74 protein-coding genes, 1 pseudogene and 1 riboswitch are annotated in these 87,843 nt (G+C 73.0%); of the genes and pseudogenes, 32 read left to right on the forward strand and 43 right to left on the reverse strand.

The window, feature by feature from the left end:
• Positions 1–235 precede the first annotated feature (235 nt).
• The 10 genes from FKN01_RS22670 to FKN01_RS22715 form a co-directional block, all read right to left on the reverse strand.
• Positions 236–640 (reverse strand): cytidine deaminase, encoded by a 405-nt coding sequence (locus FKN01_RS22670; RefSeq protein WP_073964308.1) that lies wholly within the window; start codon positions 638–640, stop codon positions 236–238.
• Positions 637–1,926 (reverse strand): ABC transporter permease, encoded by a 1,290-nt coding sequence (locus FKN01_RS22675; RefSeq protein ID WP_143623491.1) that lies wholly within the window; start codon positions 1,924–1,926, stop codon positions 637–639. The genes FKN01_RS22670 and FKN01_RS22675 overlap by 4 nt, the downstream gene beginning before the upstream one ends.
• Positions 1,923–3,038, reverse strand: a complete 1,116-nt coding sequence (locus FKN01_RS22680; protein ID WP_143623493.1) for an ABC transporter permease — start codon at positions 3,036–3,038, stop codon at positions 1,923–1,925. Before FKN01_RS22680 ends, FKN01_RS22675 begins: the two co-directional genes overlap by 4 nt.
• Positions 3,035–4,624, reverse strand: a complete 1,590-nt coding sequence (locus FKN01_RS22685) for an ABC transporter ATP-binding protein (protein ID WP_143623495.1) — start codon at positions 4,622–4,624, stop codon at positions 3,035–3,037. Before FKN01_RS22685 ends, FKN01_RS22680 begins: the two co-directional genes overlap by 4 nt.
• Positions 4,625–4,876: 252 nt before the next feature.
• Positions 4,877–5,917, reverse strand: a complete 1,041-nt coding sequence (locus FKN01_RS22690; RefSeq protein WP_143623497.1) for a BMP family protein — start codon at positions 5,915–5,917, stop codon at positions 4,877–4,879.
• A gap of 149 nt (positions 5,918–6,066) precedes the next feature.
• A complete protein-coding gene (locus tag FKN01_RS22695) occupies positions 6,067–7,296 on the reverse strand; it encodes an amidohydrolase (RefSeq protein ID WP_143623604.1) in 1,230 nt (409 codons plus the stop codon).
• Between the two features lie 265 nt (positions 7,297–7,561).
• Positions 7,562–8,620, reverse strand: a complete 1,059-nt coding sequence (locus FKN01_RS22700) for a hypothetical protein (RefSeq protein WP_143623499.1) — start codon at positions 8,618–8,620, stop codon at positions 7,562–7,564.
• A gap of 11 nt (positions 8,621–8,631) precedes the next feature.
• Complete coding sequence (locus FKN01_RS22705; protein WP_143623501.1) at positions 8,632–9,567, reverse strand: N-acetylneuraminate synthase family protein; 936 nt, start codon at positions 9,565–9,567, stop codon at positions 8,632–8,634.
• An 11-nt stretch (positions 9,568–9,578) separates the two neighbouring features.
• Positions 9,579–10,799, reverse strand: a complete 1,221-nt coding sequence (locus FKN01_RS22710) for an acylneuraminate cytidylyltransferase (RefSeq protein WP_143623503.1) — start codon at positions 10,797–10,799, stop codon at positions 9,579–9,581.
• A 47-nt stretch (positions 10,800–10,846) separates the two neighbouring features.
• Positions 10,847–12,196 (reverse strand): DUF6716 putative glycosyltransferase, encoded by a 1,350-nt coding sequence (locus FKN01_RS22715; RefSeq protein WP_143623505.1) that lies wholly within the window; start codon positions 12,194–12,196, stop codon positions 10,847–10,849.
• A 219-nt stretch (positions 12,197–12,415) separates the two neighbouring features.
• Here FKN01_RS22715 and FKN01_RS22720 point away from each other — a divergent pair, with 219 nt between their 5' ends.
• From FKN01_RS22720 to FKN01_RS22740, 5 genes are all read left to right on the forward strand, one after another.
• A complete protein-coding gene (locus FKN01_RS22720) occupies positions 12,416–13,399 on the forward strand; it encodes a glycosyltransferase family 2 protein (RefSeq protein WP_143623507.1) in 984 nt (327 codons plus the stop codon).
• Positions 13,396–14,784 (forward strand): polysialyltransferase family glycosyltransferase, encoded by a 1,389-nt coding sequence (locus FKN01_RS22725; protein ID WP_185992949.1) that lies wholly within the window; start codon positions 13,396–13,398, stop codon positions 14,782–14,784. The genes FKN01_RS22720 and FKN01_RS22725 overlap by 4 nt, the downstream gene beginning before the upstream one ends.
• A gap of 1,056 nt (positions 14,785–15,840) precedes the next feature.
• Positions 15,841–16,773 carry a hypothetical protein gene (locus FKN01_RS22730; protein ID WP_143623509.1) on the forward strand — a complete coding sequence of 311 codons (933 nt, stop codon included), beginning with the start codon at positions 15,841–15,843 and terminating at the stop codon, positions 16,771–16,773.
• 188 nt (positions 16,774–16,961) lie between these two features.
• On the forward strand, positions 16,962–19,460 hold the full coding sequence (locus FKN01_RS22735) for a YfhO family protein (RefSeq protein ID WP_143623609.1): 2,499 nt from the start codon (positions 16,962–16,964) through the stop codon (positions 19,458–19,460).
• A gap of 184 nt (positions 19,461–19,644) precedes the next feature.
• Entirely contained in the window at positions 19,645–20,586 is a 942-nt protein-coding gene (locus FKN01_RS22740; protein ID WP_143623511.1) for a class I SAM-dependent methyltransferase, read from the forward strand.
• 8 nt (positions 20,587–20,594) lie between these two features.
• Here the strand turns inward: FKN01_RS22740 and leuE are convergent, their stop codons facing one another.
• A complete protein-coding gene (gene leuE / locus FKN01_RS22745) occupies positions 20,595–21,251 on the reverse strand; it encodes a leucine efflux protein LeuE (RefSeq protein ID WP_143623513.1) in 657 nt (218 codons plus the stop codon).
• Positions 21,252–21,451: 200 nt separating this feature from the next.
• Between leuE and FKN01_RS22750 the strand changes: the two genes are divergently transcribed.
• Entirely contained in the window at positions 21,452–22,411 is a 960-nt protein-coding gene (locus FKN01_RS22750; RefSeq protein WP_143623515.1) for a L,D-transpeptidase family protein, read from the forward strand.
• 170 nt (positions 22,412–22,581) lie between these two features.
• Here the strand turns inward: FKN01_RS22750 and FKN01_RS22755 are convergent, their stop codons facing one another.
• The 5 genes from FKN01_RS22755 to FKN01_RS22775 all read right to left on the reverse strand — a co-directional run bounded on the left by FKN01_RS22755 (position 22,582) and on the right by FKN01_RS22775 (position 28,152).
• The gene (locus FKN01_RS22755; RefSeq protein ID WP_143623517.1) at positions 22,582–23,727 is read right to left on the reverse strand and encodes a hypothetical protein; all 1,146 of its coding nucleotides are present in this window, start codon (positions 23,725–23,727) and stop codon (positions 22,582–22,584) included.
• Positions 23,727–24,551: an RNA polymerase sigma factor gene (locus FKN01_RS22760; protein WP_143623519.1), complete on the reverse strand. Its 825-nt coding sequence runs from the start codon at positions 24,549–24,551 to the stop codon at positions 23,727–23,729. Before FKN01_RS22760 ends, FKN01_RS22755 begins: the two co-directional genes overlap by 1 nt.
• 277 nt (positions 24,552–24,828) lie before the next feature.
• Entirely contained in the window at positions 24,829–25,404 is a 576-nt protein-coding gene (locus FKN01_RS22765; RefSeq protein ID WP_143623520.1) for a hypothetical protein, read from the reverse strand.
• 198 nt (positions 25,405–25,602) lie between these two features.
• The gene (locus FKN01_RS22770) at positions 25,603–26,427 is read right to left on the reverse strand and encodes a DUF4328 domain-containing protein (RefSeq protein ID WP_260696986.1); all 825 of its coding nucleotides are present in this window, start codon (positions 26,425–26,427) and stop codon (positions 25,603–25,605) included.
• A 129-nt stretch (positions 26,428–26,556) separates the two neighbouring features.
• On the reverse strand, positions 26,557–28,152 hold the full coding sequence (locus FKN01_RS22775; RefSeq protein ID WP_143623522.1) for a glycoside hydrolase family 20 protein: 1,596 nt from the start codon (positions 28,150–28,152) through the stop codon (positions 26,557–26,559).
• Between the two features lie 326 nt (positions 28,153–28,478).
• Here FKN01_RS22775 and FKN01_RS22780 point away from each other — a divergent pair, with 326 nt between their 5' ends.
• The 6 genes from FKN01_RS22780 (at position 28,479) to FKN01_RS22805 (ending at position 33,498) form a co-directional block, all read left to right on the forward strand.
• Positions 28,479–28,982: a 2-oxo-4-hydroxy-4-carboxy-5-ureidoimidazoline decarboxylase gene (locus FKN01_RS22780; RefSeq protein WP_260696987.1), complete on the forward strand. Its 504-nt coding sequence runs from the start codon at positions 28,479–28,481 to the stop codon at positions 28,980–28,982.
• A 243-nt stretch (positions 28,983–29,225) separates the two neighbouring features.
• Positions 29,226–29,606: a succinate dehydrogenase, cytochrome b556 subunit gene (sdhC, locus tag FKN01_RS22785; RefSeq protein ID WP_026242571.1), complete on the forward strand. Its 381-nt coding sequence runs from the start codon at positions 29,226–29,228 to the stop codon at positions 29,604–29,606.
• A 5-nt stretch (positions 29,607–29,611) separates the two neighbouring features.
• Entirely contained in the window at positions 29,612–30,085 is a 474-nt protein-coding gene (locus FKN01_RS22790) for a succinate dehydrogenase hydrophobic membrane anchor subunit (RefSeq protein WP_073964328.1), read from the forward strand.
• 30 nt (positions 30,086–30,115) lie between these two features.
• On the forward strand, positions 30,116–31,870 hold the full coding sequence (gene sdhA / locus FKN01_RS22795; protein WP_143623524.1) for a succinate dehydrogenase flavoprotein subunit: 1,755 nt from the start codon (positions 30,116–30,118) through the stop codon (positions 31,868–31,870).
• Positions 31,870–32,640, forward strand: coding sequence for a succinate dehydrogenase iron-sulfur subunit (locus FKN01_RS22800; protein ID WP_143623526.1), 771 nt, complete (start codon positions 31,870–31,872; stop codon positions 32,638–32,640). The genes sdhA and FKN01_RS22800 overlap by 1 nt, the downstream gene beginning before the upstream one ends.
• A gap of 87 nt (positions 32,641–32,727) precedes the next feature.
• A complete protein-coding gene (locus tag FKN01_RS22805) occupies positions 32,728–33,498 on the forward strand; it encodes a hypothetical protein (RefSeq protein WP_143623528.1) in 771 nt (256 codons plus the stop codon).
• A gap of 164 nt (positions 33,499–33,662) precedes the next feature.
• On the opposite strand, the gene FKN01_RS22810 is transcribed toward FKN01_RS22805, so the two are convergent.
• On the reverse strand, positions 33,663–34,172 hold the full coding sequence (locus FKN01_RS22810) for a MarR family winged helix-turn-helix transcriptional regulator (RefSeq protein WP_143623530.1): 510 nt from the start codon (positions 34,170–34,172) through the stop codon (positions 33,663–33,665).
• 109 nt (positions 34,173–34,281) lie between these two features.
• On the opposite strand from FKN01_RS22810, the gene FKN01_RS22815 reads away from it, so the two are divergent.
• Both FKN01_RS22815 and FKN01_RS22820 read left to right on the forward strand, forming a co-directional pair.
• Positions 34,282–35,529 carry an MFS transporter gene (locus FKN01_RS22815; RefSeq protein ID WP_143623531.1) on the forward strand — a complete coding sequence of 416 codons (1,248 nt, stop codon included), beginning with the start codon at positions 34,282–34,284 and terminating at the stop codon, positions 35,527–35,529.
• A 28-nt stretch (positions 35,530–35,557) separates the two neighbouring features.
• Positions 35,558–36,283: a TetR/AcrR family transcriptional regulator gene (locus FKN01_RS22820; RefSeq protein ID WP_143623533.1), complete on the forward strand. Its 726-nt coding sequence runs from the start codon at positions 35,558–35,560 to the stop codon at positions 36,281–36,283.
• A gap of 23 nt (positions 36,284–36,306) precedes the next feature.
• Here FKN01_RS22820 and FKN01_RS22825 read toward each other — a convergent pair whose 3' ends face one another.
• From FKN01_RS22825 to FKN01_RS33325, 3 genes are all read right to left on the reverse strand, one after another.
• Positions 36,307–37,860, reverse strand: a complete 1,554-nt coding sequence (locus FKN01_RS22825) for an ABC transporter substrate-binding protein (protein ID WP_185992950.1) — start codon at positions 37,858–37,860, stop codon at positions 36,307–36,309.
• Positions 37,861–38,081: 221 nt separating this feature from the next.
• Positions 38,082–39,362, reverse strand: a complete 1,281-nt coding sequence (locus tag FKN01_RS22830) for a metallophosphoesterase (protein WP_143623537.1) — start codon at positions 39,360–39,362, stop codon at positions 38,082–38,084.
• 63 nt (positions 39,363–39,425) lie between these two features.
• Complete coding sequence (locus tag FKN01_RS33325) at positions 39,426–39,671, reverse strand: SCO4848 family membrane protein (RefSeq protein ID WP_260696988.1); 246 nt, start codon at positions 39,669–39,671, stop codon at positions 39,426–39,428.
• A gap of 121 nt (positions 39,672–39,792) precedes the next feature.
• Between FKN01_RS33325 and FKN01_RS22835 the strand changes: the two genes are divergently transcribed.
• Entirely contained in the window at positions 39,793–41,067 is a 1,275-nt protein-coding gene (locus tag FKN01_RS22835) for a D-alanyl-D-alanine carboxypeptidase family protein (protein ID WP_398932986.1), read from the forward strand.
• Here the strand turns inward: FKN01_RS22835 and FKN01_RS22840 are convergent.
• Positions 41,015–41,971 (reverse strand): YihY/virulence factor BrkB family protein, encoded by a 957-nt coding sequence (locus FKN01_RS22840; RefSeq protein WP_143623538.1) that lies wholly within the window; start codon positions 41,969–41,971, stop codon positions 41,015–41,017. The two genes, FKN01_RS22835 and FKN01_RS22840, sit on opposite strands and share 53 nt — an antisense overlap.
• Before the next feature lie 140 nt (positions 41,972–42,111).
• On the opposite strand from FKN01_RS22840, the gene FKN01_RS22845 reads away from it, so the two are divergent.
• Together FKN01_RS22845 and FKN01_RS22850 are read left to right on the forward strand one after the other, a co-directional pair.
• Positions 42,112–43,452, forward strand: coding sequence for an FAD-binding oxidoreductase (locus FKN01_RS22845; RefSeq protein WP_143623540.1), 1,341 nt, complete (start codon positions 42,112–42,114; stop codon positions 43,450–43,452).
• Between the two features lie 29 nt (positions 43,453–43,481).
• Positions 43,482–44,270: a decaprenylphospho-beta-D-erythro-pentofuranosid-2-ulose 2-reductase gene (locus FKN01_RS22850; RefSeq protein ID WP_143623542.1), complete on the forward strand. Its 789-nt coding sequence runs from the start codon at positions 43,482–43,484 to the stop codon at positions 44,268–44,270.
• 7 nt (positions 44,271–44,277) lie between these two features.
• Here the strand turns inward: FKN01_RS22850 and FKN01_RS22855 are convergent, their stop codons facing one another.
• Positions 44,278–44,871, reverse strand: coding sequence for a 2'-5' RNA ligase family protein (locus FKN01_RS22855; RefSeq protein ID WP_143623544.1), 594 nt, complete (start codon positions 44,869–44,871; stop codon positions 44,278–44,280).
• Between the two features lie 107 nt (positions 44,872–44,978).
• Positions 44,979–45,992, reverse strand: a complete 1,014-nt coding sequence (gene trpS / locus FKN01_RS22860; protein WP_143623546.1) for a tryptophan--tRNA ligase — start codon at positions 45,990–45,992, stop codon at positions 44,979–44,981.
• Between the two features lie 179 nt (positions 45,993–46,171).
• Here trpS and rocD point away from each other — a divergent pair, with 179 nt between their 5' ends.
• Positions 46,172–47,377 (forward strand): ornithine--oxo-acid transaminase, encoded by a 1,206-nt coding sequence (rocD, locus tag FKN01_RS22865; protein ID WP_143623547.1) that lies wholly within the window; start codon positions 46,172–46,174, stop codon positions 47,375–47,377.
• A 231-nt stretch (positions 47,378–47,608) separates the two neighbouring features.
• Here the strand turns inward: rocD and FKN01_RS22870 are convergent, their stop codons facing one another.
• Positions 47,609–49,015, reverse strand: a complete 1,407-nt coding sequence (locus FKN01_RS22870; RefSeq protein WP_143623549.1) for a PLP-dependent aminotransferase family protein — start codon at positions 49,013–49,015, stop codon at positions 47,609–47,611.
• Positions 49,016–49,062: 47 nt separating this feature from the next.
• Between FKN01_RS22870 and FKN01_RS22875 the strand changes: the two genes are divergently transcribed.
• Together FKN01_RS22875 and FKN01_RS22880 are read left to right on the forward strand one after the other, a co-directional pair.
• Positions 49,063–49,572 (forward strand): carboxymuconolactone decarboxylase family protein, encoded by a 510-nt coding sequence (locus FKN01_RS22875; RefSeq protein ID WP_143623551.1) that lies wholly within the window; start codon positions 49,063–49,065, stop codon positions 49,570–49,572.
• A gap of 8 nt (positions 49,573–49,580) precedes the next feature.
• A complete protein-coding gene (locus FKN01_RS22880) occupies positions 49,581–50,303 on the forward strand; it encodes an isocitrate lyase/phosphoenolpyruvate mutase family protein (RefSeq protein ID WP_143623553.1) in 723 nt (240 codons plus the stop codon).
• A 73-nt stretch (positions 50,304–50,376) separates the two neighbouring features.
• Here the strand turns inward: FKN01_RS22880 and FKN01_RS22885 are convergent, their stop codons facing one another.
• From FKN01_RS22885 to FKN01_RS22895, 3 genes and pseudogenes are all read right to left on the reverse strand, one after another.
• A complete protein-coding gene (locus tag FKN01_RS22885) occupies positions 50,377–51,366 on the reverse strand; it encodes a malate dehydrogenase (protein WP_143623554.1) in 990 nt (329 codons plus the stop codon).
• Positions 51,367–51,831: 465 nt separating this feature from the next.
• A pseudogene (locus tag FKN01_RS22890) lies at positions 51,832–52,254 on the reverse strand (DUF3017 domain-containing protein); the annotation flags it as partial.
• 54 nt (positions 52,255–52,308) lie between these two features.
• Entirely contained in the window at positions 52,309–53,178 is an 870-nt protein-coding gene (locus FKN01_RS22895; protein WP_143623558.1) for a bifunctional methylenetetrahydrofolate dehydrogenase/methenyltetrahydrofolate cyclohydrolase, read from the reverse strand.
• A 226-nt stretch (positions 53,179–53,404) separates the two neighbouring features.
• On the opposite strand from FKN01_RS22895, the gene FKN01_RS22900 reads away from it, so the two are divergent.
• On the forward strand, positions 53,405–53,986 hold the full coding sequence (locus FKN01_RS22900) for an RDD family protein (RefSeq protein WP_143623560.1): 582 nt from the start codon (positions 53,405–53,407) through the stop codon (positions 53,984–53,986).
• Positions 53,987–54,069: 83 nt separating this feature from the next.
• On the opposite strand, the gene purH is transcribed toward FKN01_RS22900, so the two are convergent.
• Both purH and purN read right to left on the reverse strand, forming a co-directional pair.
• Positions 54,070–55,623, reverse strand: a complete 1,554-nt coding sequence (purH, locus tag FKN01_RS22905; RefSeq protein ID WP_143623562.1) for a bifunctional phosphoribosylaminoimidazolecarboxamide formyltransferase/IMP cyclohydrolase — start codon at positions 55,621–55,623, stop codon at positions 54,070–54,072.
• Positions 55,610–56,266 carry a phosphoribosylglycinamide formyltransferase gene (gene purN, locus FKN01_RS22910; protein WP_143623564.1) on the reverse strand — a complete coding sequence of 219 codons (657 nt, stop codon included), beginning with the start codon at positions 56,264–56,266 and terminating at the stop codon, positions 55,610–55,612. The genes purH and purN overlap by 14 nt, the downstream gene beginning before the upstream one ends.
• A 319-nt stretch (positions 56,267–56,585) precedes the next feature.
• Between purN and FKN01_RS22915 the strand changes: the two genes are divergently transcribed.
• The gene (locus tag FKN01_RS22915) at positions 56,586–57,419 is read left to right on the forward strand and encodes a hypothetical protein (RefSeq protein ID WP_143623566.1); all 834 of its coding nucleotides are present in this window, start codon (positions 56,586–56,588) and stop codon (positions 57,417–57,419) included.
• Here FKN01_RS22915 and FKN01_RS22920 read toward each other — a convergent pair.
• The gene (locus tag FKN01_RS22920; RefSeq protein ID WP_221939375.1) at positions 57,409–58,899 is read right to left on the reverse strand and encodes a DUF6350 family protein; all 1,491 of its coding nucleotides are present in this window, start codon (positions 58,897–58,899) and stop codon (positions 57,409–57,411) included. The two genes, FKN01_RS22915 and FKN01_RS22920, sit on opposite strands and share 11 nt — an antisense overlap.
• 125 nt (positions 58,900–59,024) lie before the next feature.
• On the opposite strand from FKN01_RS22920, the gene FKN01_RS22925 reads away from it, so the two are divergent.
• Entirely contained in the window at positions 59,025–60,560 is a 1,536-nt protein-coding gene (locus FKN01_RS22925) for a helix-turn-helix domain-containing protein (RefSeq protein WP_185992951.1), read from the forward strand.
• Positions 60,561–60,662: 102 nt separating this feature from the next.
• Here the strand turns inward: FKN01_RS22925 and sucD are convergent, their stop codons facing one another.
• The 5 genes from sucD to FKN01_RS22950 form a co-directional block, all read right to left on the reverse strand.
• Positions 60,663–61,547, reverse strand: coding sequence for a succinate--CoA ligase subunit alpha (sucD, locus tag FKN01_RS22930; protein ID WP_143623567.1), 885 nt, complete (start codon positions 61,545–61,547; stop codon positions 60,663–60,665).
• 21 nt (positions 61,548–61,568) lie between these two features.
• Entirely contained in the window at positions 61,569–62,750 is a 1,182-nt protein-coding gene (gene sucC, locus FKN01_RS22935) for an ADP-forming succinate--CoA ligase subunit beta (RefSeq protein WP_073964356.1), read from the reverse strand.
• Between the two features lie 190 nt (positions 62,751–62,940).
• On the reverse strand, positions 62,941–64,143 hold the full coding sequence (locus FKN01_RS22940) for a VWA domain-containing protein (RefSeq protein ID WP_143623569.1): 1,203 nt from the start codon (positions 64,141–64,143) through the stop codon (positions 62,941–62,943).
• Positions 64,140–66,509 (reverse strand): DUF5682 family protein, encoded by a 2,370-nt coding sequence (locus FKN01_RS22945; RefSeq protein ID WP_143623571.1) that lies wholly within the window; start codon positions 66,507–66,509, stop codon positions 64,140–64,142. Before FKN01_RS22945 ends, FKN01_RS22940 begins: the two co-directional genes overlap by 4 nt.
• Positions 66,506–67,618: an AAA family ATPase gene (locus FKN01_RS22950; RefSeq protein ID WP_143623573.1), complete on the reverse strand. Its 1,113-nt coding sequence runs from the start codon at positions 67,616–67,618 to the stop codon at positions 66,506–66,508. Before FKN01_RS22950 ends, FKN01_RS22945 begins: the two co-directional genes overlap by 4 nt.
• A gap of 127 nt (positions 67,619–67,745) precedes the next feature.
• Here FKN01_RS22950 and FKN01_RS22955 point away from each other — a divergent pair, with 127 nt between their 5' ends.
• Positions 67,746–69,161 (forward strand): SWIM zinc finger family protein, encoded by a 1,416-nt coding sequence (locus FKN01_RS22955; RefSeq protein ID WP_260696990.1) that lies wholly within the window; start codon positions 67,746–67,748, stop codon positions 69,159–69,161.
• A gap of 29 nt (positions 69,162–69,190) precedes the next feature.
• Positions 69,191–70,867 (forward strand): DUF5691 domain-containing protein, encoded by a 1,677-nt coding sequence (locus FKN01_RS22960; protein ID WP_143623575.1) that lies wholly within the window; start codon positions 69,191–69,193, stop codon positions 70,865–70,867.
• Between the two features lie 443 nt (positions 70,868–71,310).
• On the opposite strand, the gene FKN01_RS22965 is transcribed toward FKN01_RS22960, so the two are convergent.
• Positions 71,311–71,724 (reverse strand): cobalamin B12-binding domain-containing protein, encoded by a 414-nt coding sequence (locus FKN01_RS22965; protein ID WP_143623577.1) that lies wholly within the window; start codon positions 71,722–71,724, stop codon positions 71,311–71,313.
• Positions 71,725–72,028: 304 nt separating this feature from the next.
• Between FKN01_RS22965 and FKN01_RS22970 the strand changes: the two genes are divergently transcribed.
• Positions 72,029–72,883 (forward strand): triacylglycerol lipase, encoded by an 855-nt coding sequence (locus FKN01_RS22970; protein ID WP_143623579.1) that lies wholly within the window; start codon positions 72,029–72,031, stop codon positions 72,881–72,883.
• A 200-nt stretch (positions 72,884–73,083) separates the two neighbouring features.
• Positions 73,084–74,577, forward strand: a complete 1,494-nt coding sequence (locus FKN01_RS22975) for a M23 family metallopeptidase (protein ID WP_143623581.1) — start codon at positions 73,084–73,086, stop codon at positions 74,575–74,577.
• A 58-nt stretch (positions 74,578–74,635) separates the two neighbouring features.
• Here the strand turns inward: FKN01_RS22975 and pcrA are convergent, their stop codons facing one another.
• Complete coding sequence (pcrA, locus tag FKN01_RS22980) at positions 74,636–77,077, reverse strand: DNA helicase PcrA (RefSeq protein ID WP_143623583.1); 2,442 nt, start codon at positions 77,075–77,077, stop codon at positions 74,636–74,638.
• 160 nt (positions 77,078–77,237) lie between these two features.
• Positions 77,238–77,388: riboswitch (cyclic di-AMP (ydaO/yuaA leader) on the forward strand.
• On the opposite strand from pcrA, the gene FKN01_RS22985 reads away from it, so the two are divergent.
• A complete protein-coding gene (locus tag FKN01_RS22985; protein WP_185992952.1) occupies positions 77,387–78,553 on the forward strand; it encodes a C40 family peptidase in 1,167 nt (388 codons plus the stop codon). It overlaps the preceding riboswitch by 2 nt.
• 48 nt (positions 78,554–78,601) lie before the next feature.
• Here FKN01_RS22985 and FKN01_RS22990 read toward each other — a convergent pair whose 3' ends face one another.
• Complete coding sequence (locus FKN01_RS22990; RefSeq protein ID WP_143623587.1) at positions 78,602–78,955, reverse strand: hypothetical protein; 354 nt, start codon at positions 78,953–78,955, stop codon at positions 78,602–78,604.
• Between the two features lie 319 nt (positions 78,956–79,274).
• On the opposite strand from FKN01_RS22990, the gene FKN01_RS22995 reads away from it, so the two are divergent.
• Complete coding sequence (locus FKN01_RS22995) at positions 79,275–80,321, forward strand: C40 family peptidase (protein ID WP_143623589.1); 1,047 nt, start codon at positions 79,275–79,277, stop codon at positions 80,319–80,321.
• Between the two features lie 45 nt (positions 80,322–80,366).
• Entirely contained in the window at positions 80,367–81,134 is a 768-nt protein-coding gene (locus FKN01_RS23000) for a GNAT family N-acetyltransferase (protein WP_143623591.1), read from the forward strand.
• Here FKN01_RS23000 and FKN01_RS23005 read toward each other — a convergent pair.
• Together FKN01_RS23005 and FKN01_RS23010 are read right to left on the reverse strand one after the other, a co-directional pair.
• Positions 81,131–81,835, reverse strand: a complete 705-nt coding sequence (locus FKN01_RS23005; protein WP_143623593.1) for a response regulator transcription factor — start codon at positions 81,833–81,835, stop codon at positions 81,131–81,133. The two genes, FKN01_RS23000 and FKN01_RS23005, sit on opposite strands and share 4 nt — an antisense overlap.
• Positions 81,819–83,117, reverse strand: a complete 1,299-nt coding sequence (locus tag FKN01_RS23010; protein WP_143623595.1) for an ATP-binding protein — start codon at positions 83,115–83,117, stop codon at positions 81,819–81,821. The genes FKN01_RS23005 and FKN01_RS23010 overlap by 17 nt, the downstream gene beginning before the upstream one ends.
• A 186-nt stretch (positions 83,118–83,303) precedes the next feature.
• Between FKN01_RS23010 and FKN01_RS23015 the strand changes: the two genes are divergently transcribed.
• Positions 83,304–84,617, forward strand: coding sequence for a PspC domain-containing protein (locus FKN01_RS23015; protein ID WP_143623596.1), 1,314 nt, complete (start codon positions 83,304–83,306; stop codon positions 84,615–84,617).
• Complete coding sequence (locus FKN01_RS23020) at positions 84,604–84,867, forward strand: hypothetical protein (protein WP_143623598.1); 264 nt, start codon at positions 84,604–84,606, stop codon at positions 84,865–84,867. Before FKN01_RS23015 ends, FKN01_RS23020 begins: the two co-directional genes overlap by 14 nt.
• Here FKN01_RS23020 and FKN01_RS23025 read toward each other — a convergent pair.
• The 3 genes from FKN01_RS23025 to FKN01_RS23035 form a co-directional block, all read right to left on the reverse strand.
• Positions 84,774–85,295, reverse strand: a complete 522-nt coding sequence (locus FKN01_RS23025; protein ID WP_143623600.1) for a DoxX family protein — start codon at positions 85,293–85,295, stop codon at positions 84,774–84,776. The two genes, FKN01_RS23020 and FKN01_RS23025, sit on opposite strands and share 94 nt — an antisense overlap.
• Positions 85,296–85,435: 140 nt before the next feature.
• Positions 85,436–86,701 carry a hypothetical protein gene (locus FKN01_RS23030; protein ID WP_185992953.1) on the reverse strand — a complete coding sequence of 422 codons (1,266 nt, stop codon included), beginning with the start codon at positions 86,699–86,701 and terminating at the stop codon, positions 85,436–85,438.
• A 146-nt stretch (positions 86,702–86,847) separates the two neighbouring features.
• Positions 86,848–87,603 carry a cyclopropane-fatty-acyl-phospholipid synthase family protein gene (locus FKN01_RS23035; protein WP_143623602.1) on the reverse strand — a complete coding sequence of 252 codons (756 nt, stop codon included), beginning with the start codon at positions 87,601–87,603 and terminating at the stop codon, positions 86,848–86,850.
• Positions 87,604–87,843 lie beyond the last annotated feature (240 nt).

Consider the following 87,843-nt stretch of genomic DNA (forward strand, 5'->3'; position numbering starts at 1 on the left):
CGTTCGCGGACAAGGTCTGCTCCACCGTCGTGGTGCGCGTGGGCTGACCGCCCCCGCACAGGCCCGAGGGCCCGGGCCCCCCCCCCCGGCCCCGGGGGGGCCGGCCGCCGGGGGGGGGGGGGGGGGCGGGGGGGGGGGGGGAGGGGGGGGGGGTGGGGGGGGGCGCGCCGGCCGGGGGGGGGGGGGCGGGGGGGGGGGGGGCGGCGGGGGGGGGGGCCCCCCCGGGCGGGAACGGTCAGCCGAGGTGCGACGGGCCGAACGCCTGGGGCAGCATCTCGTCCAGGGTGCGGAAGCCGTCCGGGGTCTCCAGGATCAGCTCCGGGCCGCCGAACTCGTACAGCAGCTGCCGGCACCGGCCGCACGGGACCAGGCTCTCGCCCGCCCCGTCCACGCAGGTGAAGTGGGTCAGCCGGCCGCCGCCCGTGGCGTGCAGCTGGGAGACCAGGCCGCATTCGGCGCAGAGCCCGATGCCGTACGAGGCGTTCTCGACGTTGCAGCCGGTGATCGTACGGCCGTCGTCCACCCGGGCCGCGACGCCGACCGGGTAGCCGGAGTAGGGGGCGTACGCCCGGGACATGGCGTCCCTGGCCGCGGCCCGCAGGGCCTCCCAGTCGGCCTCGGTGAAGGGCGGGGGCGTCACTTGCCCTGGCCCTTGCGATAGCGCATGCCGTCCGCCTTCGGCATCCGCAGCCGCTGGGCGGAGAGCGAGAGGACGAGCAGCGTGACGATGTACGGCGTGGCGCTGACGAACTCGGTGGGCACGCTGTCCGTGGCGAGGTACCAGACCAGGACGGCCGCCGCGATGACCGCGCTGACGACGCCCTGCACGTAGCTCTTGCGGTAGAGCTTCCACCCGGCGAGGCCGACGAGCACCACGAACAGCAGCAGGAGCAGCGCGTGGACGGACTCGCCGCCGTTGCGCAGCTGGAGCGCGTCGGCGAAGCCGAACAGGCCCGCGCCCATGGCGAGTCCGCCGGGGCGCCAGTTGCCGAAGATCATCGCGGCGAGGCCGATGTAACCGCGTCCGCCGGTCTGGCCCTCGTTGTAGATGTGCGAGGTGACCAGGGAGAGGAAGGCGCCGCCGAGTCCGGCCAGCCCGCCGGAGACGATCACCGCGACGTACTTGTACGTGTAGACGTTGACGCCGAGGGATTCGGCGGCGACCGGGTTCTCGCCGCAGGAGCGCAGCCGCAGGCCGAACGCGCTCTTCCACAGGACGAAGAAGGTCCCGACGAAGAGGACGACGGCGAGGATCGTCAGCAGCGACAGGTTGGTGACGAGGCCGCCGAGGATGCCGGCCAGGTCGGAGACGAAGAACCAGTGGTGCTTCTCGATGGAGTGCAGTCCGTCGGAGAGGCCGGGGATCGTGACCGAGGTGATCTCGTCGGCCGGCGGGGACTGCTTCGGGGAGCCGCCCTTGGCCGCCGCCTCGCCGGTGTTGAACCACAGCTTGGCGAAGTAGGTGGTGAAGCCGAGCGCCAGGATGTTGATCGCGATGCCGGAGATGATGTGGTCGACGCCGAAGGTGATGGTCGCGACCGCGTGGAGCAGGCCGCCGAGCATGCCGCCGACGACACCGGCGAGGACGCCCAGCCAGGGGCTGGTCTGCCAGCCGGCCCAGGCGCCGAAGAAGGTGCCGAGGATCATCATGCCTTCGAGGCCGATGTTGACCACGCCGGCGCGTTCGGACCACAGGCCGCCGAGACCGGCGAGGCCGATCGGCACGGCCATGGCGAGCGCGGCGCTGATCTGGCCCGCCGAGGTGACGTCCTGGGCGCCGGTGATGGCGCGCACGGCGGACAGCGCGAGCAGGGCGCCCGCGATGATCAGCAGGACGACGGGGAAGGAGAGACGGGAACGCCCGCTCTTGCCGCCGGAGACCTGGGGGGCCGCCGGGGGCGGGGTGGAAGTCGCCGTGGCGGTCACGCCGACACCTCCTGCTGGTCGGAGTTACGGGCGGCCTGTGCGGCGAGTTCCGCGCCGACCTTGCTCTGCTGGCGCTTGAGTCCGTAGCGGCGGACGACTTCGTACGCGATGACGACGCACAGGACGATGACGCCCTGGATCACGCCGACGATCTCCTTGTCGTACCCCTCGAACTCCAGCTTTCCGGTGCCGCGCTCCAGGAAGCCCCAGAGCAGCGCGCCGAGCGCGATGCCGATGGGGTGGTTGCGGCCGAGGAGGGCGATGGCGATGCCGGTGAAGCCGATGCCGACCGGGAAGTCGCCGCTGAACTCGTGGCTGTCGTTGAGCAGCGTCGGCATGCCGACGAGGCCGGCGACGGCGCCCGAGATGAGCATCGAAGTGATGACCATGCGGCGGACGTTGACCCCGCTGGCCTCGGCGGCGGAGCCGGACTGGCCCACGGTGCGCAGGTCGAAGCCGAAGCGGGTACGGGAGAGCGTGAACCAGTACGCGATGCCGGCGGCGACGGCGACGACGATGAAGCCCCAGACGGGCGTCGGCGTCGTCGGGAACTCGAAGAAGTGCGAGGACTCCGGGAGCGGCTTGGTGGAGATCTTGGTGCCGGCCTCGTCGAGGTGGCCGAGGCGGTTCTGCTGGAGCAGGTAGCCGATGACCGCGGTCGCGATGGAGTTCAGCATGATGGTCGAGACGACCTCGCTGACGCCCCGGGTGACCTTGAGCAGACCGGCGATGCCGGCCCACATGGCGCCGACGATCATCGCGGTGAGGATGATCAGCGGGATCTGGAGCGCGCCGGGCAGGGTCAGCGCGCCGCCGAGCGCGGCGGCGAAGAAGGCCGCGAGGCGGTACTGCCCGTCGACGCCGATGTTGAAGAGGTTCATCCGGAAGCCGACGGCCACCGCGAGACCCGCGAGGTAGTACGTCGTGGCCTTGTTGAGGATGTAGACCTGGCTGTCCGACTTCAGGCCGTAGTCGAACATGATGCCGAAGGCGTTGAACGGCTCCTTGCCGGTGGCGGCGAGCACGAGTGCCGTCACCAGGAAGGCGACCACGATCGCGAGTACGGGGGCCGCGATCCCCAGGAGCAGCCGCTCCTTGTCGATCTTCTTCATCGGTCCTCTCCCCCTTCGCGGGGGTCGGTGTCGTCGTCCGTGGCGGGCGCGGCGGTCGCCCCGCCCTCCTCCGGCGCTTCCAGGTGGCCGCTGGCCGCGCCGGTCATCGCCGAGCCCAGCTCCTCGGGGGTGATGGCCGCGGGGTCGGCGTCCGCGACCAGGCGGCCGCGGTACATGACGCGCAGGGTGTCGGAGAGCCCGATCAGCTCGTCCAGGTCGGCGGAGATCAGCAGGACGGCCAGGCCCTCGCTCCGCGCCTCGCGGATCTGGTCCCAGATCTGGGCCTGGGCGCCGACGTCCACGCCCCGGGTGGGGTGCGCGGCGATCAGGAGCTTGGGGGCGTGGCTCATCTCGCGGCCGACGATCAGCTTCTGCTGGTTGCCGCCGGAGAGGGAGGCCGCGGTGACGTCGATCCCGGGGGTGCGGACGTCGTACTCGCGCACGATGCGCTCGGTGTCGGTGCGGGCGGCCCTGATGTCGAGGAAGGCGCCCCGGCTGTTGGGCCGCTCGGTGACGTGGCCGAGGATGCGGTTCTCCCAGAGCGGGGCCTCCAGGAGGAGGCCGTGCCGGTGGCGGTCCTCGGGGATGACGGCCATGCCGCCCTCGCGGCGCTTGCGGGTCGGCGTACGGGAGATGTCCGTGCCGTCCAGTGTGAGGGTGCCCTCGTCCGGGGAGCGCATGCCCATGATCGCGTCCACCAGTTCGGACTGGCCGTTGCCCTCCACGCCGGCGATGCCCAGGACCTCGCCCTTGTGGATGGTGAAGGTGATGCCGTCGAGCACGGCGCGCACGGCGCCGTCCGGGTCGGTCGCGGTGAGCCGCAGGCCGTCCACGGTGAGCATGGGGGTGTCGGTGACCGTGGATTCGCGGGTCTCCGGGGAGGGGAGCTCGCTGCCGACCATGAGCTCGGCGAGCTGCTTGGTCGTGGTGTTGCTGGGGTCGGCGGTCCCGACGGTGGTGCCGCGCCGGATGACCGTGATCTCGTCGGCGACCGACAGGACCTCGCCCAGCTTGTGCGAGATGAAGATGACGGTCAGGCCCTCGGCCTTGAGCTCGCGCAGGTTGTCGAAGAGCGCGTCGACCTCCTGGGGCACGAGGACGGCGGTCGGCTCGTCGAGGATCAGGGTGCGGGCGCCCCGGTAGAGGACCTTGAGGATCTCCACGCGCTGCCGGTCGGCGACGCCGAGGTCCTCGACCATGGCGTCCGGGCGGACGCCGAGGCCGTAGGCGTCGGAGATCTCCCGGATCTTTGCGCGGGCCCGGTCGCCGATGCCGTACAGCTTCTCGGAGCCGAGGACGACGTTCTCCAGGACGGTGAGGTAGTCGGCGAGCATGAAGTGCTGGTGCACCATGCCGATGCCGCGGTCGATGGCGTCGCCCGGGTTGGAGAACACGGCCTGTTCGCCGTCCACCGCGATGGTGCCCTCGTCCGGCTTCTGCATGCCGTAAAGGATCTTCATCAGAGTGGACTTGCCGGCGCCGTTCTCGCCGACGAGGGCGTGGACGGTGCCGCGGCGCACGGTGATGTCGATGTCGTGGTTGGCCACGACCCCGGGGAAGCGCTTGGTGATACCGCGGAGCTCCACGGCGTTGGGACTGCTGGACGCGTTGATGGCGCACTCTCCTTGGCAGGAGCGGAGGGCGGGGGCGGTGGGGACGGAAGGCGGGGGGTGGAAAACGTATCGCGCCCGGCCGGTTCCAGTCCCGGCGCGACGCGCGGCGCGGCGCCGCATCGTTGGCCACCTGATCACAGGTGGCCGCCACCCCGCCGGGGGTACGTGAATCGGGGCCCGGAACGGGCGGCCGAAGCCGCTCGCCGGGCCCCGATCAACGGTGGATCAGGTCGTGGTCTTGACCGTGATGGTGCCGTCGACGATCTTCTTCTTCGCCTCGTCGAGCTGGGTCTGGATGTCCTTGAGGTGGTCACCCGTGGGGGTCAGGCTGACGCCGCCCTTGGCCAGCGAGTACGTCTGGGTGCCGGTGATCGGCTTGCCGTCCTTGACGGACTTGACCAGGTCGAAGACGCCGGAGTCGACGTTCTTGACGACCGAGGTCAGGATCGTGTCGGCGTACTTCGCCAGGGCCGGGTCCTTGGCCTGGTCGGAGTCGACGCCGATGGACCAGGCGCCCTTCTTGCCGGCGACGGCCTCGATCGAGCCGGCGCCCGAGCCGCCCGCGGCGGCGAAGATGACGTCGATGCCCTTGTCGAGCATGCCCTTGGCGGCGGCCTTGCCCTTGTCGGGGCTGCCGAAGCCGGAGAGGTCCGAGCCGGTGGACAGGTACTGGATCTGCACCGTGGCCTTCGGCTTGGTGTCCAGGACGCCCTGGCGGAAGCCGGCCGCGAACTTCTTGATCAGCGGGAGGTCCACGCCGCCGATGAAGCCGACCTTGTCGTCCTTGGACTTCAGCGCCGCAGCGACACCGGCGAGGTACGAGCCCTGCTCCTCGGTGAAGACGATGTTGTCGACGTTCTTCACGTCGGAGACCGAGTCGACCAGGCCGAAGGTGATCTTCGGGTACTTGGGCGCGATCTTGTCGACCGCCTCCTTGTACGCGAAGCCGATCGCGATGACCGGGTTGTAGCCGCCCTCGGCGAGCGACTGGAGACGCTGGTCGCGGTCGGCCGAGCTCTCACCGGTCTTGGCGGTGAGCTCCTTGGTCTCGGCACCGAACTCGGCCTTGGCCTTGTCCAGGCCGCGCGCGGCGGAGTCGTTGAACGAGTTGTCGCCACGACCGCCGACGTCGTAGGCCATGCCGATCTTCATCTTGCCGTCGTCCGAGCCGCTGCTCTCGTCGGACGACTCGCCGCACGCGGTGGCGGTGAGCGCGAGAGCCGCGGTGACGGCGATCGCGGCGCTGATCTTGGATACCCGGCGCAAGGGAAGGCTCCTTCAAACCTGACCGAAGCGCCTCTTCCGGCGCTGGTTTCGCCGCGATCGTAACGCGCGTAGATGTCAGATAAAGCCCTGTACGGAAGCCGTTATCGGATCGTCGCGAACGCGAGCCGACGCCGGGGCGACGGGTTCGGTCACAGATGGTTTACGTGGAGCAACGCGGCGGCGGTGAAGAGTTCGACGCCGACCGTGATCGCCTCCTCGTCGGCGTCGAAGTCGCCCCGGTGGAGGTCGAGCCCGCGGGCGTCGCCGGGGGTCCGGACCCCGAGGCGCGCCATGGCCCCCGGGACGTGCTCCAGGTACCAGGAGAAGTCCTCGCCGCCGAGGCTCTGCTCGGTGTCCTCGATGGCGTACGGCCCCCGGCGCGCGGACATCGCACCGGCCAGGAGGTCGGCCGCGGCGGCCTCGTTGACGACGGGCGGAACGCCCCGGACGTAGTTGATCACCGTCTTGGCGCGGTACGTCCCGGCGACCTCGTCGATCGCGGCGTGCACCAGGTCCGGCGCCTCCCGCCACGTCTTGAGGTCCAGGCAGCGCACCGTGCCGGAGAGCTCCGCGTGCTGGGGGATGACGTTGCAGGCGTGGCCGGCCTCCAGCCGCCCCCAGGTCAGGGCGAGCCCGGCCCGCGCGTCGACCCGGCGGGCCAGCAGCGCGGGCACCTCGGTGGCGACCTTGGCGGCGGCGGTGACCAGGTCCGTGGTCAGGTGGGGGCGGGCGGTGTGGCCGCCGGGTCCGTCGAGGGAGAGTTCGAGGCGGTCGCAGGCGGAGGTGATCGCGCCGGTCCGGAGCCCGATCCGGCCGACGTCCACCTTCGGGTCGCAGTGGACGCCGACGATCCGGCCGACGCCGTCGAGGACCCCGGACTCGATGGCGTCGGGCGCCCCGCCGGGCAGCACCTCCTCGGCCGGCTGGAAGATCAGCCGCACCGGGTTGGGCAGCAGCCCCCGCCGGTCCAGCTCGGCGAGCACGAGTCCGGCGCCGAGCACGGTGGTGGTGTGGACGTCGTGCCCGCAGGCGTGCGCGCGGTCGGGCACGGTGGAGCGGTAGGGGACGCCGCTCTTGGTGTCCGGGATGGGCAGCGCGTCGATGTCGGCCCGGAGCGCGAGCATCGGCCGCGTGCCTTCCCCGCGCGTCCCGACGTCACACATGAGCCCGGTCCCGGAGGCGAGCACCTTCGGCGCGAGCCCGGCCTGCTCCAGCCGGGCCTTGATCGCCGCGGTGGTGCGGAACTCCTGATTGCCCAGCTCGGGGTGCATGTGCAGGTCCCGGCGGAAGGCGATCAGCTCGGCGCGGAGGGCGTCGGGCAGGGTGCCGGGCAGGGTCTCGCTCTGGGAGGGACCGGCTTCGGACTCGGGGCAGATCAACTGGCTCACCTGTTGAAGGGTAAGCCTCTTCCCTCCTCAACTGACCATGAAACAGGAAAACTTCAGCCACACAGGCGAATGTTTGGCCGCGTCCCGGCGTGTGGGACGCGCGCGGGATGGGTACACTCCGGCGCTCGTCGCGCGGTGGAGCCCGGCTGAATCCCCTGTACGACGTCCGGGCCGCGAGGCGGCCCTGGGCGGGGAGCTGGCCGGGGCCCGGGAGCGCGTGGCGCGGCAGATCATGAACGGTCGCTGAACCAGGCCCTCACGCCTCCCCCGCCACCGCCGTGACGTGCCAGGAAGCCAGGCGGTGGGCGTCGCGGGCGGTCTCCGTGACGCCGCTCAGGAAGCCCTGGGCGCGCGGGGACGCCGTTTCGTGGAGCCATTCCGGGGCGATGTCGCAGACCGCGACCTTCACCTCGGTGCCGGCCAGGGCGAGGGGCAGGGTGTGCACCACGGTGGACGGGAAGCTCACCACCGTACGGCCGATGGGGCCGCGGCGGGCGATGAGTTCCAGGGGGAGGTCGGGCCGGACGATCTCCAGGCCGGTGGCCGCCTCCAGGGCGTGCAGCTTCTCGGTGGACTCGCGGCGGTGCGCGAAGTAGCGGGTGGCGCCGTGCGTCCGGGCGAGGGCGGCGACCGCGTCCAGATAGCGGGCCCGGTCCACCACGCCCGTCTCGACCAGTGAGGTGCCGACCAGGTCCGCGCCCTTGGTGAGCGACGGCGGACCGAAGCGGGACCGGGTCCAGGAGAAGGTGTTCGGGATGAGGGTGACGCCCGGCGGCGGGATCACGGGCATGGCGGTGAACAGCTCGACCTCGCGCGCCGCCGACGGCGTGAACCGGCGCCGCGCGGTGGACGTCACCGGCGCGAGGGCCAGCTCGCGCGGGCTGAGGCCGCCGCGCCGGTGCCAGCGCACCAGGCGTTCGCCCCGGGTGAGCTGGGCGACGAACTCCATGGTGGCGGTGCCGTCGTCCACCACGGTGAGGCGGCGGGGGCGTACGAGCGTGAGCAGCAGCTGCACGTAGCGCGAGAAGGGGTCGCCGATGACGATGTGGTCGGCGTTGCGGACGAGCCGGGTGAGGGCGCGCAGCGACTTCAGGGGGGTGCCCGAGTCGCCGCGCGCCTCCTGCCAGCGCACGGTCATGCCCTCGTCGCGGGCCAGCTCCGCCATCCGGCGCAGCTGACCGCGCGACATCGGGTCGACCGGGGGGAGGACGACGACGGTGACGTCCGTGAGGACGCGCCCGCCGCCTCCCTCGGTGACGGCCCACTCCAGGACGTTCAGGAGCTGGACCGGGCTCTCGACGAAGGCGAGGTTCACCGGCCGGCCCGTCAGACCGCGACCGGTTCGGCGGCCGTGGCCGCCGCGTCGCTCTCCGCCACGACGCCCGGGACCCGGCGGAGCTTCTTCATCGGGCCGAGCTCGGACTCGTAGACCTTCTTGACGCCGTCGCCGAGGGAGGCCTCGATGGTGCGGATGTCGCGGACGAGGCGGGACAGGCCCTGCGGCTCGACGGAGGCGGCCTGGTCGGAGCCCCACATGGCGCGGTCCAGGGTGATGTGGCGCTCCACGAACGCGGCGCCGAGGGCGACGGCGGCGAGGGTGGTCTGCAGGCCCGTCTCGTGGCCGCTGTAGCCGATCGGGACGTTGGGGTACTCCTGCTGGAGGGTGTGGATGACCCGCAGGTTCAGCTCCTCGGCCTTCGCCGGGTACGTCGAGGTGGCGTGGCAGAGCAGGATGTTGTCGGAGCCGAGCACCTCGACGGCGTGCCGGATCTGGCGCGGGGTCGACATGCCGGTGGAGAGGATCACCGTGCGGCCGGTGGCGCGCAGGGTGCGCAGCAGCTCGTCGTCGGTGAGCGACGCGGAGGCCACCTTGTGGGCGGGGACGTCGAACTTCTCCAGGAAGGCGACGGCCTCGGTGTCCCACGGGGAGGCGAACCAGTCGATGCCGCGCTCGGCGCAGTGCTCGGAGATGGCCCGGTACTCGTCCTCGCCGAACTCCACGCGGTGGCGGTAGTCGATGTACGTCATGCGGCCCCAGGGGGTGTCGCGCTCGATGTCCCACTGGTCGCGCGGGGTGCAGATCTCCGGGGTGCGCTTCTGGAACTTGACGGCGTCGCAGCCGGCCTCGGCGGCCACGTCGATCAGCGCGAGGGCGTTGTCGAGGTCGCCGTTGTGGTTGATGCCGATCTCGCCGGTGATGTAGACGGGGTGGCCGGGGCCGGCGGTGCGGTTGCCGAGGCTGCGCAGGCGGGAGGTGCTCATGAGGGTGTTCCTTACTCGGTGGGGGCTGTGGTGAGGGTGGGGCCCAGGAGCCAGGCCGCGATCTCGCGGATGGCGCCGGAGCCGCCCGGGGTGGTCGTCACGGCGCGCGCCGCTGCGCGCACCGAGTCGTGGGCGCTCGCGACGGCCACGGGCCAGCCGGCGAGCGCGAAGCAGGGGAGGTCGTTGACGTCGTTGCCGACGTACATGACGCGTTCGGGTGCGAGGGACTGCTCGTCGCACCACTGCTTGAGCGCGAGGTCCTTGCGGTCCACGCCGTGCAGGACGGGCACCCGCAGCTTGTTGGCGCGGGCGGCGACGACCGGGTTCTGTTCGGTGGACAGGATCAGCAGCGGTACGCCGGCCTTGCGGAGGGCGGCGATGCCGAGCCCGTCGCCCCGGTGCACGGCGACGGTCTCGCGGCCGTCGGAGTCCACCAGGACCCGGTCGTCGGTCTGGGTGCCGTCGAAGTCGAGGACCACGGCGTCGATGTCGTCCAGGGTCGGCAGCGGGGCCGGGTCCAGGAGCGGGGCGAGCAGGCGGGCGCGCTCCAGGTCGTGCGGGTCGTCGATCTCCAGGACGCGCGCCGGGTCGGTGCGGACCAGCGCGGTGTGGCCGAAGAAGCGGTGGCGGTGGGTGCGGAAGCCGGCGGCGTCCATGGCGTAGGCGGCGCCCGTCTCCAGCAGGTCCTCGGGGCGGTCCTGGCGGCGCGGGCGGACCCGCTTGTCGTGGTTGACGCCGTAGTTGTGGTCCTCGATCGCGGTGCCGTCGCGCCACAGGAAGCCGTGGAAGGGGGCGACGGTGACGGCGGTGTCGGCGCCGTCGCGGGCGACGGCGGCGGCGACCCCGTCGATGTCCTCGCGGGTGACGAAGGGGCTGGTGCACTGGACGAGCAGGACGACGTCGGCGGTACGGCCCCGCAGCGCCTCGTAGGCGTCGAGGGCGTGCAGCACGGCGGCCTCGCTGGTCGCGGTGTCGCCGGCGATCTCCTCGGGGCGCTGTACGCAGTGCAGCCGGGCGCCCTCGCCGAGCGCTTCGGCCGCCGCGCGGGCGGCCTCGGCGACGGCGGGCGCGTCGGTCGTCACCACGACGTCGGTGACCTCGCCGGAGGCCAGGCAGGCGCGGACGGCGCGGGCGACGAGCGGGACGCCGCCGACCCGGGCGAGGTTCTTGGCGGGGACGCCCTTGGAGCCGCCGCGCGCGGGGATGACGGCGAGCACGGTGGGTCGGTTCATCGGTGCTCCGGTGGGTGTGGTGTCGGTGGTGTGCACAGCTCGCGTGGTCACAGCTCCCCCATCCGCCGGACGACCGGGGCGACGCGCTGGACGCCGTGCCGGTACGCGCCCCGGGCCGCGTCCCGGACCGCCTCGCGCACCGCCGTTCTGACCCGGCCGGCCTCGCGGGGCGCGGCGGCACCGGGCAGCGGGTGGCCGTCGGGGGCCAGGTGGTGGCGGGCGAGGATGCCCGGGAGGTAGCCGGGGGCGGTGGCGGGCGTGTAGTAGGGCGCCGGGTCGGGCAGCCGGCCCCGGGCCAGCAGTGCGGTGACCCGGGCCCGGGCGGTGTCGTAGGCGGTGGGGTAGCTGCCGTCGGCGGCGACGCCCTGGCCGGCCAGCCACGCGGGGTCGGGCCGGGGCCGGGCGCCGGCGTCCAGGTGGTCGAAGGAGGTCAGCAGTCCGGAGCCGGTGAAGTGGTGGTTGCCGAGGGCTTCGCGCACCCCGAGGTCGGTCAGGACGGCGGTGGGGATGCGCCGGTGCAGGGCTTCCAGGGCGGCGGTGGACGAGACGGTGACGAGGAGGTCGGTGCGGTCCAGGACCTCGCCCATGTGCCCGTACACCAGGCGGAAGTTGGGCGGGAGGCCGCCGGGCAGCCGCTCGGCGAGCCGCTGATAGGGGTGCTCCTCGATGTGCGTGGTGTGCTCGCCGGGCTTGGACCGCAGCTTGAGCAGGACCTCGCGGCGGGGGTGCAGCCGGGCGTGCTCGACGAGGCGCCGCAGCAGGTACGTGCGGTCGGCCCGGCTCGCCGGTACGGAGGGCTGGGCGGCGAACACCAGGGTGTCGCGGCCGGGTTCGGGGCGGTACGGGTCGCCGCCGAGGAACGGCAGGGCGGCCTCGGTGACGGCCGAGGCGTCGGCGCCCACTCCCTCGTACACCGCGCGGAAGCGCTCCGCGTCGTGGCGGGAGTTGGCCAGGACGATGTCGGCGCCGTGGCGCAGCAGGAGCCCGTCGGTGAGCTTCTCGTAGACGACACCGACGTAGCCGGTGACGAGGACGGGCCTGGTGGGCAGCCGGAGGGCGGCGATGCCGTGCAGCATGGCCTGGACCGCGCCGCCGACGAGGGCCAGGACGACGACGTCGTATCCCTCGTCCCGTACGGCGTGCAGGAACTCGACGGCGGTGACCTCGCGCACCCGGTCGGCGGGAATCCCCACGTCGCCGACCTCGGCGAGCTGGCGCGGGGTCGGGGTCGCCCGGCCGCGCAGCAGCAGCCCGCTGACCTCGACCCGCTGGGCGGGCGCCCCGGACACGGGGGCGGTGAGGCGGTGCGCGGTGAGCGCGCCCCATTTCCACCGGGTGTCGGAGTCGGCGATCACGGCTGCCCTGAGGGCGGTCGTCTTTTCGGTACGTCGTGGCACGTCTCAGACGTTAGGAAGGTCAGGGGGTGCGCGGCCCAACGCGACAGCAACAGAGGGTTAACAGCCCGCCGACGATTGCCGAACCGACTCCACGGACCGGCGAAAAGGGGAGAAGAACACGCCGAAAGACCGCTGATTCACGATTTCGACGGGCGGCGTTCACCTGCCGTCCGCATCGCCGACAGGGCGAATGCGCGGCCCGCAACTAGCGTGAGGCGGGTGGTTAAGCTCTCCGTCATCGTGCCGTTCTACAACGTGCAGACATACGCGTCCGACACCCTCCGAAGCCTGTTGGCCAACGCCCGCGAGGACTTCGAATTCATCCTGGTCGACGATTGCTCGACCGATGGAACGGCCGGCCTGTTGCATCGCGCCCAGAAGGAGATTCCGGGGGTGGTGGTGCGCAGACACGAACAGAACGGCGGCCTGGCCACCGCACGCAACACCGGTCTGGACGCGGCCCGTGGGGAGTACATCACCTTCCTGGACGGCGACGACTGGCTGGCACCCGGCTACTACGCGGAGCTGGTCGCCCACGCCGAGGCTCTGGCCTGCGACTTCGTGCGTACGGACCACGTCCAGGCGAACGGCCGCGCCCGCACGGTGCAGCGCGCGCCGCACGGTCTCCGGGGCGTACCGCTGGACCCCCGCGCGGCGATCCTGCCCGCCCACCGGTCCACGATGGTCGATTACCCGTACGCCTGGGCCGGGATCTACCACCGCCGGCTCCTGGACAGCGGGCTGCTCCATTTCACCGACGGATTGCGCACGGCGGAGGACCGGCCGTGGATCTGGCGGCTGCACCGCGAGGCCGAGTCCTTCGCGGTGGTCGGCATGCTGGGTCTCTTCTACCGGCGCGGGGTGACCACGTCGCTGACCCAGATCGGGGACGTACGCCAGCTCGATTTCATCCGGGCGTTCGATCAGGTCGTACGGGAAACGGCCGACGACCGCGACGCGGACACCCTGCTGCCGAAGGCCGTACGGACGTACTGCGCCGTCATCTCTCATCACATCAACTCGATCGAAAGGTTCGAACCCTCTGTGGCCCGGACACTGAAGTCGCTCAGCTCGGCGGCCCTGAAGCGCATGCCGCGCCAGGTACTCGACGAGGCACTGGACTCGATGGACGGGCAGCGCGCGACGCTGCTGCGCCGGCTGCGTCGCCGGACGTACACCGCGAAGGAGGCGGTCGCCGCGTGAGCACCACCGTGCGCACCACGCGCCTCTTCGTCGCCTCCACCCTCTACGGCGTGGCCACGCTGGCCGCCGCATTGGACGCGGGCCGGTTCGAGACGGCCGACCGCTCGCTCCTGCTGCTCTGCAACAACGCCTCGATTCCGGAGACCTCCCCCTCCGTCGACGAGATGCCCGGCTTTGAAGCGCTGCGCGGCCGATTCGACGGCGTGCTGTCGTGGAACGAGGCCATCGCGCCCTTCCACCCCGGCGCCTGGGTGCCGCGCGCGGACGACGTGCCGCTGTGGGAGCGTCATCTGCGGCGCGAATGGGAGCTCGGACACGACCGCGTCGAGCTGGTGGTCGAATCGATCCAAGTCAGTCCCGCCCTGTCGATCTGCCAGATCTTCCCCTCGGCGCCGATCGACGTGTACGCGGACGGCTTGATGAGCTACGGCCCGACCAGGGACAAGCTCGACCCCCTCGTCGGCACCCGGATCCGCCGGCTGATCCATCCCGAACTCGTGCCGGGGCTGAAGCCTTTGCTGCTCACCGAGTTCGGCGTCGAGGCGGAGACGCTGGGCACGGGTCACCTGCTGAAGGTGTTCGCCGAGCTGGCCGACCTGCCGTTCGAGGTCCCGGCCGTCGAGGCCCCCGCCCTGCTGCTGGGCCAGTACCTCTCGGCGCTCGGGCTCATCGAATCGGCGCAGGAGGAGGAGCTGCACCTGCGGATGATCCGGGGCGCCGTCGCCCTCGGGCACACCCGCCTGGTGTTCAAGCCGCACCCCACCGCCCCGGAGCAGTGGAGCCAGGCGATGGCCGCCGAGGCGGACGCCCTCGGCGCCGAACTGACCGTGCTGCGGCGCGAAGCGGGCCCGGACGGATCACCGGGCGCCTCGCTGCTCGTGGAGGTGCTGTACCAGCGGATGCGGCCGGCCCTGGTCGTCGGCTGCTTCTCGACGGGGCTGATGACGGCGGCCTCGTTCTTCGGGCTGCCGGTCGCCAGGACCGGCACGGAGCTGCTGCTGGACCGGCTCGCCCCGTACCAGAACAGCAACCGGATTCCGGTGACGCTGATCGACGCGCTGCTGCCGGACCTGGAGGACGCCCGGGCCGTGAGCGGATGGTCGCCGCCGTCCGCCGAGCAGGTGGCCGAGCTCGTCTCCCCGCTGCTCACGGCGGTGGGCTTCGCCATGCAGCCCCGGATCTACCCGGAGTTGCGCCCGGCGGCCGAGCGCTACCTCGCACACCATCTGGACGACCGCACCTGGCGCTACTTCAAGCGACGCCGCCTGAGCGCCCTGGCCCTGCCGGGGGCGGTCCCCGCCCAGCTCGCCTTCATCCCCCGCAGCCCGGCCCTCCGGAAGGTGGCGCGACGAGCCCGGGCGCTGAAGCGGGCGGCGCTGAGGTGAGGCGGCATCGCAACGCCGCCGGCCGGACCGCGACGGTCACGTGGGCGCCCAAGGACGCCGACGACTCCCTCACCCTTGGCTGCCGCCCCGGCTTCTGCGGTCCGACGACGCCGGAGCCGTGCTTCGTTTCCAGCCAGGTCATCACCACCTGAGCGTCGGCACTCCACGGCAAAGGCCCCGTCCCACCGGACGGGGCCTTCGCTGTCCCCGCTGGCCGCCCTGTGCCGAAGTGCCGACCGCCGGGGGACAGCGAACAGTTTCCAGCCATCTCGTGGGCCTTCGGGGGCCAGCCTCGCGCAATCAATTCATCCCTCGTCCATAAGGAATACGAATAAGGAATACGAATGAGGAATACCCACTCACGAGAGCGCCGGAGCTGCGACGGCCCCGCAGCGGGAATGCAACACGGGCCGGTTGGAAACTCGAGGGACACATCCGGCCAAGTCATACAAGTACCCCATGACGGCTCACCCGATCAGATCGCCTGCGAAGAGATGCAACGGAGCGGAATCAAATACTCCGAGTCGCCGGTTCCGAACGCCCCGCGCCTCTGGCCGCTTGACCGCAATCCGGCCGACTCATAGCGTTCCATTCGCCGCGCCACTGGTACGGGGGCTCGGACGAATACGCCAGAAAATTTATTTCGCAGTGTGCGGATTCGCATGCACTGCGCTTCACGCCATTCAGCGCGCCCGAAAGCTCGAGGCGATCGATGCCAACGACCCGATCTTCGGCACCACGCTTGTTCATGCCTTCTCGTTTCGGCGCACCACACCAAACTCTCCGGGGAAATCTGTGCCTTTCGATCTGATCAGAGGACGCGGCAGGCTTGCGGCAGTCGCGACGGCTCTCATAGCGGCCGGCGTTCTGGGACCCGTCCAGAACGCCGCAGCAGCTCCCACGGCAAGCCTCTCCGCCCATCCGGACGACCAGCACGGCAGCAAGGGGCAGGGGCCCGTCACGCCCCGGGCCGACCTCGCGTCCGGCGCTCTGGCCGCGGCTCAGACTTCCTCTCCCATCACCCGTGCGGAAGTCATACGCCGAGCGAAGTCGTGGGTGGGCCTCGGGCTCGTCTACAACCAGTCCGGTTCATACGACAACTGGCGCACCGACTGCTCCGGCTATGTCTCGATGGCCTGGAACCTGGGCTCGTCCCTCGTCACCAACACGTTCGTTCCGTCAGGTGTTGCCGAGTGGAGCACCAAGGACAGCCTGATGGCGGGAGACGTCCTCCTCAATGACGCCGCCGGCAACCTGGGCCATGTAGCCCTCTTCTCTTCGTGGACGGACTCCTCCCACACCGCCTACATGGGATACGAGTTCAGCGGCAGCGGTGTGCAGTACCACCGGATCCCCTACCCGTATTTCTCGGGGTACGGCACGTACAAGCCCGCGCGGCTGAAGGGCATCGTGGGTGAGACAAGCCGGCCCGCAGGCCGGGTCTGGGACCGCGCGCGCCCGGACGGTGGAGCCTGGGACACGACCGCGGACCTGATCGACGCGGGCGGCTCGGTCAACGCCGTATCCGCTGCCTCGCTCCCCAACGGCACGGTGCACGTTGAATCCTTGGTCAACGGCGAAGTCTGGGACCGCACCCGCAACACCAACGGCACCTGGACCGGCTCCACCCAGATCGACGCAGGCGGAGCCGTCACCGACATCGCCTCCGCCGCACTCCCCGACGGGACCCTCCACGTCCAAGCCGTCGTCAACGGCGAAATCTGGGACCGCACCCGCAACACCAACGGCACCTGGACCGGATCCACCCAGATCGACGCGGGCGGAGCCGTCACCGACATCGCCTCCGCCGCACTCCCCGACGGAACCCTCCACGTCCAAGCCGTCGTCAACGGCGAAGTCTGGCACCGCACCCGCAACACCAACGGCACCTGGACCGGCTCCACCCGCATCGACGCCAACGGCTCCATCTTCGGCACCTACGCCACCGCAACCCCGGGCGGCACCCTCCACGTCGGCACCAACGCCTGACCTACGTGTCCGGCGGCCGATCGCCCTTGCCGGTCGTCATCCACAGCTGTCCCGCACTCGGCGGGCGCCGGCGCCGGTGTGCAGGATGGCCGGTCGGGGGTGTTTGCGTGAAGCCCGGCGGACGATCACGTGAACCACCCTTCTGGCCAGGGGATTTGACGATGCTCGATGGCATATTCGAACCCACCATGAGGACTCCGTCGATTCTCCGCTCACCGCGCGCCCGGGCCGCCGCCCTGGCCTCCGTGCTCGCCGCCCTCAGCGTCTGCGCCGGGGACGCGGTGGCCCGCAGCTATCCCTTCGGCCCGCACACCCGCAGCGTCAACGACCTGGGCAACCAGTTCGTCCCGTTCCACGCCCGCCTCTGGGACCTGCTGCACGGGCAAGCGGACGGGGGTCTGCTGCTGAACTGGCAGTCCGGTTTCGGCACGAGCTTCCTTCCCGACTTCGGTACGTATCTGAGCAGCCCGTTCGCCCTGCTCGTCGGGGTCTTCCCCAAGGACCGGATCGACCTGGCCGTGTACGCGGTGACGCTGGTCAAGACGGGGGCGGCGGCAGCCGCGATGACCTGGCTGCTGACGGCGCTCCGGCGCGGGCGGGGCCGGGAGTGGGCGGCCGTGGTGCTCGGGGCCTCCTACGCGCTGTGCGGGTGGTCGGTGATCGAGGCCGTGTACAACCCGATGTGGCTGGACGGACTGATCGCGTTCCCGCTGCTGTGCCTGACCGCCGAGTGGGCGCGCACGGGCCGGCGGCCGGTCCTGGGCACGCTGCTGGTGACACTGGCCTGGGTGTCGAACTTCTACACCGCGTACATGGCGACGCTCGGCGCGGCCCTGGTGCTGGTGGTACGGCTGGTGCTGGAGGACGGGACGCGCCGGGAGCGGGTCCGGGGCCTGGGGCGGGCGGTGCGGACGGTCGCGCTCGGGATCGGGCTCGCCGCGCCCGTCCTGGTGCCGGTGTTCCTCGGGACGCGGCACGCCTACCCGGGCTGGACGCGCGCGTTCGCCCCGGCCGCCTGGGACGATGTCGCGGCCCGGTTGCTCCCGGCGACGTACAGCTTCTTCACGCCGGCGGTGTTCCTGGGCACCGGCGCCCTGCTGCTCGCGGGTGCCCTGGCCTTCCAGCGGGCCGTCCCGCGCACCGAACGCCTGGTGTGGACGGGGCTCGTGGCCGGGGTGGCGCTGTCCTTGCAGTGGGAGCCGACGCATCTGCTCTGGCACGCCTTCGCGACGCCCAACGGCAGCCCGTACCGCCAGACGTTCGTGCTGTCCGGGCTGTTGGTGATCGCCGCCTGGCTGTCGGTCGCCTCCGCCTGGCCGGACCGGCGGGCGCTGCTCGGCGGCGCCGGGGTGGTCGTGCTGATCGCCGCCGGGGCCGCGTCCAGCGCCCTGGTCACCACGTGGACGTACCCGCTGTTCGCGGCGGGCCTGGTGGCCGTGGCGGGCGCCCTGGTGCTGGCCCGGCACGGCCGGTACGCCGTGCTGGCGGCGCTCCTCCTGGTCGGGGCGCAGGCCGGGCAGGCCGCCGCGACGACCGCTTACGCCGACCGGCAGCGGCTGGACCGGCTGGACGACTACGGGCCCTGGGGCGAGCGCCAGAGCCTCCAGGCAGCTGCGGTCGCCGGGGCGGACGGCTGGCCGCGCTACCGGACCGACCCCGGTCTGGAGCAGAGCACGGCGAACGATCCGCTGGTGGCCGGCGGCCAGGGCGGGGCGTACTACAGCAGCCACACCCCGGACGTGCTGACCCGCACCTTCCGCGCCCTCGGCGCCGGCTGGACGTCCAACGGCCGGTCCCTGCAGGATCTGGACAGCGCGGTGACGGACGCGGTGTTCTCCGTCGGCGCCCGGGTCCACATGCCGCGCGACGCGCACCAGGTCTGGAACCGCCCGGACGCCCGCCCGGTCACGGTGACCCGGGCGGAGGTGCCGCCGCTGGTGACGGTCCGGCCCGACAGCGGGTCCGTGGGCTACGGGCGTTCGCCGTTCCGCAACCAGGAGATGCTGCTCGGCGCGTCCGTCTACACGGTGCCGACGACCGCCCTGCACGCGGCGGACGGGAGCGAAGCGCCGGACGCGGGCCCGGACGGCTACGCGGTGCGGCCCGGCACCTACACCCTGCGTGCGGCCTGTCCGGCCGGCAGCGAGGTGTATCTGTGGGCGCCGGACCTGTTCGGCCGGGCCCAGCTGGGGTCGGCCGAGGCGGCCGAGTTCAGGGGCGAGTTGCCCTCGCGGCGGGCCGGGGTGCGCGCACTGGGCGACGGGGGCGGGGCGCTCGCCGTGTCGTTGCGGGTGGAACGCGACGGGACCGTCCCGCGCGACGCCGTCGGCTGCCTGGACCGGGACCGGCTGGCCGACGCGGTGGCCGGGCTGAAGCGGACGGGGGCGACGCGGGTGACCGTCACCGGCAGCGGAGTGCGCGCCGAACTCCCCGTCGGCACCAGCGGCTTGGCGGTGCTCGCCGCGCCCCGGATCGCCGGGTGGAGCTGCGGGGGCCGTCCGGCCGACTCGTACCTCGGGCTGGTCGCGGCCCCGGTGAGCGGCGACCGGCCGGTCCTCGACTGCTCGTTCCGGCCGCCGGGGCTGAAGGCGGGGAGCCTCGCCGGGGGCGTGGCGCTGATGGGCCTGGTGGCGGTCGGGGTGACCGGGCGGCGGCGCAAGGGGACGCTGCGAAAGGGGGCGCCGTGAAAGGGGGCGCCGCGAAAGAGGGCGCCGTGAAAGAGGGCACCGCGAAAGAGGGCACCGTGAAAGGGGGCACCGTGAAAGGGAGCGCCGCGAAAGGGGGCGCCGTAAACCCGTTCGCCCGCGACGACACCGGAACTTCATCTCCGCGTGGTGGGGCGGCCCGGCGCCCGCGCGTACGTTCCCAGCCATGGTCTCCCTTCTGAACAACCCCCTGACACGGCGCGCCCTGCGCCCCGCCGCCACCCTGGTCGACCGCCGCATCCAGCAGCGCGTGGAACGCGCCACCGGCCCGTTGCGCGGCGAACTGGCCGCTCTGCGGCGGGAGTACGAGATGGAGCGGCGCGGCCGTCACGCCCTGGAGCTGCTGCTCGACCGGTCCGGGCGCGGCACGTTCCGGATGCCCTCGGCCCAGGAGGTCGACCGGCTGGTCCGCGAGGTGGGCGCGCTGACGGGGAACGGGGCGGCGGCGCGGCGGAGTGTGGTGTCCGCCTACCGCACGGTGGTCGCGCTGGAGGCGCTGGGCGTGGGCCGGCTCGCGGGCTCGACGTCCAATGTGTGCGGCAAGCTGGCGACCGTACCCCTGCTGGCCCCGCCGAACGGGCGCATCCTGGAGATCGGCACGCTGTACGGGCTGTTCGCCGCCGCGCTGACCCGGATGACGCACCGGGCGGGGGTCGAGCCGGAGCTGACGATCGTCGATCCGCTGGCCGGTTCCCAGCTCCAGTCGGGCACCTCGCAGCCCGCCGACCCCACGGGCACCCCCGTGCGCGAGGACGTGGTGCGGGCCAACCTCGCGCTGACCGGGGGCGGCACGACGCACCATCCCCGGATCGTCCAGGGCTTCTCCAGCGCGCCCGAAGTGCGGGCGGAGGCGGGCGACCGGGAGTACGGGGTGATCGTGGTGGACGGCGACCACTCCATGGCGGGGGTGGCCGCCGACCTGGAATGGGTCGAGGAGATCGCGGCCCCCGGCGGGGTCGTGGTGCTGGACGACTACGGGGACGCTGCGTGGCCGGGCGTCCAGGAGGCCCTGGACAAGCACCTGGCGGGCGGCGCCTCGCGGCTGCGGCTGCTGGGGCGGGTCTCGACGTCGGCGTACCTGCGGGCGGAGCGGGGGCGTACGGCCTGAAGGGCCGGTCAGACGCTGCTGAGCGAGAGCTTGGCGGCGAAGCCGAGGAACAGCACCCCGGCCGCCGAGGTGGCCCCGGCCGAGAGCCGCCGGCGCCTGCGGAACGCGGCGGACAGCCGGGTGCCGCCGAAGATCAGCGCGGACAGGTAGAGGAAGCTGGCGAGCTGGAGCAGGGTGCCCAGGACCAGGAACGACAGGGCCGGGTAGGCGTAGTCGGGGTCCACGAACTGCACGAAGAACGAGATCAGGAAGAGGATCGCCTTCGGGTTGAACAGGCTGACCACCAGCGCCCGCCGGTACGGCCGCTCCATGGTGCCGGGCGCTTCCGCCTCGTCCGCGATCTCGGCGGCCCGCCGGTGCCGCTCCCGCCACATCGACCGGGCGGCCCGCAGCATCCCGATCGCCATCCAGGTCAGATAGCCCGCGCCCGCGTACTTGACGATCGCGAACAGCACGGGCGTGGTCTGCAGCAGCGACGAGGCGCCCAGCGCGGAGAGCGTCATCAGCACGGTGTCGCCGGTCCACACCCCGGCCGCCGCGACGTACCCGGTCCGCACCCCGCGCCGCGCGGCGACGGACAGCACGTACAGCGAATTGGGCCCCGGCAGCAGAACGATCAGCACGAGGCCGGCGAGATAGGTCGGAAGGTCGGTGACACCCAGCATGGGACGGAGTCTCGCACGCGTCGGCGACGGTCCGGAAGCGGGTATTCCGGGGGTATGGGCGCGGAAGGGTGCGTGATCCGTCACAGACGCGCGACGGTTGGAACGGTGCGGGATTCAGCAACCGGGTGGAGCGGGAACCCGTCTCATGAGATAGCGGGTTCAGGGCCGAGGACGCCGGGGCGAGGATGCAGGGGGCCGGAATGATACGCACGCGCAGGACCGGGCGCGGTTACGCGCTCCGAGGGGCCGCCGTCGTGGCCGTGGTGGCGATGGCCGGGGTGACCGCCGGGTGCAAGGAGCAGCCCGCGGCCGGTGCGCCGGCCGCGTCCTCGGCCCCGGCGGGCAGCGGCTCTGCCACCGACGACGCGAAGCCGGGCGGCGGCGCCACGAGCCCGTCCGCGAGCACTTCCGCGAGCGCTTCCGCGAGCGCGACGCCGGGGCCGGATCAGCCCGAGGAGCCGAAGGAGCCGGTCACGGCGTCACCCAAGCCGAGCGCGAGCAGCACCGCCCCGGCGGCCGACCCGCAGGGCAAGGTGCTCATGGCGAGCGGGGCCGAGGGCGGGCAGGTGCGCGAACTCCAGGCCCGGCTGCGGCAGATCGGGCATTTCAACCGCACCCCCACGGGCTACTACGGGACGGTCACCGTGGCCGCCGTGCAGTCGTTCCAGGGCAAGCGCGGCCTGGTGCGGACCGGGAAGACGGACACCGTCACCTGGCAGAAGCTGCTCGGCATGACGCACGAGCCGACCGCGGCCGAACTGAACCCGCCGACCACCCGGCCGGTCGCGAAGCCGGACAAGCGGTGCCTGACGGGGCGGGTGCTCTGCATCAGCAAGAACAGCCGCACGCTGTCCTGGATGATCGACGGCAAGGTCGTCTCGTCCATGGACGTGCGGTTCGGCTCGCAGTACACACCGACCCGCGAGGGCACGTTCTCCGTGTACTGGAAGTCGCGTCACCACGTGTCGTCGATCTACCACACGGCCATGCCGTACGCGATGTTCTTCAGCGGCGGCCAGGCGGTGCACTACTCCTCGGACTTCGCGGCCCGTGGCTACAACGGGGCCTCGCACGGATGTGTGAACGTCCGGGACGAGGGGAAGATCGCGGCCCTGTTCGCGGCCGTCCGCACCGGCGACAAGGTCGTCGTCTACAAGTGAGGCGGGGTGAGGGGCGCGGGCGGGACCGGGGGAACGTGTCCCGCCCGCGCCATGTGCGCCGAGCCGCAGGTACGGGGGGAACCCCGGCTCCGGGCGCTGCCGATGACCAGTCGGCTCATTCCGTACAGCGTCCGCAGGCCGAAAAACGTCACACCGGCCGGTAGCAAAGGTCAGCGGGCCGCCGCGGAGGCGGCCGGCCCGGGGGCCTCGGTGGCGGTGTCCGTCGGCTCCGGGTCCGGGGCGATGGCCGCCGTCGAGGGGCCGCCGGGCGATTCGGTGAACCGGACGGAGGGGAGCGGCGCGGAGGCGCCGCCGCCCTGCCCGGTGTCGCCCGCGCCGTGCTCGCCCTCCTCGGCGGCGAGCAGCCGGTCGCAGAACCGGTCCAGGTTGCGGGCGCCCTTGGCCAGGGCTTCGAGGCGGGTACGGCGGTCGGCGTCGAGCGTGCCGTCGCGGTAGTCGCGGCACGCCTGGAGGGTCTTGGCGTACCAGGAGCCGGAGGCGTTGTCGCCGGAGCGGTCGTCCCCCTGCGCGGGGTCCCCGTCGCCGCTGTCGCCGGAGGCGCCGTCGCCGGGGTCCGTCCCGCCGCCGGTCCGGCTGCCGCCCGCCCGGCCGGCGCCGGTCGCGTCGCCCCGGCCGTCCGGGTCGTCGTGGGACGCGCCGCCGCCGGGGCGCGCGGAGTCCTCGGCGCCGGAACCGGAACCGGAACCGGCGTCGGCCTCGGAGCCGGCGTCGGCGTCGGTCCGGCCGCCGGGGGCCGGGGCGTCCGGGGTGGGTGCGCCGGGCGGCGGGGACGCGGAGGTCCCCTCGCCGGGGACCACGTCGGTGCCCAGCTCCTCGGGGGACTCGGCGGCCGAGACCGAGGTCGCCGGTGCGGGGGTGTGCCGGCCGAAGGGGCCGGGCAGCATCCCGGACCCGGCGGCCACGGCCACCCCTCCTATGGCGCAGCAGGCCAGCGACGCGGCGAGCCCGAAGCGCAGGGGCCGGCTCCAGCGGAACGGGCGGTCACCGCGCTCGGGGCCGGCCGCCCTGCCGATCCGGACCGGGGCGAGCACCGCCGTATCGGCGTCGCCGCCGTGTGCCGCCGCGTCCCCGGCGGTACGGGGGCGGCGGGGGGCGGCGCGGAAGGCGGCGAGCGCGGCGGCCTCGCCGGGGAGTTCACGGGTGGCGGGGCGGGCGGTGCGGGCGGCGGCGTCGAGGGCGGTGGCCAGGCGTTCGGCGTCCTGGCGGGGACGGCCTTCGGCAGGGTCGACCGGTTCGCCGCGGAGCAGTTTCTCCGCCGCTTCCTTGTCAAGCCATGCGTCCTGCTCGTCGGCCATCACATGTCCTTCTGCGTCCACAGACGCGAATGCGTCACACCGGCGGGAGCCACCAGGCCGGTGCGCGGGGGGCGTTGTACGGGTACGGCGCCGAGCCCTCCGGACCGTCCCGGCGCGTCCCCCGCATTCTCCCGGAAGGACGCCGAGGGAGCCCCGGGGCCCTCCGGCTCGCCCCCGTACCGCCGTCCGCCGTCCGCGGCGCCGGGGACGGGGGCGGGGTCGGCGCCCGGCTGTCCGTCCCCGCCGCCCGGGCGCTGGGCCGCCGCGCCCGCCGCGTCCGCCCGGAGCAGTTCGGCGAGCCGTTTCAGCCCCCGGTGGGCGGCGGTGCGCACCGCGCCGGGCCGCTTGCCGAGCGTCTGCGCGGCGCTCTTCGCGTCGAGGCCGACCACCACGCGGAGCACCACCGCCTCGGCCTGGTCCTGCGGCAGCTGGGCGATGAGCGACATGGTGCGCCCGGTCGCCAGGGACTCCATCGCCTCGTCGGCCGTGTCGGAGCCGGCCGGCTTGTCGGAGAGCTCCGTCTCGTCGCCGCCTATCGCCGGGCGCCTGCCGCGCATCCGGAGGTGGTCCAGCGCCCGGTTGCGGGCTATGCGCGCGGCCCAGCCCCGGAAGCGGTCGGCGTCCCCGCTGAAACGGTCGAGGTCACGGGCTATCTGAAGCCACGACTCGGACGCCACGTCCTCGGCGTCCGGCTCCCCCACCAGTGTCTTTATGTAGCCAAGCAGCCGCGGCTGCACAGCGCGGTACACAGTACGGAAGGCGTCCTCGTCCCCGCGCTGCGCCGCGAGCACCGCGGCGGTAAGCCCCGCGTCGTCCCCCAGCACTACCCCAACCCTGCCCTGCTGTCCGAATCGCAGCTGGTCACCACTGCCGCGCCACCCTGCGCGACTCAGCACGCTACGTCCTTGGCACGCACCGCGTCCATGACTTGTACAACCCGCAACATTCCCTCGCCCCGCCCGGGGTGTGACAGAAAACGCACCCGCGGCGCAGAGATGAGTACGGGGTCGTCCTGCGGCCCCGCGGAAGACGACCGGGGCCTCTCCTGTGGGGGGTGGCGGCCCCGGTCGTCCTCGTTTCTCCCGCCGCCGCCCCCTTGCCTCAGGACCGCACCCGCCCGCGCCCCCGCCGGGCCGCCGCCGCCCGGAGCACCCGCTGGCCCTCCGTGGAGACGTCGCGGATCTGGCGCAGGCCCGCCGTGGCGGGCGCGGCCTCGTCCATGGCGGCCAGCATCTCCAGGATCGCGGTCTGGCGGGCCGCCTCGCCGGCCAGCAGCGGGCCCGCGCCCGTGGGGTCGCCCGCCCGGCAGCGGGCCACCGGGTCCGGTGCGGCGGAGGCGCTCGTGTCGTGGCCGAGGTGGACCTCCAGCGCCAGCACCGAGCAGGCGTGGGCCCAGGCGCGCAGCTCCTCGCCCGTCCGGCCGTCCGGGGCGCCGGCGAGCAGCTCCCGGACGCGGGCGGCCGGTGCGCCGGGGTCACCGGCGGTGTCCAGGGCGGCGCGGGCCTCGGCGAGGCGGGCGGGCCAGAGACGGGGCTCGGCGCAGGCGGCCCAGAGCGGGCGCAGCGGGTCGGGGGCGGCGCCCGGGGCGGGCTGGGGCAGACAGCGTTCGAGGCAGGCGACCGCTCCGGCGGCGAGCCCGCGTTCGTCGGCGGCGGCGATCAGGTCGAGCAGGCTCATCGGCGTCTCCTGTCAGCCCTCCCGTACGCACCCCGGGCCGGGACGCAGGGGGGCGCGGCGCTTCCTGTTATCGCATTCAGCGCCGAATGGCCGAAAAGCGTCACTACCGATGGCCGATTACTGTCAGCCGCCCGCCCATGGCCGATTGCCGCCGCCTCCTCGTCGCGTGCGCGCCCGCCCCAGGGCGCCCGCAGGCCCTCAGTGCGCCCGGAGCGGACGCGGCGCCACGGGAGCCGGGCCGAGGTTCGCGCGCCAGGTCTGCATCGCCGTCAGTTTGCGGACGAACAGGATCGCCAGGACCGCCGCGCCGATGTCCAGCGCGTCGCAGACCGCGAGCATGTCGAGCCCGCGCAGGATCGCGTCCCCGGCCTCCGCGCGGGCGTAGTAGCGGCCGGCGAACCTGTTCAGGATCTGGTCCGCGACCAGCGCCGCCCACCACACGTTCAGCGGGCCACGCGGCGCCCCGCCCCGGCCGCCGGGGCCGTCGACGGGGGCGCTCGCGGTCCACACACCGCTCGCCACCTGGTACGGCAGCCACAGATTGCCGATGGGCACGAACCAGGCGCCGATCGCCCAGCCCGGCTGCATGGCGTGGGCGTACGGGTCGAACAGCTGGGCGTTGCGCCGGACCCGGCGCAGCCACACCAGGAAGACGACGGACGTCGCCAGGAAGGTGAGCATCTGAAGGGCGCCGGCGGTCCGGTACAGGTTGTCGGCGAGGGTCAGGTCGTCGTCGTCCACCGAGAAGAAGCCGCCGTCCAGCCCGTCCGCGAGCAGCATGCGGGAGTGGACACCGGCGGCGATCGCCAGCACGTCCGCCACCGCCACGGCGCCGAGCAGCACGCACACCGCCTTGGCCAGGCCCACCGGTGAGCGCAGCTCGTCCAGCCGGAAGGGGGACGGTGTCACGCCGGAGCTGCCGGCCCAGGCCCGGCCCCGGCCGGCCTCCGCCGCGCCGGCGCACATGGCGCACCGCACGTCGCCCGTACCGGCCGATCTCGTACCGCAGATGGAACAGACCATGAAGAACGGAACCCCCCAGGATTCGGACGTCGACGCGAGAGGCGCGCGTCCCTCCCCGGACGGCGCGGCCACCGGACCGTATGCCCCGAAAGCCGCGTTGTCCATGGTCAGATGCCTCGCACCGGCGTCTCAGCCCGCGTCGATCTCCTTCGCCAGCGACTGGAACGCGGGATAGCTCAGCTTCGGTTCGCCCGGGACCCAAAGCTTCTGGGCCGTCGCCCGCAGAGGCATCCGGATGCCGGCCGCGACCTGCGCGGCGGTCTGGGCGTTCGGGAAGTCGCCCCAGACGGCGAACCGGCCGCCGAGGATCTGGTCCGAGTAGCGGGCCGGGACCGGGGTGGTGCCGCGCAGCACGAGCGGGGTCCACTGCTCGTAGATCCGCTTGCCGGTCGGGTAGACGAAGGCGTTGGGCTGGCCGAGTACGTAGTACATGAACTCGTCGTTGAGGTTGAGGACCTTGCGGCCCTCGCGCAAATACTCCTCCGGCGACCGGGCCCCGTACTCCTTGCCCGTCCAGTACTCGACCTCGATGTCCTTGTCGGCACGCACCTCGCTGTCGCGGAACTGGCCGTCGTTCCACGCCTTCGGCCGCATGCCGCGCTTGCGGACCACCTTCGCCCGGTCGTTGAGCCAGCCGGTGGCGAGGTCGTCGATGCCGGCCCCGGAGCCGTACTTCGCGACTGCGGCGCGCTGCAGCTGCGGGTAGGAAGCGGCCGGGTCCTTCACCATCAGCGCCCGGTACTCGTCGCCGCCCAGGTGCCAGTACTCGCCGCCGAACAGCTCCGCGTACTCGCCGAGCAGCTCGTCGATCAGCTTGGCCGCGCCCGGCTTGGAGATGTCCAGCGATCCGGTCGAGGCGGTGCCGGAGACGTTGTGCAGCTGGAGGTCGGGGTGGGCGCGCAGCACCGCGCCGAGGTGGCCGGGCGAGTCGATCTCCGGGACGACCTGGATGTGCAGCCGGGCGGCCAGGTCGACGATGTGCCGCACCTGCTTCTTGGTCAGGTGGTCCGTGGAGACCACCTCGGGGTGCGTGTCGGACTCGATGCGGAACGCCTGGTCGTCGGAGAAGTGCAGGCCGAGCTGGTTGAGCTTGAGGTCGGCCATCTCCCGCATCCGGTCCTCGATCCAGGACGCGGTGTAGTGCTTGCGCGCGATGTCGAGGTTGAGGCCGCGCTGCGGCTTGTCCGGCCGGTCGCGCACCACGCCCTCGGGCATCGAGCCGTCGGCGCGCACGGACTGCTTGAGGGTGCGGGTGCCGTAGAAGACGCCCGCCTCGCCGGGCCCGCTGATCCTCACCCGCCCGTCGGCGGTGCGCAGGGTGTACGACTCCGGCCCGCCGGACGCCTTCGGGGTGAGGGCGAGCTCGACGTCACCGGCGCGGGCCGCCGCCTCGCCCCGGTAGTGGATCTTCAACTCGCCGGCCAGCAGCTTTCCCTCGTCGGCCAGCTTGCCGCTGCCCTTGGCGATGACGACGCCGCTGTCCTCGCCGGGCTTCCAGCCGGGCCCGCGGGCGGCGGTGTGCTCCCGTACGGCGGGGATGGTGCGGGGGGCCTTGGAGAGCGGGTAGCTCCGGGTCGGCGACGGGGTGGGGGAAGGGGACGACGCCGCGCGGGACGTCTCGGGGCCGTTGCCGTGCTCGGTTCCGGAGCCGTCGCAGCCGGCCAGGGCGACGCTCGCCGCGGTCGCCGCCGTCACGGCCAGGAGGGCGCCGCGTGAGGGTGCCATCGGTCAGAAACCTCCGGTTCGGGAGAAAGGGACAAAAGAGAGAACAAAAGGAAAGCGGAACGGTCGGAGAGCAGCGCAGATGTAGGGAGGTAACCGGGCATTCTCCTCACATTTCCGCTCGTCAGACATCGCGGAACTCTCCCGTCCGGGTGAAATTCGCGCATCCTTCGCCCACCCTTATCCCCTCGTCGCTAGCGTTGAGCCCCCTTCGCATCCGAGTCCCCCTTCGTCTCTTCTTTCGGGAGCTCCCGCTGTCCAGGTCCAGCGAGTCCCACGCCGGCCTCCCCGAGCAGCCGCCCCGGCCCGCCCGGCGCACCGCCGTACCCGTGCAGAGCCGCGGCGGCGCCCCCGCCCGGTCCGCCGCGCGCGCCTGGGACCTGCCCCGGTTCAACGGCGCACCCGCGCCCGAGGCGGAGGCGGCCCTCCTCGACTGCTTCGGCAGTACGGTCTGGGCGCGGCGCCTGGCCTGCCACCGCCCCTACCCGGACGCGGAGGCGCTGTTCGCCGCGGCCGACGAGGCGGCCTACGACCTCTCCCCCGCCGATCACGCCGAGGCGCTGGCGGCCGAGGTGTCCGCGGGGCTGCGGCCGGACGCACCGCGCTCCGCCCATCTCGCCCTGTCCGTCGCCCACGCCGAATACGAACGCAAGTTCGGCCATGTCTTCGTGATCTGCCTGGACGGCTATCCGCCCGCCGAACACCCCGACCAGGTGCTGGCCGGCATCCGGGCCCGGCTGGCCCACGAGAAGGACCGGGAGCGGGCGGTCACGGCGGACGAGATGCGGCGACTCGCCCGGGGCCGGCTGGCCGCGTTGATATCGAGTCGATAACGGGTTGGCTGCGGGCCGCGCGGCCGAACACCCCCGGTCCGGAGGGGCGAAGCAGGGCCGCGGAGGGCTGTCCATAGCCCGTCCGTGCCTGTTTCGTTGCCACATTGATCACACCGGAGGGCCCCGCGCGATCGAACCGACAATCCGTCGCTACGATGGCCGGGGCCGGTGGACCGTACCCGGCCGGGTCAGACCGACAGTCAAGCCGGCCGACCCCAATCCCCGCTCCCGGAGGGTTCTTCCGTGCCGGCTGGAACGCTGTACCGCGGCCGGGAAGGCATGTGGTCCTGGGTGGCTCATCGAGTCACCGGTGTCCTCATTTTCTTCTTCCTGTTCGTGCATGTCCTGGACACCGCCCTCGTCCGCGTCTCCCCCGAGGCGTACGACGACGTCGTGTCCACGTACAAGACGCCGATCGTCGCGCTCCTGGAATACGGCCTGGTGGCCGCGATTCTCTTCCACGCGCTGAACGGTCTGCGCATCGTCGCCGTGGACTTCTGGGCCAAGGGCCCGCGCGTTCAGAAGCAGATGCTCTGGGCCGTGCTGGGTATCTGGATCGTGCTGATGCTGGGTGCCCTGTACCCGGTGCTCGGCCACGCCGTACGCGAACTCTTCGGGAGCTGAGGCCCATGTCCACCGAGACTTCCGCGATCGGCGCCGTCGAAGGCGTCTCGCTGTACGACGTCGACAATCCGGCCCCCGTCATCGAGCCGCCGCGCAAGCGGACCGGCAAGACCCCCAAGGGCTCGCGCACCAACTTCGAGATGTACGCCTGGCTCTTCATGCGCCTGTCGGGCATCGTGCTGGTCGTCCTGGTCATCGGCCACCTGCTGATCCAGCTGGTGCTGGACGGCGGTGTCTCCAAGATCGGCTTCGCCTTCGTGGCGGGCCGCTGGGCCTCGCCGTTCTGGCAGGTCTGGGACCTGGCGATGCTGTGGCTCGCCATGCTGCACGGCGCCAATGGTCTGCGTACGGTCATCAACGACTACGCCGAACGGGACAACACCCGCTTCTGGCTGAAGATGCTGCTGTACACCGCCACGGTGTTCACCGTCCTGCTGGGCACGCTGGTGATCTTCACCTTCGACCCGAACATCCGCTAGGCGCCGGGCCCGAAGGACCAGAGGTAAACCATGCAGATCCACACGTACGACACCGTCATCGTCGGCGCCGGCGGCGCAGGCATGCGCGCGGCCATCGAGGCGACCAAGCGCAGCCGCACCGCCGTGCTGACCAAGCTCTACCCCACCCGCTCCCACACGGGCGCCGCGCAGGGCGGCATGGCCGCCGCGCTGGCCAACGTGGAGGAGGACAACTGGGAGTGGCACACCTTCGACACGATCAAGGGCGGTGACTACCTGGTCGACCAGGACGCCGCCGAGATCCTGGCGAAGGAGGCCATCGACGCCGTTCTCGACCTGGAGAAGATGGGCCTGCCCTTCGGCCGTACTCCCGAGGGCAGGATCGACCAGCGCCGGTTCGGCGGTCACTCCCGCAACCACGGCGAGGCCCCGGTCCGCCGCGCCTGCTACTCGGGCGACCGCACCGGTCACATGATCCTCCAGACGCTCTACCAGAACTGCGTCAAGGAGGGCGTGGAGTTCTTCAACGAGTTCTACGTCCTGGACCAGCTGGTCGTCGAGGAGGACGGCGTCAAGAAGTCCGCCGGCGTCGTCGCCTACGAGCTGGCCACCGGCGAGATCCACGTCTTCCAGGCGAAGTCGGTCATCTACGCCTCGGGCGGCACCGGCAAGTTCTTCAAGGTGACGTCGAACGCGCACACCCTGACCGGTGACGGCCAGGCCGCCTGCTACCGCCGGGGTCTGCCGCTGGAGGACATGGAGTTCTTCCAGTTCCACCCGACCGGCATCTGGCGGATGGGCATCCTGCTGACGGAGGGCGCCCGCGGTGAGGGCGGCATCCTCCGCAACAAGGACGGCGAGCGCTTCATGGAGAAGTACGCGCCGGTCATGAAGGACCTCGCCTCGCGCGACGTCGTCTCGCGCTCCATCTACACGGAGATCCGCGAGGGCCGCGGCTGCGGTCCCGAGGGCGACCACGTCTACCTCGACCTGACGCACCTGCCGCCGGAGCAGCTGGACGCCAAGCTCCCGGACATCACCGAGTTCGCGCGTACGTACCTCGGCATCGAGCCGTACACGGACCCGATCCCGATCCAGCCGACCGCGCACTACGCCATGGGCGGCATCCCGACCAACGTCGAGGGCGAGGTGCTGGCCGACAACACCACCGTCGTTCCGGGCCTGTACGCCGCCGGCGAGGTCGCCTGCGTGTCGGTGCACGGCGCCAACCGCCTCGGCACCAACTCGCTGCTCGACATCAACGTCTTCGGACGCCGCGCGGGCATCGCCGCCGCCGAGTACGCCGCGAAGAACGACCTCGTCGCGCTTCCGGAGAACCCGGCCCAGCAGGTGATCGACCAGGTCGAGCGGCTGCGCAACTCCACGGGCACCGAGCGGGTCGCGACGATCCGCCAGGAGCTCCAGGAGTGCATGGACGCCAACGTGATGGTCTTCCGCACCGAGCAGACCATCAAGACCGCAGTCGACAAGATCGCGGAGCTGCGCAAGCGCTACCTGGACGTGTCCATCCAGGACAAGGGCAAGCGGTTCAACACGGACCTGCTGGAGGCCATCGAGCTGGGCAACCTGCTCGACCTCGCCGAGGTCATGGCGACGTCGGCGCTGGCGCGCAAGGAGTCCCGCGGCGGTCACTACCGCGAGGACTACCCCAACCGCGACGACGTCAACTTCATGCGCCACACCATGGCGTACCGCGAGGTCGCCGAGGACGGCACCGAGTCGATCCGGCTGGACTACAAGCCGGTCGTCCAGACCCGCTACCAGCCGATGGAGCGTAAGTACTGATGGCTACACCCACCCTGGACAAGGCCGACAAGGCTCCCGAGCCCGGCTTCGCCGACTCGCCGTACATCACGGCCACGTTCCGCATCCGGCGGTTCAACCCGGAGGTCTCCGACGAGGCCCAGTGGCAGGACTTCCAGATCGAGATCGACCCGAAGGAGCGGGTGCTCGACGCCCTTCACAAGATCAAGTGGAACCAGGACGGGACGCTCACGTTCCGCCGGTCCTGCGCGCACGGCATCTGCGGTTCGGACGCCATGCGGATCAACGGCAAGAACAGGCTCGCCTGCAAGACGCTGATCAAGGACCTGAGCCCGGAGAAGCCGATCACGATCGAGGCCATCAAGGGCCTCACGGTCCTCAAGGACCTCGTGGTCGACATGGACCCGTTCTTCCAGGCGTACCGCGACGTCATGCCCTTCCTCATCACCAAGGGGAACGAGCCGACCCGCGAGCGCCTGCAGTCCCCCGAGGACCGCGAGCGCTTCGACGACACCACCAAGTGCATCCTGTGCGCCGCGTGCACGTCCTCGTGCCCGGTGTTCTGGAACGACGGCCAGTACTTCGGCCCGGCGGCGATCGTCAACGCGCACCGCTTCATCTTCGACTCGCGCGACGAGGGCGGCGAGCAGCGCCTGGAGATCCTCAACGACCGTGACGGTGTGTGGCGTTGCCGCACCACCTTCAACTGCACGGACGCCTGCCCGCGTGGCATCGAGGTCACCAAGGCGATCCAGGAGGTCAAGCGCGCGCTGATCACGCGTCGCTTCTGATCCCCCGAGCACCCGAAGAGGCCCGGTCCCCGCAGGGGGTCCGGGCCTCTTGCCGTGTCCGGGGGCCCCTTCGGTACGGTCGTTCGGATGACCACTCTCCGGCACTCCGTCACCGTCCTCGCCGTGGAGCGCGCCCTCCTCGCCGAACTCGCCCCGCTCGTCCTGGACCTGGCCGAGTCGACCCGGGCCGACGGCGCGACCGTCCGCACGCCGGACGGGCGGCCCGTCGAGGACCTGCGGCTGGTGCGGGGCCGGCACCTGCGGACCGGGGCGCTGTACGAGATCGGGCGGGCGGACGACGACGAGCGGATGGCGGTACGCGTACGGGAGTGGCGGCGCTCCACCGCGATCGAGGTGGAGCAGCTGCTGACCGCCCCGGACCTGAGCGCCCGGGTGACCCTGCGGCTGGCCGCGCCCGACCGGCCCCGGCTCATCGACGCGCGGGGGCGGATGCGGGGGCCGGACGGCTCGGGTGTGCTGCGGCGCGGGTCGGGGAGGGCGCGGGCCGATCTGGCCGCGTGGTGGGACGCGGCGGCGCTGCCTCCCGGTGCGCCGCCCGCCGCGCGCGCCCCGGTGACCGTGCGGCTGAAGCACCCGCTGGGTGAGGCGCGGCTGCGGCTGCGGCCCCGGCGCGCGCAGGACGGGCGCTGGCTGGTGGAGGCGGCGGCCACGGTGCGCGGGCGGTGGCTGCTGCGCCCGGTCGCCGCCGTGGTCCTGCTGCTGGCCGGGGGGCCGTTGCGGCGGGGCTTCCGGGACGCGGTGGAGCGGGCGGCGGCGGGGTGGGACGGGGCGGTGGCCCGGCTGCTGGAGCTCGGTCCGGACGGGGTCCGGGAGAAGCTGGCGGCCGGGCGGGGGTAGGGCCGCCCGTCCGGCGGATCTTCGCGGCGTCCGGTGTGCCCCTGAGTTCTCGGCTCCGCTCGAACAGGGGAGACCCCCACTTCTCGGCGCGTTGCCCGGATCGTCCTCGTACCGGACGTACTCGGGTGGTGCGGGTGTGCGGCGGGAGTGCGTGCCGGGCCGGGTCAGTCCCAGGCCGCCCCGTTCCGGTCCTCCGCGGCCACCATGATGCGCCGCAGCATGTCGTTGAGCAGCGCCCGCTCGTCCGCGTCCAGGACGCCCAGGAGCCGTTCCTCCTCGTGCCCGAGGATGGCCATCGCGCCGAGCCAGGTCGACCGGCCCTCGTCCGTCAGCACCACGTCGACGCGGCGCCGGTCCGTGGTGGACGGGGTGCGGCGGACGAAGCCGCGTCGTTCCACCGCGTCCAGCCGGCCGGTGACGGACGCGGGGGCGAGGTCGAGGTCGGCGGCCAGTTCGGACGGGGCCGCGGTGCCGCCGCGCCCGGCGAGCTTGTGCAGGGTGTCGAACTCCTGCCGGTCCAGGTCGAAGTCGACGAGGGACTGCTCGCGCACCCGGCGCAGGTGGACGGAGAGCTTCTTCATCCGGGTCACCGCGCCCTCGACATCCGGGTCGAGCTCGGGAAGCACGGGTCTCCACCGCTCCACGTGCCCGTCGGTCCAGTCGCGTAGCTCCATGGCGTTCAGCCTACGCGGGCGGTTCCAGGGGGTGACGGCTTACGACGGCTTCTTTCGGCACCGAAATTCTCGTTGACGAGTACTTCGCTTCCGAAATAGATTGCCGCCCATGGCCCACCCGTTAAGGACACGCTCGTTCCGGCTCCTCTTCATCGGCCGCTCCCTGTCGATGCTGGGCGACTCCGCGATCCCCGCCGCGCTCACCCTCGCCGTCTATCTGGCCACCGGCTCGACCGGCGCCCTCGCCCTGGTGCTGGGGTGCGCGATGGTGCCCAAGCTGCTGCTGCTCCCGTTGGGCGGTGTCGTCGGCGACCGATTCAACGCCCGCACGGTGGCCCTGACCACCGACCTCGTGCGGTGCGCGACCCAGCTCTTCGTCGGCGCCGAACTGCTCTCCGGCACCCCGGCCCTCTGGCAGATCGCCCTCGCCGAGGCGGTCAGCGGCGCCGCCGGCGCCTTCGCGATGCCGACCTCGTCCCCGCTGATCCGGGGCACCGTGGACGAGTCGGGGCTGCTGCGCGCCAACGCGCTGATGGCGGTGGCCTCCGCGACCGCGCGGACAGCCGGGCCGGCCGTCGCCGGGGCCCTGATCCTCACCGCCGGACCGGGCTGGGCCTTCGTGCTGGACGGCGCGAGCTTCGCGGTGAGCGCCGCCCTGCTGTACGTGATCCGGGTCCGCCACGTCCCGATCCCCCGGAGCTCGCTGCTGGGCGACCTCAAGGGCGGCTGGACCGAGGTCCGCGGCCGGGACTGGTACTGGACGAGCCTGATCGCGCACGCCGTCTGGAACGGGGCGGCGGCCGTGCTGGCCACGCTCGGCCCGGCCCTCTTCCTGCACGGCCCCGGCGGCAAGGGGAGCTGGGTCGTCCTGCTCCAGACCGGCGCGGTGGGCCTGCTGATCGGCTCACTGGTGGCCGGCCGCGTCCGCCCCCGCCGGGCCGTCCTGGCCGCCAATCTCGCCGGCGCGCTGTACGTGCTGCCGCTCTGCCTGCTGGCCGCGCACGCCCCGGTGGCCGTCTCGCTCACCGCGTACGGGATCGCCATGGCCGGTCTCGGCTTCCTCAACCCGGTCTGGGAGACCGCCGTCCAGTCCGCGGTGCCGCCGCAGTCCCTGGCCAGGGTGACCTCGTACGACTGGCTGCTCTCGCTGGCCGCGACGCCCCTCGGCTACGTCCTCGCCCCGATCGCCGCCTCCGCCTGGAACACGGAGGTCCCGCTCGCCGCGGCCGGGGTGCTGGCCGGCGTCGCATGCGCGGGCACCGCCGCCGTGCCGGGGGTACGGCGCTTCGGAGCACCCTGCGCCGGAGCGGCGCGGGAGACGGGGGCGCCGACCGGGGCGACGCCCGCGGCGGGGTAGCGGGCGCGGCCCGGATACGCTCGGGGCCGTGGTGAGGGAAGAGAAGGACGAGAAGGCCGTGAGGGCGCCCCGGAGCGAGCAGACCCGTGCGCTCATCCTCGAAACCGCGCTCCGGCTCTTCCAGGAACGCGGCTACGACCGGACGACCATGCGGGCCATCGCCCAGGAGGCGGGCGTCTCCGTGGGGAACGCCTACTACTACTTCTCGTCCAAGGAGCACCTGGTCCAGGGCTTCTACGACCGGCTCGCCGCCGAGCACACGGAGGCGGTGCGGCCGGTCCTGGAGGGCCGGACGGAGCTCTCGGCACGGCTGCGCGGGGTGCTGCTGGCCTGGCTGGACGTGGCGGAGCCGTACCGCCCCTTCGCCACGCAGTTCTTCAAGAACGCCGCCGATCCGGAGAGCCCGCTCAGCCCGTTCTCCCCGGAGTCGGTCACCGCGCGCGAGGCGGTCATCGCCATCCACGAGCGCTGCCTGACCGGCTCCACCACCCGGACGGACCCCGAACTGAAGCCGCTGCTCCCGCGGTTGTTGTGGCTCGCGCACATGGGCCTGGTGCTGTTCTGGGTGTACGACCGGACGGACGGCGCCGCCCGCAGCCGCCGGCTCGTCAGCCGCACCGTCCCGATCGCCGCCCGCGCCCTGGCCCTGTCCCGCTTCCGGGTGCTGCGCCCGCTGGTGCGCCAGGTGGCCGAGGTGCTGGAGGAGTTCCTGCCGGAAACGACGGCGCGGGCGGCCGGACCGGTGAAGTCCTAGCCGCCCGCGCGCAGTCGCCGGGATCAGATCCAGCCGAGCTCCCACAGGCGCCACACGCCCGTGCCGTCGGTGAGGTACTGCGAGCCGGAGACGTCCGCCTTGGCGACGACGTAGTCCTTCTTCTGCCACAGCGGAACCAGCGGCACGTCCTCGCCGACCAGCTTCTGGAGCTCCTTGAAGTCCCCGGAGGCCCGGCTGCGGTCGCTGTACTGAAGCGTGGCGCTGATCAGTTCGTCCATCTTGGTGCTGGTGTAGCCGTTGTGGAGGCTGCTGTCGCGGCCGACGAGCGGCTGGCTGAAGGTGTCGGGGTCCGGGTAGTCCGGAAGCCAGCCGACGGTGTACATGTCGTACTCACCTTCCGCGTAGCCCTTCTGGAACCGGGTCCACTCGACGGGCTTGATCGTCACCTTGAAGAGCCCGGTGGCGTTCAGCTGCCGCTGGATCTCCTTGGTCTCGTCGGTGTACTGGTCCCCCTCGCGGTAGGCGAAGGTGATGGCCAGCGGCGTCTGGATGCCGGCCTCGTCCATGAGCGACTTCGCGCGCTTGGCGTCCGGCGAGGGGTAGGCGTCGAAGAACGGGGTGCTGTGCCCGATGGTGCCCTGCGGGATCAGCGAGTAGAGCGGTTCCACGGTGCCCTTGTAGATCTTGCTCACCAGCGGACCGCGGTCGATGACCGCCGCGATGGCCTGGCGGACCCTGCGGTCGGCGAGCGGGGCGTCCTTGCGGACGTTGAAGACGAGGTTGCGGATCTCGGCGCTGTCGGCCTCGGTGACGCGCTTGTCGGTGTCGCCCGGGTTCAGCGCGGCGAGCGTGGCCGGCGGGAGCTGACGGTGCGTCACATCGACCTGGCCGGACTTCCAGGCCGAGAGCAGGTCGTCGGACTCCTTGTAGTACCGCACGGTGACCGGGCCGCCGGTCTTGCTGATCGCGCCCTTGTAGCGCGAGTTCGGCACGAGTTCGGCCTTCACACCGGGCTCGTAGGACTTCAGGACGTACGGCCCCGAGCCCGTCACCTGGCCGTCGTTGCGCAGCTTGTGCTCCGCGTAGGCGTCCTTCTCCACGATCGAGCCGGCGCCCGTGGCGATCTTCTGCGGGAAGGTCGCGTCACGCGAGGAGAGGTTGAAGGTGATGGTCCGGCCCTCGGTGACCACGTTCTTCAGGCTGGGGAAGAGGACCGAGGGACCGACGTCCGTCTTGATCTCCAGCATCCGGTCGAACGAGTACTTGACGTCCTCGGCGGTGATCTTGTCGCCGTTGGAGAACGTCAGGTCGTCACGGAGCTTGCACTGGTACGTCTGCAGCTTGCCGCCGATGAAGCCGCAGCTCTCGGCCGCGTCCGGCTCGGGGACGATCCCGCCGGACTTGAACGTCATCAGGGACTGGTAGACGTTGCTGTACATCGCCCAGGAACCGGCGTCGTAGGCGCCCGCCGGGTCGAGCGAGGTCACCGCGTCGGTCGTCCCGACGACGACCGGATCGGAGTTCTCCTCGTCCGAGGGAAGCAGTTGCCAGGCGACCACGCCTGCGATGACCAAAACCGCGAGAATCGCGAGAATCCGTAGCCGGACCGACCGCATTGACGTGCTCTCCCTTTAACTGCCCCACCTCGGTGTCGCGCACAGACACGCAGATCACCGCACGTTCGCGCTCAGCAAATCACACGATTTTCACATCTGGAAGGGGCGATCAGAGGCTCATAGCCAATTGTTTGTCAGTCGAAACCTTTGACGCTTACGCCGAATACAGAGGGTTCCCGCCCGGTCACCCGTTCCGCCATTTCGCGTGCGTACGCGGGTCATTACGCCTGCCGGGAGGCGAGCTCGACGACGGTGATGTCGGAAGGCGCGCCGACCCGCACCGGCGGACCCCAGGCACCGGCTCCGCGGGTGACGTAGAGCTGGGTGTCGCCGTGGCGTTCGAGCCCGGCGACCGTCGGATTGGACAGCTCCGCCACGTAGTTGCCCGGCCACAGCTGACCGCCGTGGGTGTGCCCGGACAGCTGCAGGTCCACGCCGTGTTCGACGGCCTCGTCGATCACCACGGGCTGGTGGGCCATGAGGACCACCGCGCGGGCGGGGTCGCGGTCCCCCAGCGCGCGGGCGAAATCCGGGCCCTGCCCTTCGCTCTCGCCGGCGATGTCATTGACCCCGGCCAGATCAAAACCGCCCAACTCCACCCGGGCGTTCTCCAGCGGGTGCAGCCCCAATTCCCTGACGTGTTCCACCCATTGGGCGGCGCCGGAGTAGTACTCGTGATTGCCGGTGACAAAGAACGCCCCGTGCCGGGCGCGGAGGCCGGCGAGCGGTTCGGCGGCCGGACCGAGATCGGCGACCGATCCGTCCACCAGATCACCGACGACCGCGATGAGATCGGGCTGCGTCCGGTTGACCGCGTCCACGATGCGTTGCGTGTGGGAGCGGCCCAGGATCGGGCCCAGGTGGATGTCGCTGACGACGGCGACGCGAAACCCGTGCGCGGACCTCGGCAGCCGGGCGAGCGGCACGGTGACCCGCTTCACCCGGGGCCCGCGCAGCACCCCGTACGTCCCGTAGCCCACGGTCCCGAGCCCCGCGACGGCGGCGGCGCCCCCGACCGCCCGCGCCACGAACAGCCGCCGCGACGGGGCGGCGAGGGCGGGCGCGGCGGGCTCCGGCGCGGGAGCGGCCTCCGGCACCGACGCCGGAACGGGGGCGGGGACGGGCGCGGGCTCCCGTACGGGCGCGGGCTCCGGCGCGGGCGCCGTCCCGGCCGCCGTCCGGCGCGCGAGCCACCGGCGCAGCAGGGGCCGCACGGCCTCGCCGACGAGCAGGGCGAGCGTCAGATAGAGCAGCGCGGCGAGCCAGAGGTAGCCGGGCCAGGCCAGCACCCGCTGGACCGGGAAGGGCGCGCCCGCGGGCCCGGCGACCAGGGCGCCCACGCTGAGCAGCGGCAGCACGTACGCGGCGATCGTGCCGGCCCTGCGCCACGGGCTGCCCTGGGCCGTCGTGTCACCGACGAGCCGGCGCCACACATAGCGGTGCACGGCCACGAGCAGTGCAAGCACCACGATCGCCGCCAGCGCGGCCCCCACGACCCGCATACCTGCCCCCGCCCCGTTCGTCCCGGTACCGCCGGATTCAGCCCCTGGCCGGGACCGATGATTTCAAGCCTTTTCGGTGCGCAGGGCCCTGACGCCCCGGAACCCGATCCAGCCCACCGCCGTCCCCAGGAGAAAGGACGTGATGGCGAGCAGCAGATGCACCCAGAAGTACGCGGTCGGGTCACCGGCGTCGTCGAAGGCGAGGCCGCTGCCGTCCTTCCACAAGTTTTTGACGAAGGTGACCCAGATGACCCACGACCACGCCCCGAAGGCGAGCAGGAACCAGGAGACCGGGCGGCTGAGCTTCATGGATTCAGTATCACCGCCGCGCTCCGGCGGGCTCGGGCGGGGTGGCCCGTCCCGGCGGTCCGCCCGGCGGGTCACGTCGCCAGTACATATATTCACATCAACTGCATGTACGTTTTCGACCGTGCCAGCTCTCAAGAAGGCCGCGTTGGCGGTCACCTCTGCCGCCCTGCTGTCCGCTTTCGTCGTCACGCCCGCCTCGGCGGCCGACGGGGACGACGACGCCCCCAAGCCTCCGGCGACCATGTCGCAGGTCGGTGGCGCGCAGCTGGGGCGGGCCGGCACCCAGGTCAATCTCGGGCCCGGCGCCCCGGTGCTGCCCAAGGAGCTGACGGGCCGGTCGTGGATGGTCTCGGACGCGGAGACCGGCGAGGTGCTCGCCGCGCACAACGCGCACTGGCGGCTGCCCCCGGCGTCCACGCTGAAGATGCTCTTCGCGGACACCCTCCTCGACGACCCGGCGCTCCTGCCGAAGACGCGGGAGTACACGGTGAAGGACGAGGACCTCGCGGGCATGGGCGAGGGCAGCAGCCTCGTCGGCATCAAGGAGGACCACAGCTACACGGTGCACGACCTGTGGCTCGGGGTCTTCCTGCGCTCGGGGAACGACGCGGTGCACGTACTGTCCTCGATGTACGGCGGGGTGCCGAAGACCGTCCAGGCCATGCAGGACCGTGCGGTGGAGCTCCAGGCGCTGGACACGCATGTGGTGTCGCCGGACGGCTACGACGCGCCCGAGCAGGTCTCCAGCGCGTACGACCTCTCGCTCTTCGCCCGCGACGGGCTGCAGAACGCGGACTTCCGGGAGTACTGCTCGACCGCCACCGCGCAGTTCCCCGGCGAGAAGAAGAAGGGCGAGAAGCGCGAGACCTTCGGCATCCAGAACACCAACCGGCTGCTCACCGGGGCCGACGGCGTCACCGCGTACAAGGGCATCGCGGGCGTCAAGAACGGCTACACCACGCACGCCGGCAACACGTTCACCGGTGTCGCCGAGCGCAACGGCAAGGTCCTCCTGGTCACCGTCATGCACCCCTCGTCCGAGGAGACGCACTCGGTCTACAAGGAGGCGGCCCGGCTCCTGGACTGGGGGTTCGCCGCCACCGGCAAGGTCACCCCGGTCGGTGAGCTGGTCCCGCCGAAGTCCGCGGTCACCGGCGACGGCACGGACACCGCCGGGGCGGGCAAGGGCGCCGAGGCGGACACCGCGGTCGCGGACAAGGGCGGCCACGGGCCGGACAAGGCCGCGCGGGCGGCGGCGGCCACCGACGGCTCCAGCGGGGCCGGGATCGCGCTGGCCATCGCCGGCGGGGTGCTGGTCCTGCTGGCGGGCGGGGTGTTCCTGGTCAACCGGCGCTGGCCGCTGCCGGACCTGATGCGTCGCCGCCCTCGCCCGTGACGCGCCGGGCGGCGGGCGTGGCGCCCTCCTCCGCCTCCGCCGCCGGCTCGTCCTCCTTGCTCGGCGTCGCCGTCCAGGCGGCGCAGAACAGCAGCAGCTTCGCGGTGAAGTTGATCCACAGCAGCAGGGCGATCGGCACCCCGAAGGCGCCGTACATGCTCTTGGACGCGACGCCCTTCATATAGCTGCCGAGCAGCAGCTTGAGCAGTTCGAACCCGACCGCGCCGAGCAGCGCGGCCACCATCAGCCGGCGGCGCGGCGGTTCGACGCCGGGCAGCAGCGTCAGCAGATAGAGCAGCAGCAGGAAGTCGGCGGCGACGGCCACCAGCAGGGCGGCGATCCGCAGCAGCACCCCGCCCGCCCCGTTCTCGGGGATGTGCAGCAGATCGGCGACCCAGCCGACGGCCACGGAGCCGACCGAGGAGATGGCGAGCGTCACCAGCGCGGCGCCGCCGAACCCGAACAGCACCCCCGCGTCCTTGAGCTTGCGCAGGACCGGATTGCCCTCGTCCAGGTCGTCCCGCTCCCAGACCGCGCGCAGGCAGTCCCGCATCGAGCCGATCCAGCCGACGCCGGTGAAGAGCAGCAGCACACCGGCCACCAGACCGACCGTCCCCGCGTGGGCGACCAGACTGTCGATGCCGAGCTGGTCGGAGATGCCGGGCACCTGCTCGGCGAGCTTGTCCTCGATCGTCTTCAGCTGCTTGTCGGTCAGCAGCGCGGCACCCACCGCCGCCCCGACCGCGATCAGCGGGAAGAGCGCGAGGAAGCTGATGAACGTGATGGCCGCGGCCAGCCGGGCCCAGTGGACCCGCACCAGCGTCTCGTAACTGCGCCAGGCGTGCGTCTCCATCAGCCGCGAGACGAGCGGCCCGATGACGGGGAGTTTCTTCAGCCAGTCCATGGATCACGACTACCCCTGAAGGCCGGGAAAACCGAAGCCCGTCGGCGGGTGGAGGAGATGACGAGCCCTCAATCACCCATTTCGGTGAGCGTTGTAACAAATCCCTCAAAGGTGTTATCTCGGGCGATACGGTCACCCTCATGTCTGTCGACACCGTGTCCCTGACCGGCTGGGGCCGCACCGCCCCGACGACCGCGCTGCGTTTCCGCCCCCGGAGTTACGAGGAGGCCGCGGCGACCGTGCTGGGCTGCGGGCCGCGCGGTTCGATCGCGCGGGGCCTGGGCCGGACGCACGGCGACGCGGCGCAGAACGCCGGTGGTTCGGTCCTCGACATGACGGCGCTGGACCGGGTCCGGACCATCGACGCGGCGGCCGGCCTGGTGGTCTGCGACGCGGGCACGACCCTGCACCGGCTGCGCGAGGTGATGCTGCCGCTCGGCTGGTTCCCGCCGGTCGTCCCCGGCGGGCGCTACGTCACGGTGGGCGGCGCGATCGGCTCGGACGCGCACGGCGACAACCACCGCGCGGCCGGCTCCTTCTCCCGGCACGTCACGGAGTTCACGCTGCTCACCGCCGGCGGCGAGGTCTGTACGGTGCGCCCGGGCACCCCGCTCTTCGACGCGACCGCCGGCGGCCTCGGCCTGACCGGGGTCATCCTCTCGGCCACGCTCCGGTTCCGGCCCGTCACCACCGCCCTGATGTCGGTCGACACCGAGCGGGCGGCCGGCCTGGACGACCTGCTGGCCCGGATGGCGCGCGGCCACCGCCCCTACGAGTACGCCCGGATCGACCTCACCGCCCGGGGCCGGGCCACCGGCCGCGGCGTCCTGGTCCGCGCGGACCACGTCCCGGTGCGGGCGCTCCCGGCGCACGCCCGGCGCACCGCCCTCTCCGCCGGTCCGGCGCGCCGTCCCGCCGCGCCGCCGCTCCTCCCCCGCCTCTTCGGCCGGCTGTCCGCCACCGCGCTCAACGAGATCGGCTACCGCTGCGCGCCCCGGTCCCGCGCCGGCGAACTCCAGCCGCTGGGCGCCTTCTTCCGCACCCTGGACGCCCGGCCGCACAGCAACCGCGTCTCCCCCACCGGCGGGCGCATCCACTACGCGTTCCTGGTCGGGCACGGACAGGAGGAGACGCTGCGGCGGATCGTCGGGCGCATCGCCCGCAGCCGCTGCCCGTCCTTCCGCGCGGTGCTCAGGCGGTGCGGCGAGGGCGGTCCCGGCTGGCTGTCCTTCCCGGCGCCCGGCTGGCACCTCTCCCTCGATCTGCCGGCCGGGCTGCCGGGGCTCGCCCGCTTCCTCGACTCGCTGGACGAGGAGGTGGCGGCGGCGGGCGGCCGGGTCTCCCTGACGGAGGACGCCCGGCTGCGCCCCGACGCGCTCGCCGCGATGTACCCGCGGCTGCCCGACTTCCGGGCGCTGCGGGCCGAACTGGACCCGAACGGGGCGTTCCGCTCGGACCTGTCCCGCCGGCTGTCGCTGTAGACCCCTCTCCCCCTGCAAGGAGCGTTCCCGTGAAGGATGCCTTCGGTGCCCCGCAGTCCCTGCTCGTCCTCGGCGGCACGTCGGAGATCGGGCTCGCCACCGCACGCCGGCTGATCGCCCACCGCACCCGCACGGTCTGGCTGGCCGGCCGCCCCTCGCCCGCCCTGGAGGCGGCGGCGGAGGACCTGCGCCACCGGGGGGCGTACGTGCAGACCGTGGCGTTCGACGCGCTGGACACCGAGTCCCACGAGACCGTCCTGGGCAAGATCTTCGCCGAGGGCGACATCGACATGGTGCTCCTCGCCTTCGGCATCGCGGGCGACCAGGAGCGCGACGAGGAGGAACCGCTCGCGGCGGTCCGGGTGGCGCAGACCAACTACACCGGCGCGGTCTCCGCCGGTCTGGTGTGCGCGGGCGCGCTCCAGGCGCAGGGGCACGGCTCGCTGGTGGTGCTGTCCTCGGTGGCCGGTGAGCGGGCCCGGCGCGCGGACTTCATCTACGGGTCGAGCAAGGCGGGCCTGGACGTGTTCACGCAGGGCCTCGGCGACGCGCTGCACGGCACGGGGGTGCACGTGATGGTGGTGCGGCCCGGGCTGGTGGTGCCGGACGCGGCGGCGGTGCGGAGGGCCGGGGGGCCGCTGGCGACGGTGCCGTTCACCCGGACGCCGCTGGTGACGACGCCCGGTGCGGTGGCGGACGCGATCGTGACCGGGCTGCGCAGGCGCCAGGAGACGGTGTGGGTGCCGGGGGCGCTGCGCGCGGTGATGTCCGCGCTGCGGCACGTCCCCCGGCCGCTGTTCCGGCGGCTGCCGGTGTAGGGCGCGGTCACGGGTGCAGAGAGGGGGCGTCCAGGGTGCTGCCGCTCTGCGCGGGGACGGCGGGACCGGTGCCGCCGGCGCCGAACGGGAACTCGTTGATCTTGCGCCAGACGCGGTCCAGCCGGCCCTGCTCGTACAGCGCGAAGGAGCCGCAGATCCAGGACGCCTCGTAGTCGGCGAGCTCCTCGTACGCCCGGTCCATCGCCGCTTCGGGGATGTCGTGGGCGACGGTCACGTGCGGGTGGTACGGGAACTGGAGCTCGCGCACCAGGGGCCCGGAGGCGTCCCGTACCCGCTTCTGGAGCCAGGAGCAGGCCGAGGCGCCCTCGACCACCTGGACGAAGACGACCGGCGAGAGCGGGCGGAAGGTGCCCGTGCCGGACAGCCGCATCGGGAAGGGCCGGCCGCCGGTCGCGATCGAGGCGAGGTGCGCCTCGATCGCGGGCAGGTCGGCCGCCTCGGCCTCGGTCGGCGGCAGAAGGGTGACGTGGGTGGGAATGCCGTGTGCGGCAGGGTCCCCGAAGCTCGCGCGGCGCTCCTGGAGCAGGCTGCCGTAGGGCTCCGGGACCGCGATCGAAACGCCGAGCGTTACGGTCCCCACGTCGTTCTCCTTCACTCCTCGGTGGTCTGTTTTCAGCCAAGGGCGGCCGCAGACTTCACGCCGCAAGTGTGCCGTCTGCGAGCCCTGTGCCGCCAGGGTCCTTGGACTCAGTGCTTCGCGGGCAGAAGACCCATCCGGTCGTAGGTGAGCGCCAGCGTCTCGGCCGCCACGGCCCGCGCCTTCTCGGCACCCTCGGCCAGGATGGAGTCCAGCGTCTCCGGGTCGTCCAGGTATTCCTGCGTACGCGTGCGGAACGGTGTGACGAAGTCGACCATGACCTCGGCCAGGTCCGTCTTCAGCGCGCCGTAGCCCTTGCCCTCGTACTTCTGCTCCAGCTCCGGCACCGAGGCGCCGGTGAGCGTCGAGTAGATCGTCAGCAGATTGCTGACGCCGGGCTTCTCGGCGCGGTCGAAGCGGATCACCGTGTCCGTGTCCGTGACGGCGCTCTTCACCTTCTTGGCGGTGGTCTTCGGCTCGTCCAGGAGGTTGATCAGGCCCTTCGGGTTCGCCGTCGACTTGCTCATCTTCGAGGACGGGTCCTGGAGGTCGTAGATCTTCGCCGTCTCCTTGAGGATGTACGGGTCCGGGACGGTGAAGGTCTCGCCGTAGGTGCTGTTGAAACGCTCGGCGAGATTGCGGGTCAGCTCCAGGTGCTGGCGCTGGTCCTCGCCCACCGGGACCTGGTCGGCCTGGTAGAGGAGGATGTCGGCGACCATCAGCATGGGGTAGGTGAACAGGCCGACCGTGGTGCGGTCGGCGCCGTGCCGGGCGGACTTGTCCTTGAACTGCGTCATGCGGGACGCCTCGCCGAACCCGGCCAGGCAGTTCATGACCCAGCCCAGCTGGGCGTGCTCGGGCACATGGCTCTGGATGAACAGCGTGCAGCGCTCGGGGTCGAGCCCGGCGGCCAGCAACTGGGCGACGGCGAACCGGGTGTTGGCCCGCAGCTGCGCCGGGTCCTGGGCGACGGTGATCGCGTGCAGGTCGACCACCATGTAGAAGGCGTCGTGGGACTCCTGCAGGGCCACCCACTGGCGGACCGCGCCGAGGTAGTTGCCGAGGTGGAACGAGCCGGAGGTGGGCTGGATTCCGGAGAGCACGCGGGGACGTTCAGAGGCCATGGGCTCATTGTCTCAGGTGTGCGGCCCTTCCCGGGCGCCCGGTGGAGGAATCGCCCGACGGGCCGCCGCGGTGGAAAACGCGGGCGCGCCGTGAACCGGAGGTTTCCTCGCGGAGGAACCGACCGACGATACAAAGTGGGCCCACCCAAGGCTCACGCCGCACGACGATCGGAGATCCCGTGTCGACCACGGACAACGCCATCGCCTCCGCCGAGGCGCACAGCGCGCACAACTACCACCCGCTGCCCGTCGTCGTCGCCACGGCGGACGGGGCCTGGATGACCGATGTCGAGGGCCGCCGCTACCTCGACCTGCTCGCCGGTTACTCGGCGCTCAATTTCGGCCACAACAACCGCCGGCTCACCGACGCGGCGCGGGCGCAGCTGGAGCGGGTCACGCTCACCTCCCGGGCCTTCCACCACGACCGGTTCGCCGACTTCTGCACCCGCCTGGCGGAGCTGTGCGGCATGGAGATGGTGCTCCCGATGAACACCGGGGCGGAGGCCGTCGAGACGGCGGTGAAGACCGCCCGCAAGTGGGGTTACCGGGTCAAGGGCGTACCGGACGGCATGGCGAAGATCATCGTCGCCGCCGACAACTTCCACGGCCGCACGACCACGGTCATCAGCTTCTCCACGGACCCGGAGGCCCGCGCCGACTTCGGCCCGTACACCCCGGGGTTCGAGATCGTGCCGTACGGGGATCTCACCGCGATGCGCGAGGCCATGACGGAGAACACCGTGGCCGTGCTCATCGAGCCGATCCAGGGCGAGGCGGGTGTCCTGGTGCCGCCGCCGGGCTATCTCGCCGGGGTGCGGGAGCTGACCCGCGAGCGGAACGTGCTGTTCGTCGCGGACGAGATCCAGTCCGGTCTGGGCCGGACCGGGAAGACCTTCGCCTGCGAGCACGAGGGCGTCGTGCCGGACGTGTACCTCCTGGGCAAGGCGCTCGGCGGCGGCGTGGTGCCGGTGTCGGCCGTGGTGTCGTCGGCGGCGGTGCTCGGTGTGTACCGCCCCGGGGAGCACGGCTCGACGTTCGGCGGGAACCCGCTGGCCTGCGCGGTGGCGCTGGAGGTCATCGACATGCTGAACACCGGCGAGTACCAGCAGCGCGCCGCCGAGCTGGGCGACCACCTCCACCACGAGCTGGGGCTCCTGGCGGGCGGGGGCGCGGTCCGGGCCGTCCGGGGGCGCGGGCTGTGGGCGGGCGTGGACATCGAGCCGGAGCTGGGCACGGGCCGGGAGATCTCCGAGCGGCTGATGGAGCGCCGGGTCCTGGTGAAGGACACCCACGGCTCCACGATCCGGATCGCCCCGCCCCTGGTGATCGGCAAGGAGGACCTGGACTGGGGGCTCGACCAGCTGCGGGAGGTGCTGCGAGGCTGACACCGGGGCCGGACGCGGACCGGAAAGCGCCCCGGCGCCCGCCCCTCAGCCGAGCACCCCCAGCACCTCGACCACCTGCGGAGCTGACACCGGGGCCGGACGCGGACCGGAAAGCGACCCGGCCCCCGCCACTCAGCCGAGCACCCCCAGCACCTCAACCACCTGCGGGAGGCCCTGCGGAGCTGACACCGGGGCCGGACGCGGACCAGGAGGCGACCCGGCGCCCGCCCCTCAGCCGAGCACCCGCAGCAGCGCCTCCAGCGACCCCGCCCACGCACTGTCCGTCGGCGTGCCGTAGCCGATGACCAGCGCCTCGCGCTTCAGCCCGGCGTCCGGGTGGCGGAAGAAGCCCAGGCCCTCGACCGCGAGGCCCTGCCAGGCCGCCGCCCGGATCACCTCGGCCTCGGTGCCCTCCGGCAGTTCGAGGACGGCGTGCAGCCCGGCGGCGATCCCGCTGACCCGGACCTCCGGCGCGCGCTCGGCCAGCGCCGCGACGAGCTGGTCGCGGCGGTTGCGGTAGCGCAGCCGCACGGACCGCACGTGCCGGTCGTACGCCCCCGAGGCCATGAACTCCGCCAGCGTCAGCTGGTCCAGCGCGCCCGGCGCCCAGTCGCTCGCCCCCTTCGCCTCGACGACCCCGTCGGCCAGGGCGCGCGGCACCACCATCCAGCCGAGCCGCAGCCCCGGGGCCATGGACTTGCTGGCGCTGCCCAGATAGACGACGCGTTCCGGGTCTAGGCCCTGGAGGGCGCCGACCGGCTGGCGGTCGTACCGGAACTCGCCGTCGTAGTCGTCCTCCAGGATCAGCCCGCCGGTGGCCCGGGCCCAGTCGACGGCCGCCGCCCGCCGGTCCGGGTGGAGCGGGACGCCCGTGGGGAACTGGTGCGCCGGGGTCAGCAGGACCGCGCCCGCGTGGCGCAGGGTGTGCAGCTCGGCGGTCCGGGTGCCGAACTCGTCGAGCGGCAGGCAGGGGATGCGCAGCCCGGCGTCGGCGAGCAGGCGGGTGTGGACGCCGAGACCGTACGACTCGACGGCCACCTCGCGCACCCGGCGCGCCCGCAGCACCTTGCCGAGCAGCATCAGGGCGTGCACGAAGCCGGAGCAGACGATGATCCGGTCCGGGTCGGCGTACACCCCGCGCGCCCGGGCCAGGTACTCGGCGAGGACGGTGCGCAGTTCGACGCGACCGCGCGGGTCTCCGTAGCCGAAGGCGTCGTTCGGCGCGGCGGACAGGGCGCGCCGGGCGGCCTTCAGCCATTCGGCGCGCGGGAAGGTGGCCAGGTCGGGGGTGCCCGGCTTGAGGTTGTACGCCGCCTGACCCCGCGGCGGCTTCGCCCGGGAAGGCGTGGCCGCCGCCAGGGGCCGGGGGTCGGCGCGGCGGGCCACCCGGGTGCCGGAGCCCTGGCGGGCGGTGAGCCAGCCCTCGGCGACGAGCTCCGCGTAGGCGTCGGCGACGGTGTTGCGGGCGATGCCGAGGTCGGCGGCGAGCGTCCGGGAGGACGGCAGGCGGGTGCCGGGCGACAGGCGGCCGGTGCGGACGGCCTCGCGCAGGGCGTCCATCAGGCCGGCCCGCAGACCGGTTGAGCCGGTCGGGTCGATATGGAGGTCGGCGCCGAAAGTGGCCCAGTCATCCGTCATGGAAATGGACCATACCGCTGCGCCACTCTCCGCGTAGCGTTGGGGGCATGACGACGAACGAGAACAGCGACAGCGCCTCCGGCTACTGCCCCGAGCACACCCCCCGCCTGGCCTGGGCGCAGCACGCCCCCGACGTCTACAAGGCGATGGTCCGCCTGGACGCCGCCTCCCGCAGGGGTGTCGACCCGGTGATCGGCGAGCTGGTGAAGATCCGTGCCTCGCAGATCAACCACTGCGCGTCCTGCCTGGACATGCACACCAAGGACGCGCTCGCGGCGGGCGAGTCCGTGCAGCGGATCGTCCAGCTCAGCGCGTGGGAGGAGTCGCGGCACTTCTACACGCCGAAGGAGATCGCCGCGATCGAGCTGACCGAGGCGGTGACCGTGCTGACCGACGGCTTCGTCCCGGACGAGGTGTACGCGCGGGCCGCGAAGCACTTCGGCGAGGAGGAGCTGGCCCACCTCCTCGGCGCGATCATCACGATCAACGCCTGGAACCGGTTCCAGGTGGCCACGCGCATGGTGCCGGGCCACTACACGCCGGGCGACCACGGCTGAGCGGCCCGGTGACCGCGTCCGGCCTGCGGGCCCTGCACCGCGGCCGCGCCCCGGGCGACCCCCTGGTCCTCCCCGGCCCGTGGGACGCAGCGAGCGCCCGGGTCTTCGCGGACGCAGGTTTCCCCGCGCTCGCCACGCCGAGCGCGGGGGTCGCCGCGTCCTTGGGCTACGAGGACGGCGCGACACCCGCCGCCGAGATGTTCGCGGCGGTGGCGCGGATCGCCCGGGCCGTCCCCGTACCGGTCTCCGCCGACATCGAGGCGGGCTACGGGCTGGCGGCCGGCGAGCTGGTGGAGCGGCTGCTCGCGGCCGGGGCCGCCGGCTGCAATCTGGAGGACACGGTGGACGGGGTCCTGCTGGACGCCGGAGCGCAGGCGGACCGGCTGGCCGCGGTGCGGGCGGCGGCCGGGGACGCGCTCTTCGTGAACGCCCGCATCGACACGTACGTCACGGGCGTCCCGGACGGGGTGGACCCGGCGGCGGAGACCCTGCGCCGGGCGCGGCTCTACGCGGCGGCGGGCGCGGACTGCGTGTACCCGATCCTGGCCCCGCCCGAGGTGTTCGGGCCGCTGGCCGGTGCGCTGCCGGGGCTGCCGCTGAACGCGCTGGCCCGCCCGGACGGGCCGGGGCCGGGCCGGCTCGGTGAGCTGGGCGCGACCCGGATCACCTTCGGGCCGGGCCTCCAGCGCCGGGCGATGGCGGCGGTGCGGGAGATCGCGGCCGGGCTCTGACCCCGTGGACACGCCACGCCCCCGGCGGCCGTGCGGCTGCCGGGGGCGTGGCGTGTGCGCCTGGGGCGGTGTCTCAGATGAGGCCGAGCTCGCGGACCGCGTCGCGCTCCTCGGTGAGCTCCTTCACCGAGGCGTCGATGCGCGCACGGGAGAACTCGTTGATGTCCAGGCCCTGGACGATCTCGTAGGTGCCGTTCTTCGTGGTGACCGGGAAGGACGAGATGATGCCCTCGGGCACGCCGTAGGAGCCGTCCGACGGGACGCCCATCGAGGTCCAGTCGCCCTCGGCGGTGCCGTTGACCCAGGTGTACACGTGGTCGATGGCGGCGTTGGCGGCGGAGGCGGCGGAGGACGCGCCACGGGCCTCGATGATCGCGGCGCCGCGCTTGGCGACGGTCGGGATGAAGGAGTCGGCCAGCCACGCCTCGTCGTTCACCAGCTCGGCGGCGTTCTTGCCGGCGACCTCGGCGTGGAAGATGTCCGGGTACTGGGTGGCCGAGTGGTTGCCCCAGATCGTCAGCTTCTTGATGTCGGAGACGGCGGCGCCGGTCTTGGCGGCCAGCTGCGAGATCGCGCGGTTGTGGTCCAGGCGGGTCATCGCGGTGAAGCGCTCGGCCGGGACGTCCGGGGCGGCGGCCTGCGCGATGAGCGCGTTGGTGTTGGCCGGGTTGCCGACGACGAGGACCTTGATGTCGTCCGCGGCGTTGTCGTTGATCGCCTTGCCCTGCGGCTTGAAGATGCCGCCGTTGGCGGAGAGCAGGTCGCCGCGCTCCATGCCCTTGGTACGGGGGCGGGCGCCGACGAGCAGGGCGACGTTCGCACCGTCGAAGCCGACGTTCGCGTCGTCGGTGATCTCGATGCCGCGCAGCAGCGGGAAGGCGCAGTCGTCGAGCTCCATCGCGGTGCCCTCGGCGGCCTTCAGCCCCTGGGGGATCTCCAGGAGACGCAGGTTGACCGGCACGTCCGGGCCGAGCAGGTGGCCGGAGGCGATGCGGAAGAGCAGCGCGTAGCCGATCTGGCCGGCTGCGCCGGTCACGGTGACATTCACGGGAGTGCGGGTCATGGCGATCTCCGTTAGACAGCTGGCGGTCCGGGCTCCTGGCCCCTGGTGCGGGACATCTCCCTGAATCTTGATGTGAAGAGATATCCGTCGGCCAGGCTATCCGACCCGGAGCCCCACGACCGCCCGGCCCCCGTTGCCTGTCGGTCACACCATGGCGGAATGGTCACTTCCGTGCCACAGGGAACGGCCATCCCTTGAACGGGTGAGGGCCGTCGACAAGGCTGGACGCAGGACGGGGCAAGGCCGCTCGACCGCCGCTACGGGAGCTTCGCGCTCCGGGTTGCCCCCGACTCCGGTGTCCGTCCCTTCTCGGGGGAGGGGACGGCCACCGGCCCTTTCGTTCCTGCGGTCCGCTCCCGCGCACCGCTCCTTGGAAGCGCGGGTCAGCGGATCGCTTTCGCGCACCGCTCCCGGGAAGCGCGGGTCAGCGGATCGCTTTCGCGCACCGCTCCCGGGAAGCGCGGGTCAGCGGACCGTGAAGTGGACCGCGTCCTCCAGGAACGGGATGTCGAGCCACGGCTTCGGCTGCGCGACCAGCGCGAGCAGCACGATGAGGACGCCGAGCAGGCCGTACGTCACCAGGTCGGTGAAGCGGGAGCGCACCGCGAGCATGCCCACCGACCGGACGGCCACGCGCAGGACCGCGCCCAGGACGAGGGCGACGCCGATCAGTATCGTGCCGACGCGGAAGGCTTCCTCGAACGGATCGGCCGCCACGATCAGCAGTCCGGCACCGGCCGTGCAGAGCACCGCGAGCAGCGGCCACTGCCGGGCCGGCGCCGGCGCGTCCCCGCCGGCCGCCCGCCCGCCGCCCTCGGGCCGCGCGGTGTCCCGGGTCAGCGAGAACCGCCGGGACCGCCGGGTGGCGGCGGAGGCGTCGGCGGCGGCCTCGCCGGTCTTCTCGGTGGAGCCGGTGTCCGGACTCGTACCAGCAGCCACGGGTCAGCCGGCGGCGACGGCCGCGGCGTCGCGCTCGGCGGTCTCGACCACGTTGACGAGGAGCTGGGCGCGGGTCATCGGGCCGACACCGCCCGGGTTCGGCGAGATCCAGGCGGCGACCTCGGCCACGCCGGGGTGGACGTCGCCGACGATCTTGCCGTTCTCGTCGCGGCTGACGCCGACGTCCAGGACCGCGGCGCCCGGCTTCACGTGCTCGGGCTTGATGATGTGCGGGACGCCCGCGGCGGCGACGATGATGTCGGCCTGCTTCAGGTGGGCGGCCAGGTCCCGGGTGCCGGTGTGGCACTGGGTCACCGTGGCGTTCTCCGACTTGCGGGTGAGCAGCAGCGGGATGGACCGCCCGATGGTGACGCCGCGTCCGACGACCACGACGTGGGCGCCGTCGATCTCGACGCCGTGGTGGCGCAGCAGCTGGACGACGCCCTGGGGGGTGCACGGCAGCGGGCCGGTCTCGTTGAGCACCAGGCGGCCGAGGTTCATCGGGTGCAGGCCGTCCGCGTCCTTGGCCGGATCCATCAGTTCCAGGACGCGGTTGGTGTCGATTCCCTTGGGCAGGGGAAGCTGCACGATGTAACCCGTGCAGGCGGGATCGGCGTTGAGCTCGCGGACGACGGCCTCGATGTCCTCCTGCGTGGCGGTGCCGGGCAGTTCGCGCTGGATGGACCCGATGCCGACCTGCGCGCAGTCCTTGTGCTTGCCGTTCACGTACCACCGGCTGCCCGGGTCGTCCCCGACCAGCAGGGTTCCCAGGCCGGGCGTGACGCCCCGGGCCTTGAGGGCCGCCACGCGGGCGGTCAGATCGGACTTGATCGCGGCTGCGGTGGCCTTGCCGTCGAGAATCTGGGCAGTCATGGTCCCCATACTCCCGGATGACCCCGCCCTCGGACCAATCAGGTACGTGGCGTGGACGCAAGGTTGCACTTGGACAACTTCTCGGGCCGCGGCTGGACAAACGTACTAACCGCTTATAACGATGAGGGCCGCTGTGCCGCAGCAGTAACCGGGGGGTTGGACCGCTGACGTTTTCTCTTCCTCCGTGCGGCCGCACCGTCCCCGTACGTCTGTTGGAGGAACGCCCATGAGCTTCGGCGACCCGAACCCGAACAACCCCTACGGGCAGCAGCCCGGTCAGCCGCAGCCGGGCTACGGCTACCCCCAGGCCCCGCAGGGTGTGCCGCAGCAGGGCTACGGCTACCCGTCGGCCCCGCCGGTGCCGGGTGGCGACTACGGCCAGCAGCCCGGCTACGGCGCCCGCCCGCCGCTGGCGAGCTGGGGGCGCCGCGTCGGCGCGTACCTGGTCGACATCATCGTCATCGGTATCCCCTACGGCATCCTGCTGGGCGTCGGCGGCGCCGTGGGCGGCGGCGCGGGCGCCGCGCTCATGGGCCTCGGCATCCTCGTCTGCATCGGCGGCTTCCTCTTCAAGCTGTACAAGGAGGGCACGACCGGTCAGTGGATCGGCAAGAAGGCCCTCGGCATCAGCCTGCTGCGCGAGATGGACGGCCGGCCGCTCGGCTTCGGCATGGCCTTCGTCCGCCAGATCGCCCACTTCCTGGACAGCATCGCCTGCTACCTCGGCTGGCTGTGGCCGCTGTGGGACTCGAAGAACCAGACGTTCGCGGACAAGGTCTGCTCCACCGTCGTGGTGCGCGTGGGCTGACCGCCCCCGCACAGGCCCGAGGGCCGTGACCCCACGCGATCCGCGCGGGGTCACGGCCCTCGGTCGTACGGGGGCGGACCGGCTCAGTGGAAGAAGTGCCGGGTGCCCGTGAAGTACATCGTCACGCCGGCCTTCTCCGCGGCCTCGACCACCAGCTCGTCGCGGACCGAACCGCCCGGCTGGACCACGGCCTTGACGCCGGCGGCGGTCAGGACCTCCAGCCCGTCCGGGAAGGGGAAGAAGGCGTCGGACGCCGCGTAGGAACCGGCCGCCCGCTCCGCGCCCGCGCGCTCGACGGCCAGCTTCGCGGAGTCGACCCGGTTGACCTGGCCCATGCCGACGCCGACCGAGGCGCCGCCCTTGGCCAGCAGGATGGCGTTGGACTTGACCGCCCGGCACGCCTTCCACGCGAAGGCGAGCTCCTTGAGCTCGTCGGCCGAGAGCGCGTCGCCGGCGGCGAGCGTCCAGTTGGCCGGGTCGTCGCCCTCGGCCTGGAGCCGGTCGGTGACCTGGAGCAGCGCGCCGCCGTCGATCGGCTTGACCTCGACCTCGCCGGACGGGGCCTCGGGGCAGCGGAGCACGCGGATGTTCTTCTTGCGGGCCAGGATCTCGACCGCGCCGTCCTCGTACGCCGGGGCGACGATGACCTCGGTGAAGATCTCCGCGACCTGCTCGGCCATGGCGACGCTCACCGGGCGGTTGACGGCGATGACCCCGCCGTACGCGGAGAGCGGGTCGCAGGCGTGGGCGTTGCGGTGCGCCTCGGCGATGTCGTCGGCGATGGCGATCCCGCACGGGTTGGCGTGCTTGATGATCGCGACGCACGGCTCGGCGTGGTCGTACGCGGCACGCCGGGCGGCGTCGGTGTCCGTGTAGTTGTTGTACGACATCGCCTTGCCGTGCAGCTGCTCGGCGCCGGCCAGGCCGCCGGTGCCCGAGGTGTAGAGCGCGGCGGGCTGGTGCGGGTTCTCGCCGTAGCGCAGGACGTCCTGGCGCTCGTACGTCGTACCGAAGAAGTCCGGGAAGCCGGAGTCGTCGGCGGCGGCGTAGTCGTCGGCGAACCAGCCGGCGACGGCCACGTCGTAGGCGGCGGTGTGCTGGAACGCCTCGGCGGCGAGCCGCTTGCGGGCGGTCAGGTCGAAGCCGCCCGCCTCGACGGCGGCGAGCACGTCGGCGTAACGCTCCGGGCTGGTGACGACGGCCACGGAGGGGTGGTTCTTGGCGGCGGCGCGGACCATGGACGGACCGCCGATGTCGATCTGCTCGACGCACTCGTCGGCGGTGGCGCCGGAGGCGACGGTCTCCTTGAACGGATACAGGTTGACGACCACCAGGTCGAACGGCTCGACGCCCAGCTCGGCCAGCTGCTCGCGGTGCGCGTCGAGGCGCAGGTCGGCGAGGATGCCGGCGTGGACGCGGGGGTGCAGCGTCTTGACGCGGCCGTCGAGGCACTCGGGGAAGCCGGTCAGCTCCTCGACCTTGGTGACCGGGACACCGGCGGCGGCGATCTTCCCGGCGGTGGACCCGGTGGAGACCAGTTCGACACCCGCCTGGTGCAGGCCGCGGGCGAGGTCTTCGAGGCCCGTCTTGTCGTAGACGCTGACCAGGGCGCGGCGGATGGGCTTATTCTCCGACATGACCGAGATGAACCTTTCGTCCCTCAATGCGATAGCCGTCACGGGCGAGCCGCCCCACGGCCTCGACGAGCAGCTTGCGCTCGACTTCCTTGATGCGTTCGTGGAGGGCCGCTTCGCCCTCCGGGGTGTCCTCTTCGGTCACCTCGACCACGCCCTGCGCGATGATCGGACCGGTGTCGACGCCGTCGTCGACGAAGTGGACGGTGCACCCGGTGACCTTCACGCCGTACGCGAGCGCGTCACGCACGCCGTGGGCACCGGGAAAGCTGGGGAGCAGGGCGGGGTGGGTGTTGACGAACCGGCCGCCGAACCGGGCCAGGAACTCCTTGCCCACGATCTTCATGAACCCGGCGGACACGACGAGGTCCGGCCGGTGCGCGGCGGTGGCCTCGGCGAGCGCGGTGTCCCACTCCTCGCGGGTGGCGTGGTCCCTGACGCGGCACGTGAAGGTGGGGAGCCCGGCGCGCTCGGCCCGTTCCAGGCCGGTGATGCCGTCGCGGTCGGCGCCGACCGCGACGATCCGGGCGCCGAAGCCCTCGGGATCGTCACCGATCGCGTCGAGCAGGGCCTGGAGGTTCGTACCGGAACCGGAGACCAGGACGACCACACGGGCCGGGGCGGCGGAGGGAAGCGGGGAGGCCACGGCTGGGCCCTTTCTCGCGTGCGAGCGGTTCGAAGCGGCCGGCCCGCCACCACGGCACCGGGGCGGCGGCCTGCGATTTGTACGGTCGTACGAAAGAAGCGCGCTCCCCCATACGGGGAACTCTACGAACGGGCCGACCGTCAGCAACGATACCGGCACCTCGCCGCGCCCCCGCCTGACGGGGGTGACGGAGCCGGGGTCCCGGGGGGTGGCGGGCCCCGCGCTCCCCGCTTTCGGCCCCTCCTCGGCGGAAGGTAGCGTCAGGGGCAGCGAACCGTCCGCCGGGCGGAAACGACGAGATGGGGAAGACGTTCACCACATGCCGGACCGACGCCGCCGCACCGCCTTCCGCCAGCCGCTGCCCGAGCGGGCCACGCTGCTGATGCGCGAGCGCTCCTCCTCGTCCTCTTCCTCCGGTCCCTCCGGGAGCCCGGACGACGACAACCCCTTCGCGCCGCCGCCGGAGGGCCGGCCCGACCAGCCCTGGCAGCCGCGCCACCCGTCCGGCTCCACGGACGGCTCGGCGAACGGCTCGGCGAACGGCGGCGGGGACCGGCCCGAGGGCGGCCCCTCCGACGACCGGCCCGTGTGGGGCAGCCAGTGGAGCAGCCGGCAGCCCGGCCCCCAGAACGGCTCCTTCGGCGGCCGTCCTTCCGGCCCCGGGGGTCAGGAGAGACCTCCGGCCGGCCCGCGCTGGGACCCGACCGACCCCGTCCAGCGTCGCGCCCGCTACGCGCTGCTCTCCGGCATGTGGGCCTTCTTCTTCGCCATCTTCGACTTCTCGGAGATCGCCCTGCTGCTCGGCGCGCTCGCCACGTACTGGGCGGTCAGCGCGCTGCGCGCCAAGCCGAAGCCGCCTGTGCCGGGGGGTGCGGCGGAGGGCCCCGCCGCTCCCGGTGCGGCGGACGGGACCGGTCCGGCGCCGGACACGCTCGCCGCCCAGCGCGGGGGCCGGCAGCAGACCACGGCCGCGGTGAGCGGTCTGGTGACGGGCGTGGTCGCGCTGGCGATCGTCGCGACTACGTTCACGGTGCAGATGGTCTACCGCGACTACTACACCTGTGTGAACGACGCCCTGACCAAGTCGGGCCAGCTGACCTGCAACGACCTGCTCCCGAAGCCGCTGGAGCCGTTCTTCGGCGTCAAGCGCTAGCGGCGGGCGGGCCGGGGGGCGCGTCGGCCTCCCGGGCGTGCCAGGGGTCGGTGGGCAGGAAGTCGTACGCGTCGATGTCCGCCTCGTCCGCTGCCGCCCCGCCCTCCCCGTCTCCCCCGTCGGCGGTGGACACCGCCTTCGCCGGTACGGAGACGGGCACGGCGGGCTGAGGGTTCTCCGCCGTCTCCGCCGGTTCCTCCTCGGTGGCGCCGTCCTCGCGCCCGCGCAGCCGCCAGGCCCGCAGCAGCAGGGCCGCGGGGACGCCGATGACCGTGGTCCATGCCAGCGCCGCCGCCCCGGTGAGCCACCACACCGGGCCGAAGTCCGCCAGGGCGTGCGTGCCCAACGGTCCCCCGGCGCCCGCCGCCAGCAGCGCCGCGCCGAGCCCGCAGCCCGCCGCCCCCAGCGCGGTGGTGAGCGCGGTCTCCCCCGGGCCCCACGCCTCCTCCCGTACGCCGCGGGCGGGCACCGCCCTGCCCACGGTGAACCAGGCGACCGTCAGCGCCGCCGCCACCGGGACCGCCCCGGCCGCCCAGTTCAGCGGCGCGCCCGGGCCCTGCGCGGGCATCGCGGCCAGCAGCGGGAAGTCGGGGACGGCCGGAGCCCCGGTGAAGGCCAGCGGGGTGACCGTCGAGGCCGTGCCGAGGGCGAACCCGGGGCCCAGCCCGTACGCCGCGCCCCAGACCGCCGCGTTCGGCACGAGCCCCAGCGCCAGCAGGAGTACGGCGACGCGGCCGCCCCAGTCGCCGGAGAGCCGGAGGAACGATTCCTGGACCGGTGCGCCGTGCCACACCAGGGCCGACGCGACGACCAGCGCGCCGCCGCCCAGCAGGGCCGCGGTCCCGGCCAGCGCCGACCGGCCCACCGCGTCGGCCCGCCGCAGGAACCGGGTGCGCGCCATCGCCTCGTGCAGCCGCACCGGCGCCCAGGACGGCGGCGGGCCGAGCGGGCGCCCGCTGGCCGTCCACACCCCGGCCGCCGCCGCGCCCGCGACGACGAGGGCGCCGGGGAAGAGCAGGGAGAGCGGGCGCGCGGACAGCGACGCGCCGCGCGCGTAGAGGGCGACCGCCCCGCCGACCAGCAGATATCCGCCCGTCACCAGGGCGAACGCGCCGCCGGGCGACGGGGCCCCGCGACCCTCCTCGGGCTCCAGCACGTCCCTGGCCGCCCGGTGCACCAGCCACACCGGCAGCGCGGAGAGCAGCAGGGGGACGACGCCCATCGGTGCCGGGGCCCCGGTCAGCGTCTCGGTCCTGAGCAGTTCGGCGCCGTGCGCGAGGAGCCAGAGGCCGGCCGCCGCGTGGAACGCCTCGCCCGGGCCGCTGTCCGGGGCCGGGGAGCTGATCCAGAGCGCGGCGACGAGGACGGCGAGGGAGCCCAGGCCGAGTCCGGCCGCGAGGGCCCCGCGCAGCGCCGCGGAGACCAGCACGGCGGGCCGGCCCCGCTCGTCCCGCGACAACAAGGGGCTGCGTTCGGTCACTTGGGTCACGCGGTCATGCTGCCAACGACACGCGCCTATTTCGTGTAACGGGCGAACAGCCGGGGTGTCGATCAATATACGTTTATGTACTTTTTCACCCGGTGCAGGCCGTGTGGGCGGCCCGCATGACGCAGAGCACGTCCGAGACGGCCTCCGCCGCTGCGCTGCCCTCGCCGAAGGAGCGGCGCAGGCTGCGGGAGGCCCTGGGGCTGACGGAGGAGCAGGTCGCGTCGGCCATCGGCGTGACGCGGGCGACGGTGCGGGCCTGGGAAACGGGCCGCAGCACCCCACGCGGCCGCAAGCGGGAGGCGTACGCCCGGCTGATCGGGACGAGCGCGGCGGGTACGGCGGCCTGTGCGGCCGGTACGGCGGCCGGTGCGGCCGGTGCGGCCGGTGCGGCCGGTGCGGCCGGTGCGGCTGCGGTGCCTGAGAAGGTGCCCGAGGCAGCTGAGGTTGCTGTGGCAGCTGAGGTGGTCGAGGTCCCCGCGGTGGCCGAGGCACCTGAGGCGATCGAGGTCCCTGCAGCGGTCGAGGCGCCTGAGGCGATCGAGATCCCTGCAGCGGCCAAGGCACCTGCGGTGGCCGAGGCACCCACGGCGGTCAAGACGCGTGAGGCGGCCGAGCCACCCGCGGCGGCCGAGACGGTCGAGGCACGCGAGGCGGCCAAGGCGGTCGCGGCGTCTGAGGCGGTCGCGGTGCCTGAGGCGGCTGAAGCGCCCAAGGGGCCCCGGGCTCCCCACGCCCTCCAGGCCCCCCAAGCCCCTCAGGCCCCTCAGGCCCCCGAAGATCCCGAGGGCCCCGAGGCGCCTTCGGGCACGTCGGATGACGGTCTCGCGGACGACGGCGCGCCCGCTGCCGCGTTCGACGCGTTGTACCGGTACGCCTCCGCGGCCCTCTTCCAGCAGACCTATCTGCTGACCGGGCGGCGCGCCCTGTCCCGCGCGGCCGTGACCAAGGCGTTCGAGCTGGCCTGGGAGCGCTGGCCGGAGGTCGCGGTCGACCGGGACCCGGTCGGCTGGGTGCGGGCCGCCGCGTACGAGTACGCGATGTCCCCCTGGCGCCGGCTGAACCGGGAGCACCGCCGCCCCGACCCGCCTCCCGAGGCCCCGGCCTCGCGGGCGCTGCTCGACGCGCTGCTGGCCCTTCCCCCCTCGTACCGCCGCACGCTGGTGCTGCACGACGGCGTCGGGCTGGGGCTGCCGGAGACCGCGGCGGAGACCGAGGCGAGCACCCGGGCGGCGGCCGGACGGCTGGTGACCGCGCGGGCGGCCGTCGCGGAGCGGCTGCCCGAGATCGCGGAGCCGGACTCACCGGCCGAGCAGTCCGCGCTGATCCACGAGCGGCTGGGCACGCTCGCCCGCGGCAGGCCCGTCTCCTCGCTGCCGGTGCCGGAGCTGATCCGTACCGGCAGCGAACGCAAGGCGCAGCTGTGGGCCCGGACGGCGATCGCGTTCACCGTGCTGATCGTCGGGCTGACGCTGATCACGCTGGCGACGGCTCCCCGGAAGTACGAGACACCCCCGGCGCCCGCCCAGAAGGTCGGCGGGGTGCCGCCGGTCGGGGGCCCGCAGAAGCTGACGCCGCAGGACGTCAAGCTGCGCAAGAAGCTCGGCGACGAGCTGTTCCGCGGCCCGCACCGGCTGGTGCCCGAGGCCGGCTGAACCGGCCCGGCGCACACGACGACGCGGGCCCGCCCCCCGGCAAGGGGACGGGCCCGCGTCGTGCGTGCGGTGACACCCTGCCGCGCGAGCGCGGCGGCGGCGTCAGGCGCCGAGGATCTCGCGCGCCAGCTTGGCGGTCTCGGTCGGCGTCTTGCCGACCTTCACGCCGGCGGCCTCGAGGGCCTCCTTCTTCGCGGCGGCGGTGCCGGAGGAGCCGGAGACGATGGCGCCGGCGTGGCCCATGGTCTTGCCCTCGGGGGCGGTGAAGCCCGCGACGTAACCGACGACCGGCTTGGTGACGTTGGCCTTGATGAAGTCGGCCGCACGCTCCTCGGCGTCGCCGCCGATCTCGCCGATCATGACGATCAGGTCGGTCTCGGGGTCCGCCTCGAAGGCCGCGAGGGCGTCGATGTGCGTCGTACCGATGACCGGGTCGCCACCGATGCCGACGGCGGACGAGAAGCCGATGTCGCGGAGCTCGTACATCATCTGGTAGGTCAGCGTGCCGGACTTGGACACGAGACCGATGCGGCCGGGCTTGGTGATGTCGCCCGGGATGATGCCGGCGTTGGACTGGCCGGGGGTGATCAGGCCGGGGCAGTTCGGGCCGATGATGCGGGTCTTGTTGCCCTTCGAGCCGGCGTACGCCCAGAAGGCGGCCGAGTCGTGGACGGCGATGCCCTCGGTGATCACGACGGCGAGCGGAATCTCGGCGTCGATCGCCTCGATGACGGCGGCCTTCGCGAAGGCCGGCGGCACGAAGAGGACGGACACGTCGGCGCCGGTCTTCTCCATCGCCTCGGCGACGGAGCCGAACACGGGCACCTCGGTGCCGTCGAAGTCGACGGTCGTACCGGCCTTGCGCGGGTTGACGCCGCCGACGATGTTGGTGCCGTCGCCCAGCATGAGCTTGGTGTGCTTCATGCCCGTGGCGCCGGTCATCCCCTGGACGATGACCTTGCTGTCCTTGGTGAGGAAGATAGCCATGGTGGTCTGAGTCCCTCTTCCTTACTTCGCGGCCGCGGCGAGCTCGGCGGCCTTGTCGGCCGCGCCGTCCATGGTGTCCACGCGCTGGACCAGCGGGTGGTTGGCGTCGGAGAGGATCTTGCGACCCAGCTCCGCGTTGTTGCCGTCGAGACGCACGACGAGGGGCTTGGTGACGTCCTCGCCCTTCGACTTCAGCAGCTCCAGGGCCTGGACGATGCCGTTGGCGACCTCGTCGCAGGCGGTGATGCCACCGAAGACGTTGACGAAGACGGACTTGACGTCCGAGTCGCCGAGGATGATCTCCAGGCCGTTCGCCATGACCTCGGCGGAGGCGCCGCCACCGATGTCGAGGAAGTTGGCGGGCTTCACGTTGCCGTGCTTCTCACCGGCGTACGCGACGACGTCCAGCGTCGACATGACCAGTCCGGCGCCGTTGCCGATGATGCCGACCTCGCCGTCGAGCTTGACGTAGTTGAGGTTCTTGGCCTTGGCTGCGGCCTCGAGCGGGTTGGCCGCGGCCTTGTCCTCGAGGGCCTCGTGCTCCGGCTGGCGGAAGTCGGCGTTCTCGTCGAGCGAGACCTTGCCGTCGAGGGCCAGGATGCGGCCGTCCTTGGTCTTCACCAGCGGGTTGACCTCGACGAGGAGCGCGTCCTCGGCGACGAAGGTCTCCCACAGGGTGACCAGGGCCTCGGCGACGCCCTCGGCCACGTCGGCCGGGAACTTCGCCTGGGCCACGATCTCGCGGGCCTTGGCGATGTCGACGCCGTCCACCGCGTTGACCGGGACCTTCGCGAGGGCCTCGGGGGTCTTCTCCGCGACCTCCTCGATGTCCATGCCACCCTGCACCGAGGCCATGGCCAGGAAGGTGCGGTTGGTGCGGTCGAGCAGGTACGAGACGTAGTACTCCGCCTCGATCTCCGGCGACAGCTCGGCGATCATCACCTTGTGGACCGTGTGGCCCTTGATGTCCATGCCGAGGATGTCGGTCGCGCGGGCGACCGCCTCGTCGGCGTTCGCCGCCAGCTTGACACCGCCGGCCTTGCCGCGACCGCCGACCTTCACCTGCGCCTTGACGACCGACTTGCCGCCCAGCCGCTCGGTCGCCTCGCGGGCTGCCTCAGGCGTGTCGATGACTTCACCGGCCAGCACCGGTACACCGTGCTTGGCGAAGAGGTCCCTCGCCTGGTACTCGAACAGGTCCACGCGCGTCCGTCCCTTTATCAATGGTCTCGCGGTTGGTTTTCTGCGTGGGCGTGCCGCGAGGGGCAACGTGACTGCGGTGTCACTAGGAAGGCGCACACGGTGACCGGATACGCGGCATGTCCATCTCGCAGGTTATCCCCGAGGCCGGTGTGACCCTAAATCGCAGATCACACCTGGGCGGTGATTACGGTCACAGAATCCCCCTGGTGGGGGCGTTCTCCGGGTCCGGTATCGGCAGCGGGCGCTTCTCGATCGCGGCGGCCATGACGTCCGGGAAGAGGTCCGGCGTACAGGCGAAGGCGGGGGCGCCGAGGGCGGACAGCGCCGCCGCGTGGTCGCGGTCGTAGGCCGGTGCGCCCTCGTCGGAGAGCGCGAGCAGCGTCACGAACTGCACCCCCGACGCCTTCATCGCGGCCACCCGCTTCAGCATCTCGTTGCGGATGCCGCCCTCGTACAGGTCGCTGATGAGCACGACGACGGTGTCGGCCGGCCGGGTGATCCGGGACTGGCAGTAGGCCAGGGCGCGGTTGATGTCGGTGCCGCCGCCGAGCTGGGTGCCGAACAGGACGTCGACGGGGTCGTCGAGCTGGTCGGTGAGGTCGACCACCGCGGTGTCGAAGACGACGAGCCGGGTACGCAGGGCGCGCATCGAGGCGAGCACGGCGCCGAACACCGACGCGTAGACCACGGAGGCGGCCATCGAGCCCGACTGGTCGATGCAGAGGATGACGTCCTTCTTCACGGACTGGGCGGCCCGCCCGTAGCCGATGAGCCGTTCGGGGACGACCGTGCCCGCGCCGTCCTGGCCGGGCAGCTCCAGGTAGTTCTTCAGGTTGGCCCGGATGGTGCGGTCCCAGTCGATGTCGTGGTGGCGGGGGCGGGTGACCTTCGCCGACCGGTCGAGCGCGCCGGTGAGCGTGGCCCGGGTGCGGGTGGTGAGCCGCTTCTCCAGCTGCTCGACCACCTTGCGGACCACGGCCCGGGCGGTCTCCTTCGTCGTCTCCGGCATGGCCTTGTTGAGCGAGAGCAGGGTGCCGACGAGGTGGACGTCGGCCTCGACGGCCTCCAGCATCTCCGGTTCGAGCAGGAGCGCGGAGAGGCCGAGGCGGTCGATGGCGTCGCGCTGCATGACCTGGACGACGGAGCTGGGGAAGTACGTCCGGATGTCACCGAGCCAGCGGGCCACGGAGGGCGCGGAGGCACCGAGCCCGGCGGAGCGCCCGCCCCCGCTCCGGCCGCCGGGCCGGCCCCCGCTCCCGTAGAGCGCGGTGAGCGCCTGGTCCATCGCGGCGTCGCGGCCGGTGAGCACGCGGCCGGTGCCGTCGTCGGCGCCCAGCACCAGGCGCCACCGGCGCAGCCGCTCGTCGTGGGCGTTGTCCGTGGTGGTCGTCATGCCGTCTCCCCCAGGTGCGGGTCGTCGTGGTGGGCGGGGGCCGTGGGCGCCGGGTGCTCGTCCAGGCCGAGGAGCAGGCGCAGGACCGGGACCACCGCGTCCGCGCGGGCCGCGTCCAGGACCGGGCCGAAGCCCGGGGCCGTGGCGCCCGCGCCCGCCGGCGAGCCGGCCCCCGGCACCCCGGCGGGGACCGGGCCGCGCCGGACGAGGTCGCCCAGGGTGCGCCGGACGCCCGGCTCGTACGCGGAGAACGTGCGCCGCAGCAGGGGCAGCACATCGGTGAACGTGTCGGCGGGGACTCCGGTGAGCCAGGCGTCGACCAGCGCGAGCAGCCGTTCGTCGTGGACGAGGAGCATGCCGCCGCCCGCCGCACCGCCGACGAAGCCCTCGATCCAGGCGGCGGCGTCGGCCGGCGGGGTGCCCGGGGAGAGGGCGAGGCCCATCAGCCGGGCGGCGGCGTCCTGGTCGAGGTGGCCGTCGTCCAGGAGCAGGCGGGCGGCCCGGCCCCGGATGACGCCCGCGACCGTGTCCCGGACGGTGAGCTTGTGGAGCACCGCGCGCCAGCGCTGGCGCAGCCCGTCCGCGCCGGCGGGGACGGCGCCGGCGAGCAGCCCGGTCGCGGTGTGGACGCCGTCGATCCGCCGGCGCAGCGCCTCGGCCCCGTCGGTGTCCAGCCCGGTGCAGGCGGGGGGCAGGCCGACGCAGATCCGCTCCGCGAGGCCTGCCGCGACCTCGCCGAGGGCCGTGGTGTCCGTGGCGCGGACGTCGCCGTAGCGCAGGGTGCGGGCCAGGGCCGGGAGGGCGTCCGCGAGGTGGCCGACGTCGGCGTCGAGTGCGGCGCGGTCGGCGAGGGCCCGCATCACGACGGGCAGGGCGTCCGGCAGGTCGGCGAGCAGGCAGTGCTCGGCCAGCGCGGTGACCTCGGCGAGCGCGGTGGCGGCCAGGGCGTCGGACTCGGCGCGGGCGGTGGCGGCGGAGAGCACGGTGGTGCCCCAGACGCCCGCCTCGGCGACGCGCACATACAGCTCGGGCTCCCAGCGCAGCCGCCAGCTCTCCCGGAAGGTGCCGGTGCTCCCCCGGCCCGCGGCCGGTTCGCCCCAGGCGATGCCGAGGAGGCGGAGCCGGTGCAGCAGGCGGCTGCGGGCGGCGTCGGTGTCCTTGCGCAGGTCGAGCTCGATCTCCCGTTCGTCGGCCTCCGGCTTGAGCCGCAGGGTGCGCTGCTGCCGGGTCAGGTCGCGCTGGAGGGGGACGGCCGGGGCGGTGTCGGGGACCTCGCCGAGCGTGGTGCCGACGACGAGGCGGTCGTGGACGAGCGCGAGGGGCACGTCGGAGCCCTCGCACATGACGGCCCGGATCGCGTCGGTCGTCTCGCTCAGCCCGGCGAGCGGCCGGCCGCGCATCGCGGCGAGCGTCTCGGCGAGCCGGACGGCCTCGATGGCGTGGGCGGACGAGACGAACCGGTCCTCGTCGCGCAGGAGTCCGGCGACCTTCGTCATCCAGCGCTCGATCGGGCGGTCGGGGGCGGCGAAGAGGTGCTCGTACCAGCCGGGCGACTCGATGCCCGCGCCGTATCCGCTGTGCCGGGCGAGCCTGCGGTGGGTCCAGGGCACCCAGGTCAGCTCGGCCTTGGCCTTGGGCAGGCCCTTGAGCAGGGCCCGGTCGGCGGTGAGCGTCGTGCGCGTACGGAGGGCGGGCACGTGCCAGGCGCCGCAGACCACGGCGAAGTCGTCGCCGAACTCCTTCTGCGCGGTCCGCAGCTGTATACGCATGTACGCCTCGCGCACCGCGTCCCTGGGGTGCCCGCCGTCGCCGTACGCCTCGCGGAGCGCGGCCATCGCCTCGCCGAGCGCGGCGAACGCGGCGAGCGGTCCGGCGGCCTCGTCGCTGCCGGGCACGCGGTGCTCGACCACGTCCTCCCACCAGCGCTCGGGGTCGTCGTACCCGGCGGTCTCGGCGAGCACCCGGACCGGGTCGACGGGCACGGGCGGTTCCCCGGCGGTGTCGTCCCGGTCCGTCCCCGCTTCGGCCTCCATGGCCAGCGAGTGGGCGGCGGGCAGGTCGATGAAGCGGACGGGCACGTCCCGGGCCAGGGCCCAGCGGATGGCGACCCACTCGGGGGAGAACTCGGCGAACGGCCAGAACGCCGCCCGGCCCGGGTCGTCCACCGCGTGGGCGAGCAGGGCGACCGGGGGCCGCATCTCCTCGTCGGCGGCGAGCGGCAGCAGCGCGTCGCCCTCGGGCGGGCCCTCGATCAGGACCGCCCGGGGGTCCGTCGCGTCGAGGGCGGCGCGGACGGCGCGGGCCGAGCCGGGGCCGTGGTGCCGCACCCCGAGCAGCAGCGGCCCCGGTCCACGGGTGCCGGTCATGCGGACGCCTCCCGGCAGGCGCGGTAGAAGTCCTTCCAGCCGTCCCGCTCGCGCACCACGGTCTCCAGGTACTCCTGCCAGATCACCCGGTCCGCCGCCGGGTCGCGGACGACGGCGCCGAGGATGCCGGCCGCGACGTCGCCCGGGCGCAGCACCCCGTCCCCGAAGTGGGCGGCGAGCGCGAGGCCGTTGGTGACGACGGAGATGGCCTCGGCCGTGGAGAGCGTCCCGGAGGGGGACTTGAGTTTGGTGCGGCCGTCGGTGGTGACGCCGTCGCGCAGTTCGCGGAAGACCGTGACGACGCGGCGGATCTCGGCGAGGCCGTCGGGCGCGGGCGGCAGGTCGAGCGAGCGGCCGACCTGGTCGACGCGGCGGGAGACGATGTCGACCTCCGCCTCGGGGGTCGCGGGCAGCGGCAGGACGACGGTGTTGAACCGGCGGCGCAGCGCGCTGGACAGCTCGTTGACGCCCCGGTCGCGGTCGTTGGCGGTCGCGATGACGTTGAACCCGCGCACCGCCTGGACCTCCTGGCCGAGCTCGGGCAGGGGCAGGGTCTTCTCGGAGAGGATCGTGATCAGCGAATCCTGCACATCGGCGGGGATGCGGGTCAGTTCCTCGATGCGGGCCGTCATGCCCTGGGCCATGGCGCGCATCAGCGGGCTGGGCACGAGGGCGTCGCGGCTGGGGCCGTGGGCGAGCAGCTGCGCGTAGTTCCACCCATAGCGGACGGCTTCCTCGGGGGTGCCGGCCGTGCCCTGGACGAGCAGCGTCGAGTCACCGCTGACGGCGGCGGCCAGGTGCTCGGAGACCCAGGTCTTGGCGGTGCCGGGAACGCCGAGGAGCAGCAGGGCGCGGTCGGTGGCGAGCGTGGTGACGGCGACCTCGACGAGGCGGCGCGGTCCCACGTACTTGGGTGTGATGACGGTGCCGTCGGGCAATGTGCCGCCCAGCAGATACGTCGCGACGGCCCAGGGCGACAGGCGCCAGCGCTCGGGCCTGGGCCGGTCGTCGGCCGCCGCGAGCGCCTTCAGCTCGTCGGCGAAGGCGTCCTCGGCATGCGGGCGCAGGGCCTCGCCTGCGCTTGCCTGGGTGGTTTCGGACACGGTCATGGGTCCCCCTCCGGATCGGTCGCCGAGTCGGTCGGCCGGATGTGGTTCCACCGTGCACCATGGCACTGACAATCGGCCTTTGCGCAGGTCAGGGTCATTGTCAGTGGGGCCGCCTAACGTCGTTGGCATGCTGCTGACTGACGGGGGAGAACCCTTGGGCGCCGCTGCCTCGGCCGCGCGCCAGACGGTGGAGCAGGTCCTGGCCCTGGCTCCTGACGACGCATCACGCAAGGCGGGGAACAAGCTCGCTGCGGCCGGCTCCTGGTCGGACACCGGCTGGGAAGCGACGGGCGGGGTATGGGGGCTGTGCAAGGGCAGCGGGAGCAAGCCGTACCGCACGGTGGTCGACACCACCGGTCCCGCGTACAAGTGCAGTTGTCCCAGCCGGAAGTTCCCGTGCAAGCACGCGCTGGGGCTGCTCCTGCTCCGCGCCGCGGACGACGCGGCGGTGCCCGCCGGGGCGCCGCCGGACTGGGCGCGGGAGTGGCTGGACGGCCGCCGCGCGCGGGCCGGGGCGAAGGCGCGGCCCGCCGGGGGTGACGGTGCGTCGGCGGGCCCCGCCGATCCGGAGGCCGCGCGCAAGCGGGCGGAGAGGCGTGCCGAGCGGATCGGGGGCGGTGCGCGGGAGTTGAAGCAGCGGCTCACCGACCTGCTGCGCGGCGGTCTCGCGGCGGCCGAGCAGTCGGGGTACGGGCTGTGGGACGAGACGGCGGCCCGCATGGTCGACGCGCAGGCACCCGGTCTCGCCGGCCGGGTGCGTGAGCTGGGCGCCGTCCCGGCGTCCGGTCCGGGCTGGCCGGTGCGGCTCCTCGAGGAGTGCGCGCTGCTCCATCTGCTGGACTCGGCGTGGCTGGGCCGCGACCGGCTGCCGCCCGCGCTCGCGGCCACGGTCCGCACGCGGGTGGGGTTGCCGGCCTCCCCGGAGGGTCCCCCGGTCCGCGACCGCTGGCTGGTCCTCGCCCAGTACGACACGCCCGAGGGCAAGATCGTCACCCGCCGCGTCTGGCTGTACGGCGAGGAGTCGGGGCGCGCGGCGCTGCTGCTGTCCTTCGGGGCGGCCGGCCGGTCCCCCGCCCTGTCCCTGCCCGTGGGCGCCACGATCGACGCCGAGCTGACGCCCCATCCGGGTTCCGGGCAGCTGCGCGCCGAGCTGGGCGACCGCTTCGGCGTGCCCGAGCCCGTCGCCGCGCCCCCGCCGGGTGTCACGGTCGCCGAGGCGATCGCCGTGTACGGGCGGGCCCTGGGTGACGACCCGTGGCTGGAGTCCTGGCCGGTGACCCTGCGCGACGTGATACCCGTGCCGTCCCCGGACGGCTGGCAGCTGGTGGACGCGGAGGGCCGGGAGGCCCTGCCCGTGACCCCCGCCGCGTTGAACCGCCCGGCGCTGTGGAAGCTCGTCGCGGTCTCGGGCGGCGCCCCGCTGACGGTCTTCGGCGAGTGCGGCCACCGGGGCTTCGACCCGCTGGCGGCGTGGCCGGGGGCGGCGGCCGGGGCGGTTGTGCCCGCGCCGCCCGGCGGCGTCGAGACCGTCACGCTCATCTGACTCCGTAGTCCGGCTCCCGAGGAGGGGCGATGTCCCGTACGACCACACCAGCCGCCATCCCGACCGCGGGCGCGGCCCCCGCGCCCGGCGGGCCCGCCGACGCGCTCGCGTCCGTGCCGTGGGAGGAGCTGGTCACCTCGGCCCTGCTCGGCACGGACCGCCGGCCGCCCGGGGACGCGGCCGGCACCGGTCCGGACGGCGCGGCCGCCGCGCTGCTGGACGCCGCCGCGCTGCACACCGTGCGGCGCCGGGCGGGGCTGCTGCCCGCCGCCGCGTCCCCGCGCCCCGCCGTGGCACCCGACGACCCACGGCCGCCCCTGCCGGAGGCCGCCCGCGGCCGGCTGGCCCAGCTCCTGGCGGACCGGGCGGCCGGGTCCGGCGGCCGGCGGGGCGCGGCCCCGGACCTGACGGAGCTGATCCCGCAGTGGCTGGCCACCGCGAACGCGCACGGTTACCGGGCGCCGGACTCGGCCCTGCCCGCACTGCTGGACGCGGCCCGGGCCCGCACCGATCTGCGCCCGCCGACCCTGGAGTTCGCCGGGCCGCGAGGCCTCTGGCTGGCCGGGCTGAACCCGGAGTGGAAGTTCGCCCTGCGCGGCGCGTCCGGCAGCGCGCTGCTGCCCTCACCGGATGACGCGGAGGCGGTCCGGCGGCTCTGGGAGGAGGGTTTGTTCGCGGAGCGGGTCGCCCTGCTCGGGGCCGTACGGGCGCATGACGCCGAGGCGGCCCGCGCGCTGCTGGCCACCACGTGGAAGACCGAACGGGCCGAGGACCGGCTGATGTTCGTGGACTCGCTGCGCACCGGGCTGTGCGCCGACGACGAGGAGTTCCTGGAGCGGGCGCTCGCCGACCGCAGCCGCAATGTCCGGGCGACGGCGGCCGAACTGCTGTCCGCGCTGCCCGGTTCGGCGCTGGCCCGGCGGATGGCGGACCGGGCGCTGTCCTGCGTGAGCCCGGGGCTCACCGGCGACGAGCCGTTCGTCGCGGTGGAGGCGCCGCACGAGTGCGACGAGGCGATGCAGCGCGACGGGGTGGCGCCGCTCCCGCCCTCCGGCCGGGGCGAACGCTCCTGGTGGCTAGGCCAGTTGGTGGAGGCGACCCCGCTCTCGGTCTGGCCGGCGCGGTTCGGCGGGCGCGGCGCGGAGGAGATCGTGGGGCTGCCCGTGGCGGACGGCTGGGGCGAGGAGCTGCACGCTGCCTGGTGCCGGGCCGCCGTGCGGCAGCGCGATGGCGCGTGGGCGCGGGCGTTGCTGGGTCCGCCGTCGACGCCCCCGTCCAACGGCCCCGGTACGGCGTCGCTCGCCGAGCGGGCGAAGCTCCTGGCGGTGCTGCCCCCGGCGGAACGGGCCGTCTGGGTGGCGGATTTCGTCGCCGCGCACGGCTTGTCGGAGGCGTTCCAGCTGCTGGGGGTCTGCCCGGTCCCGTGGGCGCCGCCGCTCGGCCGGGCCGTGGTCGACGCGCTCGACATGGCCAGGGACGCGGGCAGCTATCCGTGGAGCTTCAGCGGCGTCATGGGCCTGGCTGAACGCTGCCTCGACCCGGCGGAGGCGGCCCGCCTGGAGGTCCTGACGACGACCCCCGCCGAGCCGGCGGACGCCTCCCCCGGCGCGAACGGCTACTGGACGGAGGCGTTCCAACGCCTGGTCTCCACGCTGCGCCTGCGCGCCACGATGGACAGCGAGCTGTCCGGGTCCCCGGTGCGGTGACGCTCCGCGCCGACGGCCCCGCGCCCCGGCGCGCCGGTGCCACGGCCTGCTGCGGCCGGGCGTCCCCGAGCCCGGGCCGCCCGGCGGTCACCCGGCACCGGCGCTCCACCCCAGCGACGCGGCGCCCGCCGCCCAGCGGGCCCGGCCGACGCACGGCCCGGCGGGCCCGGGCGCCCCGGGCACGCCGCACCTCCCCGGCCCAGCCGCAACGGGCCGCAGCACACCAGGCCGACCGCACACCGGGCCGACCGCACACCGGCCCAGCCGCAACGGCCCACAGCGCACCGGGCCGACCGCACCGGCCCACAGCGCACTGGGCCGGCCGCACGGCCCACGGCGCACCGGCCCACCGGGCCAGCCGCACCGGACCACAGACGCACAGGCCCACCGGGACCGCGGCGCCCCCGAACCCCGCGCCCCCGGAGACCGGCGCCTTCGGCGCCCTACGCGCCTGCCGTCTGGCGGACGTTCGCGTTGACCCAGTCGACGATCGCCGTCGTCGTCGCGCCCGGGGTGAAGATCTCCGCGACGCCCTGGTCCTTCAGCGGGGCGATGTCCGCCTCGGGGATGATGCCGCCGCCGAAGACCTTGATGTCCGCCGCCTCGCGGTCCTTCAGGAGTTCGATCACCTTGGCGAAGAGCGTGTTGTGCGCGCCGGAGAGGATCGAGAGGCCGATCGCGTCGGCGTCCTCCTGGATCGCCGTGTCCACGATCTGCTCCGGGGTCTGGTGCAGGCCCGTGTAGATGACCTCCATCCCCGCGTCGCGCAGCGCCCGCGCGATCACCTTCGCCCCGCGGTCATGGCCGTCGAGGCCCGGCTTGGCCACCACCACACGGATCGGACCGGTCACACCCATCACTGCCTCCACATGCGTCTCCCGTGCCTGAAGGGCCGGGGATGTGAACGAACGTTATCCACAGCATCCCGCAAGCGGCCGTTTCGCGGTGAGCCGGGAGGGGGAAATCACACATGGGACATTGTTCACGGGCATCCGCCCCGGCGCCTTCGCCGTGGGGCCGGGCGCCCGGGGAGCCGCACCGGGTCGCCGTATCACCGCGCCGTCAGCCGCACGGCACGGTGGTACGGGTCTCCGCCCGCGCGGGCCGCAGCCCGCCCGGACCTCCGTCGGCGCGGCGCCCGTCAGGAGCAGGAGGCCGACCATGAGGACCCCCATCCTGCCGTTCCCCGCCCCGCCGGCCGCGCTGCTGAGAGCGACCGCGCTGGAGCTCGTCGTGCTCGCCGGGCACGCCCTGCTGTATCCGACCGGGATCGCCGGTGAACGCCACCCGGGCCGGCCCCGGCCCGACGACGGCGCCGAGTCCGCCCGCATGGACATCCCGCCCACCGACCGGCCACCCGTCGTCTTTCTTCACGGTTTCATCGACAACCGCTCCGTCTTCGTCCTGCTGCGCCGCTCCCTGGCCCGGCACGGCTGGCTCCATCTGGAGTCGCTCAACTACTCCCCGCTGACCAGCGACATCCGTACGGCCGCCGAGCTGCTGGGCCGGCACATCGAGGAGATCTGCGCCCGCACCGGCCACCACCGGGTGGACATCGTGGGCCACAGCCTCGGCGGCCTCATCGCGCGCTACTACGTGCAGCGGCTGGCCGGGGACCGCCGGGTGCGGACCCTCGTCACGCTGGGCACGCCACACGCGGGCACCGCTGTCGCGCCGCTGGCCGGGGCGCTGCCCATCGTGCGGCAGATGCGCGAGGGCTCGGCGCCCGTGGAGGAGCTGCGGCTGCCCGCGCCCGGCTGCCGTACCCGGTTCGTCAGCTTCTGGAGCGAACTCGACCGGGTGATCGTCCCCGCCGAGGCGGCCTGCGTCGACCACCCGGACCTGGACGCGGTCAACGTACGCGTCACCGGGATCGGCCACCTCGCGCTGCCGGTGCACCCGGCCGTGGCGGCTGCCGTGCGGCAGGCCCTGGACGACTCCGGGCCCGTCCAGGAGACCCCCGGGGCAAAGCCCGGGACCGCCTCCGGAACCACCCGAACCACCCCGGCCGCCTAAACCGAACAGGTTTCGAACATAGAGCCAAGGCTCTGTGGGGGCGCCGTCGAGAGACGGCCGTTTTGCCCCTTTTACCGGGTGCTCCACCGCCGTCGAAGATTGTCGACGGCGGATACCGCCGGGTACAGTCGCCGCCAGTTCTCCCGGGGTGCCCCACGCCCCCGGAACCTGGTTCTGCTGCCGAGGCGAGAGAGAAGTTGGTGAACGACCAGCACCCCCACGCCGGGTATGCCGGATACGACGGCTACTCCACGGGCAGCGTCGATACGGGCAGCTTCGACACGAGCGGCTTCGACACCGGCGGCTTCGACACGGACCCGCTCTTCGGCTCGCTCCCCGGCACCGGCGTCACCTACGACGGCACCCCTGACGCCTCGTACGACACCTCGCAGGGCTACGGCATCCCGTACACCGCCGGCGGGAGCGGATACGGCGGCTCGTACGACACCACCCAGTGGGACACGGGCGCGTACCAGGCCCAGCAGCACCCGCCGTACGCCCCCTACGACACGACCTCGTACAGCACCGCGACCTGGCTGCCGATGGAGGACTACGCCCCCGGCATCCCGTCCCAGGGCGGCGCCCCGGACACGTCCGGCCAGTGGGACACCACCACCTGGACCGCAGCCGCGACCACGTGGCCCTCCGACGACACGGGGACGTACGACACCGGCGTGTACGACGCCACCGCCTGGAACACCGGCGCCACGCCCGGGCACGAAGAGCAAAATGTGCAAAGCCCGGCCGCCTCGAACGAAGCCGAACAGGCCGCCCCCTCGGAGACGTACGAGACGTACGAGACCTACGAGTCGCACGGCGAGCCCGGCTCCCACGACTACGACCCCTCCGAGCCCCACCGCCGCGCCGCCGACGACGGCCGTCCGGGCGATGCCGCCGAGCCGCAGCCGCACCCCGATCTCGCCCCCGCCGAGCAGCCCCACCGCGGCGGTCGCAGCCGCAGGCGTTCCCCCGCGAAGCGCTCCGCACTCCTCACCGTCGCCGTTCCCTCCGCCTGCGTGATGAGCGTGGCCGGGATCGCCGCCGCCTCCGTGGGCGGAATGGGCGGCGACGAGTCGAAGAAGGACGCGAAGACCACCATGGCCGCCGCCGACCCCGGCACGGTCAAACCGGTCGCGGCCAACAACGAGCTGGACACCCAGCTCGCCAATCTCAGCGCCGACGCCGAGAACTTCGCGGACCGCGCCAGCCGCACCCAGGAGCGCATCGACCTGAAGCAGCGGCAGGCCGCCGAGAGGAAGAAGCGCGAGGCGGAGGCCGCCCGCAAGGAGGCCCTGCGCCCCAAGTTCGTGCTGCCGGTCAAGCAGCACGGGCTGAGCGCCTACTTCGGGCAGGCGGGCGTCAACTGGATGTCCGTGCACACGGGCATCGACTTCCCCGTCCAGTACGGCACCCCGGTGATGGCGGCGACCGACGGCACGGTCCGTACGCAGTACAACAGCGCCTACGGCAACATGGCCATCGTGACCATGGCCGACGGCACGGAGACCTGGTACTGCCACCTCAGCAGCACCCGTATCCGCTCGGGCCCGGTCAAGGCGGGCGACGTCATCGCGTACTCCGGCAACTCCGGGAACTCGACCGGTCCGCACATGCACTTCGAGGTGCGGCCGGGCGGCGGCGCGGCGATCGACCCGCTGCCGTGGCTGCGCGGCCACGGGGTCAACCCGACCTGAGCGGACGGGAACGACGGCGGCGGCCGGGGCCTCGGGGGCTCCGGCCGCCGCCGCGTTCTCAGAGCTTCTGCACCGGCGCGTACCGCAGGAGCAGCTTCTTCGGGCGGTCGTCTCCGAAGTCGACCGTGGCCTTCGCCTGGTCGCCGACGCCCTCGACCGCCGTCACCGTGCCCAGGCCGAACTGGTCGTGCGTGACCCGGTCGCCCGCCACCAGGGTGATCGTCGGCTTGTCCGAGGTCCGCCGGGTCGCGAAACCGGAGGGGCCGGAGCGGGCGCGGGAGGCGGAGAGCGACGAGGTGATCCCCGAGGTGGGGCCGGCCGGGGCGGCCATCGGGCCCTTCCGCTTCCAGTCCAGGTGCTGGTCGGGGATCTCCTCCAGGAAGCGCGACGGCGGGTTGTACGAGGGCTGGCCCCAGGCGCTGCGCATGGCGGCCCGGGTCAGATACAGCCGCTCGCGGGCGCGGGTGATGCCGACGTACGCGAGACGGCGCTCCTCCTCCAGCTCCTTGACCTGGCCGAGCGCCCGCATGTGCGGAAAGACGCCGTCCTCCATGCCGGTCAGGAAGACGACCGGGAATTCGAGGCCCTTCGCGGTGTGCAGGGTCATCAGCGTGATGACACCGGAGCCGTCGGCGTCCTCGTCGGGGATCTGGTCGGAGTCGGCGACGAGCGCGACCTGCTCCAGGAACTCCGCGAGCGTGCCCGCGCCCTCCTCCTCGCCCCGGTCCTGCTCGAACTCGAGGGCGACGGCGGCGAGCTCCTGGAGGTTCTCGATGCGGGTCTCGTCCTGCGGGTCGGTGGACGCCTGGAGCTCGGCGAGATAGCCCGTACGCTCCAGGACCGCTTCCAGCACCACGGCGGGCCCGGCGCCGGACTCGACGACCGTGCGCAGCTCCTCCATCAGCGTGTTGAACCGCTTCACGGCGTTGGCGGAGCGGGCGGCCATGCCGTACGCCTCGTCCACCCGGCGCAGCGCCTGCGGGAAGGTGATCTTCTCGCGCAGCGAGAGTGCGTCGATCATGGCCTCGGCGCGCTCTCCGATGCCGCGCTTGGGCACGTTGAGGATGCGGCGGAGCGGGACGGTGTCCTCGGGGTTGGCGAGGACCCGCAGGTAGGCCAGGACGTCGCGGACCTCCTTGCGCTCGTAGAAGCGGACGCCGCCGACGACCTTGTAGGGCAGGCCGACCCGGATGAAGATCTCCTCGAAGACCCGGGACTGCGCGTTCGTCCGGTAGAAGACGGCGACGTCGCCGGCCTTGGCGTCGCCCGCGTCGGTGAGGCGGTCGATCTCCTCGGCGACGAACTGCGCCTCGTCGTGCTCGGTGTCCGCGACGTAGCCCGTGATGCGGGTGCCGGTGCCGGCCTTGGTCCAGAGGTTCTTGGGGCGGCGGCTCTCGTTGCGCTCGATGACCGCGTTGGCGGCGGAGAGGATCGTCTGGGTGGAGCGGTAGTTCTGTTCGAGCAGGATCGTCGTCGCGTCCGGGTAGTCCTCCTCGAACTGGAGGATGTTGCGGATGGTCGCGCCCCGGAAGGCGTAGATCGACTGGTCGGCGTCACCCACGACGCACAGCTCGGCGGGGGCGTTCTCGGGACCGGCCGGGCCGACCAGCTCGCGCACCAGCGTGTACTGGGCGTGGTTGGTGTCCTGGTACTCGTCGACGAGGACGTGCCGGAAGCGGCGGCGGTAGTGCTCGGCGACGTCGGGGAACGCCTGGAGCAGGTGGACCGTCGTCATGATGATGTCGTCGAAGTCCAGTGCGTTGGCCTCGCGCAGCCGGGCCTGGTACATCGCGTACGCCTGGGCGAGCGTCTTCTCGAAGCCGTCGACGGCCTGGCCCGCGAAGGTCTCCTCGTCGATGAGCTCGTTCTTGAGGTTGGAGACCTTGGCGGTGAAGGACTTCGGCGGGTAGCGCTTGGGGTCCAGCTCCAGGTCGCGGCAGACGAGGGCCATGAGCCGCTTGGAGTCGGCCGCGTCGTAGATCGAGAACGAGGACGTGAAACCGAGCTTCTTGGACTCGCGGCGCAGGATGCGGACGCAGGCGCTGTGGAAGGTCATGACCCACATGGCGTTGGCCCGGGGCCCGACCAGCTGCTCGACGCGCTCCTTCATCTCGCCGGCGGCCTTGTTGGTGAAGGTGATCGCCAGGATCTGGCCGGGGTGGACGCCCCGCTCGGCCAGCAGGTGGGCGATGCGGTGGGTGAGCACCCTGGTCTTGCCGGAGCCGGCGCCGGCGACGATGAGCAGGGGCGACCCGGCGTGCACGACGGCGGCGCGCTGCTCGGTGTTCAGCCCGTCGAGCAGGGCCTCGGGGTCGATGACGGGGCGGTGCGCGCCGTCGCGGTAGTACGCGTCGCGGGCCGGCGGAGGCCCGTCGAACACGCCCGCGAACAGGTCCTCCGGCACCGCTTCGGGTGCGGGGTCCTCGGGGGGCGGCGGGGGCGCGTCCTCCTCCTGCTGCTGGAGGCCGGCCAGGAAACTGTCGTCAAAGAGGCTGCTCATCGCTGTCCGAGTCTAAAGCGCCCGGCTGACACCCGGCCCCGCTCCGAAAAGGTCACGGAAATGTATCGGGCATATCGAACACCAACCTTCACAGCGGCCCCGTGGGTTGGCTAGCGTGCACGTTCGGACGGCCCGTACCCCCAGAGGCGACCCACGCCGAGCGGGCCCCACGCCGAATCCGGGCCCGCCCGGAACCGGGGACCCACACGCAGTACCGGGGTGAATCGGTCCTTCCCCACCGGACCGTAGGGCAGCCTTCCGTTCCGCCCGAACCCGACAGCTAACCCGGTAGGCGGTCCACGGAAGGAGATGCCGGCCTTGGCGTCGCATCGCAGACCGCGCACCCGGGTGCGCTCCACCATTCCCGTCGGGCTCACCTCGGCCGCGCTGGCCTCGGTGACCCTGCTGTCCGCGCAGAGCGCGATGGCCGCTCCGGCGCCGAAGCCGAGCATCGAGGAAGTCCAGAAGCGGGTGGACGACCTCTATCGGCAGGCCGGTACCGCCACCCAGAAGTACAACCGGGCCAAGGAGGCCACGGACGAGCAGAAGGCCCGGGTCGACGCGCTGCTGGACGATGTGGCCGAGCGGACCGAGAAGCTGAACGACGCCCGCCGGACGCTCGGCAACTACGCGGCCGCCCAGTACCGCACCGGCGGCCTCGCGCCGACCGCGACCTTCTTCCTGGCCGACGACCCGCAGTCGTTCTTCGACCAGACGCACCTCATGGACCGCATGGCCGAGCGCCAGCAGCAGGCGGTCACGGAGTTCCGCACGCAGCAGGCGAAGGCGTCGAAGCAGCGCGCGGAGGCCGTGGAGAGCCTGGAGACGCTGACCGAGTCGCAGGCCGAGCTGCGCACCAGCAAGCAGAACGTCCGGACGAAGCTGACCGAGGCCCGGACGCTGCTGTCGAAGCTGACCGCCGAGGAGAAGGCGCGCCTGGCCGAGCTGGAGCGCGAGAAGGAGGCGGAGGCAAAGCGGAAGGCCGCGGAGCTGGCGGAGAAGCAGGCCGCCGCCAGGAAGGAAGCCGAGCAGAAGGCGAAGGAGTCGGCCGGCAGCGGTGGTACGGAGACGGGCTCGGGTTCCGGCAGCGGCACCGGCACCGGCACCGGCACCGGCAGCAGCGCCTCCACGAAGGCGGAGAAGGTCCTCGCGTTCGCCCGCGCCCAGATCGGCAAGCCGTACGTCTGGGGCGCGACCGGCCCCTCCTCGTACGACTGCTCCGGGCTGACGCAGGCGGCCTGGAAGGCGGCGGGCGTCGACCTCCCGCGTACCACCTGGGACCAGGTGAACGTCGGCACACGGGTCGCCACGGCCGATCTGCAACCCGGTGACCTGGTGTTCTTTTACGACGACATCAGCCACGTCGGGATCTACAAGGGCGACGGGATGATGATCCACGCGCCGAAGCCCGGGGCGAACGTGCGCGAGGAGTCGATCTACTACATGCCGATCTACGGGAGTGTGCGCCCCGCCTGACCGGGGAAGAGGGCCGGCCCGCGCCCGGGCCGGCCGCCGCGAGGGCGCTCAGGTCCAGAGCGTGGCGATGAAGATGTTCGCCAGGGTCAGCGCGCCGACCGCCGCGAAGAACCCCTTCTCGACCTTCTCCTCGTCCCGCTTGACGTAGACGAGCCCCAGGATCACCACCAGGAACAGCAGCTTGATCCCGATCTTGACGTTGTTCACGGGGTGGTCGTCGGCCTGGTCCAGGCCGACCAGGGCGATGCCGGTGACGAGCATGGTCAGCGCGCCGTGCAGCATGCCGGGGACGAACCGGGCGGTGCCGGCCTTCATCGCCTTCATCTGACCGAGGAAGCCGCCGAGCAGGGCGGCGATGCCGATGATGTGCAGGGCGACGACGAAATCGATGAGTACGCGCATGGTTTTGCACCCTAGAACCCTCTCCCCGGACCGCTCCGGGCAGGGTGGGTCAGGGTGGGGCCTACGGGTCGTTTGAATGATGAATGCACTTTTTGCCTGATTCTGCGGGCCTCGCTCTGGTCACTCATGCCGCACGACCGGTCATACAGCGACAATGCCACGCCAAGAGCGGGCAATAACCGTCATAACGACACCTTCCCGTGACCTGGGATTAGCGTCCCTTCCCGGTGGCCGTGGAGCAGGGACCGTCCTCGCCGGCCACCGGAGAAGCCCGCCGGTAGACCCCGCCGGGCCGTCGCACGGAAGGACGCCCGCCCCCGTGGCAGCGCATCGCAAACCCAGGCAGCGCCTCACCACCGCCTCCACGGCCCGCACCGCGGCGACCCTCGCCGTCGCCGGAGCCGCGACGGCCGCCGTGCTGCCGGGAACCGCGCACGCGGACCCCGCGCCCACCGCACGGCAGGTCAAGGCCCAGGTGGACCGGCTCTACCGGGAGGCGGAGGTCGCCACCGAGAAGTACAACGGCGCGAAGTCCGAGGCGACCGCCGCCGCCAAGTCGGTCGACGCCCTGCGCGACGAGGCCGCCCGCAGGACCGCCCGCCTCAACAGCGCCCGCGATGTACTCGGCGCGTACGCCGCCGCGCAGTACCGGTCCGCCGGCATCGACCCCTCCGTGCAGCTGGCGCTCTCCTCCGACCCCGACCAGTACCTGCGCCGCGCCACCTACGCGGAGCGGGCCGGTGAACGCCGGGCCGCCGAGGTGCGCTCGGTGCGCCGCCAGGTCGCGGAGATCGCCCAGGTACGCGCCGAGGCGGCCGGCAAGCTCACCGAGCTGGCCGCCCGGCAGGCCGCCCTCAAGGAGCACCGGGCGACCGTCCGCGCCAAGCTGGCCGAGGCCCGCCGCCTGCTCGCCCGCCTCACCCCGGCCGAGCGCGCCGCCTACGACGCCTCCGAGGACGGCCGCGGACCCGGTCGCGCGGACCGGAGCGCACCGCGCGGTGCCGTCGCCGCACCGGGCGCCCGCGCCGCCCAGGCCGTCGCCTTCGCGTACAGCGCGCTGGGCAAGCCGTACGTGTGGGGCGCGACCGGGCCCAACTCCTTCGACTGTTCCGGGCTGACCCAGGCCGCCTGGCGCGCCGCCGGAGTCTCGCTGCCCCGGACCACGTACACCCAGATCAACGCCGGGCAGCGGGTGCCGCGTTCCCAGCTGGCCCCCGGGGACCTGGTGTTCTTCTACTCGGGCGTCAGCCACGTCGGCCTGTACATCGGGAACGGCCGGATGATCCACGCGCCGCGTCCCGGGGCCCCGGTCCGGATCGCGCCCATCGACGAAATGCCCTTCGCGGGGGCGACCCGGGTGGCATAGGCTCCGGCGCGGCCCCTACCTCAACGGCCCGGAGGACACCCGAACATGCCGATGGACGCCGACGTCCAGACCCATGCCCGCACGCTCACGCTGCGCTCCCCGGACCATGTCCGCGTCGGGCCGTTCGTGATCCGCTACAACCCGGACTGGTCGCTGAAGTACGCCAACTACGCGATCCCGGACCAGGACGCCGAGCCGACGCCCGGCGAAGTCGACGCGCTCATAGCGGCGTTCGGCGAGCTGGAACGGATGCCCCGCCTGGAGTTCCTGCCCGGCTGGGCGCCGGCCGTCGAACCGGCGCTGCTCGCCGCCGGGTTCACCGTCGAGAACCGCGCCCCGGTCCTCGCCTGCGCCCCCGGCGGCCTGGTGGAGCCGAAGCCGGTCGCGGACCTGGTCATCGCCGAGCCCGCCACCGGGGCGGAGTTCGCCGCCGCCGCGCTCGTCCAGCACCTGGGCTACGGCGGGGAGGGCGAGCCCGAGGACGGCACGGCCCGGTGGCTGCGCAACGCGGCGGCGGGCGGCGGGGTCGCCGCGCTCGCCACGGTCGGCGGCGTCCCGGCGGGCGCGGGCGGCTGCTCGGTCCCCGTGGACGGCCTCAGCGAGCTGGCGGGCCTCGCGGTCGGCGCGGACTTCCGCCGCCGGGGCATCGGCGCCGCGCTCTCCGCACACCTGACGCGCACCGCGTTCGAGCGGGGCTGCCGGGTGGTGTGGCTGGAGCCGGGCGACGCCGACGTGGAGCGGATCTACGCGTCCATCGGCTACCGCAGGGTGGGCGAGAAGCTGAACATCTCGCTCGCCCCGGACAGGCCCTAGACCAGCCGCCGCGCCGTCGCCCAGCGGGTCAGTTCGTGGCGGTTGGAGAGCTGGAGCTTGCGCAGCACCGCCGAGACGTGGGACTCGACCGTCTTCACGGAGATGAACAGCTGCTTCGCGATCTCCTTGTACGCGTAGCCCCGGGCGATCAGGCGCAGGACCTCGCGTTCGCGCTGGGTCAGCCGGTCCAGGTCCTCGTCGACCGGGGGTGCGTCGGTGGAGGCGAAGGCGTCGAGGACGAAGCCGGCCAGGCGGGGCGAGAAGACCGCGTCGCCGTCCTGGACCCGGAAGACCGAGTCGACCAGGTCGCTGCCGGTGATCGTCTTGGTGACGTAGCCCCGGGCGCCGCCCCGGATGACGCCGATGACGTCCTCGGCGGCGTCCGACACGGAGAGCGCGAGGAAGCGCACCGGGTCCTCGGCGGCGGCCATCAGGGGCGCGCAGCGGCGCAGGACCTCGACGCCGCCGCCGCCGGGGAGGTGGACGTCGAGGAGGACGACCTCGGGGCGGGTCGCCGTGATGACGGTGACCGCCTGATCGACGTCGGCCGCCTCACCGACGACCTCGACGCCGGTCTCCTCGGTACGGCCGATCTCGGCCTGCACGCCGGTGCGGAACATCCGGTGGTCGTCGACGAGCACGACTCGTACCCGGCGCTCCGGGTTCTCCCGGCCCCCGGTCGCCTCACTGGTCCCGTTCATCGCTCGTCCTCTCCATCTCAAGCTCGACCTCGGTGCCCCCGCCGGGCACCGAACGCAGCCGGGCCGTACCGCCGTTGCGCTGCATCCGGCCGATGATCGATTCGCGTACGCCCATTCTGTCGCCCGGCACGGAGTCCAGGTCGAATCCCGGGCCCCGGTCGCGCACGGAGACGAAGACCGTGTGGCCCTCGACCTCCGCGTAGACCTGGACGGCGCCGCCCTCGCCACCGTACTTGGCGGCGTTGACCATCGCCTCGCGCGCGGCCTGCATCTGTGCGGCCAGCTTCTCGTCCAGCGGGCAGTCGCCGACGACGACGACCTCCAGGGGGACGCCGTGCTTGTCCTCGACCTCGGCGGCGGCCCGCTTGACGGCCTCGGCCAGCGTCTCCGGCTCGTCGGCCTCGTCCTTGCCGGTGCCCTCGGGGTTGTACAGCCAGTTGCGCAGCTCGCGCTCCTGGGAGCGGGCCAGCCGGCGGACCTCCCCGGCGTCGTCGGCGCTGCGCTGGATCAGGGTGAGGGTGTGCAGCACGGAGTCGTGGACGTGGGCGGCGACCTCGGCGCGCTCCTGGGCCCGGATGCGCATGAGGCGTTCCTCGGAGAGGTCCTGGGTCATGCGGACGAGGTAGGGGCCGGCCAGGAGGGCGATGCCGGTGAGCACGGCGATGGCGGCGGTGATGACGTTGCCGAGCTGGGCGGCGGAGCCGCGTACGACCATGAAGACGGCGAGCCCCAGGCCGACGAGGGCGACTCCGGCCAGGGCGCGGGCCACCTGCAGGACGCGGCGGCGGTGGCCGACCTCCATCCAGCGGGCGCGGCGGGCGTTGTCGGCCTGGCGCCACACCAGGACGGAGCCGGCGCCGATGAGAAGGCTGGGCCAGATGTAGCGGTCGGCCTTGCTGCCCATGTCGACGTTGCCGACGAAGACGGCGGCGCCGAACAGCAGCGCGATGAGGGCGAAGACCTGGCCCTTGTCGGGTTTGCGGAGGCGGCGGGTGCCGTCGGGGGCGGTCTCGAAGACGGACCGGGGCCCGTCCACGCCGCCGACGCCGAGCGGGACCACGATCCAGAACACCGCGTACAGCAGGGCGCCGAGGCCGTCCGCGAAGAACAGGCCGAGGAAGACGAACCGCAGCCAGACGACCGGGAGTCCGAGGTGGCCGGCGAGTCCGCGCGCCACCCCGCCGAGGAGACGGCCGTCCGCGCTGCGGTACAGCTTGCGCAGCGGGGGCTCCTCCGGGTCGGGGGCGTGGGAGCTTGCGGCTCGGGTGGTGGCGGCTGGCATGGTCCGATCGTCACATGCCCCTGCGGGTGAGGACATCAGGGTCGGCCCCCAGTTCGTCCCTGAGACGGCTGGGGTGCGGGGGCGGGGCGGGGCCCGGCACCCCTGAGAGACGGGCGGGTCAATATCAGGGACCGGCCAGGGTCGGTGCGGGTGCCGGTGGGGCTCGGGGGCCGTCACCATGGAGCCATGACCGTTCCCCAGGACGCGCCGCCCGGCGCCGCACCGCCGACTCCCGAGCCCGCTCCGCGCCTGCACCGCAGCCCTCGGCACAAGGTGGTGGCCGGTGTGTGCGGCGGGATGGGCCGGTACTGCGACGTCGATCCGGTGATCTTCCGGATCGTGCTCGGCGTGCTGTCGGTGACCGGTGGCTTCGGGCTCATCTTCTACGGCTTCGCCTGGCTGCTGATCCCGGCGGAGGGCGAGGAGGAGAACGAGGCGCGGCGGCTGCTGTCTGGCCGGGTCGAGCTGGCGTCGCTGAGCGCGGTGCTGTGCGCGCTGATCGGCTGCGGTCTGTTCCTGTCGATGCTGGGCAACGGGGGCACGCTGGCGTTCTCCGCGATGCTGTCGGTCGCGGTCCTCGGCTTCTCCATGTGGACGCAGGCGCGCAAGAAGGCCGGTCCGGAGGACCCGCTGCACCAGGCGGCGGCGCAGGCGGCGTCGGAGGCACCGCCCGAGGTGATGGCGCCGCCGGTGCTGTCGTGGCCGTCGTGGTGGCGCGACCCCATAGTCAAGGACGGGTCGACCGGAAAGGTGGCGATCGGTTACCTCTGGGGACCGCACGACGCCGCGGCCCTCGGCGAGCCGCCCGGGGCGACGCCCGACGCGCCGTTCCGCCCGCCGCCGCCCCGGTCCCGGGAGGTGCGGGAGCCGCGCTCGATCGCCGGCCCGGCCTTCCTCGGCGCCCTGCTCGCGGGCGGTCTCGGTACGGGGCTGACCTGGGATTCCCAGCCACTGGGCACCAGCCTGGAGATCGGTCTCGCCGCCGCGCTCGGGGTGTTCGGCCTGGCGATGCTGGTCAGCGCGTCCGTCGGCCGGACCGGCTTCGGCACGCTGCTGCTGGCGGTGATCACGTCCGGGCTGCTGGTGGGCGCCGCGTCGCTGCCCAAGGACATCAGCACCCACTGGGTGCGCGAGGAGTGGCGCCCGGCGTCCGTCGCCGCGGTCCGGCCGTTGTACGCGATCGGCACGGGCCAGGCCGAGCTGGACCTGACCCGGGTCACCGTGCCGAAGGGCGAGACCGTGCGGACCCGGGTGGAGGCCCGGGCGGGCCGGGTGCTGGTGCACGTCCCGCCGGAGGTCACCGTCCGGGTGCACGCCCGGACCCGGTTCGGCGCGCTCATGGTGGTGGACGGGCACCACAAGGGCGATCTGGACATCCGCGCCACCCAGGACCAGCGCAGGACGCTGCCCCCGGCCGAGGGCAGCACCCCGGGCGGCACGGTGGAGCTGGATCTGGAAGTGGAATACGGACAGGTGGAGGTCAACCGTGCCGCGTCATGACTTCCGGCCGGGCCGGGCCGTCACCGGCCTGATGACGCTGGCCCTGGCCGCCGGTTACGCGGCGGACGCGGCGGGCGCCTGGGACGCCCCGCCGCAGTTCTTCATCGCGCTGCTCGGCGGCGGGCTGTGGACGGCGGCCTGGGCGACCTGGATCAACTACCGCATCCGCCGTCGGCGCGCCGCGAAGAGCGCGTCCAGCGAGAGCGACGCGGCCCCGCCCAGCAGCAGCGGCAGCCATGCCATGAGGTAGACCAGGTCGTTGCCGAGGTAGTACGGGGAGACCTCCCAGCTGACGGTCAGCCACAGGCTCAGCGAGATGAGGGCGCCGCCGAGCGCGGCGATCCTCGTCCACAGGCCGAGGAGGGTGCCGATGCCCACGGCCAGCTCGCCGATGGCGATCGCGTAACCGAAGCCGGAGGGGCTGTTCAGCGCGAGGTCGACGAGGCCGGGGATGGCGGCGGAGTCGCGGACGGCGTGCATCTGCCCGCCGATCGATCCGGGGCCGGTGGCGTGGAAGAACGCGCTGTCGGTGAGCTTGTCGAGCCCCGCGTACACGAAGGTGACGCCGAGGAAGATCCGCAGCGGCAGCAGGGCGTGCTCCCGCGCCAGGTCCCGCAGGCTGCTGCCCTCGCCCTGGACCCGTCCCAGGCCCCGCCCGTTACCGCCGTACCCGTACATGCTTCTCCCGCCTTCCACGGCCGTGCCGTCGCTGCGGCCGCCCGGTCGCGGCCACCGGACCGTGCGGCCCGTGACCCGACCTTACGTACGAACGCGGCGAAAGCGTTCAGCGCGGTCCGGGTTCGCGGGCAGGCGCCGGATCAGTCCGTGACGTCGATGGCGACCGGGGCGGTCTCCGTGCCCGCGGCCGTCACGACCTGCACCTCGACCACGCCCGGCTCCACCTCGACCGGCACCGGCACGGTCAGCAGTGTGTCGGAGGGGTTCGCGAAGCCCCCGGCGACCGGCACCAGCGGGACATGGACGTGCACGGTCCCGATCCGCACCACGACCCGGGCCAGCCGGTCCGGGGCCCCCGCACCGGGCGGCACGAACCCGGCGCCCCGGATCTCGATGTCGTCCCCGGTCCGGATCGGCGCGTCCAGATCGCCCGCCTCCCGGGACCGGACGACGGAGAGCACGACGGGCCGGCCGCCCTCGCCGTACTTGCCGGTGAAGTAGACGGCCGCCGACACCGCCACCAGGAGGGCGAGGCCCCACGGCAGGTCGGGCAGCTGCTCGGGCCTGCGGGCCAGGCGGACCGCGGCGAACACCACGGCGACCGTGGACACCAGCACGTACTGCACGTCCGTGAAGCCGCCGCGCCCCGAGTCGTCGGTGAGCAGGTCCGCCGCGCGCGGCCGGTCGGCGCGCAGTTTCTGGAGCCGCCCGGACAGCACCCGTACGCTCACCACCCGGCGCGCGGCGACGGCCACGGCGCACACCAGCGCCAGCACGGCCACGATCCCGGCGCCGCGCGCCAGGTCCAGCCCCTCGATCAGTTCGTCGCGCCGGGCGTGCCCGGAGGCGGCGGCCAGTTCGAGGGCGAGGACGAGCACGGAGAACACGGCGAGCAGCACCCAGGACGCGGCGACCGCGCGGGAGGTGGAGAGCCGGTTGTCCTCGCCGATCAGCGGGGCGAGGAGGCCGCCGCGGGCCCGGTGGACGTGGGCGGCGGCGGTCAGCAGCACGGCGGTGACCAGTCCGGCGACGAGTCCGGCGGTACGGGCGTGGGTCCAGCCCGCCCCGATCGCGGTGGCGGCCTCGGCGAGGGCGAGGACGGCGAGGCCGCCCCAGACAATGACGAGGGTGCGCCGCCACACCTGGTACAGCCAGGCGTCCCCGGCCTCGCGGCCCCGGTCGGCCACCTCGCGCGCGGACTCGGTCAGCTCGTCGGAGACCCACTGCCGGGTGGCGGACGCCGACTGGGCGACCCCGGCGGGCAGCCCCTGTCCGGCGGCGAACTCGTCGCGCTTGGCCAGGAAGGCGGCCACCGCGCGCCGGTGTCCCTGGCGCGCCCCGTGCGGGCAGTCCCCGCAGGTGCAGCCGCCGCCGTGCGCGCCCTGTCGTGCCTCGTCCAACGCCACGGAGAACGCCGCCCCTTCCCGCCCCTGTTGCCGCCGTCGGCGGTCCAACTCGTCTGTGAACGCTGCGAATTGTGCCGTACGCGGGGCGGGGTTGCCGCATCGGGGCGCACCGGAGGGGCACCTTCGCCAGCGTGTTCGATACCCGCTCAGGCGCTGAGCACGAGGTAGGCCAGGCCGAACGTGCCCCGGTAGCCGCCGTAATAGCCGGTGCGGCGCTCGTCCACGGCGGCGACGACCCCGTCGCGCAGGGGGTGGTCCGGGTGGGCCAGCGCCCAGCGCTCGCCCCGGCCGATGTTGGCGTTCGCCTCGAAGAGGTCCCACTCGCGCCGGTCGGCGGCGGTCACCTGGAGCGCTCGGAGCCCCGCCGCCTCGGCCTGCCGGATGAGGTCGAGCAGCGAGCCGAAGTCCCCGCGCTCCGCCCCGAGCCCGGCGAGCGCCGCCTCGTCCGGCTCCCGCTCCCAGAACCCCTCGCCGAACAGCACCCGTCCGCCGGGCCGTACGGACGCCCGCAGCGCGGCCAGCGCCTCGGCTGTCCCGCCGGGCCAGGCGTGCGAGGCGCCGATGGACACCGCCAGGTCGTAGTCCCGCTCCTGCCATTCGGCGGCGGGCACCTCGTGGAACCGTACGCGCTCCGCGAGCCCCCGCTTCGCCGCGAGTGCCCGGCCTCGGGCGATGGCCTCCGCGTCGGTCTCGACGCCGTCCCCGGTGCTCCCGGGGGCGGACTCCACGAGGCGCATCAGCAGCTCGCCCCAGCCGCTGCCGAGGTCCGCGACACGGGCGCCGGGGGCGGGGGCGCAGGCAGTGATCAGCTGGGCGGCGTGCTCGTCGGAGAGGGGGGTGTTCCAGGTCAGGCGGTCGTTGTGGGCGGCGGACATCAGGGCGCGGATCTCGTTGTCGGACATGGGGGCGGAGCGTGTCATGGGTGCGGCGGCGTGCGCCACGCGTTTTCCGGGCGGCGGGGGCGCTTGCGAGGGGCGGTGCGCCTCCGGGGGGCGGTGCGCTTGCGGGGGCGGTACGCCGCCGGGGGGCGGGGCGCTGGCGGGGGCAGTGCGCCTGCGGCGGTGGTGCGCCTGCGGCGGGCCTGTTCCCCTCCCCGCCCCTTCCCGAAACCGGGGCGCTGCCCCGGGCCCCGCTCCTCAAGC

The organism is Streptomyces sp. 130 (assembly GCF_007096885.1).
GTDB lineage: Bacteria > Actinomycetota > Actinomycetes > Streptomycetales > Streptomycetaceae > Streptomyces.

Excerpts from the sequence above, each read along its gene's own strand:
- pcrA (WP_143623583.1), bottom strand. The coding sequence starts at position 77,077 with ATGAGCAGCCTCTTTGACGACAGTTTCCTGGCCGGCCTCCAGCAGCAG.
- FKN01_RS22790 (WP_073964328.1), top strand. The coding sequence starts at position 29,612 with ATGTCCACCGAGACTTCCGCGATCGGCGCCGTCGAAGGCGTCTCGCTG.
- FKN01_RS22815 (WP_143623531.1), top strand. The coding sequence starts at position 34,282 with ATGGCCCACCCGTTAAGGACACGCTCGTTCCGGCTCCTCTTCATCGGC.
- FKN01_RS22750 (WP_143623515.1), top strand. The coding sequence starts at position 21,452 with ATGATACGCACGCGCAGGACCGGGCGCGGTTACGCGCTCCGAGGGGCC.
- FKN01_RS22925 (WP_185992951.1), top strand. The coding sequence starts at position 59,025 with ATGACGCAGAGCACGTCCGAGACGGCCTCCGCCGCTGCGCTGCCCTCG.
- FKN01_RS22840 (WP_143623538.1), bottom strand. The coding sequence starts at position 41,971 with ATGGACTGGCTGAAGAAACTCCCCGTCATCGGGCCGCTCGTCTCGCGG.
- FKN01_RS22900 (WP_143623560.1), top strand. The coding sequence starts at position 53,405 with ATGAGCTTCGGCGACCCGAACCCGAACAACCCCTACGGGCAGCAGCCC.
- FKN01_RS22825 (WP_185992950.1), bottom strand. The coding sequence starts at position 37,860 with ATGCGGTCGGTCCGGCTACGGATTCTCGCGATTCTCGCGGTTTTGGTC.
- FKN01_RS22800 (WP_143623526.1), top strand. The coding sequence starts at position 31,870 with ATGGCTACACCCACCCTGGACAAGGCCGACAAGGCTCCCGAGCCCGGC.
- FKN01_RS22765 (WP_143623520.1), bottom strand. The coding sequence starts at position 25,404 with ATGAGCCTGCTCGACCTGATCGCCGCCGCCGACGAACGCGGGCTCGCC.
- FKN01_RS22990 (WP_143623587.1), bottom strand. The coding sequence starts at position 78,955 with ATGCGCGTACTCATCGATTTCGTCGTCGCCCTGCACATCATCGGCATC.
- FKN01_RS22740 (WP_143623511.1), top strand. The coding sequence starts at position 19,645 with ATGGTCTCCCTTCTGAACAACCCCCTGACACGGCGCGCCCTGCGCCCC.
- FKN01_RS22805 (WP_143623528.1), top strand. The coding sequence starts at position 32,728 with ATGACCACTCTCCGGCACTCCGTCACCGTCCTCGCCGTGGAGCGCGCC.
- FKN01_RS22680 (WP_143623493.1), bottom strand. The coding sequence starts at position 3,038 with ATGAAGAAGATCGACAAGGAGCGGCTGCTCCTGGGGATCGCGGCCCCC.
- FKN01_RS22950 (WP_143623573.1), bottom strand. The coding sequence starts at position 67,618 with ATGACCGTGTCCGAAACCACCCAGGCAAGCGCAGGCGAGGCCCTGCGC.
- FKN01_RS22870 (WP_143623549.1), bottom strand. The coding sequence starts at position 49,015 with ATGACGGATGACTGGGCCACTTTCGGCGCCGACCTCCATATCGACCCG.
- FKN01_RS22705 (WP_143623501.1), bottom strand. The coding sequence starts at position 9,567 with ATGAGCACCTCCCGCCTGCGCAGCCTCGGCAACCGCACCGCCGGCCCC.
- FKN01_RS22965 (WP_143623577.1), bottom strand. The coding sequence starts at position 71,724 with ATGGGTGTGACCGGTCCGATCCGTGTGGTGGTGGCCAAGCCGGGCCTC.
- FKN01_RS22895 (WP_143623558.1), bottom strand. The coding sequence starts at position 53,178 with ATGACTGCCCAGATTCTCGACGGCAAGGCCACCGCAGCCGCGATCAAG.
- FKN01_RS23035 (WP_143623602.1), bottom strand. The coding sequence starts at position 87,603 with ATGTCCGACAACGAGATCCGCGCCCTGATGTCCGCCGCCCACAACGAC.
- FKN01_RS22830 (WP_143623537.1), bottom strand. The coding sequence starts at position 39,362 with ATGCGGGTCGTGGGGGCCGCGCTGGCGGCGATCGTGGTGCTTGCACTG.
- FKN01_RS22810 (WP_143623530.1), bottom strand. The coding sequence starts at position 34,172 with ATGGAGCTACGCGACTGGACCGACGGGCACGTGGAGCGGTGGAGACCC.
- FKN01_RS22915 (WP_143623566.1), top strand. The coding sequence starts at position 56,586 with ATGCCGGACCGACGCCGCCGCACCGCCTTCCGCCAGCCGCTGCCCGAG.
- FKN01_RS23010 (WP_143623595.1), bottom strand. The coding sequence starts at position 83,117 with ATGCCAGCCGCCACCACCCGAGCCGCAAGCTCCCACGCCCCCGACCCG.
- FKN01_RS23025 (WP_143623600.1), bottom strand. The coding sequence starts at position 85,295 with ATGTACGGGTACGGCGGTAACGGGCGGGGCCTGGGACGGGTCCAGGGC.
- FKN01_RS23015 (WP_143623596.1), top strand. The coding sequence starts at position 83,304 with ATGACCGTTCCCCAGGACGCGCCGCCCGGCGCCGCACCGCCGACTCCC.
- FKN01_RS22755 (WP_143623517.1), bottom strand. The coding sequence starts at position 23,727 with ATGGCCGACGAGCAGGACGCATGGCTTGACAAGGAAGCGGCGGAGAAA.
- FKN01_RS22735 (WP_143623609.1), top strand. The coding sequence starts at position 16,962 with ATGAGGACTCCGTCGATTCTCCGCTCACCGCGCGCCCGGGCCGCCGCC.
- FKN01_RS22945 (WP_143623571.1), bottom strand. The coding sequence starts at position 66,509 with ATGACCGGCACCCGTGGACCGGGGCCGCTGCTGCTCGGGGTGCGGCAC.
- FKN01_RS33325 (WP_260696988.1), bottom strand. The coding sequence starts at position 39,671 with ATGAAGCTCAGCCGCCCGGTCTCCTGGTTCCTGCTCGCCTTCGGGGCG.
- FKN01_RS22970 (WP_143623579.1), top strand. The coding sequence starts at position 72,029 with ATGAGGACCCCCATCCTGCCGTTCCCCGCCCCGCCGGCCGCGCTGCTG.
- FKN01_RS22960 (WP_143623575.1), top strand. The coding sequence starts at position 69,191 with ATGTCCCGTACGACCACACCAGCCGCCATCCCGACCGCGGGCGCGGCC.
- FKN01_RS22710 (WP_143623503.1), bottom strand. The coding sequence starts at position 10,799 with ATGAACCGACCCACCGTGCTCGCCGTCATCCCCGCGCGCGGCGGCTCC.
- FKN01_RS23000 (WP_143623591.1), top strand. The coding sequence starts at position 80,367 with ATGCCGATGGACGCCGACGTCCAGACCCATGCCCGCACGCTCACGCTG.
- FKN01_RS22955 (WP_260696990.1), top strand. The coding sequence starts at position 67,746 with ATGCTGCTGACTGACGGGGGAGAACCCTTGGGCGCCGCTGCCTCGGCC.
- FKN01_RS22845 (WP_143623540.1), top strand. The coding sequence starts at position 42,112 with ATGTCTGTCGACACCGTGTCCCTGACCGGCTGGGGCCGCACCGCCCCG.
- FKN01_RS23005 (WP_143623593.1), bottom strand. The coding sequence starts at position 81,835 with ATGAACGGGACCAGTGAGGCGACCGGGGGCCGGGAGAACCCGGAGCGC.
- sucD (WP_143623567.1), bottom strand. The coding sequence starts at position 61,547 with ATGGCTATCTTCCTCACCAAGGACAGCAAGGTCATCGTCCAGGGGATG.
- FKN01_RS22940 (WP_143623569.1), bottom strand. The coding sequence starts at position 64,143 with ATGACGACCACCACGGACAACGCCCACGACGAGCGGCTGCGCCGGTGG.
- FKN01_RS22875 (WP_143623551.1), top strand. The coding sequence starts at position 49,063 with ATGACGACGAACGAGAACAGCGACAGCGCCTCCGGCTACTGCCCCGAG.
- FKN01_RS22985 (WP_185992952.1), top strand. The coding sequence starts at position 77,387 with ATGCCGGCCTTGGCGTCGCATCGCAGACCGCGCACCCGGGTGCGCTCC.
- trpS (WP_143623546.1), bottom strand. The coding sequence starts at position 45,992 with ATGGCCTCTGAACGTCCCCGCGTGCTCTCCGGAATCCAGCCCACCTCC.
- sdhA (WP_143623524.1), top strand. The coding sequence starts at position 30,116 with ATGCAGATCCACACGTACGACACCGTCATCGTCGGCGCCGGCGGCGCA.
- leuE (WP_143623513.1), bottom strand. The coding sequence starts at position 21,251 with ATGCTGGGTGTCACCGACCTTCCGACCTATCTCGCCGGCCTCGTGCTG.
- purH (WP_143623562.1), bottom strand. The coding sequence starts at position 55,623 with ATGTCGGAGAATAAGCCCATCCGCCGCGCCCTGGTCAGCGTCTACGAC.
- FKN01_RS22885 (WP_143623554.1), bottom strand. The coding sequence starts at position 51,366 with ATGACCCGCACTCCCGTGAATGTCACCGTGACCGGCGCAGCCGGCCAG.
- FKN01_RS22770 (WP_260696986.1), bottom strand. The coding sequence starts at position 26,427 with ATGGTCTGTTCCATCTGCGGTACGAGATCGGCCGGTACGGGCGACGTG.
- FKN01_RS22775 (WP_143623522.1), bottom strand. The coding sequence starts at position 28,152 with ATGGCACCCTCACGCGGCGCCCTCCTGGCCGTGACGGCGGCGACCGCG.